This is a genomic window from Frigidibacter sp. ROC022 (assembly GCF_024723735.1).
Taxonomy (GTDB): Bacteria; Pseudomonadota; Alphaproteobacteria; order Rhodobacterales; family Rhodobacteraceae; genus SLM-1.
The window spans coordinates 221512-320000 of record NZ_JANQDU010000002.1 but is presented as its reverse complement, the minus strand read 5'-3'; the positions used below and the strand labels follow the sequence as shown (position 1 = coordinate 320000).

The following is a 98489-nucleotide window of genomic DNA, read 5'->3' as shown; positions in this document are numbered from 1 at the left end:
AGACGACCAAAACAACCAGGAGGTTGGCTTAGAAGCAGCCATCCTTTAAAGATAGCGTAACAGCTCACTGGTCTAGATAAGTTGTCTTGCGGCGAAGATGTAACGGGGCTCAAGCCATGAGCCGAAGCTGAGGATGCGTAGTGATACGCGTGGTAGCGGAGCGTTCCGTGATATAACTCCATGTCTCTTCTACACCTTCGGGTGTATTGGAGACGCGGAGTTTTCTGTGAAGCCGGGCTGTAAGGCATCCGGTGGAGAGATCGGAAGCGAGAATGTTGACATGAGTAGCGACAAACAGGGTGAGAGACCCTGTCGCCGAAAGTCCAAGGGTTCCTGCTTAAAGCTAATCTGAGCAGGGTGAGCCGACCCCTAAGGCGAGGCCGAAAGGCGTAGTCGATGGGAAGCAGGTTAATATTCCTGCGCCAGGAGGATGTGACGGATCCCGAAGGTTGTTCAGTCTTATCGGATTGACTGGGCCGCTTAGGGGTTCCTGGAAATAGCCCTCCATTAGATCGTACCCTAAACCGACACAGGTGGACTGGTAGAGAATACCAAGGCGCTTGAGAGAACGATGTTGAAGGAACTCGGCAAAATACCTCCGTAAGTTCGCGAGAAGGAGGCCCGATTAGCAGGCAACTGTTGGTCGGGGGCACAAACCAGGGGGTGGCGACTGTTTACTTAAAACATAGGGCTGTGCGAAGCCGTAAGGCGACGTATACAGTCTGACGCCTGCCCGGTGCTGGAAGGTTAAAGGGAGGGGTGCAAGCTCCGAACTGAAGCCCCAGTAAACGGCGGCCGTAACTATAACGGTCCTAAGGTAGCGAAATTCCTTGTCGGGTAAGTTCCGACCTGCACGAATGGCGTAACGATCTCCCCGCTGTCTCCAACATCGACTCAGCGAAATTGAACTGTCTGTCAAGATGCAGACTTCCCGCGGTTAGACGGAAAGACCCCATGCACCTTTACTCCAGCTTCGCATTGGCATCAGGCCAGGCATGTGCAGGATAGGTGGTAGGCTTTGAAACCGGGACGCTAGTTTCGGTGGAGCCATCCTTGAGATACCACCCTTGCCTTGCTTGATGTCTAACCGCGGTCCCTTATCGGGATCCGGGACCCTGCGTGGTGGGGAGTTTGACTGGGGCGGTCGCCTCCCAAATTGTAACGGAGGCGCGCGAAGGTTGGCTCAGAGCGGTCGGAAATCGCTCGTTGAGTGCAATGGCAGAAGCCAGCCTGACTGCGAGACTGACAAGTCGAGCAGAGTCGAAAGACGGCCATAGTGATCCGGTGGTTCCACGTGGGTGGGCCATCGCTCAACGGATAAAAGGTACGCTGGGGATAACAGGCTGATGGTGCCCAAGAGTTCATATCGACGGCACCGTTTGGCACCTCGATGTCGGCTCATCTCATCCTGGGGCTGGAGCAGGTCCCAAGGGTATGGCTGTTCGCCATTTAAAGAGGTACGTGAGCTGGGTTTAGAACGTCGTGAGACAGTTCGGTCCCTATCTGCCGTGGGTGTAGGAGATTTGAGAAGAGTTGCCCCTAGTACGAGAGGACCGGGGTGAACGGACCACTGGTGGACCTGTTGTCGTGCCAACGGCAGTGCAGGGTAGCTATGTCCGGACAGGATAACCGCTGAAGGCATCTAAGCGGGAAGCCCCCTTCAAAACAAGATCTCCCTGAGAGCCGTGGAAGACGACCACGTCGATAGGCCAGAGATGTAAGCGCGGCAACGCGTTCAGTTGACTGGTACTAATTGCTCGATAGGCTTGATTTGATCCAGTAGAAGCCAGGCCAATGCAAGTTGGACTGACCGACACGGACAAAAAGCAGCACGACTTGGAATAGCACCGCGAAACGGTCGCTGATGTTTTGAGTTTCTTTCTCGGTTTGGTGGTCATAGCACGAGCAAAACACCCGATCCCATCCCGAACTCGGCCGTTAAGTGCCGTCGCGCCAATGGTACTGCATCTCAAGATGTGGGAGAGTAGGTCACTGCCAAACCTAGTAAGAAACTCAAGACCGTATTTCTCGATACGATGTTCGCATACGCAGCGCCGCCCTTCGGGGCGGCGTTGTCGTTTGGACCTTCCGGTAATGCGAAAGGCGGATGCAGGCTTCCGGCCCGGAAGTCGCCGCAGCCCTTGCCCAGCCGTGTGACGGTGTCTAAGTCCATTGAATGCGCATTCCCTTCCTCCGTTCTCCTCCGACCGTCTCCGTCGTCCGCCTTTCGGGCATGATTGCCTCCGGCAGCCGGGCGCGGCTCTCCGACGAGGTGCTGGCGCCGATCCTGGAGCGCGCCTTCAGCAAGGGCCGCCCCGCGGCGGTGGCCCTGCAGATCAATTCGCCCGGTGGCTCACCGGCCCAATCTTCGCTGATCGCGGCCCGGATACGGCGTCTGGCGGAAGAAAAGAAGATTCCGGTGCATGCCTTCATCGAGGATGTCGCTGCCTCGGGCGGTTACTGGCTCGCCACCGCCGCCGACAGGATATGGGTCGATCCCGCCTCGATCGTCGGCTCCATCGGGGTCATCTCCTCCAGCTTCGGCCTGCACGACTTCATCGCACGTCACGGGATCGAGCGCCGGATCTACACGGCGGGCAAATCGAAGAGCTGGCTCGACCCGTTCCAGCCAGAAAAGCCCGAGGACGTGGAACGGCTGAAAAGGCTTCAGGAGCAGGTCCACGCACTCTTCATCAACCAGGTCAAATCCCGACGCGACGGGCTGGCCGAGGATCGTGACCTCTTCAACGGCGATGTCTGGGTCGGCGAACAGGCTGTCGAGGTCGGTCTGGCCGATGCCGTCGGGCATCTGGTTCCGAAGATGAAGGCCGAGTTCGGCGACAAGGTCCGGTTCCGCAGCTACGGGCCCAAGCGCAGCCTGTTCAGCCGTTTCGGCGTCCAGGCGGCGGCGGGCATGATCGAAACCGTCGAGGACCGCGCCGGCTTCGCGCGTTACGGTCTCTAGATGCTGTTCAAGATCATCACCCTGTTCCTGGTCGGCATGGCGGTGCTGGCGATGTTCGGCAAGCTCCGGATGCCCCGCATCGGCAGCGGCAGGAAGCGCCAGCTCGATGCGACGAAATGCCCGAAATGCGGCGCCTATCGCATCGGCAAGGGGCCCTGCGCCTGCGGCCACAAGGGATGAGCATCGTCCTTGGGCTTCTGGGCGGGCTGGTCCTGCTTGTTCTGGCCGGCGACGCCCTGGTGCGCGGCGCCGTCGCCCTGTCGCTGCGGCTGGGGATCCCGGCGCTGATCGTCTCGCTGACGGTTGTGGCCTTCGGCACCTCGGCGCCGGAACTGGTGATCTCGGTCGGTGCGGCGCTGAAAGGCGCCTCGGGTATTGCGGTCGGCAATGTCGTCGGTTCGAATATCGCCAATGTCCTGCTGGTGCTCGGCGTCCCGGCGCTGATGGCCGGGCTGGGCCGGACCAAGGGCGACATCCGCGCCAGCTTCCTGATGATGATGGCGGCGACGCTGCTGTTCGGCGGCCTCGCACTGAACGGCAGCATCTCGCGGCTCGACGGGCTGATCCTGCTCGCCGGCCTGGCCGCCATGCTGGCCTATTCGATCCATCACGCCCGCAGCGCCCGCGACATCGCTGCCCTCAATGCTCCGGTGCCCCCGGTCGAGGACCTGCCCGTTTACCGGCTTGTCTTCTATCTTCTCTTCGGCCTCGTCGGGCTGCCGGTCGGGGCGCAGATATTCGTCAATTCCGCCGTGGAACTGGCCCGGCTCTACGAGATCCCGGAAGAGATCATCGGCCTGACCCTCGTCGCAATCGGCACCTCGCTGCCCGAACTGGCGACCACGGTCATGGCGGCGATCCGGCGCCAGGCGGATGTTGTGCTGGGCAATGTGATCGGCTCTAATCTGTTCAACATTCTGGGAATTCTGGGGGTGACAGCCGTGGTCACGCCGCTTCCGGTGCCGGGGGACATCCTGCGCTTCGACTTCTGGGTGATGCTGGCCAGCGCCCTGGTTCTGGGCGCCCTGGTCTATACCTCGCTGCGCCTGACCCGGCCCGTCGGCGCGGTGCTGACCGGGCTCTATGTGGCCTATACACTGGTGCTGCTGGCATGAGGGCCCTGGTCACAGGGGCGGCAAGGCGGCTGGGCCGGGCCATGGCCCTGGCGCTGGCCGAGGACGGCTGGGACGTGGCGGTGCATTATGCCGGGTCCGCGGCAGAGGCGGCCGCCACCGTGGCCGAAATCCGCGCGATGGGCCGCCGGGCCGAGGCGCTGCAGGCCGATCTGCTCGACGAGGATGCCGCGCGGCAACTGGTGCCCCGTGCGGTTCGGGCGCTCGGCGGTCCGCTGACCCTGCTGGTCAACAACGCCTCGATCTTCGAACATGACACCATCCGGACCGCCACCGACGAAAGCTGGCAACGCCACATCGGCTCGAACCTGCGGGCCCCCTTCCTGCTGACCCAGGCCTTCGCCGATCAGGCCCCGGCGGCCGGGCGCGAAGGCAACGGCGAGCGCCGCGCCTCGGCGAACATCGTCAACATGATCGACCAGCGGGTGCTCAAGCCGACCCCGGAATTCATGACCTATACCCTCGCCAAGATGGGGCTCTGGGCGTTGACCCGGACCACGGCACAGGCCCTGGCGCCGGGGATCAGGGTCAATGCGATCGGTCCCGGCCCCACCCTGATCGGCGCCCGCCAGACGCCGGAACACTTTGCCCGCCAGCGCGCCGCCACGGTTCTGGAACGCGGCGCGGACGCCGCCGACGTGGTCGCCGCGCTGCGCTATTTCCTGTCGGCGCCCAGCGTCACCGGCCAGATCATCTGCACCGACGCCGGCCAGCATCTGGCCTGGAAGACGGCCGATATACTGGGTCTGGAATAGCCGCCGCGGCGTTCTGCGCCTTGACTTCTGCACTGCTAACAAAATGGTTACAATTGCGTTACGATTCCTTTAAGGATTTCAGGCATTTGCCGAACGCGCAAAAATATTTGACGTGATTTCAAATGCTTACAAAGCTGCCTAAAAATTAGGCAGAGCGAAGAACCCTGCCGAACACAAGGATTTTTCCGGATCGCGCAAAGTTTTCCCCCAGACTTATCCACAGGATTGGTGGGTATGTTTCCTCTTGGATCGGCTGGGCAATGGTGGCAGCACCCTGCTACGAATCGGACATGCCACGGATGAAAGACTCACCTTCCGCAACGAACCAGGCCCCGGCCGCGGCGGCGGTCACCGGCCATGCCTGCGTGCAAAGCTACCTGAAGTCGCTGGACAATTCGCCCGGCGTCTACCGGATGCTCGATGCCAAGGGGGCGGTGCTCTATGTCGGCAAGGCGCGGAACCTGAAAAGGCGGGTTTCGAACTATGCCAAGCCCTCGGGCCATTCCGGCCGGATCGCGCGGATGATCCGCGAGACCGCCTCGATGATGTTCCTGACCACCCGGACCGAGGTCGAGGCGCTGCTGCTGGAACAGAACCTGATCAAGCAGCTGAAGCCGCGCTACAACGTGCTGATGCGCGACGACAAGTCGTTCCCCAACATCCTGGTCAGCCATGAACACGCCTTCCCGCAGATCAAGAAGCATCGCGGCGCCAAGAAGGAGAAGGGCGCATATTACGGCCCCTTCGCCAGCGCCGGCGCGGTGAACCGGACCCTGAACCAGCTGCAGAAGGTCTTCCTGCTGCGGAACTGCTCGGACGCGATGTTCGAAAGCCGCACCCGGCCCTGCCTGCTCTATCAGATCAAGCGCTGCTCGGCGCCCTGCACCGGCCAGATCGACCAGGCCTCCTATGCGGCGCTGGTCGGCGATGCCGAACGCTTCCTGCAGGGCAAGTCGACCAGGGTGCAGGCGACGCTGGCCGCCGAGATGGCCGCGGCCTCCGAGGCGCTGGAATTCGAAAAGGCGGCGGTGCTGCGCGACCGGATCAAGGCGCTGACCCAGGTGCAGTCGGCGCAGGGGATCAACCCGCGCGGCGTGGCCGAGGCCGATGTCGTGGCGCTGCACATGGAGGGCGGCCAGGCCTGCGTGCAGATATTCTTCATCCGGGCGCATCAGAGCTGGGGCAACCGCGACTTCTACCCGCGTACCGGACAGGGCGCCGAGCCGGGCGAGGTGCTCGAAAACGTCCTCGGCCAGTTCTACGACGACAAGGATCCGCCGCGGCTGATCCTGCTCAGCCACCCGATCGAGAATGCCGACCTGATGGCCGAGGCGCTGGCGCAGCGCGCCGGCCGCAAGGTCGAACTGCTGGTCCCGAAGCGCGGCGAACGGCGCGAGCTGGTCGCCAATGCTGAACGCAACGCCCGCGAAAGCCTGGCCCGGAAGATGAGCGAAAGCGCCACCCAGGCCCGGCTGCTGGAAGGTCTGGCCGAGGCGTTCGGGCTCGATGCGCGGCCGCGCCGGATCGAGGTCTATGACAACAGCCATATCCAGGGCAGCCATGCCGTCGGCGCCATGGTGGTGGCGGGGCCGGAGGGGTTCATCAAGAGCCAGTACCGGAAGTTCAACATCAAGGACAGCACGCTGACCCCCGGCGACGATTTCGGGATGATGCGCGAGGTGCTGACCCGCCGGTTCCAGCGGCTGCTGAAAGAGGATCCGGACCGCAGCGGCGGCAACTGGCCCGACCTGCTGCTGATCGACGGCGGCGCCGGCCAGGTCTCGGCGGTGGCGGAGATCATGGAGGATCTGGGCGTCGAGGACATCCCCATGGTCGGGGTCGCCAAGGGCGAGGATCGCGATGCCGGCAAGGAAGAGTTCCACCGCGTCGGGCAACGGCCCTTCGCGCTGAAGATGAACGATCCGGTGCTCTATTTCATCCAGCGGCTGCGCGACGAGGTGCACCGGTTCGTCATCGGCGCGCATCGGGCGAAACGCTCCCGTGCGATCGGCGCGACGCCGCTGGACGAGGTGCCGGGCGTCGGCGCGACGCGCAAGCGGGCCCTGCTGGCACATTTCGGCAGCGCCAAGGCGGTGGCGCGGGCCGGGCTCGCCGACCTGCAGGCGGTCGAGGGGATTTCCGACGCCATGGCCGAAACCATCTACGGGTTCTTTCACGAAAAGGGCTGATGCCGCCCGCCGGCTCTCATCTTTGGGTGGAAAATACTCTGGGGGTCCGGGGGCAAGGCCCCCGCCGGGTCGGATCGCGCCTGCGATCCGATCCGCCTCCGGCCGCCCTCAGCCCGGCACCGGGCCGCCCACGACCTGCACCGTCACCGCGGCATAGAAGACCAGCGAGGCGACCAGGACGAAGACATGCCAGATCGTGTTGTGATGCGGCAGCCGGGTCCAGAGATAGGCGACGATGCCCAGCGTGTAGATCCCGCCGCCGATCGCGATCAGCACCATGACCGGGGTGGGCAGGCTGGCGAACATCGCCTGGCCGGCAAAGACCCCGGCCCAGCCCATCCCCAGGTAGAGCGCCAGCCCGATCCAGCGGAACCGCGCCGGGTCGATCATCTTCAGCCCCGAGCCCAGGGCCGCACAGCCCCAGAGCGCCGCGGTCAGCAGCCCGCCATGGCCCGAGAGCAGGGTGAAGGGCGTATAGGTGCCGGCGATCTTCAGGTAGATCGCGGAATGGTCGAGCCGCTGCAGGAACCCCTTCCAGCGCGGGATCTGCAGCACGTTGTAGAGCCCCGAGAACAGGATCATCGCGATGAAACTCGCGCCATAGACCGAGATTCCGACCACCGAGGCCGCATCGCCGCGCATCAGCGCCGTCATGGTGATCAGCACCGGCACCGCGACCAGAACGAAGGCCAGCCCGACGCCATGCACCACGGCATCCGAGATCAGCTCGGCCCGGCTGTAGGAGGTTCTCTGAAGGCGCAGCTGGGTCATCCCTTCATGATAGGCCGAAAAGCCTGCCAGGGTGTGTCATACCCTACGTCACCACGCCGGAAAAATGCGGACAATTCTTCGTGCCTGCGCAAGGCATGGGCAATTCCGGCCCGCCGGCCCGCGCCCCGGCCCGGGTGGCGGCAGGCCCGGCCCTGCGGCACTTGCCCGGCTTCCCCCCGACCGGGGTTCGGGATACACATCCATTCATGACCTGGACGATCCCGAATATCCTCACCGTGCTCCGGCTGCTGGCAGCGCCCGGAACCGCGGTGATGTTTCTCTATTTCAATCGTCCCTGGGCCGACTGGTTCGCGCTGGTCCTGTTCCTTGGCGCCGCGATCACCGATTTCTTCGACGGCTACCTGGCGCGGCTCTGGAAGCAGGAATCGAAATTCGGCGCGATGCTGGACCCGATCGCCGACAAGGCGATGGTGGTCATCGCGCTTCTGGTCATCACCGGGTTCTCGGGGATGAATCCCTGGATGCTGCTGCCCTCGACCCTGATCATGTTCCGCGAGGTGTTCATCTCGGGCCTGCGCGAGTTTCTCGGCTCGGCCTCGAAGACCCTCTCGGTGACCCGGCTGGCGAAATGGAAGACCACGGCGCAGATGGTGGCCATCGCGGTGCTGTTCGGCTCGGGTGTCGGCACGGTGGACGACCCGCTGAACCTGCACCTGAAACCGGCCGGGATCGACCTGATCTTCACGGTCGGGCTGATCCTGCTCTGGATCGCCGCCGGGCTGACGCTGATCACCGGCTGGGATTATTTCAAGAAGGCGCTGCCCTATCTGCGGGATGATCCGAAATGATCGAACTGCGTTACTTTGCCTGGGTGCGCGAGCGGGTCGGCCTGCCGCGCGAAAGCGTCGAGACCAGCGCCGCGACGGTGGCCGACCTGGTCGCGGAGCTGGCGGCGCGGGACGAGGCGCATGCCCATGCCTTCGAGGACACACGGGCGCTGCGGGTGGCGCTGGATCAGGAGCTGGCGGGCTTCGATGCTCCGCTGGACGGGGTCCGGGAAGTGGCCTTCTTCCCCCCGATGACCGGCGGTTAGGCGATGGGCGTCCGGGTCCAGTCGCAGCCCTTCGACTTCGGCGCCGAGGCGCAGGCCTTTTCCGATGCCGCCCGCGGCGCCGGCGCGGTGGTGACCTTTTCCGGCCTGGTGCGCGACGAGTCCGGCCGGCTCAGCCGGATGGAGATCGAGCATTACCCCGGCATGACCGAACGGGCGATCTCCGCGATTCGCGATCAGGCGGCAGAGCGTTGGTCGCTGCACGCGGCGCTGGTGATCCACCGCTACGGAATCCTGCTGCCGGGCGAGACGATCATGATGGTCGCCACCGCCGCCCGTCACCGGGCCGAGGCCTTCGCGGCGGCCGAATTCCTGATGGATTACCTCAAGTCGCGGGCGCCGTTCTGGAAAAAGGAATACGGCCCGGACGGGGCCCAGTGGGTGGCGGCGAAGGACGCCGACGAGGCCGCGCTGGACCGCTGGTCCGGCGCCTGAGCGGCGGCAGGGTCAGGCGCGGCCGCGCCGCTCACCCTTTCCCGACATTCTCGGCAAAGGCCTTCTTGAACGCCGCCTGCTTCTCGGCATCGGCCGGGGTCTGATGGGCGGCGACCCATTCGGCATAGGGCTGGCCATAGAAGGCTTCGCGGCCCTCCTCCTTGGTCATTTCGATGCCGCGCGCGTTGGCGGCCTCCTGATACCAGCGGCTCAGGCAGTTGCGGCAGAAGCCCGCCAGGTTCATCAGGTCGATGTTCTGCACATCCGGGCGCTTGACCATCAGATGTTCGCGCAGGGCGCGGAAGGCGGCGGCCTCCAGTTCGGTGCGGGTGGCGTCGTCCATGATACTCTCCCCTTTTCCTAGAGATGGCTGTCGGCCAGCGCGGCTTCAAGAAGCGGCGCCAGGCGTTCGGCCCAGTAGCGCTGCCCCTCGGCCCCGGCGATCAGGTCGTTGCGCAGCTCGATCAGCACGTTCGGCCGTCCCTGTTGCAGGGCATGGCGGTCGATCGAGTCGCCGGGCAGATGTCCGTCATAGGGTTCGTTGTCGCCGACCACGAGATCGGGCTCGGCCCGCAGCCGGGCGATCAGCGCCTGCGCCAGGCGCGAGTCATGCTTCGAATGCAGCACCCCGATCTGCCAGGGCCGCGGGCTGCGGCCCTTCAGCCGCGGGGTGAAGCTGTGCACCGCGCAGATCACCCGCTCCGGATGCCGTTCCGCCAGCGCCGCATAGGCCGCGTGATAGGGACGATGCCAGGCCGCCAGCCGCCGTTCCCGCTCGGCCGCGTCGGCATGGCGGTTTCCGGGGATGATCGTGCCGTCGTAGAGCTTCATCAGAAGGGTCGGGTCGTCCTCGCCCCGGTTCGGGTCGATCACCAGCCGGGAAAACCGCGACAGGATCGCCGGCGCGTCCAGCAACCGCGCCAGATCGCGGCTGACCGCCTCGGCCCCGACATCATAGGCGATATGGCGCGCCATCTCCGCCTCGGGCAGGCCCAGGCTGCCGCCAAGCGCCTCGGGCACCCGGTTCGAGGCATGGTCGCATGTCACCATCCAGCGCGACCCGCGTTCCGCACCGACGATCTCGTAGGCGTCCTTTGTCATTCGTCTCCGTCCCGGCCTCTTTTGAACAGCTTTAGGCAGAAACCGCCGCGGGCGCCAGTTGCCCCTTGGAGCGGAATGGGCGATAGAACCGGGGACGCATGATAGCGCCAACAACGGACAGGATGGCCCATGAGACGCCAACGCAACGTGAAGATCGTGGCCACTCTCGGCCCGGCATCGGACAGTTACGAGGTGATCCGCGCGCTGTTCGAGGCCGGGGCCGACGTGTTTCGCCTGAACATGAGCCATGGCGATCATGACGGCATCCGCCGCCGCCACGGAATCATCCGGCAGATCGAGAAGGACCTGGGCCGTCCGATCGCGATCCTGGCCGACCTTCAGGGCCCGAAACTGCGCTGCGGCGTGTTCAAGAACGGCTCGGAAGAGCTGGAGGAGGGCGCCAGGTTCCGCTTCGATCTCGATCCCGCCGAAGGCGACGCGACCCGGGTGCAGCTGCCGCACAAGGAGATCTTCGACGCGCTCGAACCGGGCACTTCGCTGCTGGTCAACGATGGCAAGATCCGGCTGAAGGTCGATGACTGCGGCCGCGACTTCGCGCATTGCACGGTGATGATCGGCGGCACGATCAGCAACCGCAAGGGCGTCAACGTGCCCGACGTGGTGCTGCCGGTGGCCGCACTGTCGGAAAAGGACAGGGCCGACCTGGAATTCGTCTGCCAGCTCGGCGTCGACTGGCTGGCGCTCAGCTTCGTCCAGCGCCCGCAGGACGTGGAAGAGGCCCGGGCCCTGGCCCGGGGCCGCGCCGCGATCCTGTCGAAGATCGAGAAACCGGCGGCGGTGAAGGCCTATGACGAGATCCTCGCGGTCTCGGACGGAATCATGGTGGCGCGCGGCGACCTGGGGGTCGAATTGCCGGTGCATTCGGTGCCGCCGATCCAGAAACAACTGACCCGCGGCGCCCGCGCGGCGGCCAAACCTGTGATCGTGGCGACACAGATGCTGGAAAGCATGATCGAGAGCCCGATGCCGACCCGGGCCGAGGTCTCGGACGTGGCGACGGCGATCTACGAGGGCGCCGACGCGGTGATGCTCAGCGCCGAAAGCGCCGCCGGCAGCTACCCGGTCGAGGCGGTGCAGACCATGCACAACGTCGCCATCTCGGTCGAAAGCGACCCGACCTATCTCGAGGTCATGGCGGCGACCCGCTCGGTCAGGCGCAGGACGGTGGCCGACGGCATCACCGCGGCGGCGCGCGAGATCGCAGAAGCCACGAATATCAAGGCGATCTGCTGTTTTTCGCAGTCCGGCACCACCGCGTTGCTGGTGGCCCGCGAGAAGCCGCAGGTGCCGATCCTGGCCCTGACCTCCGAGGTCGGCACCGCACGGCGCCTGTGCCTCACCTGGGGGCTGCATTGCGTCATCACCGGCGAGGTCGATCGCTTCAAGGCGGCGGTCGTCGCGGCGGCCCGCGCGGCCCGCGGCGAAGGCTTCGCGACCGAGAGCGACCAGATCGTCGTGACCGCCGGCGTGCCCTTCAACGTGCCGGGTTCGACCAACATCCTGCGCGTGGCGCCCTGTGATGAGCGGTTGATTTTCAAGACCGAACCAGAGTAAATTGCAGCCCGTAAAGGGTCGGGGGGTCTGGAGCAATGGTTTGGACAACGATCTCGCACTCGTCTTAGGCGTCGTTATCTTCGCCTTCGCAATTCCCGCCGTCATTTCCGCCTTCACCGATGGTCGCTCGCCGCGCGTGGCAACGCTGTGCTTCATGATCGGCGGCTCCTTCATCGCCTATGCGGTCTCGCACAATCCCGGGGGCTACGGTTTCTCGGACGTGCCGGATGCCTTCGCGCGGGTGGTCGGGCGCTACACGAACTAGCGGCGGCACGGCAGCGGGCACGGTTTGAGGCCCGGTGCTTTTCCCTTTGCCCCTTGCCTTGGCAGGGTTCCCCCCTTATACGCCCGAACTTCCAGGCGCCGGCCGGCCCGATGGCATGCCGAGTCGGCGTTTTCACGACCCAGATCAGGAGATCGAAATGCCCAAGATGAAGACCAAGGCAAGCGCCAAGAAGCGCTTCAAGATGACGGCGACCGGCAAGGTCCTGTCTGCTCAGGCCGGCAAACGGCACGGGATGATCAAGCGGACGAAGAAATTCATCCGCGACGCGCGCGGAACGACGACCCTGTCGCCGCAGGACGCGAAGATCGTCAAGACCTACATGCCCTACGATCGCTGAGGAGCCAGAGATATGTCCCGCGTCAAAAGTGGAACCGTCACCCACGCCCGTCACAAGAAGGTCCTGAAGGCTGCCAAGGGTTACTATGGCAACCGGAGCCGGAATTTCCGCACCGCCACCCAGGCGGTGGACAAGGCCAACCAATACGCCACCCGCGACCGCAAGGCCCGCAAGCGCAACTTCCGCGCCCTGTGGATCCAGCGGATCAACGCCGCCGTGCGCGCCGCGGATGAGAACCTGACCTATTCGCGTTTCATCTTCGGTCTCGACAAGGCCGGGATCGAGGTCGACCGCAAGGTCCTCGCCGATCTCGCCGTGCACGAGCCCGACGCGTTTGGCGCCATCGTCGAAAAGGCGAAGGCCGCGCTGGCCTGAGGCCACGCAGGCGAAGCTGTTGAAACCCGCGCCGGGACGCCTCGGCGCGGGTTTTCTTATGCCGAGAACTCTGCCAGCGGGTTCAGGCAGTTGCTTTCCCCGTGCGGGTCGAACAGGCCGAAATAGACAAGGTCGTCCCCGCGCTCCAGATGCCGAACGACCGTGCTGGACAGGCCGAAGGCCGTGACCACTGCGGTTCGAAGCGACTGCTCGTGACCGAACCGGGCATGGAAGGTGGCGGGCTCCAGCCCGAGATATTCCTCGGGCACCGCCATGTCCCAGGTGTCACCCCTGGCGGCAAACTGGTCCAGGAAGGCCGCGGCTTCGGGATGGTCGGCAACCTCGGCGCCGAAACACTCGGACAGAATTGCATGCAGTCTGGGGCGCAGTTTCTGCTTCAGGGTCACGACTCCGAACGCTGCGGCGGCGGCCGCAGCACTGGCCGAGAGCAGCAGGGCCCGGCGGTTCACAATGCCCTCCCTGCCATGAGCGACAGCGCGGACAGCGTCAGCGTCGGGTTCGACGGGCTGGAGGTCGGGAAGACGCCGGCACCCAATGCCAGCAACCCCTTGATGCCGTGCACCCTGGACATCGAGTCGACCACAGAAGTTGCCGGGTCCCGACCCATCCGGTGCGTGCCCTGGATATGCGATTCCGTCTCGGTGATAGCCAGGCGTGTCAGGCCGTCCACCGGGAACGGCAGGCTGTCGATTAGACCTTCTGCGACCCGATCCAGCCCGCGCCGCGCATAATCGGAATGACCTGTCCAGGTGATCCTCACGTCGTCGTCCTCCAGAAAGACCCGGTTCTGGGGCTGCGGCAAGTCTTCGGCGATCAGCTTGATGAGCGCTCGATGGGTCTGGCGTCCGGGTTCGGGGCGTAGCAAGGTCGGCGAGTTGTAGATTTCGATGAGGACCGAGCCGGCATTGGCGCGGAACGGGCCGTCGCGGAAGGCCACGCCATGGGTCGGGATCGACGTGCCGCCAAACAGGGCCGAATCCTTCAGGTCGAGAATGCAGTTCTCGGACTGCTGTTCGTGAAGGTATCGGCCCAGAGCCTCGGCCTTGACCCCGCTGCGCATCAGGATCGCGGTATTGAAGATCGCATTCGTGGCAAGCGCCACGGTGCCCGCGGCAATGCCCAACCTCACCCCGTCGGAGCGGCGGACCTCGACCCCGGTCGTGTGCCCCGCGGCAATGTCCACTCGACGCACTTCGGTATCGGGCAACAGGAAGGCGCCGGGATAGTCGAACTTGTCGACACCATTCCAGATCGTGAACTTCGCGTCTGCAGGGCAAAGGTAGCAGGTCCCGTTGGCGCAACAGGTCGGCCGGCTGCCGCCGTTGGCGCGGGCCGTCGGAACCGGAACCCAGTTCAGCGGGTCGGCTTCGTTCAGCCGGGCACCGAGACGGCACAGGCGGTGCGGCGGATGGGGATATGGCATCGATCGGGGGGATAGATGTTCGACCCCGCCGCCCGCCACCTCGATCACCTCTTCGACCTCGGCATAGAAGGGCTCGATTGTCTCGTAATCCAGCGGCCAGGGCGCGGCGTCCGGGCAAATCTCGCTCAGGCGGAAATCCGAAGGCAGGAACCGCGGAACCTGTCCCCACCAGCAATTGCTGTTGCCTCCGAACAGGACGCGAGAGACCCAGTTCTTCGGATGACCCGAACTGTTGTCCATCCGGAAGCTCTCGGCCGGATACAGGCCGCTTTCCAGTTGGGCTTCATGGCCATGGACGGGTCCGCGCTCGACGACCAGAACCGACAGACCTTCGGGAAGTCCGCGCAGGAAGAACATGGCGGCAAAGCTCGAACCGGCGATGACGACATCCCAGGTCCGGCCTGCCGCCGCGGCTGCTTCAATCTGCGGAAACACCTGTTCTTCCTAACCGCGGCGCCAGCCTGAACGATAGGCGGTGCCCTTCTGCGCGGCAAGCCGGCACGACCCGTCCTTGCGGCTCGCGGGCAGTTTCTATAGTGCCAATGCAACATCTTAGAGTTGGCGGATATGGACGATCTTAGGCAAAAATACCTTGGTCTCGTTTCCCGCGCGGCCGACGAGGCGGCGCTGGAAGAGGTGCGGCTGGCGGCGCTTGGCAAGAAGGGCGAGGTGTCGCTTCTGATGCGCACCCTCGGGCAGATGTCGCCCGAGGAGCGGCAGAGCGCGGGGCCGAAGTTCAACGCCCTGCGCAACGAGATCGACGCCGCCCTGAAGGCCCGCAAGGAGGCCCTGGCCGATGCGGCGCTGGATGCGCGGCTGCAGGCCGAATGGCTCGACGTGACGCTGCCGGGCCGGCCCCGTCCGGCAGGCACGATCCACCCGGTCTCCCAGGTCACCGAAGAGGTCACCGCGATCTTTGCCGACATGGGCTTCCGGGTCGCCGAAGGCCCGCAGATCGAAAGCGACTGGTACAATTTCGACGCCCTGAACCTGGCCCCGGAGCACCCCGCCCGGCAAGAGCATGACACCTTCTTCATGGCCCGCGCCGAGGGCGACAACCGGCCGCCGCATGTGCTGCGCACCCATACCTCGCCGGTGCAGATCCGGGCGATGCAGGCCCAGGGCGCGCCGATCCGGGTGATCGCGCCGGGCCGGGTCTACCGGATGGACATGGACCAGACCCATTCGCCGATGTTCCACCAGATCGAGGGCATGGCGATCGACCGCGACATCTCGATGGCGAACCTGAAATGGGTGCTGGAGGAATTCTTCACCGCCTTCTTCGGCGTGAAGGTCAAGACCCGGTTCCGCGCCTCGCATTTCCCCTTCACCGAACCTTCGGCCGAGGTCGATATCCAGTGCTCCTGGGTCGGCGGCCAGCTGAAGATCGGCGAGGGCGACGGCTGGATGGAGGTGCTCGGCTCCGGCATGATGCATCCCAAGGTGCTGAAGGCCGGCGGCATCGACCCGGACGAATGGCAGGGCTTTGCCTTCGGCATGGGGATCGACCGGATCGCGATGCTGAAATACGGCATCCCCGACCTCCGGGCCTTCTTCGAAAGCGACCTGCGCTGGCTGCGGCACTACGGCTTCGCGGCGCTGGACGTGCCGACGCTGCGGGGTGGGGTGAACAGGTGACCCTGGCTGCCCGTCCCGATCCGCAGCACCGCTAAGGAGACCGCCATGCTCGAACATCTCTTCCTGCACCGGAACCGCGAACGCAGCCACGCCTCGCGCCGGCTCTACGCAAGGTTCGAACTGATCTACACCGCCGTCGATTTCATGGCGGCCTTCTGTTTCCTGATCGGCTCGTTCCTGTTCTTCAGTGCCGAGACCCAATATGCCGCGACATGGCTCTTCGTGATCGGGTCGCTGGCCTTCGCCGCCAAACCCACATTGCGGATGATCCGCGAAATTCGCCTGTATCGGATGGGCGACATGGATGACCTCGCCCAACGGGCCGAGCACTGATCGGAAGCTGACGATGAAATTCACCCTCTCCTGGCTCAAAGACCATCTCGAGACCGAAGCCAGCCTCGACGAGATCCTCTATGCCCTTACCGACCTCGGGCTGGAGGTCGAAGAAGTCTCCAACCCGCTGGAAAAGCTCAAGGGCTTCACCATCGGCCATGTGCAGAGCGCCGAACAGCATCCCGATGCCGACCGGCTGCGGGTCTGCATGGTCGAGACCGACGAGGGCGTGAAGCAGATCATCTGCGGCGCGCCCAATGCGCGGGCCGGGATCCGGGTGGTGGTGGCCAAGCCCGGCGCCTATGTGCCGGGCATCGACACCACGATCCAGGTCGGCAAGATCCGCGGCGTCGAAAGCCACGGCATGATGGCCTCGGAACGCGAGATGGAGCTGTCCGACGAACATGACGGCATCATCGAACTGCCCGGGGAACCGCCGGTCGGGATGGAATTCGCCGACTGGCTGGCCGAGAACAAGCCCGCCATGGCCGACCCGATGATCTACATCAAGGTCACGCCGAACCGCCCCGATGCACTGGGCGTGCGCGGCATCGCCCGCGATCTGGCGGCGCGGGGGCTGGGCACCCTGAAGCCCGACGACACCCAGCCGGTGCCGGGGACCTTCCCCTGTCCGGTCAAGGTCACTCTGGCCGAGGACGTGAAGGGCAAATGCCACCTCTTCGCCGGGCGGCTGATCCGCGGCGTGAAGAACGGCCCCTCGCCGCAGTGGTTGCAGGACCGGCTGAAGGCGATCGGGCTGCGGCCGATCTCGGCGCTGGTCGATGTCACCAATTTCTTCACCTTCGACCGCAATCGCCCGCTGCATGTCTTCGACGCCGCCAAGGTGAAGGGCGATCTGGTGGTGCGGATGGCGCGCGAGGGCGAAAGCCTGCTGGCGCTGGACGACAAGACCTATGATCTGAAGCCCGGCATGATGGTCATCGCCGACGACGCCGGGGTCGAGAGCATCGGCGGCATCATGGGCGGCCTGTCCACCGGCTGCACCGAAGCCACCACCGATGTCTTCGTCGAAAGCGCCTTCTGGGACACGATCACCATCGCCGCCGCCGGGCGGGCGCTGAAGATCAACTCGGATGCCCGCTTCCGCAACGAGCGCGGCATTGATCCCGAATGGGACATTCCCGGGCTGGAAGCGGCGACGCGGATGATCCTCGACCTTTGCGGCGGCGAACCCTCCGAGATCACCGTCGCCGGCGCCGTGCCGGACACGACGCGGGCCTACAGGCTGGACAGCAAGCGGCTGACCTCGCTGGTCGGGCTGGAGATTCCCGAGGCGACGCAGCGCGCGACTCTGGAATCGCTCGGCTTCACGCTGGATGGCGACATGGCGACGCCGCCCAGCTGGCGCCCGGATGTGCAGGGCGAGGCCGATCTGGTCGAGGAAGTGGCGCGGGTCGCCTCGCTCTCGGGGCTGGAAGGCAAGCCGCTGCCCCGTAGCCAGGTCGGCGTGCCGCAGCCGGTGCTGACGCCGCTGCAACGCCGCGAACAGGCCGGTCGGCGCCAGGTGGCGGCGCTCGGCTACAACGAATGCGTGACCTACAGCTTCATCGATGGGGATGCGGCGGCGCTCTTCGGCGGCGGGACCGAGGCGGTCCGGGTGGACAATCCGATTTCCTCGGAAATGACCCATATGCGGCCCGACCTGCTGCCGGGCCTGTTGCAGGCCGCGGCCCGCAACCAGGCGCGCGGCTACATGGACCTGGCGCTGTTCGAGGTCGGCCCGGCCTTTCAGGGCGGCGAACCGGGTGAGCAGCATCTTCAGGTCGCGGGCCTGCTGATCGGCCGCAGCGCGCCGCGCGATCCCTACGGATCGGCACGGCCGGTGGACATCTACGATGTGCGCGCCGATGCCGAGGCGGCGCTGGCCGCGATGGGCGCCCCCGCCAAGGTGCAGATCCTGCGCGGCGGCGCCGACTGGTGGCATCCGGGCCGGCACGGGCGGATCTGCCTGGGGCCGAAGAAGACGCTGGGCGTCTTCGGCGAGCTGCACCCGAAGGTGCTGCGGGCCTTCGACGTGAAGGGGCCGGCCATGGCCTTCACCCTCTGGCCCGAGGAAATCCCGCTGCCGCGCAATGCCTCGGCCACCCGCCCGGCGCTGTCGATGGCGGTGTTTCAGGCGGTCGAGCGCGACTTTGCCTTTGTCGTCGATGACCGGGTCGATGCCGCCGCGCTGGTCAATGCCGCCGCCGGCGTGGACAAGGCGCTGATCGAAAGCGTGCGGGTCTTCGACGAGTTCACCGGCGACAAGGCCGTGGCGCAGATGGGCGAGGGCAAGAAATCCGTCGCCCTGACCGTGCGCCTGCAACCCAGCGACCGGACCCTGACCGACAAGGAAATCGAAGAGGTCGCGGCGCGGATCGTGGACAAGGTCCGGGTGGCCACCGGCGGGGTGCTGCGCACCTGACGACCGATCCCCGCGGGTACGGGCCGGGACGAGAGGGGCCGTCTGCCCCTCTCGCGCTTTCCTCGGGGGCATTTCGGCCGGGGATGCGTTGAGGTTTTGTTAGCCATGATCGGCGTCCCCAGGAGAAATGGCGTGATTTCAGTGGGTTGACCCCCCCGTCCCCAAGGGGACGCCCGGAAAACTTGCCGAAAGGCCGCCTTTCCGGCACAACCGGACGACGCTGCCTGCCGCTGCCCGGTCCCCGTCATGCTGAAAGCCTTCGCCGCCTATTACCGCCCCTGGAAGCGCCTGTTCTGGCTCGACTTCGGCTGTGCCGTCATCTCGGGCCTGCTGGAGCTCGGCTTCCCGATGGCGATCGCGGTCTTCATCGACCGGTTGCTGCCGCAGGGAGACCTGGGCCTGACCATCATCGCTGCGGTCGGGCTGCTGCTGATCTACCTCGTCAACACCGGCCTGATGGCGGTGGTGATCTACTGGGGCCACAAGCTCGGCATCAACATCGAGACCGAGCTGCGCCGCCGCGCCTTCGACCATCTGCAGCGGCTGTCCTTCGGCTACTTCGACAAGGTCCGCACCGGCAAGCTCGTCGCCCGCGTGACCCGCGACCTGGAAGAGATCGGCGAGGTGGCGCATCACGGGCCGGAAGATCTGTTCATCGCCATCATGACCTTCCTCGGCGCCTTCGCGCTGATGCTGACCATCCACCCGCCGCTCGCCCTGCTGACCGCGGCGATCGTTCCGGCGACGGTGGCGATCGTGGTGGTCTACGGCGGCAGGATGACCCAGACTTGGCGCGCGATCTATGCGCGGGTTGCAGATTTCAACGTCCGGCTGGAAGAGAATGTCGGCGGCATCCGGGTGGTGCAGGCCTTTGCCAACGAGGATCACGAACGCGCGCTCTTCGCCCGCGACAACGCCCGCTACCGCGAAACAAAGCTGCACGCCTACCGCGTCATGGCCGCGTCGAGCGCGATCAACTACATGGGCATGCGCGCGATCCAGGTCGTGGTGATGGTCGTCGGCGCCTATTACGTTCTGCGCGGCGACCTGAGCGAAGGCGGCTTCATCGCCTTCCTGCTGCTGGTCGGCGTCTTCTTCCGCCCGCTCGACAAGATCGCCAGCGTGATCGAAACCTATCCGCGCGGCATCGCCGGGTTCCGCCGTTACCTCGAACTGCTGGCGACCGAGCCCGACATCGCCGACCGTCCCGACGCGCAGCCGGCGCCGCCGCTGACCGGGGCCATCCGTTTTGAAGGTGTCGGGTTCGGCTATGACCCGTCGCGGCCGGTGCTGCGCGACATCGACCTGACGGTGACCCCGGGCGAGACGCTGGCCTTCGTCGGGCCGTCGGGCGCCGGCAAGACCTCGCTCCTGGCGTTGGTGCCGCGGTTCTATGACGTGGCCGAGGGGCGGATCACCATCGACGGGATCGACCTGCGCGACATGACCCTGGCCAGCCTGCGGCGCCAGGTCGGGATCGTCAGCCAGGACGTGTTCCTCTTCGGCGGGACATTGCGCGAGAACATCGCCTACGGGCGGCTGGGCGCCAGCGACGAGGAGGTGCTTCGGGCCGCCGAGCAGGCGCAGCTGACGGGGATGATCGCCGACCTGCCCGAGGGGCTTGACACCGTGGTCGGCGAGCGCGGGGTGATGCTGTCGGGCGGCCAGAAGCAGCGGGTGGCGATTGCCCGCGCCTTTCTGAAGAACCCGCCGATCCTGATCCTGGACGAGGCGACCTCGGCGCTGGATACCGAGACCGAGCGCGAAATTCAGGCGGCGCTGGAGGCGCTGTCGGTCGGGCGCACGACCCTGGTCATCGCGCACCGGCTGGCGACGATCCGAGACGCTGACCGGATTGCGGTGATGGAAGAGGGCCGGATCGTCGAGATCGGCAGCCACAGCGAACTGGCCAAGGCAAAGGGCCGCTATGCCAGGCTGAGCGCGGCCTAGGGGGCGACCGGTCGGCCGCCCCGCAAGGCAGGCCCGCCGCTAGTCGTCCTCGTCCATGCCGCGCATCTTCCGCTTGCTGGCCATCACCTCGCGGGCCATCTTGCCGAAACTGCGGGCCTTGGCGCGGTGCTCGGACACCGTTTCGGTGTGGCGCTGGTCTTCGCGCTTGAGCTTCTGCCATCGGCGGAACCGGCCGGCGTCCAGTGTCCCCGCGGCAATCGCCGCCTGGATCGCGCAACCCGGTTCGGTCTCATGTGCGCAGTCGCGGAACTTGCATTGGCCGATCAGGTCGGACACCTCGGCAAAGGTGGCGTCGATACCCTCGGACACGTCCGACAGCCGCAGGGTCCGCATTCCGGGCGTGTCGATGATCCAGCCGCCCGAGGGCAGGGGCCGCAGCGCCCGGTAGGTGGTGGTGTGGCGCCCGCGCTGGTCGCCTTCGCGGATCGCGCCGGTGGCGTCCTCGCCGCCGGTCAGGGTGTTGGTCAGCGTGGTCTTGCCGACCCCGGACGACCCCAGCAGCGCCACCGTCTGCCCGGCCCCGCACCAGTCGTCGAGCTGTGCGACCGAGTCCGGGTCGCGGGCATTGACCAGCACGACGGTCTGATCGCGCGCCAGCGGCAGGGCGGCGTCGCGGAAGGAGTCGGCGTCGTCGGCCAGGTCGGGTTTGGTCAGCACGATCACCGCGCGGCAGCCGCCGGCCGCGACCAGGGCCAGATAGCGTTCCAGCCGGGCGACGTTGAATTCGTCGTTGCAGGAACTGACGATGAAGATCGTGTCGACATTGGCGACGATCGGCTGCACCGCCACTTCGGTGCCCGCCGCGCGGCGGGTCAGAAGCGTGCTGCGGTCGAGCCGGCGCAGGATGCGCGGCCCTTCGGTGAGCACCCAGTCACCGACGGTCAGGTCGGTTTCGGGCTGGTCCAGCGGCGGGGCGAGATCGACCTCGCCGGTTTCGGTGAGGGCGTGCAGCCGGGTGCGATGCACCTCGGCGATGCGGGCAGGGGTCAGCGACAGCTCGGACAGGTCCAGCTGCTGGGTGAAGAAGGCCGACCAGCCCAGGTCGGCAAGTTTGGAATGGGTCAACGGAATAATCCCGAATGCGATGCGAAGAGTCCGCCGGTGGCGGGCGACCATCGGGCCGGGATCAAGCGCAGGGGCATCAGCCCCAGAGCGGCCCCGCCCGGGTGGTGAGGACAACGACAGTCACGAAACATCCTCCTTCGTCCGGGGTTCGGGTTCATGCGCCCGGGGGCGCGGATCGGGTGAGAGGCTGGACAACGACCCAAGCGGGTCTCGTTACGGCTGCTTCCTTCCGGACCTGACCGGGTTGGCGAGGCGCTTGCCCGCGCCAACCTCTCAATCGGTCAGATAGGCGGGAATCATCGGCATTGCAAGCCTTGCCGGAAGGGGCCGGGGCGCAGGGCATCAGCCGGGGAACCGCGCCGGCACCTGGCGCAGCACGTCCGAACTGCCACGCGCTCGGCCCAGCACCCAGGCGCCCTGAATGGCGATCAGCAAGTTCTCGGCGCGTTCTTCGGCCTGTGCTTCGTCGCTGCCCAGCCGGATCGCGTGATAGGCGATGGCGCGGGTCCATTTGCCCATGATGCCGGCGGCACGGTCGCGGAAGACCCGGTTGCCGGGATCGGCGAGCAGGATCGACGCGACCGGGCAGCCGTCGCGCCCGCCCGACAGGTCGAACAGCCTGGCCAGCTTGTGGCACAGGGTAGCGGCGCCCTGCGCATAGGTTGCCGCGGGTTCGAAACTGTCGTTGATGATCTGCAGCATCCCGGCCGAGGCCCAGTCGGCCGCGGCCAGGGCCAGGTCCTCCTTCCCGGCGGGGAAGTGATGGTAGAGCGATCCCTTGGGCGCCTTCGCCTCGGCCAGGATCTGCGCCATGCCGGTGCCGTTGTAGCCCTGGCTGCGGAACAGCCGGGCGGCGGTGGTGATCAGGCGGTCGCGGGTCGGGAGCGAGGTCTCGGACATGGGCCGAGGATAGAGAGGCTGGACCGTCCGGTCTAGAGGCGCCGCCTGCCCGTCTCAGACCCGCAGGACGATCTTGCCGATATGGGCCGAGCTTTCCATCCGGGCATGGGCCTTGGCGGCATCTTCCAGCGCGAATTCGCTGTCCATCACCGGGGCAAAGCGGCCGGCTTCGATCCAGGGCCAGACATCGGCACGCAGCGCCTCGGCGATCCTTGCCTTGGCCAGATCGGATTGCGGCCGCAGGGTCGAGCCGGAAATGGTCAGCCGCCGCATCATCACCTCGGCGAAATTGGCGGTGATCCTTGCGCCCTGCAGGAAGGCGATCTGCTGCAGCCGGCCGTCTGTTGCCAGGGCCTTGATGTTGCGCGGGAAATAGTCGCCGCCGACCATGTCGAGGATGACATCGGCGCCACCTTCGGCACGCAGGATCTCGACGAAATCCTCCTCGCGGTAGTTGATCGCCCGCTCGGCCCCCAGTTCCGTGCAGGCGGCGCATTTTTCGGCAGAGCCGGCGGTGGCGAAGACCCGGGCGCCCAGAAGCCGGGCCAGCTGGATCGCGGTGGTGCCGATCCCGGACGAGCCGCCATGCACCAGAAAGCGCTGTCCCGCCGTCAGCCCGGCCCGCATCACCACGTTGGACCAGACCGTGAAGCAGGTCTCGGGCAGGCAGGCGGCCTGGGCCATGCTCAGGCCTTTCGGCACCGGCAGGGCATGTTCGGCGGCGGTCAGGGCATAGTCGGCATAGCCGCCGCCGGGCAGCAGAGCGCAGACCGCATCACCGACCGACCACTGGCTGACGCCGGGGCCGATCGCGGCGACGGTGCCGGCGGCCTCCAGCCCGGGCAGATCACTGGCGCCGGGTGGCGGAGCGTAGTTGCCGGCCCGTTGCAGGGCGTCGGGGCGGTTCACCCCCGCCGCCGCGATCCGGATCAGGATCTGGCCCGGCCCCGGTTGCGGCACCGCGCGTTCGGCCGGTGTCAGCACCTCGGGCCCGCCGGGTTCGGAAATCTCGATCACCCGCATTCTGTCTGGAATCGCGTTCATCGCTGCCATTTCCCCGGATAGCCCTCCGGCGCCTTCGCCGGTTTGTGCAGTTTGTTCAACGGATTGAGCGGGCTGTCAAACAGCCGCGCCAGGCCGGGCACCTCGCGCATCCGGGCCTTGGCGGTCTCGATCCGCATCACGTCCTCGATCCGCCGGTCCAGGAAGGCCCAGGAGTCGGCGGCGCCCTCGGACGCATCGCCCAGCCAGTAGAGCACGGTGGCAGAGATCACCCCCGACAAGGTCAGCCGCTTGCTGTACCAGTTGACGTCCTCGGATGTGTCGCCAAGCGCGGACCAGATCGCGTCGGCGGTGCCCCAGATCAGCCTTGCGCCCTCGACCGCGTGTTGCGGCAGAGCGAAAAGCGTGGTGCCGCGCCGGACCAGTTCGCGGTCGGCATCTTCCAGCCGCAGCCGCACCGCCAGGGCGATCCGTTCGCGGAACTTCAGGTCCGAGAGATCGGCCTTGGCCAGCCGGTCCAGCATCTGCGCGTCGCCGCGCTTGTGATAGGCGGCGGCCAGCCCGACCGGGCCGCGCGGCGCCAGGGCGCGCGCCTGCTCGCGGCTCAACCCGAGTTCGGCGGCGGCGGCGTCGATCGCGGCCTGGCTGAAGCCTTCGAAGGGAACCTGCCGCAGAACGGCATCCAGAAATGTGTCGGAATCGGTCATCGGCTGTCCTTTCCCATCTGCGGGCGCTGTCTGGACTGTGGACAAGAGCGGCTGGCCTTGCTAAAGGGGCGCGTCCTGCAACTTATGCAAACTCTAACTTAGGAAGGTGGTGACAACCACATGCAGGTAAGTGTTCGCGACAACAATGTCGATCAGGCGCTTCGTGCGCTGAAGAAGAAGCTGCAACGCGAAGGCGTGTTCCGCGAGATGAAGCTCAAGCAACATTTCGAGAAACCGTCGGTGAAGCGGGCCCGTGAAAAGGCCGAAGCGATCCGGCGCGCCCGCAAGCTGGCGCGCAAGAAGCTCCAGCGCGAAGGCATGCTCTGAGCCGACATGCGAATCGGCGGTAAGGCCCGCCAGACGTGAACCCCCGGGAAACCCTCGGGGGTTTGTCGTTTCTGGAGAGCGCTTCTCCGGAAACCGGAACCCCGAGGTTGCCGATGCTGTCCTACCAGCACCTTTATCACGCCGGAAACATGGCCGATGTCCACAAGCACGCGCTGCTGGCGCAGGCGCTGGACTATCTGGGCCAGAAGCCCAAGCCGATCACCTATTTCGAGACCCATGCCGGGCGCGGGCTCTACGATCTGTCGGCGCCCGAGGCGGCCAGGACCGGCGAGGCCGCGCGGGGTATCGAGCGGATGTTGCCGATGTTTCCGGCCGGGCACCCCTATGCAAGGGCCATCGCCCGGACCCGCGCCCTGCACGGGCCGAAAAGCTATCCCGGCTCGCCCCTGATCGCGGCGCTGCTGCAACGGCCCGGTGATCTGGCACATCTGGCCGAGCTGCATCCGCAGGAATACGCGGCGCTGGAAGAGGCGATGCAGCCCTATGCCGCGATATGTCATCCCCGCGACGGGATCGCCTTCGCGCTGTCGAAATGCCCGCCCGAGCCGAGACGGGGAATGCTGCTGATCGACCCGTCCTACGAGGGGAAGGAAGATTACGAGGCGATGCCGCATCACCTCTATCACCTGCACCGCAAGTGGAATGTCGGCGTGCTGATGCTCTGGTATCCGATCCTGACCTCGGGGGTTCATGCCGAGATGGTCAAGGTTCTGGACGCCTGCAATTTCCCCGGCGCGCTGCGGCACGAGGTCGGCTTTGCTCCGGCCAGACCCGGCCACGGGATGGTCGGCAGCGGGGTTTTCGTGGTCAACACGCCCTATGGGCTGGAGAAAGAGGCCGAGCGGCTGGGCGCGATGTTCCGCAAGCTGGACAAGGCCCCGGCGCGGCGCAGCCGCACGGTGAGCCGCGCCGGCAAGAGCCGGGGCTAGACTGCTCAGACCGGCAGCGCCGTGGTCTTGAACACCGTGCGCAGGGCAAAGGACGAATGCATCTGCGCCACGCCGGGCAGCCGTGCCAGGTAGCGGCGGTGGATCTGGGCGAAATGCTCGGTGTCTTCGGTGATGACCTTGAGCAGGTAATCGGCGGTGCCGGCCATCAGGTGGCATTCCAGCACGTCGGGGATTTTCGCCACCTCGCGTTCGAAGGCCTCCAGCACCTCGTCGGCCTGACCCGAGAGCGTGATCTCGACAAAGACCGTGGTCATCAGGCCCAGGCGTTTCTGATCCAGCAGCGCCACGTAGTCGCGGATCACCCCGGCCTTTTCCAGCTGCGCCACCCTGCGGTGACAGGCCGAGGGCGACAGGTTCACCCGTTCGCTCAACTCGGCATTGGTCATCCGCCCGGCCTTCTGCAGGGCCTTGAGGATGCGGCGATCTATGGCGTCAAGTTCGATCATTTCGAAGATTTCTACCAAGATCGGCCGATCTTTCACAGATTTATTCGAGAGATGGGCCGCAAATCCGCCATGCTTGCCAAATGTTGCTTCGGCGATCCTGCTAATCTGGGCCATAACCGCTCAGGAGGACTCCATGAAAATCGGTTGCCCACAAGAGATCAAGCCGCAGGAATACCGTGTCGGCATCACGCCCAATGCGGCGCGTGAGGCGGTGGCGCATGGTCATCAGGTCCTGATCGAGACCGACGCCGGGCTCGGATCGGGGTTTCCCGATGCCGACTATGTCGCCGCAGGAGCAACGATCGTGGATACGGCCGAAACCGTCTTTGCCGAGGCCGATATGATCGTGAAGGTCAAGGAACCGCAGCGGGTGGAACGCGCCCGGCTGCGCGAGGGGCAGGTGCTGTTCACCTATCTGCATCTGGCGCCGGACCCGGCCCAGACCAAGGACCTGCTGGCCTCGGGCGCGACCTGCATCGCCTACGAGACCGTCACCGACTCCCGTGGCGGGCTGCCGCTGCTGGCGCCGATGTCCGAGGTCGCCGGGCGGCTGGCGCCGCAGGTCGGGGCCTGGACCCTTCAGAAGGCCAATGGCGGCCGCGGTGTGCTGCTCGGCGGGGTTCCCGGTGTCGGGCCGGCGCGGGTCGTGGTGATCGGTGGCGGCGTTGTCGGGATCAACGCGGCGCGGGTCGCGGCGGGCATGGGGGCGGATGTGACGGTGCTGGATCGCTCGATCCCCCGGCTGTCCTATCTCGACGATCTGTTCCACGGGCGGCTCAAGACCAGCTATGCCAGCAAGGGCAATACCGCCGAGCTGGTGGCCGAGGCCGATCTGGTGATCGGCGCGGTGCTGGTGCCGGGTGCGGCGGCGCCGAAACTGGTGAGCCGGGCGCAGCTGTCGACGATGAAGCCGGGGGCGGCGATCGTGGACGTGGCGATCGACCAGGGCGGCTGTTTCGAGACCAGCCACGCCACCACCCATGACGAGCCGATCTACGAGGTCGACGGGATCATGCATTACTGCGTCGCCAACATGCCCGGCGCGGTGGCCCGGACCTCGACCATCGCCCTGGGCAACGCGACCATGCCCTTCATGCTGGCGCTGGCCGACAAGGGCTGGCGCCAGGCCTGCAAGGACGACCCGCATCTGCTGGCGGGGCTCAACACCCATGCCGGGCGGCTGACCTGCCCTGCCGTCGGAGAGGCGCTCGGGATGGAGGTGCTGGCTGCGGAAGAGGCGCTGGCGCTGTAGCCGAGGAAAAGGGCGGCCCGCCTGTCGCGGACCGCCCCCGTTCAAGCCGCCTGGCCCGGGCGTCGCCGGGCCGGGGCCTTTCAGCTCTTCTTCAGCTGGTCGCGGATTTCCAGGAGGATTTCCACTTCGGTCGGACCGGCGGGGGCTTCCGGGGCGGCCTCTTCCTTCTTCGCCGAGGCTTCCTTCAGCCGGTTCACGGCCTTGACCAGCAGGAACACCACGAAGGCGATGATCACGAAGTTGATGCAGGCGGTGATGAAGGCGCCATAGGCAAAGACGGCGGCGCCGCTTTCGCGGGCGGTTTCCAGGCCGACGCCCGGGGCGACCTCACCCGACAGAACGATATACATGCTGGTAAAGTCCACGCCGCCCAGAACAAGCCCGATGATCGGGTTGATCAGGTCGGCGACCAGCGAACTGACGATGGCGGTGAAGGCCGCACCGATGATGATTCCGACCGCCAGGTCCATGACATTGCCCTTGGCAATGAAATCCTTGAATTCCTTGATCATGTTTTCCCTCTCACAATCCTGTTCCTGCGCGTCTTGCTGCGCGTTCGCGCACATCAATTACCATGAATCGGCAGGGTCAGCGTATCTTTCTCGTCCCGTGACGCGGGGTTAGAGTGGCGCAGATCGCGAAACGAAGGCCGAACATATGCAACTGACCGACTATCCCGTCACCCGCCGCTGGCCCGCCACGCGGCCCGGGGCCATCCAGCTCTATTCGCTGCCGACGCCGAACGGTCAGAAGATCGGCGTGGCGCTGGAGGAGATGGGGCTGGAATACGAGGCCCATCTGGTCTCCTTCGACAGGGAGGACCAGTTCACGCCCGAGTTCCTTTCGGTCAGCCCGAACAACAAGATCCCGGCGATCATCGACCCGAAGGGGCCGGATGGCGAGGCGCTGGCCCTGTTCGAGAGCGGGGCGATCCTGCTGTATCTGGCCGAAAAGACCGGCAAGTTGTTGCCGAAGGACGCTGCCGGGCGCTGGCAGGTGATCCAGTGGCTGATGTGGCAGATGGGCGGGCTGGGGCCGATGTTCGGCCAGGTCGGCTTCTTCCACAAGTTCAAGGGCACCGAGATCGAGGACCCGCGGCCGCGCCAGCGCTATCTGGATGAATCGAAGCGGCTGCTGGGGGTGCTGGACCGGCAGTTGGATGGGCAGGACTGGGTGGCGGGCGATTTCTCGATCGCCGATTGCGCGATCGGGCCCTGGCTGGGGACCTTCCGCGACTTCTACATGGCGGGCGATCTGGTGGGCTGGGACGATTTCGCCAATGTCCCCGCCTATTTCGACCGGTTCTTCGCCCGGCCCTCGGCGCAGGCGGCGAAGAACATTCCGCCGAGGGGGTGATCGGCGCGCCCGTCCCGCCCTTGGCTAGAGTTCCCCGGCCCCGGCCGTCTCGGGCGTCAGGATATGCCGCAGCAGGGCCAGCGGATGCGCCCGCAGGGTCAGCCGCATGGCGACGTAATCCTCGACCACCTCCTCGCCCTCGGTCATCTGCGGCAGGCTGACCGCCGGTTCCGCGATCCCCTCGCCATCGAGATCGCCCGCGAACAGCGGCAGCGGTTCCGGCGCGGTCAGCGCCTTGGCTTGCCAGAGCGCCTCGCGCCGGGTCAGCCGCAGGCCGGCAAAGCAATCCGCTTCGGCCAGCAGCCGCAGGGTCAGCGGATCGGTTCCGGCGCGGCGCCAGACATCCTCGACCGAGGTATAGCCATTGCCGCGCGCGGCGGTGATCCAGGCGGCCTCTTCCGATTTCAGCCCGCGGATCTGCCGGAACCCCAGCCGCAACGCCAGGGCGCCGCGGTCGTCCGGCTCCATCACGTTGTCCCAATAGCTTTCGTTGATCGAGACCGGCAGCACCCGCACCCCGTGCTGGCGCGCATCGCGGACGATCTGGGCGGGAGCGTAGAAACCCATCGGCTGCGAGTTCAGCAGCGCGCAGGCGAAAATCCCGGGGTGATGGCACTTCAGCCAGGCCGAGGCATAGACCAGCAGCGCGAAGCTGGCGGCATGGCTTTCGGGAAAGCCGTAGGAGCCGAAACCCTCGATCTGGGAGAAGCAGCGCTGCGCAAATTCCTCGTCATAGCCATTCGCCTTCATGCCGCGCAGGAACCGGTCGTGAAATTCGCTGACGCTGCCATGTTTCTTGAAGGTCGCAAGAGAGCGTCGCAGCCGGTCGGCCTCTTCCGGCGAAAACCCGGCCCCGATGATGGCGATCTGCATCGCCTGTTCCTGAAACAGCGGCACGCCAAGGGTCTTGCCCAGCACCTGGCCGAGCGCGTCCGAGGGAAAGCTGACCTGTTCCTCGCCATTCCGGCGCCGGATGAAGGGATGCACCATGTCGCCCTGGATCGGGCCGGGGCGGATGATCGCGACCTCGATCACCAGATCGTAGAAACAGCGCGGCCGCATCCGGGGCAGGAAGTTCATCTGGGCCCGGCTTTCGACCTGAAAGACCCCGACCGAATCCGCCTTGCAGAGCATGTCGTAGACGGCCGGATCCTCGGGCGGCAGGGTGGCCAGGCTGTAATCGGTGCCGTGGTGCTGGGCGACCAGGTCGAAGGCCTTGCGGATGCAGGTCAGCATGCCAAGCGCCAGGATATCGACCTTGAGGATGCCCAGGGCGTCGATATCGTCCTTGTCCCAGCAGATGACCGTCCGGTCCTCCATCGTCGCATTCTCGACCGGAACCAGCTCGTCCAGCCTTCCCTCGGTGATGATGAAGCCGCCGACATGCTGGCTCAGATGCCGGGGGAAGCCCTGGATTTCATAGATCAGCTCCATGGTCTGGGCGAGCCGCCGGTCGGTCGGGTCAAGCCCGATCTCGCGCAGCCGCTGGTCTTCCAGCCCGGCCGAGGAGAAGAACCCCCAAAGCTGCGAGGACAGCGCCGACAACGTGTCGTCCGACAGGCCCATGGCCCGCCCCACCTCGCGGATCGCGCGCTTGCCGCGATAATGGATGACGGTGGCGCAAAGCCCGGCCCGGTGCCGGCCATAGCGTTCGTAGATATGCTGGATCACCTCTTCGCGGCGTTCATGTTCGAAATCCACGTCGATGTCCGGCGGCTCGTCGCGGGCTTCGGAAACGAAGCGTTCAAAGACCATGGTGCCGATCTCGGGGGAGACGCTGGTGACGCCCAGGCAGTAGCAGACCACCGAATTGGCGGCGCTGCCCCGTCCCTGGCAGAGAATCCCGCGCGAGCGGGCGAAATCGACGATGTCATGGACGGTGAGGAAATAGGGCTCATAGCCCAGCTTGCTGATCAGTTGCAGCTCATGCGCCATCAGCGCCTTGACCCGTTCCGGCGCACCGGACGGGTAGCGCCAGCGCAGCCCGGCATGGGCGAGACGTTCCAGGCGGCGGGCCGGGGTCTCGTTGCCGGCGAGCTCGGAGGGGTATTCGTAACGCAGCTGGTCGAGGCTGAAGGTCAGCCCTTCCGCGATCTCTCCGGCGCGATGCACCGCCGCCTCATGGCCGCGGAACAGCCGCAGCATCTCGGGTTCCGAGCGCAGGCGCCGTTCGGCATTGGCCTGGGCGGCGCGGCCCAGTTCGTCCACCCGCTTGCCCAGCCGCACCGCGGTCAGCACGTCGGTCAGACGGCGGCGGCGGGCGTGGTGCATCAGGGGCAGGGCCGAGGCGACGGTGGGGATGCCGAGGCTGCCGGCCAGCGCGGCCAGCCGGTCGAAGCGCGCCGGGTCGCGGCCGTCATAGGCGGGGGCCATCAGCAGCGAGAGCTGGCCGGGGAAGCGGCGCAGCAGCCGGGCCGCCTGCGTCCGCCATCGGTCCACCTTCTCCGCGGGCGGGTGCAGCAGCAGTTCCAGCCCGGCGCCCCGGTCCAGCAGGTCGTCCATCCCCAGGTCGCAGCTGCCCTTGGCGGTGCGGGTCCGGCCCAGGGTCAGCAGGCGGCAGAGATTTCCCCAGGCGGCCCGGTCGCGCGGCAGGGCCGTGGCGGTGAAGCCATCGCGCAGCACCAGCCGCGCCGCCGGGATCAGCCTTGGCGTGGTGTAGATCGGCGCCGAGACCGGGCGCGGCAGCCCCTCGGGGCAGGGCGGGCCGATCGGATCGCGGTCGGCCTCGCGCCGCTGCTGCACCAGCCGCGCCACCTCGCGTGCCCGGACATGCGCCCGGACGATCCCGGCGACCGAGTTGGCATCCGCCACCGCCAGCCCGGCCATGCCCATCGCCGCCGCCTGATCGACATATTCCTCGGGATGCGAGCCGCCGGTCAGGAAGCTGAAGTTGGAGGTGACGGACAGTTCGATGAACATGCGACTCGGAGGGTTGTGGACGGGCAATATATTCCCGTTTTGTTCTCATGTGGAGTCTGTCCTTCATAAGAACCTTTGTCATTTGGAACCGGCGGCGGCGGGCCCTAGAGTGGCGGCATGGGAACAGGAGTCATTCCAATGATCAGATTACCAATCCTTGCCGCTGTGCTTGCCCTGACCGCCGCGCCTGTCGCCGCGCAGGGCCTGCTGACACTTTCGAAAACCTCGGTGGCCAAGGTGATTGCCGCGCCGGTCGCCCAGAAGGATGCAGGCGGCAGCAACGGCTATCTCGGCGGTGCCCTGGGGGACGAAATTGCCACGGTGCGCCGGAAGGCAGGCGGCACGGCAAGGCTTGTCGTGGGCGAAAGCGCCGCGGCCAGACAGGACCTGACCAGCAACCTCTGCGCCCTGATGCCCACCACCCAGGGCTGTCAGCTGGCCCACAAGTAGCGCCGACGGGCCGCTCTTCTAGACCCGGTGATAGGGCGTCCCGGCCAGAATCTGCGTGGCGCGATAAAGCTGCTCGGTCAACATCACCCGGGCCAGCATATGCGGCCAGACCATCGGGCCGAAGCTGATCGCGCTGTCGGCACGGTCGCGCAGATCGGGCGCGATGCCGTCGGCACCGCCGATGACAAAGGCCACATCCGGCCGGCCCTGGTCACGCCAGCCTGCCAGCAGCGCCGCGAAATCGGGTGAGGACAGCAGCTTGCCGCGCTCGTCCAGGCAGCAGATCACCGCGCCGTCGGGAATCGCCCGGCTCAGCAGGGTGCCCTCGGCGGACTGGCCGGCGCCCTTGGCATCGACCTCGACCACCCGCGCCGGGCCGAGGCCCAGGGCCCGGCCGGTCTTTCCGAAACGTTCCAGATAATCTTTCGTCAGCGCAAGTTCCGGCCCCGCCCGCAGGCGGCCCACGGCGCAGAGCGTTACCCGCAGCACCGGTTCAGACGGTTGCCGCCGCGCCCGGAACCGGTGACAGCCACATCTTCTCGAGCTGGTAGAACTCGCGCACTTCGGGACGGAAGACATGGATGATGATGTCGCCGGCGTCGATCAGCACCCAGTCGCCCTGATCCTTGCCCTCGATCTTCGATACCACGCCGAATTCGTGCTTCAGCCGTTCCGAGAGATTCTCGGCGATCGACACGACCTGGCGCGACGAGCGACCCGAGCAGATCACCATGAAATCCGCCATCTCGGATTTCCCCTTCAGGGGAATCGAGACCACGTCTTCGGCTTTGTCATCGTCGAGCGAGTCCAGAATGCGTTCCAGAAGCTTGTCGCTGGGAACTTGGGTCGGATCGGCAGTCATTGCCATCCCCGGGGCGGTCTTGGACTGGACCGCAACAGTGGTCTGTGACAGGACATTGTCCTCCTTGGTGTTTCGCCGCTCCGGTCCCGAAGGGCCCGGATGCGCGACGTTGGCACGACGGCCGTGACCATAAAGTAACATCTGGCCGGGCAAATCTCAACGGGGAGCCACCGATTAGCGCGACTTGTCGCGCAGGCGTCAGCCGTCGCGACGCACCTCGACCGACTGCCGGATCAGCGTCGCCTGGCCATAGACGGTCAGGAACGAGACATCCGCCGCGTCGCGCCCGACCCCGATCCGGGCCATTTCCTCGGGCCGGGCCATGCCGGTTGCATCGACCATATGCCAGCCGCCGTCGAGGAACACCTCGGCCACGGCGTGGAAATCCTGCGGCGGCTCCAGCAGGGCATAGGCGCTGGCGATCCGAGCCGGGATGCCGCTGGCCCGGGCCAGGGTGATCATCACATGGGCAAAGTCGCGACAGACGCCGCGGCGCTGCACGAAGGTCTCCAGCGCCGTGGTGGTGCTGTCGCTTTCACCCGGCACATAGGTCAGATGCGTCCGGATCCAGTCGCGCATCGCCTGAATCCGCGCCCCGCCGGCGCTGTCGCCGAATTCCGCCGCGACATAGTTCTGGAAGCGGTCCGAGGGGCAGAAGCGCGAGCCCATCAGATAGCGCAGCACCGGGCCGGGCAGCAGGTGGATCGGGGTCGCGGGCAGGCCGGCCAGATCGACAGGGGGGCGCTTGATCTCGACCCGGGCGCGATAAGTCGTCTCCAGCCGGTTGCTCAGTTCCAGCAGCACCCGCTGGCCCAGCGACCCGTCCGAATCGACCCGCGAGAAATGCGCATGCGGCGACAGGACCAACTCGCTCGACAGAATGGCCTGGTCGGGCATCGCCGCGGCCTCGACCTGCAGGATCGCCGAGGTCAGCCCGGCGAGCTGGTAGTCGAGATAGGTTTCGATGCTCAGGATCATCGGCAACTCCGGCTGGTCCGGGCGCGCTCCCCGGCAGAGGGTCCGGGGTCCGCCGGTCCGGTCGATCTGGCGGTCTCGCGGGGCCGGATGACCGGTGCCGGACCTTCCGACCCCCGCTGCGGGCGGGGAACCCGGAGACCATGTTGCTTGATCCTATCCCAGAAGCCGAAATGATGCTGCCCCCGATTTTGGCCGGCCCCGACCGGCAGGCGAAACCCGCCCGGCCGCACGGCCACCGACTCCGCCGGGCTGTCTTCCGGCGGGCCCGGTTCGCGGGGGATGCGGCGGGCGGGTCACAGGCGGCTTCACCTTCCTGCGCGAATCATTTATCGTATTACGATAAAGGTTTCATGCCGGAGGGGAATGATGGAAGAGTTGAGACATCTGCGCCGATGGGCCGCCGTGCTGCGCGTTCTGACCATCGTGGCCATGGTCATCCTGGTGCTTGCGCTGGTCTACGGCATCCTGTTCGCGGTGCTGCCCGATGGCCTGCGCCGGGCTGCGCGGCTGGTGCCCGAGACCTCGCTGAGCGGCCCGCACCGTGCCGCGGTGGCGCTTGTCGGCGCGGTCCCGGGCTTTGCCATGCTCTATGTCCTGGGCCGGATGGCGGATTTGTTCGGCCTCTATGCCGGGGGCGAGGCGCTGAGCCCGGCCTGCGCGCGGAACATCCAGCGGATCGGGGTCGGGCTGCTGGCGGCGGTGGCGCTGGAACTGGTGGCGCGGCCGGCGCAGATCGCGCTGGTCAGCCTGGCCAACCCGCCCGGGCAGCGGGTTCTGTCGATCAGCTTCGAAGGCGCCGACCTGGGGCAGATACTGGCCGCGGGCCTGTTGATCACCATCGGCTGGACGCAGCGCGAAGCCGCCCGTATCGCCCGCGAGAACGAGGGGTTCGTCTGATGCAGACCATGCAGATCGTCGTGCGTCTCGACGTGATGCTGGCCCGGCGAAAGATGACCTCGCGCGATCTGGCGCGGCAGGTCGGGATCACCGAACAGAACCTGTCGCTGCTGAAGTCCGGCAAGGTGAAGGGCATCCGGTTCGAAACCCTGGCGCGCATCTGCGCCGCGCTGGACTGCCAGCCCGGCGACCTGCTCGAGGCCGTCGCCAAACCGTAACCCTTGCGAGACCGCCCGGTGAGGAGTATCTGACAGGCATGATACCGGTCTTTGATATCGGCGATCGCGCCCGCCTGCCGTGGCGCTTCTGGAGCGCCATCAGCTGCGTTCTGGCGCGGGTCTGAGGCCCGGACCCTTCCGTACGCCCAATTTCCGAAGACAATCCACGGAGACGACAGATGTCGCCGAAGACACTCTACGACAAGATCTGGGATGCCCATGTCGCCCATCAGGCCGATGACGGGACCTGCCTGCTCTACATCGACCGCCACCTGGTCCATGAAGTGACCAGCCCGCAGGCCTTCGAAGGCCTGCGCCTGACCGGTCGCAAGGTCCGCGCGCCCGACAAGACGATCGCGGTGCCCGATCACAACGTTCCCACCACCTGGGACCGCGAGAAGGGCATCGACAACGAGGAAAGCCGGATTCAGGTCGAGGCGCTCGACCAGAATGCCAAGGAGACCGGCATCCATTACTATCCGGTGTCGGACATCCGCCAGGGCATCGTCCATATCGTCGGGCCGGAACAGGGCTGGACCCTGCCGGGGATGACCGTGGTCTGCGGCGACAGCCACACCGCGACCCACGGCGCCTTCGGGGCGCTGGCGCATGGCATCGGCACCTCGGAGGTCGAGCATGTGCTGGCCACCCAGACGCTGATCCAGAAGAAATCCAAGAACATGAAGGTCGAGATCACCGGCCATCTGCGCCCCGGCGTGACCGCCAAGGACATCACCCTCTCGGTGATCGGCAAGACCGGCACCGCCGGCGGCACCGGCTATGTCATCGAATACATGGGCTCGGCGATCGAGGACCTGTCGATGGAAGGCCGGATGACGGTCTGCAACATGGCCATCGAGGGCGGCGCCCGCGCCGGCCTGATCGCCCCCGACCAGAAGACCTTCGACTATGTCCAGGGCCGCCCGCATGCCCCGAAGGGCGCCCAGTGGGAGGCCGCGCTGGCCTGGTGGAAAACGCTGAAATCCGACCCCGATGCGCATTGGGACAAGGTCGTCACCCTGAGGGGCGAGGATATCGCCCCGGTCGTCACTTGGGGCACCTCGCCCGAGGACGTCCTGCCGATCGACGCCACCGTCCCCGATCCGTCGAGCTTCACCGGCGGCAAGGTCGAGGCGGCGCAGCGGGCGCTCGACTACATGGGCCTGAAGCCGGGCCAGAAGCTGCAGGACATCCAGATCGATACCGTCTTCATCGGCTCCTGCACAAATGGCCGGATCGAGGATCTGCGGGCCGCGGCCGAGATCGTGAAGGGCAGGAAGATCAAGGAGGGGATGCGCGCCATGGTGGTCCCCGGCTCGGGCCTGGTCCGGTTGCAGGCCGAAGAGGAGGGCCTGGCCGACATCTTCAAGGAGGCCGGCTTCGAATGGCGCCTGGCCGGCTGCTCGATGTGCCTGGCGATGAACCCCGATCAGCTGAGCCCGGGTGAACGCTGTGCGGCCACCTCGAACCGCAACTTCGAAGGTCGTCAGGGTCGCGGCGGACGCACCCATCTGATGAGCCCGGCGATGGCGGCGGCTGCGGCGGTGACCGGGCATCTGACCGACGTGCGGGAGCTTTCGTGATGCGCCCGGCCAGCCTGCTGCTTGGCCTGGGCATCGTGTTGCTGCTGCTCGGCATCCTTGCCCTGACCAACCCGCTGGCGGCCTCGCTGGCGGTGACGACCATCGTCGGCGTCGCCTTCCTGTTCGGCGGCGCGGTGCAGCTCTGGCTGGCCTTCTCGACCCCGGACGATCCGCAGCGGCTCTGGCATGGCTTCATCGGCCTGCTGGCGCTGGTCGCCGGGGTCTCGCTTCTGGCCGATCCGCTGGGCGGCATGGTCTCGCTGACCGTGCTGCTGGGCGTGCTGTTCATCGCCACCGGCGTAGCCCGGCTGCTGATCGCCTACCGCAACCGCGAGACGCCGTTGTTCTGGGTGCTGCTGCTCTCCGGTGCCCTTTCGGTGGTGATCGGCGCGATGATCTTTGGCAACCTCGCCGATGCCGCCACGGTGCTGCTGGGCCTCTTGCTGGGGATCGAGCTTCTGGCCGAGGGCCTGGCGCTGATCGTGCTGGGCCTGCTGGCCCGCCGGCTGTGACCCGCCGCTGAGACAGGCCCGGCCACCCGATGTGGCCGGGCGACAAACGCAACCTTTCGACGGAAAGGACTTCATATGGACAAGTTCACCACCATCACCGGTGTCGCGGCGCCCATGCCGCTGGTCAATATCGACACCGACATGATCATCCCGAAACAGTTCCTGAAGACGATCAAGCGCTCGGGCCTTGGCGTGAACCTCTTCGACGAGATGCGCTATACCCAGGACGGCAAGGAGAATCCCGATTTCGTGCTGAACAAGCCGGCCTACCGGAAATCGGAAATACTCATCGCGGGCGACAATTTCGGCTGCGGCTCCAGCCGTGAACACGCGCCCTGGGCGCTGCTCGATTTCGGCATCCGCTCGATCATCTCGACCAGCTTCGCCGATATCTTCTATTCCAACTGCTTCAAGAACGGCATCCTGCCGATCGTGCTGAAGCCCGAGGAAGTCGCGGTGCTGATGAAGGATGCCGAAAAGGGCGAAAACGCCCGGATCACCGTGGATCTCGAGTCCCAGACCGTGACCTCGGCCGATGGCGAGGTGTTCCACTTCGAGGTCGATGCCTTCAAGAAACGCTGCCTTCTGGAGGGGCTCGACGACATCGGGCTGACGATGGAGAAGGCCTCGGCGATCGACGCCTACGAAAAGGCTGCCGCCGTCGAACGCCCCTGGGTCTGACCCGCAACATTACAATCCGTAACTCGTCATTAGGGAATGACGGGCAAAAATGGACCTGGCCGCGACTTGTCGCGGCCTTGTCGCATTATGGTGCCCAAATTGATGCAAAGGCGCACCACTTCTACCATGAAACGGCCCCATTCATTTCGTTAGGCTTAACAGCAGCTTGCCGGGCGAAGTGAAAGTAGGCAGAAATTGGGCAAAGATAAGGCATACCGCCACAATTGGCGGAAGCAATCTGGGGCAAGGCTGCGGCAATGTATCGTGGTCGCCTGTGATGAGGGTTTCGGGCAGTGATTTCGCGTCTATCGGGAGCGATGCTGAGAGCTATGCTGGTGGTCGTGCTGATCACCATGCCGGCGCTGATGCTGCCGTCCGCGAGCAATGACGCGGTCCAGATGGTCATGCTGGTGGCCATTTTCGGCGCCGCCCTGACGATCTTCGAATACTCCTCGACCTACCCCGGGCTTGTCGAATTCCGCGAGGCTCCGCCGTTCAACCGGATTCGTTTCATCTCGCTCTTCGTTACCGTCTTCCTGCTGACCACGATCACCCGCGGCACCTTCGAACCGACGACGTTCAACCAGATCGTTACCGCCGTCGGCAGCCTGATCGCCAATGCCATCGATTTTCCCTACAGCCCGGTCCGGCTGGTCGTCCTGATGCTGCCGCCCGACACCAGCGAGGCCCAGGTCGAGCTGGTCCGCACCGGGGCGGGCATCAGCTATCTGACCTCGCTCCTGACCCTGGCGATCTTCCTGATCGTGCTCCGGCTGCGAAACTGGCCGACGCGGCACGGCGCGTTCAATGTCTGGATCAACCTGCCGACCTTCGACCCGACGGCGGTCGGGGATGTGGTGGCCCGGCTTGAACGTGATGCAAGGGTCAACGTCGGACTGGGCTTCCTCCTGCCCTTCCTGACCCCGGCCGTCGTCAAGGCGGCCTCGAAGCTGTTCGGCTCCATCTCTCTTGACTCGCCGCATACTTTCATCTGGACAGTGGCGGCATGGGCCTTCCTTCCCGCCTCTCTCTTCATGCGCGGCATCGCCATGGGACGGATCGCCGGGATGATCGCCGACAAGCGCAAGCGCAACGCCGAGGCGCAGGCGAAAGAGATGATCCCGGCCTGAGCCGCCCGGCGGCGCTGCTGCTGGCGCTGTTGCTGGCTCTCCTTGCCCCCGCCGCCGCCGCCGAGACCCTGCGCATCGCCACCTACAACGTCGGTCTGGACCGGGACGGGCCGGGCCTGTTGCTGCGCGACATCCTTGCGGGGAAGGCCGCCGATGCCGAAGCTGCGGCCGATGCGATCCGCAAGGCCGATCCCGACATCCTGCTGCTGACGGGCTTCGATTACGATGCCGGCGGCGTGGCGCTGGCCGCCTTTGCCCGGCTGATCGGGCCCGGCGCCTATCCGCACCGATTCGCGCTTCGGCCCAACACCGGCTGGGCGACGGGGCTGGACCTCGACGGCGACGGGCGGCGCGGCGGGCCGGGCGATGCCCAGGGCTATGGTGCATTCGCCGGGCAGGGCGGCATGGCGCTGCTGTCGCGCCTGCCGCTGGACAATGCCGCGGTGCAGGACCTTTCCACTGTGCTCTGGCGCGACCTGTCCGGCGCCGACCTGCCGCGCCGGCCGGACGGAACGCCCTTTCCGAGCGACGAGGCGCTGGCGGTGCAGCGGCTCTCGACCACCGGGCATTGGGTGGTGCCGGTGCTGTTGCCCGGCGGCGGGCGGCTCGACCTGCTGGCCTTCTATGCCTCGCCCCCGGTCTTCGACGGGCCGGAGGATCGCAACGGGCGGCGGGCGGCGGATGAGCTGCGGCTCTGGACCGCCTATCTGGATGGCGGGTTCGGCGGCCCGCCGGCGCCGCTCTTCGTGGTGCTGGGCGACGCAAACCTGGACCCCGGGGCCGGCGACGGCGACCATGACGCCATCGCCCGCTTCCTGGCCGATCCGCGCCTGACCGATCCGCATCCGCGGGATGCCGAGGGTGCCTTGACCACCACCGACTGGCCGGTGCCGCCGGGGCCGCTGCGGGTCGATTACGTGCTGCCTTCGGCGACATTGCGGGTTCTCGGCTCGGGGCTCGGCGCGGCGACGGGCGGGGGCGGTCCGCTGCACCGGCTGGTCTGGGTCGATGTCGCACTGCCCCGCGCCGGCCTCAGCGCAGCGAGCGGCCCTTGACGATCGCCTGCTTGCCGAACCGCGCCCGGATCGCATCGGCGGCGCGCTCTGCCTCGGCCCGCTTGCGCGCTTCGGGGTCGAGAAGGTCGCCGGAGCTGTCGGCCTGGGCGTCGTCGGTGATCTCGGCCAGCCCGACTCCGATCAGGCGATAGGGGCCGCGCGGTCCGACCGCATCGAACAGCGCCCGGGCCTCGCGGTAGATCCGGTCGGCGATCTGGGTCGGGTCGCGCAGCGCATGGCGGCGCGAGATCAGGGTGAAGTCTGCACGTTTCAGCTTCAGCGTCACCACACGTCCTGCCAGGTCGCGGGCCTTGGCGCGGTCGGCGACCTTTTCGGCCAGGCGCCAGAGGTGGCCGTCCAGAAGGTCGGGGTCGGCGGTGTCTTCGTTGAAGGTGGTTTCGTTGGAGATCGACTTCAGCGGTTCATGCGACGAAACCCGTCTTGCATCCTGCCCGCGTGCCAGGTGCCAGAGCCGTTCGCCGGTTGCACCGAACCTTGCGGCGAGATCCTTGCGGTCCCAGCGGGCGAGGTCGGCGAAGGTGCGGATGCCGGATTTCTCCAGCGCCTGTTGCGCGGCGGGACCGACGCCCCAGATCAGACGCACCGACTTCGGACGCAGGAACGTTTCGGTTTCCGCCTTGCCGATCACCGCGAAACCGCGCGGCTTGTCGAGGTCGGAGGCGAGCTTGGCGAGGAACTTGTTGTGGCTCAACCCGATGCTGCCGGTGACTCCCAGTTCGGTTTCCATCCGTTTCGTCAGCCGCGCCAGCTGCACGGCGGGCGGGGCGCGGTGCAGGCGTTCGGTGCCGGTCAGGTCGAGAAACGCCTCGTCCAGCGACAGCGGTTCGATGGCGGGGGTGAGTTCGTCCATCAGGGCGCGGATCGCGCGGGAGGTTTCGACATAGAGCTCCATCCGCGGCTTCACCACCACCGCCTCGGGGCAGAGTTTCAGCGCCTGGAACATCGGCATGGCCGAGCGGACGCCCTTGATCCGGGCGATGTAGCAGCAGGTCGAGACGACGCCGCGGGTGCCGCCGCCGACGATCAGCGGCCGGTCGCGCAGGGCCGGGTTCTCGCGCTTCTCGACCGAGGCATAGAAGGCGTCGCAATCCATGTGGGCGATCGAGAGCGTGAAGAGTTCGGGATGCGAGACCAGCCGGGGCGAGCCGCAGGCCGGACAGCGGCGGCCGGTCAGGGACTCGATCTGAAGGAAGCAGTCGCGGCAGAGGCTGGGCATGATCCGGGCAGGATAGCCGAGTCGGGACCGCCCTCCCAGAGGCCATTTCCGGGCGTCCCCATGGGGACGGGGGGTCAAGGGGTTGATTTTGTTGGGAAAGCCGTGGGGACGGGGTTTATGGTTAATGGGGGGGTAAGGATCTATATGCGCGAGCTAGTGATCGCGTTCCGACACTTCGCGCACGGCGACGCACTTCTGCAGAAAGAGTCTTTGATCGCATGCCAGATGATCGGAGGGGAGACTCGATGCCATTTGGGGCTAGACTACGTTCTACAAAACTGCGAATCACGTATGAAGCCATCAGCAAATTTCTGTGAGGTTGTGCTGAGACTATGAAGCAGCTGCGAAGAGCGACTATCTTAGGTAGATGAAGAAACAAGTCGACTTTGAGAGTCCGCCGGTCATTGAGGTTGTGCTTGGGGTGTCGTTCAGCCGCCTCGAGAAATTCATGATCCCGCACTTTGGTGGTTACTGGAAGTCGTTGTCCGGCGAGTTTACCAAGATTGAGGATCAACCCCCGATCGTCGGTGAAAATCGCGACTTTGCGGAAACTACGATACCGTCTCGCGTTTGGTTTTCAAATGATGCTGGAACGCGGCTAATTCAGCTTCAGCAGGACAGGTTTATATTTAACTGGCGTCGGCAGGATGGTGACCCTAACGAATATCCAGAATTTTCCAAGATATTCCCAGAGTTTGTCGCGGCTTTCTCTCACTTTCAAGATTTTCTGTCGAAGGAGAAGATTGCAGAAGATGTGGCGGTGGAGGGGCTTGAGCTGACATACGTCAATATAATTAAATTTGATTCGATTCATTGTTGCGTCCAGCGTCCAGGCGATGCATTCGTTGATCACCGACGTGACGTGTCGCGCGAGCGGTTCTTGCCCGAAGTTCAAGATTTCAGCTGGGTTAGCGTCTATGAGATGCCCAAGCAAATGGGAAAGCTCAGCGTGGACGCAAAATCCGCAAAGCTATCAGTCAGTCCCAAGGCGCGTGTAATTAGACTTTTGCTGACGGCGAAGGGTGCGCCGGCCTCATTTGATGACGATGGATTCCAAATGTGGTTCGATTGCGCTCACGATCAGATAGTTAATGGATTTGCGGACATAACTGATGAATCCGTGCAGCGGAGAGTTTGGGGAAAAAGATGACAAGTATCGGAGCGACACTGACCGACCAATATCTCGAACTACCGTTCACAACGGAGAAGACGTCGGTTGTGGAGCGGGTTACAAAAGTGACAACGGAGCTCTTTGAGACAATAGGCTCTGTACCGAGAAATAAGGCTAGTATTCGCCTGCGACCGGAACAAGCGGCTTTGCAGAGCGACAATGGTCACTCAAATTTGAGGAAGCAAGAGCTTATTCGTGCGCTGACAAGTGGAGACTTAGGGCGCACATTTGGGGAAGCGACGCCATCGGTGGTCTCTCGCAAAACTGCGGTCGAATTCGTTGAAAAGATACCGGCGGGACTTAGCATTCCTCAAGCTGCTTCGGATGGGGAAGGAGGAATCCTATTGCTTTGGGAGCGTCCGCCTGTTCTAATGTTGACAATTGACGAAGACTGCTTGTACCCGATCTTGAGGCCGGGGACTCCAGCCTCTTGCCACCTCACGGCGTTTAGAATAACCGGCGGCGAACTTCCTAGTGAGATTCTTGAGAATATCCCAAAGCATTGAGTGGCCAATAGAGTTTCTCTTGTCTGTCTCGGGCAAGCTATTGGCCAAGTGCAATGTTAGACTGGAAATCAAAGATCAACATCGCCTATTTCGTCAAATTTGGCTCCCGCACATGGGAAACAGTATAGGCGATCTGAAGCCTAAGATGGTCTATCAATTCTCATCCGGAAACGGCCAAAATGAATCGCTGATTTGGAGTAAGTTTTGTTCGTGTGCGCCGTGTGTGCATTCACTCAGCTGTCGTGCTGAGCGCCGTAGGGCGAAGGGGAAATACAGCGGTTTCCTAGCATACGATGTAGGGTCTCTAAAGAAGTATCGAAACCCAAATGGCCATGGCTTTAGGGTCATACACTCCCCCTCTGAAGGCATTCAGCACGTACATATTACGTATGACCCTTCCGAAGAAAGACCATTTTCTAAACCCGACAAGAACGAACTAAAGATTGCCTTGGCTGAAACCCTTTGGGTTCGCCGTGATGAGCATTCGTGCCAGGCGACCTAACCTCACCCCTTCCCCTCCACCCAGTCCATCACCTCCTCCAGCAACTCCCCCGTCGCCTGCTTGCCGGTGAAATGCAGGCACCAGCCGTTGCGGGTCATCTCGCGGCGCATCACCAGGCCGGATTTCAGCCGGACCTGACGCCGCGGCCGGCCCGGGCGCGGATCGGAGGGCGCGGCGGCGCGGGCCTCGGCCTCGGCCTCGCGCAGGACATTCTCGAGCACCGCCCATTGCGCCGCCGAACTGCTCGCCCGGGATTGCCGCAGCGCCCCCTCGATCAGGTCGGTGAAGCCGCCGCGGCAGGCCGCCGCCAGCCGTTCGAGCTGCCGCATCGACAGCCTCTCGGGCGTCAGCAGCACGTCGTAGAGCTCTTCCACCACCACCGCCACGGCGCGAATCCGGGCCCGGCGCTGGCGGCTGGCGGCGGGGTAGAGCGCGGCGACGGCGGCATCGACGGTGGGAAAGTCGTCGGGCACCGAGGTGACGGCGATCCGGGCCTGATCCCAGGGCGAGATCGCGGCCCGGATGTCGTTCTCCTCGACCATCATCCGCAACAGCTGGTCGCGCGAGGCATGGCGGACGACGGCGGGAATGGTCTGGAACGAGGCGTCCTCGGGCCGGGCGGCGTGCAGGCGGCGGAAGGCGGCCAGGCGACGATGCCCCGAGACCAGGCCGAAGCCGGGCCCGGAACGGTCGTGCAGCAGGTGCAGTTCGATCGGGCTGCGCAGCCCGTTGGCGCGGATCGAGGCGCAGAGCTCTTCGAGCCCGGATTCGTCGGTGACGGAACGATCGCGCGGCAGGCTGTCGGCGTCGATGGCGTCGAGGGGGATCAGGCGGATGTCCATGAGGCGCTCCTGTTGCTGGGCGCGGCAAGGATGGGCGCGGCCGGGTAAAGGCGGAGCAAGCGGGGCGCACGCAGCGGCTTTTCAACCGGCCGATGCAGGGCCATAGTGATTGGATGAATGATTTGGAGCACAAAATGGATTGGCAGGAAGTTCTGGGCGGCATCAGCGGCGGAAGCTGGGCCATGATCGTTCTGGCGATCTTCATTGTCGTCGTCGTCTGGCTGGGGGTGCGGATCGTGCCGCAGTCGGAAAAGCATGTGGTCGAGCGGTTCGGCCGGCTGCGCTCGGTCCTCAATCCGGGGATCAACCTGGTGGTGCCGTTCCTTGACGTGGTGCGCCACAAGATCTCGGTGCTGGAGCGGCAGCTGCCGACCGCCAGCCAGGATGCGATCACCGCCGACAACGTGCTGGTGAAGGTGGACACCAGCGTGTTCTACCGGATCATCGAGCCGGAAAAGACCGTCTACCGGATCCGCGACGTGGATGCGGCGATCGCCACCACGGTGGCGGGGATCGTGCGCTCCGAGATCGGCACGCTGGAGCTGGACGCGGTGCAGTCGAACCGCTCGGCGCTGATCGCCAAGGTCAAGGAGGCGGTCGCCAATGTGGTGGACGACTGGGGGATCGAGGTGACCCGGGCCGAGGTTCTGGACGTGAACCTGGACGAGGCGACGCGGGCGGCGATGCTGCAGCAGCTGAACGCGGAACGGGCGCGGCGGGCCCAGGTGACCGAGGCCGAGGGCACCAAGCGCTCGGTCGAGCTGAAGGCCGACGGCGATCTCTATGCCGCCGAGCAGGAGGCCAAGGCCAAGAAGGTGCTGGCCGATGCCGAGGCCTATTCGACCGCCGCCATCGCCATCGCGATCAAGGAGAACGGGCTGGAGGCGGCGCAGTATCAGGTCGCGCTGCGCCAGGTCGAGGCGCTGGCCAAGGTGGCCGAGGGCAGCGGCAAGCAGACGATCATCGTGCCGGCGCAGGCGCTGGACGCCTTCGGTGACGCCTTCAAGATGCTGAAGGGGCGGCTCTGATGCTCTGGCAGTCGGGCTGGTTCTGGATCGTGATCGGCTTTGCCATGGGCACCGCCGAGACGCTGTTGCCGGGGTTCATCCTGCTGGGCTTCGGCCTGGGCGCGGTGCTGACCGGGCTGCTGCTGTTCCTCGGCGTCGTGGGCCAGTCGCTGCCGGTGGTGCTGCTGGTCTGGGCCGTCGCCTCGGCGCTGGGCTGGGTGATCCTCAAGGCGGTCTTCACCCGGCATCAGGCCCGGCCGAAGATCTGGAAGAAAGACATCAATGACAACTGACCCGGTCTTTCGGCTCTACCAGCTGCCCGGCTGGGGCTCGGCCATTCCCGAGGCGCAGCTGGCGTTCTACGGGCTGGGCTACGAGCTGATCGAGACCGGTAATGTCACCGATCCGGCAAGTTCGGTGGCGGCGATCCGGGAGGTCAATCCGCTGGGCCAGTTGCCGGTGCTGGACCTGCCGGACGGCACCCGGATGACCGAGACCGCGGCGATGACCCTGCATCTGGCCGACCTGGCCGGGAGCGAGGCGCTGGTGCCGGGGCCGAAGGCGCCCGAAAGGGCCGATTTCCTGCGCTGGCTGATCTTCATCGTCGCCAATATCTATCCCTGTTTCACCTTTGCCGAGGTGCCGACGCGCTATGTCTCGGACGCCGAGGCGGGGGATTATCGCGAGCGGGTAACGGAGCGCGAAAAGCACCTGTGGCGGGTGCTGGGCGAGGCCGCGGCGGCGCGGGGCGGCCCCTGGGTGCTGGGGCAGAGGTTCTCGGCTCTCGACATCTATGTCGCGGTAATGGCCAACTGGCGGCCCGGCCCGTCCTGGTTCGGGGAATACGAACCCGGCCTGCTGGCCATCGCCCAGGCAACGGCGGCACGGCCCGAGCTGGCGCCGGTCTTTGCGCGGAACTTCCCGGCCGGAGCTCCCGGCGCCGCCCCGTGAGCGGCGCGCCGTTCAGCGGCGCCAAGCTGGCTGTTCTGGTCGGGGACGCCCTGCTGGTGATGCTGCGCGACGACCGGGACGACATCCCCTATCCCGACCGATGGGACCTGCCCGGCGGCGGCCGCGAGGGCAGCGAGACGCCGCTGCGATGCGCCCTGCGCGAGACCCGCGAGGAGCTGAGCCTGGAGATCGCCCCCGAGGCGGTGCATTGGGGGCGCGACTTTCCCGGCACCCGTCCGGGGCAGGACCGGGTCTGGTTCTTCGCGACCCGAGACGACGGGCTGGACCTGGGGCGGGTGCGGCTGGGCGACGAGGGCCAGCGTTGGGCGCTGATGCCGGTGGCCGAGTATCTGGCGCATCCGCGTGCTATCGCGCCGCTGGTCGAGCGATTGCGGGTCTACCTGGCCGAGCGGGGCGCCTAGCATCGCCCTGGTGCCGTAGGCGAAAGCCCGGCCGCCGCCCGTTGCACGACGGCGATGGATCGCCTAAATCGAGGCCATGAGCCTGCGCCCCATCATATTGCATCCCGATCCGAGGCTGAAGAAGCCCTGCGAGCCGGTGTCGATCATCACGCCCGAGCTGAAGCGGCTGGCCGAAGACATGCTGGAAACCATGTACGAGGCGCCCGGCATCGGGCTGGCGGCGCCGCAGGTGGGCGTGCTGTCGCGGCTGCTGGTGATGGACTGCGTCAAGGACGAGACCGCGCCGCAGCGGCCCATGGTCCTGTTCAACCCGCGCATCACCTGGGTGTCGGAGGCGTTGAACACCTATGACGAGGGCTGTCTGTCGATCCCCGAGCAATATGCGCCGGTGACCCGGCCCGCCGAGGTCGAGGTGGTCTGGCAGGACATCGACGGGCGCGAGCAGACCGAGCGGTTCGACGGGCTCTGGGCGACCTGCGTGCAGCACGAGATCGACCATCTCGATGGCAAGCTGTTCATCGACTATCTGACGCCGCTGAAGCGGCAGCTGATCACCCGGAAGATGCAGAAGCTGAAACGCGAGCGGGCCCGGGCATGACGGCCTTTGCCAGGCGGTCGGCCTGATGGCGGTTCTGCCCATCCTGTGCTGGCCCGATCCGCGGCTGAGCCAGCCCTGCACGGTGGTTGACGCCTTCGATCCCGGCATTGCGCGGCTGGCCGGGGACATGCTGGAAACCATGTATGCCGCCGAGGGGCGCGGCCTGGCAGCGCCGCAGGTCGGCGACATGCGGTTTCTCTTCGTCATGGACGTGGCCTGGAAGGAGGCGGCGCCAGACCCGCGGATCTTCGTCAACCCGGTGATCCTGGAGCGTGGCGGCGAGGCCGTGGACCTGGTCGAGGGCTGTCTCTCGATCCCCGATTGCCCGGTGCCGCTGCGGCGCCCGGGGCAGGTGAGGCTGGCCTGGCAGGACCTGGAGGGGCGGGCCTGCGAAGAGGTCTTCGAGGGGTTCGCGGCGGCCTGCGTCCAGCATGAATGCGACCATCTGGACGGTGTGCTGATCCTGGACCGGGCCTCGCCCGAGGTCCTGGCCGGGCTGGCCGGGCCTCTGGATGCGCTGCGGGCGGCGGCATGATCCGGCCCTTCCTGCCCTGGCCCGACAAGCGGCTGCGGATCGCCGCAGCGCCGGTCGAGGCGCTGACCGAGACGGTGCGCGACGTCTGGGAGGACATGGTCGAGACCATGGAGGCGATGCCGGGCTATGGACTGGCCGGGCCGCAGATCGGGGTGATGCTGCGGCTGGCGGTCGTCGATGCCTCGCGCGAGCGGGGACAGGCGGTCCGGATGGCCAATCCGGAACTGCTGCATGTCTCGACCCAGATGCGCGACCATGAGGAAGGCAGCCCGAACCTGCCCGGAGTCTGGGCCCGGATCCAGCGGCCGAGGGCGGTGACGGTGCGGTTCCTGAACGAGGCGGGCGAGATCGAGGAAAAGGATTTCGTCGGGCTCTGGGCGACTTCGGTGCAGCATCAGATCGACCATCTGAACGGGCGGATGTTCTTTGACCATCTGTCGCCGGTGCGGCGGTCGATGTTGCTGAAGAAGGCCGAGAAGCTGAGGAAGCAGGGATGAACCACGCGCCGGGCGCCTGTGGCCGCCGGGGGAGCCTCCGGCGGGGATATTTGGAAGGTGAAGGGGCATGAGGCTGGTCTTCATGGGAACGCCCGATTTCTCGGTGCCGGTGCTGGATGCGCTGGTGGCGGCGGGCCACGAGATCGCGGCGGTCTATTGCCAGCCGCCGAGACCGGCCGGGCGCGGCCAGAAGGAACGGCCCTCGCCGGTGCAGGCGCGGGCCGAGGCGCTGGGTCTGCCGGTGCACCATCCGCGCAGCCTGCGCGCGCCCGAGGCGCAGGCCGGGTTCGCGGCGCTGGAACCGGACCTGGCGGTGGTGGTCGCCTATGGGCTGATCCTGCCGCAGCCGGTGCTGGATGCGCCGCGGCTGGGCTGCCTGAACATCCATGCCTCGCTGTTGCCGCGCTGGCGCGGGGCGGCGCCGATCCAGCGGGCGGTGATGGCCGGCGATGCCGAGACCGGGGTCTGCATCATGCGGATGGAGGCCGGGCTCGACACCGGCCCGGTGCTGCTGCGCGAGGCGCTGCCGATCGGCGCCGAAGAGACCTCGGGCCAGCTGCATGACCGGTTGAGCGCCCTGGGCGCGCGGCTGATCGTGCAGGCGATTGCCGGGCTGGACGGGTTGCAGGCGCAGCGCCAGCACGAGACGGGCGTGACCTATGCCGCCAAGATCGACAAGACCGAGGCGCGGGTGGACTGGACCCGCCCGGCGGTCGAGGTCGATCGGCTGATCCGCGGGCTGTCGCCCTTTCCCGGCGCCTGGTGCGAGGTGGCGGGGGAGCGGGTCAAGCTGCTGGGCAGCCGGCTGACGCAGGGCGCGGGGGAACCGGGGGCGCATCTGGGCGGATTCCGGGTGGCCTGCGGCAGCGGCGCGGTCGAGGTGACCGAGGCGCAGCGGCAGGGCAAGCGGCCGATGGCGGCGGCCGATCTGCTGCGCGGCTGGGAGCTGCCGGAGCGGCTCGACTGAGGTTCGGGGTTGCCGGCGGCGGCGGCGGCGACTATTCCGGCGAAAATCCGGAGGCGCGGGCGATGACGGACACTCCTGACACAGGGACTCTTGCGAAGGCCGACGAGCGGCTGATCGTGGCGCTGGACGTGCCGAACGCGCTGGAGGGCATGGCGCTGGCCGAGCGGATCGGCGATGCCTGCGACTTCTACAAGATCGGGCTGGGGATGCTGGCCGGCGGCGGGCTGGGCCTGGCCTGCGAGCTGAAGGACCAGCTGGGCAAGCGGATATTCCTGGACCTCAAGCTGTTCGACATCGGCGCCACGATCGAGGCCGCGGTGCGCGGCTTGGCGCCCTTCGGGATGGATTTCCTGACCGTGCATGGCGATCCGAAAGTGGTCGCGGCGGCGCGCGAAGGGGTTGGCGGCGGGGTGACGAAAATCCTCGCGGTGACGATCCTGACCTCGCTGGAGCAGGAAGACCTGGGCGCCATGCTGATCCGGCCCGGCACCCTGTCCGAGATCGTGGTCGAGCGGGCGCAGCGGGCCTTGCGGGCCGGGGCCGACGGGGTGATCTGCTCGCCCGGGGAAGCGGCGCCGATCCGGGCCCTGCCCGAGGCGCGCGGCAAGCTGATCGTGACGCCGGGGGTGCGGCCCTTCGGCAGCGCCATGGGCGATCAGAAACGGGTCGCCACCCCGGCGCAGGCGGTGGCGGACGGCGCCGATCATATCGTTGTCGGCCGCCCGGTGCGGCTGTCGGACGATCCGCGCGGCATGGCGCTGCAGATCGCGCGGGAACTGGCCTCGCCCCAGGCGCAGCGGCCGAACCGCTGAGGCACCCTAGCCGCGCTTGATCATCCAGATCAGCCCGGGGGCATAGCCGGCCTGTTCCAGCAGCGCGATCTTCGAGTGCCAGGCCGCCGGGCAGACGACAAGGGCGGTGTCCCGCCCCCTGCCGGCGCAGGCGGCCTCGGCGGCCTGCAGCAGGGCGGCGGCCGAACCGCCGCTGCCGGACAGGGCCGCCGGATCGGCGAATTCCGTGGCATAGTAGTCGTCGATCACCCCGATCCCGGAAAAGTCATGCGCGGCGGGGAAATGCAGCGGCGTCGCAGGCTGGGCGATGACATAGCCGGTCATCGCGGGGCCGGTCCCGGCGACGCGCATGTCGCGGTCGGTCAGGGTCAGGCTGCGGGTCATCCAGGCGGCGAAGCGGGCATCGGCCTCGGGATGCGGGACCCAGAACGGATCGAGCGCCGCCAGCGTGGCGCGATTCGCGGCGCTGAGCGTGGTGATGGCCGGGACATCGGCCTCGGTCGCCGCCCGGACGCCCGCCGGTGCCGCGGTCTCCAGACCGGATTTCGTCAGATAGAGGGTCAGCGGCACATATCCGGCCCGGGCAAGCGCGGCCTGCCCGGCGCCGCCCGGGAGCGTGGCCGACAGCAGGAGGCTGGCCCCGGCCTCGCGCAGACCGGCCTCGGCGGCGGCGCGCAGCCGCGCCCCGGTGTCGGGTGGTGCCCCGGCCGCCAGGGCGCCATCGGCCAGCAGCAACCCCGGTTCTCCGAAGCGCCCGGCATAGATCGGCGGCACCGGCAGATGCATCGCATGGGCGAGGCCGGCCAGCCGCGCCCCGTCCTCGGCGATCCACCAGGCTTGCCGGACCGGCTGATCCCCGGGTCCGAGGGCCCGGGTCAGCGCCTGCACGATCCGCTGCCGCGCATCGTCGGCCAGTCGCCAGAGCGCCGGGTCGCGCCGCTGCCGCGCCCGGGCATCCTCGTGCAGCAGCGTGGCCATCGGGTCGATATCGGCGGGCGTGGCGCCGCGGAGGGTCAGGGGCATCGGGGGGCTTTCGGTGGCTGCGGATCGGCGGCCAGCCTAGCAGAGACCGGAGCGCAGGGCACGCGCCCTTTTCAGGTCGCCGGGCAAGGCAGGCAGGCGCGGCGCGGGCCGAGAGGGCAGGCGCCTCCGGCGGGAGTATTTGCAACCCGAAGATGGAGAGGGGAACACCCTGCCCCGAGACCGGGGACAGGGTGCCATCTTCGGGTGCGGTCATCGGCACTCCTGCCTGTCCCGCCGGATCAGTCTGGCGCGCCGAGGTTAAGAAAGCCTTACCATCTTTGGGGCAAAAATACTCCCGCCGGAGGCTCCCGCGCTCCGGGCCGCGCCAACGGCCCGATCAGTAGATCACGACCGAGCGGATGCTTTCCCCGGCATGCATCAGGTCGAACCCCTTGTTGATCTCGTCCAGCGTCAGGCTGTGGGTGATCATCGGGTCGATCTCGATCTTGCCGTCCATGTACCAGTCCACGATCTTCGGCACGTCGGTGCGGCCGCGGGCGCCGCCGAAGGCGGTGCCTTTCCAGACCCGGCCGGTGACCAGCTGGAAGGGGCGGGTCGAGATTTCGGCCCCGGCGGGGGCGACGCCGATCACGATCGACTGGCCCCAGCCGCGATGCGCGCATTCCAGCGCCTGGCGCATGACGGTGACATTGCCGGTGCAGTCGAAGGTATAATCGGCGCCGCCGATGGTATCGCCGCGGCGCTTGGTGAGATTGACCAGATAGGGGACGATGTCCTCTCCGATCTCGGTCGGGTTGACGAAATGGGTCATGCCGAAGCGTTCGCCCCACATCTTCTTGTCGTTGTTGAGATCGACGCCGATGATCATGTCGGCGCCGGCCAGCCGCAGGCCCTGGATCACGTTCAGCCCGATGCCGCCGAGGCCGAAGACGACCGCGGTGGCCCCGACCTCGACCTGGGCGGTGTTGATGACCGCGCCGACCCCCGTGGTGACGCCGCAGCCGATGTAGCAGATCTTGTCGAAGGGCGCGTCGTCGCGGACCTTGGCCACGGCGATTTCGGGCAGCACGGTGTGGTTGGCGAAGGTCGAGCAGCCCATGTAGTGCAGGATCGGGTCGCCATCGAGGGTCGAGAAGCGCGAGGTGCCGTCGGGCATCAGGCCCTGGCCCTGGGTGGCGCGGATCGCGGTGCAGAGATTGGTCTTGCGCGACAGGCAGGACGGGCATTCGCGGCATTCGGGCGTGTAGAGCGGGATCACGTGGTCGCCGGGTTTCACCGAGGTGACTCCGGCGCCGATCTCGAGCACCACGCCGGCGCCCTCATGGCCGAGGATCGCCGGGAACAGGCCTTCGGGGTCGGCGCCCGAGAGGGTGAATTCGTCGGTGTGGCAGATGCCGGTGGCCTTGATCTCGACCAGGACCTCGCCGGCCCTGGGGCCGTCGAGATTGACCTCCATCACTTCGAGCGGTTTTCCGGCGGCGGTGGCGACGGCGGCGCGGGTGCGCATGGGGAACCTCCTTGGTGGCTTCGTCCCATGGTTAGCGGCTGCGCCGGAGACGGCAAGCCGGAACGGCGGCAAATGGCTTGTCCGGCGGGTCGGTCGGGCGTTAGAACGGCGCCGGAGGAAGACGGAATGCGAGTGCTGGTGATCCTAACGGCTTTGGCATGCGGGGTTGCGGGTTGCGCGCGGGTCGCCGAGAAATTCGAGCCGCCGGCCCGGTTCGAACTGCCGGAACTGCCGAGCGACAGCTGCAATTCGGCGGGGTTTCGCGGCTTTGTCGGCCAGTCCTCGGCGGCTCTGGGAACGGTGTTCATCCCCGAGCCCTACCGGGTGCTCGAGGAGGGCGCGCCGGTGACCCAGGATTACAATCCGATCCGGCTGAACTTCGACCTGGCGACGGATGGCACGGTGGTGCGGGTCTGGTGCGGCTGAGCGGGCTCAGGCGTCGAGCAGGGCGGCCAGGGCGCGGCGTGCGCGGGTTGCGTCGGCCAGGGTGACGCGGTCGAGCGTGGCGAAGAACGCTTCCTGCGCGTCGGCCAGGGCGTCGCGCAGCCCGCAGGCGGGCAGGATCCGGCAGGACTTGTCGGGGCCGAAGCATTCGACCACGGGTTCGCGGCGTTTCATCGCCCGGACGACGGCGCCGACCGGGATCTGATCGGCGGGGCGGGCCAGGGTCAGCCCGCCGTGGCGGCCGCGTTCCGAGGCGACGAATCCTGCGCGGGCCAGCTGGGTCGCGACTTTCGACAGATGGGTCTCGGACAGGCCGTGGAGCGCGGCGATTTCCGAGGTCGGCACCCGGTCCGGGGCGCGGACCGCCAGGGTCATCAGCACCCGCAGGGCGTAGTCGGTGAACTTGTCCAGCTGCATGGTCGATATTTAGCATTTACAATGCGCAATTAGAAGCGGTAGATAATGCGCATCAGAAATGCCGATTAAGGGGTGGGCCGATGTCTGTCGCCAAAGCAATCCTGTGGCCGGGAACCAAGGTCTGCGAACGTCTCGGCGTGGATCCGGAGGGCGAGGCCGGGCTGATCCGCTGGATGGTCAACACCTTTGTCTACCTGGTGCTGAGTCTGGCCGTGGTCTGGATCGTCGTCGCATGAGCATGCCTCCGAGAATCCCCGTCAGCGAGGCGCAGATCGACCGGGTCGTGGCGCGCTTCTATGCCCGGATACGGGCGCATCCGGCGTTGGGGCCGATCTTTGCGGGCCATGTCAGCGACTGGCCGGCGCATGAAGAGAAGATCGGCCGGTTCTGGCGCAATGCGCTGTTGCTGCAGCGGAGCTATGACGGCAATCCGATGCAGGTGCACCGGGCGGCGGGCGATGTGAAGGCGCGGCATTTCCCGGTCTGGCTGTCGCTGTTCGACCAGGTGCTGGAACAGGAACTGCCGCCGGAACTGGCCCAGGCGTGGTCGGCGCTGGCGCATCGGATCGGGCGCGGGCTGAGCTTCGGCCTGCCGCCGGAAGACAACGGGACCGGCCCGCCGGACCTGGGCGGACGCTCGACGGCCGGGTTCCGGATCCCGGCCGGGCCGGGCGATTGACCGGGGGGCATGGAGAACTTTCGCGCCTGTCGGAAAGACAAAACGCAATGCAGTGCAACAAGCGCCTTGCACAGGGGAGCGGGTTTCTGTAATCCGCCCAGCGTCGGAGTGTAGCGCAGCCTGGTAGCGCACCTGCTTCGGGAGCAGGGGGTCGGAGGTTCGAATCCTCTCACTCCGACCATTCATCCCCGAGACGCTTTCCGTGGACAGGCACTGCCCCGATGGCGGAGCTTGCGGGTCCGAGGTCCTGCAGGTCAGGGGGAACGGCATAGATGAAAGCTGGAATCGCGGCACTGGTGGCGGGCTATGTCCTGTCGCAATTCTATCGCGCCTGCCTGGCGGTGCTGACCCCGGTGCTGAGTGCCGAGCTGGGGGCCACGGCGGGCGAGCTCAGCCGCGCCTCGGGCATGTGGTTCCTGTGTTTCGCGGTGATGCAACTGCCGGTCGGCGCGGCGCTGGACCGGTTCGGGCCGCGGGTGCTGACGGCGGGGCTGCTGGCCCTGGGCGGTGGCGGCGGCGCGGCGCTGTTCGCGCTGGCGCAGGGGCCGACCGGGGTGATCTGGGCGATGGCGCTGATCGGGGTCGGCTGTTCTCCGGTGCTGATGGCCTCTTACTACATCTTCGCCCGGCAGTTTCCGCCGCGGATGTTCGCCACGCTGGGCGGTGCCGTCGTGGCGGCCGGGAGCCTGGGCAATGTCGCCGGCACGGTGCCGCTGGCGCTGATGGTCGAAGCGATCGGCTGGCGCACGACCCTGTGGGGCCTGACCGGGCTGACCCTGCTGGTGGCGGCGGTGATCCTGACCTTCGTGCGGAATCCGCCGGCGCATGAGAGCGGCGGCCGGGGCGGCTCGGTCTTCGACATCCTGCGGCTGCGGGTGCTGTGGCCGCTGTTCCCGCTGCTGACGGTCAACTATGTCGTGGGCGCGGCGCTGCGCGGGCTCTGGGTCGGGCCCTACATGCGGGACAGCTACGGGATGGGGGCCGAGGGGATCGGCTGGGTCAGCCTGGCGATGGGGCTGGCGATGATCCTGGGCAATCTGGTCTACGGCCCGCTGGACCGGCTGTTCGGCACCCGGAAATGGGTGATTCTGGTCGGCAATGCCCTGTGCGGGCTGATCCTGGTCATGCTGGCGGCCTGGAGCGGTGCGCCGCTGGGCGTGGCGGTGGCGCTGATCGCGCTGGCGGGGATGACCGGCGCCTCGTTCCCGCTGATCATCGCCCATACCCGGGCCTTTGCGCCGCCGCATCTGGCCGGGCGGGCGGTGACGCTGATGAACCTGTTCTCGATCGCCGGGGCCGGGGTGTTCCAATATGCCAGCGGCTGGGTCTTTGCGGCCTCGGGCGGCAGCTATCCGGTCCTGTTCCTGTTCTTCGGCCTGCCGCTGCTGGCCGGGGCGCTTGTCTATGCCTTCGGACGCGACAATCTGGCCTGAGCGCGGGCCAAAACGAATGTTGATGTGCGCCATTCCGGCAATTCGCTTTGCACGGCAGCGACAAGGCGCTATGAGGCCACGTCTTTTGACAAACAGGAGGCCCTGATGGGGTATCGAGTCGTCGTTGCGGGCGCCACCGGCAATGTGGGCCGCGAAATGCTGAACATCCTGGCCGAGCGCCAGTTTCCCGCCGATGAGGTGGTGGCCCTGGCCAGCAGGAAATCGCTGGGCACTGAGATCAGCTATGGCGACAAGACGCTGAAGACCCAGGACCTGGAGGCGTTCGATTTCGCGGGCTGGGACATTGCCCTGTTCGCCGTCGGTTCGGAGGCCACCAAGATCTATGCGCCGCGCGCCGCCAATGCCGGCTGCGTGGTGATCGACAACTCGTCGCTCTATCGCTACGACGCGCAGATCCCGCTGATCGTGCCCGAAGTGAACCCCGACGCGATCGAGATGGTGAAGAACAAGAACATCATCGCCAACCCGAACTGCTCTACCGCGCAGATGATGGTGGCGCTGAAGCCGCTGCATGACCGAGCGCGGATCAAGCGGATCGTGGTTTCGACCTATCAGAGCGTTTCGGGCGCCGGGAAAGAGGGCATCGACGAGCTCTGGGACCAGACCAAGGGGCTGTATGTTCCGGGCCAGGAAGTCGATCCGTCGAAATTCCAGAAGCAGATCGCCTTCAATGTGATTCCGCAGATCGACGTCTTCATGGATGACGGTTCGACCAAGGAAGAATGGAAGATGGTCGCCGAGACCAAGAAGATCATGGACAAGTCGATCAAGGTCACCGCGACCTGCGTGCGGGTGCCGGTCTTTGTCGGCCATTCCGAGGCGATCAACATCGAGTTCGCGGAATTCCTGGACGAGGACGAGGCGCGGGACATCCTGCGCCAGGCGCCCGGGGTGCTGGTCGTCGACAAGCGCGAGCCGGGCGGCTACGTCACCCCGGTCGAATGCGTCGGGGACTATGCCACCTTCGTGAGCCGCATCCGGCAGGATTCGACGACCGAGAACGGGCTGAACCTGTGGTGCGTGTCGGACAACCTGCGCAAGGGCGCGGCGCTGAACGCGGTGCAGATCGCCGAGATTCTGGGCAACCGGATACTGAAGAAAGCCTGACGGCGGAAGGCGGCGGGCTTCGGCCCGGCCCCGACTCCCCTTGCCAGACCGTCACGGCTGGGGCAGCCTTCGGGGCATTGGCCCCCGGAGGATTTTTCATGCGCGTTGTTCTGAACTCCTGTCTTGCCGTGTTCCTGCTGGCCTTTCCCGCCGCAGCCGAAACCTTTGCCCTGCCTTCGAAGGTCGAGGCGGTGACACTCTATCCCTGGGGGGCGCAGGTCGCCCGGCGGGTGGAGTTCACCGCCCCCGCCGGCCTGCATTCGCTGGTGATCCCCGATCTGCCCGCCGGAACCCCGGCTGATGCGCTGCGGATCGTGGCGCCCGAGGGGGTCAAGGTCGGCGCGGTGGCGCTGGCGGCCGACCGGCAACCGGCGACCGAGGACCTGACCCGGCCCGCGATCAAGGCCGCCCGCGCCGAGGTGGAGCGGCTGGAGGCCGTGCTGCGCGACAAGCAGCAGGACATCGCGCTGATCCGGCTCAGGGCCGAGGCGGCGGATGCGCAGGCGCTGTTCCTGCGCGGCGTCGGCAAGGACGGGGCGGTGACCGGCACGGCCGAGGAGATTCGCGCCCTGGCCGGCACCATCGGGGCGGAAATCCTGGCCGCCCGGACCGAGGCGCTGCGGGCCACGCAGGAGGCCGATGCCGCCGAACGGGCCCTGAAGCCGGATGTCGAGGCGCTGCACAGGGCCCGGCAGGCGCTGGAGGCGCTGACCGACAACCCCGAGACCGCGACCCTGACGATGACGGTGCAGACCGAGGCCGAGGGTCCGACGGCGTTGACCGTTCTGGTCTTCGTGGACGAGGCCGGCTGGCGCCCGGTCTATGACCTGCGGCTGACCCGGGGCGAGACCGACGCGATGATCGCCGAGCGCGGCGTGGTCGTCTCGCAATACAGCGGCGAGGACTGGCTGGGGGTCAGGCTGACGCTCTCGACCGCGCGGCCGAGCGGGCAGAGCCGGCCCTCGGTGGTCTATCCGGACCGGAAGGCGATCATCGGCGAGAACGAGCGCTATGCCTCCGGCTCGCTGGACCGCAAGGCAGGCGGCGCGGCGGCTCCGCCTCCGGCATTCGCCGAGGAGGCGCCGGTGGTTCTGGAGGAAGCGGCGGTCGAGATGGCCGGCGCGATCGTCACCTATGTCTATCCCAACCCGGTCGATCTGCGTTCCGGTGTCGAGGACCTGCGGCTGGCGCTGGATACGCTGACCCTGACGCCGGAGGTCAGGGCGGTGGCGGTGCCCGCGTCGGACGAAACCGCCTTTGTCGTCGCTACCACCCGCAACAGCACGCCCGAGGTTCTGCTGCCCGGCGAGGCGGTGCTGTGGCTGGACGGCCAGCTGGTCGGCGGGACCGATCTTCCGCTGGTCGCCGCGAATGACAAGGTCGATATCGGTTTCGGCCCGATCGACGGGCTGCGGCTGACCCGGACGGTGCCGAACCGCAGCGAGGGCGATACCGGATTCGTCTCGCGCTCCACCCAGCTGGACGAGACGGCGCTGCTGACCATCGAGAACCTGACCGGCGAGGACTGGCCGATCCGGGTCATCGACCGGGTGCCTTATTCGGAACAGGACGATCTGTCGATCAGCCACTCGGCACGGCCGAAGCCCAGCGAAGAGGATCTTGACGGCAAGCGCGGCGTGCTGGCCTGGGACTTCGAGATTGGCGCCGGAACCAAGCAGGTGATCGAACTGAGCTACTCGATGAGCTGGCCCAGCGGATTCGTCCTGGAATGAGCATCGCGCACCCGGAGGGGCAGGACGCGGGCCGGTGGCGGCCCTGGCTGGCGATCCTGGCGATCCTCGTGGCGACGGGGCTCTACCTCTGGCTTTCCGGGCGGTCGCTGATCTGCGACTGCGGCTATGTGCTGCTGTTCACCGGGGCCGATGATCCGGGCGGCTCGCTGCATGTCTCGGACTGGTACACGCTGTCGCATGTCATCCACGGCTTCCTGTTCTACGCGGCGCTGTGGCTGGTGGCGCGGAAGGTGCCGCTGCGCTGGCGGCTGGTCATCGCGGTGGCGGTCGAAGCGGTCTGGGAAATCTTCGAGAACTCCGCCTTCATCATCGAGCGCTACCGGGCAGTGACCATCTCGCTCGACTACAACGGCGACACGGTGCTGAACTCGATCTGCGACATCCTGGCGATGATGCTGGGATTCTGGGCGGCGCGGCGGCTGCCGGTCTGGGGCAGCGTCGTGGCGATCCTGGCCTTCGAGGCGCTGGCCGCCTGGGCGATCCGCGACGGGCTGGCGCTGAACATCCTGATGCTGATCTGGCCGCTGCAGGCGGTGCTGGACTGGCAGGCGGGCGGCTAGGGATCAGACCGGGACGAAGGCGCCGGTTTCGGCCTCGAGCTGTTCCAGTTCCCCGGCGCCGGTGTCGGTCCACAGCCCGTGCAGCGACAGGTCATCCGCATCGACCGCCGCCTTGATGAAGGGGAAGGACAGCAGGTTCTCCAGCGAGATCACCACCGCCTGCTTTTCCAGCGCTTCCAGCTGGTCGTCGGCGGGCAGTTCGGTCACCCTTTCGTAGCCGGGGCGCAGGATGTCCATCCAGCGCCCGACGAAGGACGAGCGTTCCTCCAGTTCCGGCGCATGGCCCGAGCACATGGCGTGGCAGCCCTGGACCCCGCCGCAGCCGGAATGGCCCAGAACGATCAGATGCGCGACCTTCAGCGAGGTCACCGCGAATTCGATCGCCGCCGAGGTGCCATGCGCCTCGCCATCGGGCTGATAGGCCGGGACCAGGTTGGCGATGTTGCGGTGAATGAAGAACTCGCCCTGATCGGCACCGAAGATCGAGGTGACATGCACCCGGCTGTCGCAGCAGGAGATCACCATGGCGCGCGGGCGCTGACCCTCTTCGGCCAGCCGCCGATACCAGACCCGGTTCTCGGCATAGCTTGTGGCTTTCCAGCCGTGAAACCGCTTGATCAGGTAGCTGGGGAGGGGGCGTGCGTGCTGCATGGGGCTCTGCTGTTCTGGGGATGTCCCCGGTTTAGGACGGATTCGCACCAATTTCGAGCCATTTTTCGCGACCGCAGAAAGGGTTGGTGAAGCCCGCCGTGCCAGGGTGGCCGCGGGGGTCAGGTGGAGTGTGGAGCCGATGATCGTGTCGATGCTGGATATGCGGGAACATGTGGCGCTGGATCGCAGCCCGATCGAGGAGATGTGCCGGTCGCTGGGCGTCGAGAAGGCCGAACGACTGGTCGGCGGCGCGATGGAGGAACTGGCGGTCTGGATATCGCGGGCCGATCCGATGTGGCGGCAGGGCCGGATCGAGGAATTGCGGCAGCTGGCCGGGCAGGTCGCGCCGCTGGCCGAGCGGCTGGGGATGCCGAATCTGGCCGCGGTGGCGGCGCAGCTGGTCGCGCTTTGCGCCCGCGACGATCCGGCGGCGCTGGCCGCGGTTGCCAGCCGGATGATCCGGCTGGGCGAGAGCTCGCTGGTGGCGATCTGGGAGTTGCAGAATCTGTCCGGCTGAGCCGCGGCGGGCAGGGCCGGCGTCGGGGTGGCGCCGGTCCGCATCTGCCGGCGCGGCGCGTCCAGGGGGCTTTCAGGCCCCCTGCGAAGGGTCTAGGGTCCGGGCAAAACCCGGAGACCGACGATGCTTGATACCCCCGATGCCCTGCGATTCGCCCCGCCGTCCGACTCGGCCCTGCCGCTGCATTTCGTTGCGGCCTCGGGGCTGGAGGCCTGGCTTGCGGCGCAGCCCGGGCCGGTGCGGGACTGGCTGACGGTTCTGGGTCATGGGCCGAAGAGCCGGAGGCCGGTGCTCGTGCCGGGGCCGGACGGGCGCCCGCTTCTGGCGCTGGCGCTGCGCGAGGACGGCCCGGCCGCCGACCGGCAACGCTTTGCCCTGGCCTCGGTGCGCAAGGCGCTGCCGGCCGGAGACTGGCGGCTGGTCACCGACCTGGACGGCGCGGCGCTGGAAGAGGCGGCGCTGGCCTGGCTTCTGGAGGGCTATCGCTTCACCCGCTACAAGGCCGCCGCCGCGCCTGCCGCCCGGCTGGTGGCGCCGGACGGGATCGACGCGAACCGGATCGAGGTGCTGGCCGCGGCCGAGGCGCTGACCCGCGACCTGATCAACACCCCGGCCTCGGACATGGGTCCGGAAGAGCTGGAAGAGGCCGCGCGCAGCGTGGCCCAGGCGCATGGCGCGGTGGTGCAGGTGGTGCAGGGCGATGCGCTGCTGGCCGAGAACCTGCCGATGATCCATGCCGTCGGTCGTGCCTCGCCCCGCGCGCCGCGGCTGATCGAGATGACATGGGGGACGGAGGGCCCGGTGCTGGCGCTGGTCGGCAAGGGGGTCTGTTTCGACACCGGCGGGCTTGACCTGAAGCCGGCGGCGGGCATGGGGCTGATGAAGAAGGACATGGGCGGGGCGGCGACGGTTCTGGGCCTGGCCCAGGCGATCATGGCGCTGCAGCTGCCGCTGCGGCTGCGGGTGCTGATCCCGGCGGTCGAGAATGCGGTGTCGGGCAATGCGTTCCGGCCGCAGGACGTGCTGACCAGCCGCAAGGGGCTGACGGTCGAGGTCAACAACACCGATGCCGAGGGCCGGCTGGTGCTGGCCGATGCGCTGGCGCTGGCGGATGAGGGCGATCCGGCGCTGGTGATCTCGATGGCGACGCTGACCGGCGCGGCGCGGGTCGCGGTGGGGCCGGACCTGGCGCCCTTCTATGCCACCCGCGATGCCGATGCGCAGGCGGTGTCGGCGGCGGCGGCTGGGGCGGCCGACCCGGTCTGGCGGATGCCGTTCCACGCCCCCTACGAGACGCTGATCGAACCGGCGATGGCCGATCTCGACAATGCGCCCTCGGGCGGCATGGCGGGCTCGATCACCGCGGCCCTGTTCCTGCGCCGTTTCGTCACCGCCTGCCCGCGCTACCTGCATTTCGACATCTACGGCTGGCAGCCCAGGGCGGCGCCGGGCCGGCCCAAGGGCGGTGTCGGCCAGGGCGCGCGGGCGTTGCTGGCGGCGCTGCCGGCGCTGCTCGATCTGTAGGGGGCCGGGATGGACCGCCGGATCACGCCGTTCTCGGGCCGCGTCGCCGCCAGCCACCTGCGCGGCCAGGTCGCGGCCGAGCTGTATATCGACCCCGAGCCGCATCAGGCCCGGGGCAACCCGTTCCTGCTCGACCGCCCGGAGGGCGCCCGCGACCGCCAGCTGCTGAGCGGCGATGCGCTGGACCTCTACGAGCGCCGCGACGGCTGGGCCTATGTGCGGGCGGCGAAAGATGGCTATTGCGGCTGGCTGCCCGAAACCGCGCTGGCGCCGCCGGGGCCGGTGACGCATCGGGTCGCGGTGCGCACGACCTGGGCCTATCCGGCCCCGAGCTCGCGGCAGGCGGCGCTGTTCGACCTGCATTTCGGCGCCCGGGTGCAGCAGCTGGCCGCCGAGGACGGCTGGAGCGAGATCAGCTGCGCCGGGCTGCGGGGCTTCGTGCCGAGCGGGCATCTGAAACCGGCCGACAGCGTCGAGACCGATCCGGTCGCGGTGGCGCGGCTGTTCCTGGGCACGCCCTATGTCTGGGCCGGGAACAGCGGTTTCGGCATCGATTGCTCGGGGCTGGTGCAGGCGGCGCTGCTGGCCTGCGGCATTGCCTGTCCGGGCGACAGCGATCTGCAGGAGGCGGCCTTGGGCCGGGCGCTGGAGAAGGATGCGGCGCTGCGCCCGGGTGACCTGATGTTCTGGAAGGGCCATGTGGCGCTGGTCGCCGATCCCGGCACCCTGATCCATGCCTATGGCCATGCGATGCTGGTCGGCTACGAACCGATCGCCACGGCGGTGCCGCGGATCCTGGCGCAGGGCGAACCGGTGAGCTCGTGCCGGCGGCTCTGAGCCGGCGGGCCCGGGCTTCATCTTGAAAATATCCCCGCCGGAGGCTCCGCGGCCGGCCGCTTGCGCGGCGTCGGGCATCGGCCGGCGCCGCTGCGGCCTTCCGGGAGGAACGACGAGCGGCGGGCGACGGCCCGGCGGGGCCCGAGCCCGGCGCTGGCGATCTCAGTCGATCGGGCGGATCAGCTTGCGCTCCAGCACCGCCAGGACCGGGCGCAGCTCATGGCCGCGTTTGAGGACCTGGCCCTCGGCGCCGATCAGGGCGTAGAGCCCCTGGCGGCCGCGCAGCCTGGGGCGTTTCTCGATCCGGTAGACCGGCACTTCGGCGGTGCGGCGGAAGATCGAGAACACCGCGACGTCACGCAGGAAACTCATCCCGTAGTCGCGCCATTCGCCGGCGGCGACCATCCTGCCGTAGAGCGCGAGGATCACGCCAAGCTCCTGCCGGTCGAAGGCGACCTGGCTGGACTGTGGCCGTTGCGGAAACGGCGTCGGGTTCGAAAGTGTCATGTTTCCGAAACTGCGCCCGCCACAACCACAAGGCAAGTGCTGCCTTGGTTTCGCCACGAAACCACCCGTCTATGACCCAGAACCGACCCCAGATTCGCCCCTGACGGCCCGGATAAGAGGACCTGTAGCGACGAACGCTAACCCCGGTGCTGCGGTTTAATTGCCCCCACCCAGTCTGCGGCACCGGGGACATTCGTCGAGACGATCGAGGGACTGGCCCCCGCTGAAAAGCGGGGGCTTTCGTCGTTCAGGGGCCGGTGCATGCCGATCCCTAGGCAAAGCTGCCCTGACAGAACCAGCCCGAGGACATCGCGGCGCCATGGGCGTAGTAGAGCCACAGGGTCTCGCCCCCGGCGGCATCTCCGGCCATACCGGTTTCGGCCCCGGTCACCGTCACCCGCCAGTAGTCGCGCACGCCGCTGCGCCAGTCGGGTTCGTCCAGCCACCATTCCGGCGCGATCCGTTCCGGTCCCCGGGCGCGCAGGGTGCGCAGGGTGCGGCGGCGCCAGCGGAAGGTCAGCGGCAGGGTCGGGCGGTCCTCGGCCTGCACCGGCTCGGGCCGCCAGAGCACCAGCGGCCGCGGCGCCGGGGGGCGGGGCCAGTCGGTGGCGGGCTCGGACCAGGCGGCGGGCAGCACCTTGACCGCCTTTTCGGGGATATGGCTGTCGGCGGGATGCAGGCGCAGGATCGCCTCGAGCCCGATCCGCGCTCCCAGCTTGCCGATCAGATCGTCGAGCGCGGTATCGGCGCCCTGCCGGGCGGTGGCGCTGGCGGCGGCGTCGAGATGGCCGCGATGCTGGCGGGCCTTCACCGGCTCGGTCACATGCGCCTCGATCCGCAGGCAGTCGATGCCGAAGCCGGGGTCGATATCGCCGAGCTTCTGGACCAGCAGCGGCCGGATCCGGTCGGCCTCGGCCGAGGGACGGGCCAGCCCGACCTCGACCCATTGCATGGACTGGTCGGCACGGTAGGCCTGAAGCCGCAGCCGCCGGGCGCCGCGCCCCGCCGCCACCAGCCGTTCCGACAGCCGGGCCAGCAGCCGGTCGATCCCGGCCAGAATGTCGGCGTCGGTGCCGATCGGGTCCGGGAAGCTCATCCGCACCGCGAAATGCAGCGGTGCGCGGGCCGGAGAGATCGGCTCGGGCGCGACGCCCAGGGCCTGGTCCAGCCGCAGCCCGAGTTCGGCGCCGAACCGCCGGGCCAGGGCGGCGCGGGGCATTCCGGCCAGGTCGCCGATCCGGCGCAGGCCCAGCCGGACCAGCGAGGCCGTCACCTCGGGGTCGAGCCGCAGCGCCGCCACCGGCAGCCCGGCCAGCGCCTGCCGCGCCTGGCCCGGCGCCGCGATCCGGGCCGCCCGGGCGCCGGGCGCGGCCAGCCGGGGCGGTGGTCCGCCGCGTTCCCAGTTGCGCCGCTTCACCGCCCTTGCCCGGGTCGCCGGCGCCTCCTGGTCGATGGCATCGCCGCTGCGTCCCGGCCGCTCGGGCTGACCGGCGAAGCGGGCCAGCGCCCAGGCCGCGCCGGGGCTGTCGCCGATCCCGGCATGGACCGTCAGCCCCATGGCCGCGCAATCCTCTTCCGCCTGGGCCAGGAGCGCCTCTTCGCCGCCGAACAGATGCGCGCAGCCGGTCAGATCGACCAGCAGCGAGGCCGGCGGCTGATCGGCGACCCAGGGGCTGAACTTCCCGGCCCAGCGGCGCAGCACCCGCAGGAAGTCCAGCTCGGCCTGCGGGTTGCGCAGCCTTGTCGTCAGGTCGGGGCACATTGCCAGCGCATCGCGCAGCGGCTGGCCTTCGCGCAGCCCGGCCTGGTCGGCCTCGGCAGAGAGGCTGCAGAGCACCTGCGCATTTCCCCGGTCCTCGACCACCGCGAAGGGGCCGTGATCCGGCGCGGCGCGGCGCAGCAGCCGTTCGGCGCCGAGGCGCGGAAACCAAAGCGACAGGATGCGGCGTTGGGCCATGGCTGGATGTTCTTTCTTTGTTCCAGATTAGCGCCGCCGCATCCGCGAGTCGAGTCGGCTCGGCCGCCGGGCAATTCGGGCCGGAGAACCTCATATCTTGGGGATAACTTGGCGTCACAGCCTATATGCGGTGGGTGGATGTTGACTCGCCCCGGTCCGGTGCCGGACAGTTCGCGCTCAGGAATCATCCAGCCGCAAAGCCGGTCCCCCATGCGTTTCACCCGCCTTCGCCTGAACGGCTTCAAGAGTTTCGTCGATCCGACCGATCTGATGATCGCCGACGGGCTGACCGGCGTGGTCGGTCCGAACGGATGCGGCAAGTCGAACCTGCTGGAAGCGCTGCGTTGGGTGATGGGCGAGAACCGGGCCAGCGCGATGCGCGGCGGCGGCATGGAAGACGTGATCTTCGCCGGCACCAACAGCCGTCCGGCGCGGAACTTTGCCGAGGTGGCGCTGACCGTCGACAATTCGGAGCGGCTGGCGCCCTCGGGCTTCAACGATGCCGACACGATCGAGATCGTGCGGCGGATCACCCGCGATGCCGGTTCGGCCTACAAGGTCAATACCAAGGACGTCCGGGCCCGCGACGTGCAGATGCTGTTCGCCGATGCCTCGACCGGGGCGCACAGCCCGGCGCTGGTCCGGCAGGGGCAGATCAGCGAGCTGATCAATGCCAAGCCGAAGGCGCGGCGGATGATCCTGGAGGAAGCGGCGGGGATTTCCGGGCTCTATGCCCGGCGCCACGAGGCCGAGCTGAAGCTGAAGGGCACCGAGGCCAATCTGCTGCGGGTCGAGGACGTGATCGAGCAGTTGGCGGCGCAGCTGGTCAGCCTGGCCCGGCAGGCGCGACAGGCGGCGCGCTACCGCGAGATCGGCAATGACCTGCGGCGGGCCGAGGGGATGTTGCTCTACCGGCGCTGGCGCGAGGCCGACCAGGCCCGGGCCGAGGCCGAGGCGCTGCTGCGCGACCGTTTGCAGGCGGCGGGCCAGGCCGAACGCGCGGCGCGCGAGGCCGGGGTCGCGCGCGAGGCTGCCGAAGCCGCCCTGCCGCCGCTGCGCGAGGAAGAGGCGATTGCCGGGGCGGTGTTGCAGCGGCTGGTGGTCGAGCGCGACACATTGGCCGGCCAGGAGACCCAGGCGCGGCAGGCGATGCAGGCGCTGGAGGGCCGGATCGTGCAGCTGACGCGGGACATCGAGCGCGAAGAGGCGCTGAACCGCGACGCGGGCGAGACGATGCGCGGCCTGCGGGAAGAGGCCGAGGCGCTGGACGCGGCGTCGGAGGGGCACGAGGCGCGGCTGGCCGAAGCCGCCGAAGCGGCACGGGCGGCGGGCGAGGTGATGGGCGCTCGCGAGGACACGTTGCGCGATCTGAATGACGAGGTCGGGCGGCTCTCGGCCCGGCATCAGTCGGCGGCCCGGCTGGTCGAGGACAGCCGCAAGACCGTGGCGCAGGGCGAGGCGGATGCCGAAAAGGCCCGGGCGCAGCGGGCCGAGGCGGAGGCCGCGCTGGCCCGCGCCGCCGAAGGTTTCGCCGAGGCCGAAGCCGAGGTGGCTGAGGCGCAGGCACTGGCAGCCCATGCCGAAACCGTGCTGGCCGAGGCCGATGTGGCCCGGGCCGAGGCGCAGAGCCGCGAGGCCGACGCCCGGGCGGCGCGCTCGGAAGCCGAGGGCGAGCTGAACGCGCTCTCGGCCGAGGTGGCGGCGCTGGCCCGGCTGCTGGACCGCGACACCGCCGAGGACGGGCAGGTGCTGGACCTGCTGAGCGTGGCGCCGGGCTATGAAAAGGCCATCGGCGCGGCCCTGGCGGATGATCTGCGGGCGCCCCTGCTGGCCGAGGGGCGGCGCTCGGGCTGGGCCGATCTGCCGGATTACGAGGCGGCGCAGGCCCTGCCGGCAGGCGTCGAGCCGCTGGCGGCGCAGGTGAAGGTGCCCGAGGCGCTGCGGCGCCGGATCGCGCAGGTCGGGCTGGTCGATGCCGACAAGGGCGCCGCCCTGCAGGCGCAGCTTCTTCCGGGGCAGCGGCTGGTGAGCGTCGAGGGCGATCTCTGGCGTTGGGACGGATTCCGCGCGGCGGCCGAGGATGCGCCCTCGGCGGCGGCCCTGCGGTTGCAGCAGCTGAACCGGGTCGAGCAGCTGAAGCAGGAGCGCGAGCAGGCCAAGGCCCGCGCAGAGGGTTTTGGCCAGGCGCATGACGAGCTGAAGCGGCGGCTGGCGGCCTTGACCGAGGCCGATGCCAAGGCCCGCGAAGCACGGCGCGAGGCCGACCGGAAACAGGGCGAGGCGGCGCGCCGGTTGTCGCATCTGGAAGCCGACCGCAACATCGCGGCGGGCAAGGTCGAAAGCCTGAAGCTGGCGGTGCGGCGGCACGAGGACGAGACCCGCGCGGCGCGGCAGCGGCTGGCCGAGGCCGAGGCGGCACTGGCGGCGCTGCCCGATCTCGACGCGAAGCGGGCCGAGGTCGAAGAGGTCAAGATGACCGTCGAGGCGGCGCGGGTCACCATGCTGACCCGGCGGGCCGCGCATGATGAGCTGAAGCGCGACGGCGAGGCAAGGGCGCGGCGCCGGGGCGAGGTGGCCAAGGAACTGGCCAGTTGGCAGGGGCGGCTGGACAATGCCGGGCGGCGGATCGCCGAACTGGGCGAGCGCAAGGCGGCCTCCGAGGCGGAACTGGCCGAGGCCAGCGACGTGCCGGACGCCATCGCGGCGCGGCGGGCGGAACTGACCGACAAGCTCGAAAGCGCCGAGGCCCGCCGCAAGGCCGCCGCCGATGCCCTGGCCGCCGCCGAAACCACGCTGCGCGAGGCGACGCTGGCCGAGCGCGAGGCGGAAAAGCTGGCCGGCGAGGCGCGCGAATCCCGGGCCCGTGCCGAGGCCCGCAGCGAAGCCGCCCGCGAAACCGTTGCCCTGGCCGAGGCGCGGATTGCCGAGGATCTGGATCTCGACCCGGCGGCGCTGCTCGACACGCTGGACGCCGACCCCGAGACGATGCCGGGGGCCGAGGCGATCGAGGCCGAGGTCAACCGCCTGAAACGCTCACGCGAGGCACTGGGCGCGGTGAACCTGCGGGCCGAGGAAGACGCGAAATCGGTGCAGGACGAGCATGACTCCCTGGTCTCGGAAAAGGCCGATCTGGAATCGGCGGTGGCCAAGCTGCGGGCCGGGATCGCAAGCCTGAACCGCGAGGGGCGGGAACGCCTGCTGACCGCCTTCGAACAGGTCAACAACAATTTCCGGCGTCTCTTCACCCATCTCTTCGGCGGTGGCGAAGCGCGGCTGACCCTGGTCGAAAGCGACGATCCGCTGGAGGCCGGGCTGGAGATCCTCTGCATGCCGCCGGGCAAGAAGCTTTCGACGCTCAGCCTGCTGTCGGGCGGTGAACAGACCTTGACCGCGATGGCGCTGATCTTTGCCGTGTTCCTGGCCAACCCGGCGCCGATCTGCGTGCTGGACGAGGTCGACGCGCCGCTCGACGACGCCAATGTCACCCGTTTCTGCGACCTGCTCGACGAGATGACCCGGCAGACCGAGACCCGGTTCCTGGTCATTACCCACCATGCCGTGACGATGAGCCGGATGGATCGGCTGTTCGGCGTGACCATGGGGGAAAAGGGCGTCAGTCAGCTGGTCTCGGTGGACCTGAAGAAGGCCGAAGCCCTGGTGGCCTGAATACCGGGCACTCCCGGCAATCTGGTAATATGACAGGCATTTTCATTTGACCCGGGGGAAAGGGTTGGTGAAAATAAATTTCAGAGAAGGGAGACTGTTATGATGAATTTCAAGAGCCTCGCCGGCGCCGCATTGATCCTGTCCATGGCTTCAGGAAGTGCATTTGCCCAATCGAATGACGTGAAGGGCTGGACGCCCAAGCCCAAGGCGCCGATCGCCGGCGGCGGCGACAACGCGCCCAAGACGATCACCCGCGGCGAGAGCCCGAACCCGCCGCCGGGCCCCGGCGCCAATCAGAACCCCGGGCCCGCACCGGCCTTCGAGGTGGTTCTGGCCAACGATCCGGTCGGCATCCAGCAGGCGATGATGAACGCCGGCTATCGGGCCGAGCTGACCACCGATGATCAGGGCAACCCCAAGATCATCGGCACCGCCAGCAAATCGACCTACTGGATTTTGTTCCTCGACTGCCAGGCCTCGTCCGGCTGCCTGGGGCTGGAATTCTATGTGTCCTATTCGCTCGACCGAAAGCCGACGCTGGAGCAGGTTGACCAGTTCAACAACGACTTCCGCTATATCCGCGCCTTCACCAACAAGGACGGCCAGCCGCGCATGATGATGGACATCCTGGTTCGCGACGGCGGCCTGGATAAGCGGACCTTCCTGGAATATGTGCGGCTCTGGACCGTGATCATGCCGAGCTTCGAGGAAATGATCGGCGTCTGACCCGCGCCACCAAGGAAAACGGCGGCCAGCCCCGAAACGGGCTGGCCGTTTGCCGTTCGGCCCCCGGACCCTTGTCAGGCGAAGAGCCCGGCATGTTCGGCCCGCAGCGCCGCCTTCTGGACCTTGCCCATCGTGTTGCGTGGCAATTCGTCGACCACGATCAGCCGTTTCGGATGCTTGAACCGGGCCAGTTTCGCGGCAAGATCGGCCTCGATCGCCGCCAGATCGGGCGCTGCGCCCGGCTCGCGTGCCAGAAGCCCCACGGCCACTTCCCCGAAGTCCGGATGCGGCACCCCGATGACCGCACTTTCCAGAACGCCCGGCTGCGCGTCGAGCAGTTCCTCGATCTCTTTCGGATAGACGTTGAAACCGCCCGAGATGATCAGGTCCTTGCCGCGTCCGACGATATGCACATAGCCGTCGGCGTCGATCCGGGACAGGTCGCCGGTGATGAAGAACCCGTCCGGGCGGAACTCGGCAGCGGTCTTTTCGGGCATCTGCCAATAGCCGGAAAACACGTTCGGGCCGCGCACCTCCAGGGTGCCGATCTCTCCCTGCGGCAGTTCCTTGCCGGAGGGGTCGCAGACCCGGATCTCGACCTCGGGAAGGGCAAAGCCGACGGTGCCCGGCCGCCGTTCGCCTTCATAGGGGTTCGAGCAGGTCATGTTGGTTTCGGTCATGCCGTAGCGTTCGAGAATGCGGTGCCCGGTCCGGTCCTCGAACTGGCGATGGGTGTCGGCCAGCAGCGGGGCCGAGCCGGACACGAACAGCCGCATGTGCGCGGTCGCGGCGCGGTCGAAGCCGGGATCGTCCAGAAGCCTCGTGTAGAAGGTCGGCACCCCCATCATCACGGTCGCCTGCGGCAACAGGCGTAACGCTTCGGCGGTGTTGAACTTCGGCATCAGGATCATCTGCGCGCCAGCCAGCAGGCAGGTATTGGTCGCCACGAACAGCCCGTGGGTATGGAAGATCGGCAGGGCGTGCAGCAGCACGTCGTCGCGGGTGAAGCGCCAGAGATCGGCCAGGGCTTCGGCATTCGACAGCAGGTTGTTCTGGGTCAGCATCGCGCCCTTCGAGCGCCCGGTGGTGCCCGAGGTATAGAGCAGCGCCGCCAGGTCTTCGCGGGTCCGCTCGACCGGGGCGAAGGTCTCGGGCAGGCCCTCCGCGGCGGCGGGGAAGCTGCCCTCGCCCTTGGCGCCCAGGGTCATCAGGCTGGCGCCGTGGCGACTGGCGATCGGCGCCAGCGCGGACTCGGAGGCCGGATCGCAGAGCACCAGCCCGGCACCGGAGTTGCCGATGAAATAGTCGAGCTCGGGGGCCGTATAGGCGGTGTTCAGCGGCAGGAACACGATCCCGGCCGCGACGGCCGCGGCAGTGACCGCCAGCGCCTCGGGCGACTTCGGAACCTGCATCGCGACGCGGTCACCGGGCGCCAGCCCCCGGGCGGTCAGCAGGTTGGCATAGCGATGGGCCATGCGCAGGAAGCCGTCGAAGCTGATGGTGCTGCCGTCCGGCAGGATCAGGAACGCGCGGTCGTTGCCCAGATGCTGGCCGAACAGCCGGTCGTAGAGCGGATTTGTCATTGTTGGAGTCTCCCTGGCGGAGTTCTAGCGCAGACGCGCCAGAGGATGAATCCGAAAAAGACACCGGGCCGGCCGTATCGCCCGCTCTGTTCAGACCGCCTGGCTGTAGCCCGTCGGCTTCGCCGCATAGGCATCGAAATGGCGGGCGATGATCCGTGTCAGGCTGCGGGCATCGGGCAGGATGGTCAGCACGTCGCCGTCGAGCCGGGTGGTGTCGGGCATGGCCTCGGCCAGACCATCCAGCAGCGCCCGGGCCTGGCCCGGTGCGGCACCGCATTCCAGCGACAGCGCCTCCAGATCGGCGCGGAAATCGCACATCAGCGCCTCGATGATCCGGCCCCGAAGACGGTCCTCTCCGGCGAAGGCGTGGCCCCGCGCGGTGGCCAGACTGCCGCGCCGGACCGTCGCCTGATAGGCGCCGGTGGCCGAGAGGTTCTGTGCATAGCCCTGCGGATAGCGCGAGATCGCCGAGGCGCCCAGCCCGATCAGCGTGGCCGCGGTATCATCGGTATAGCCCTGGAAGTTGCGCCGCAGTCGGCCTTCCCGCGCCGCCGTGGCCAGACCGTCGCCGGGCAGGGCGAAATGGTCGATGCCCACCGCCTGATAGCCGGCCTCGGTGAACAGATGCTCGGCCGTCGTGGACAGTTCCAGCCGGGCTTCCGGCGGCGGCAGCGCCTCGGCCGGGATCAGGCCCTGGCGCCGCGCCATCCAGGGCACATGCGCATAGCCATAGAGCGCAACCCGGTCCGGCCGCAGCGACAGCACCTTCCGGACGCCGTCCGAAATCCGCTCCACGGTCTGGAAGGGCAGACCATAGAGCAGGTCCATGTTGAGGCTGGTCACGCCCCGGGCCCGGATCGCTTCGACGGTGCTGGCGGTCAGCTCGTAGCTTTGCTGGCGACCGATCGCCTTCTGGATCTCGGGGTCGAAGTCCTGCACCCCGATCGAAGCGCGGTTCATCCCGGCCTCGGCCAGGGCATCCAGCCGGTCGTCGTCCAGCTCGTTCGGGTCGATCTCGACCGAGAATTCGTGTCCGGAGGCGAAGGGCAGCACCTCGGCGATTGCCCCCGCCAGCTGCCGGATCTGGGGCCCGGTCATCAGTGTCGGGGTGCCGCCGCCCCAGTGCAGGCGGGACAGGGTGACGCCCTCGGGCAGCCGGTCGACGACCAGCGCAAGCTCGGCCAGCAGGGTCTCGACATAGGCCTGTACCGGCTCGGCCGAGGTGGTGCCCTGGGTGCGGCAGGCGCAGAACCAGCACAATCTGCGGCAGAAGGGAACATGCAGGTAAAGCGAGACCTCGGCGCCCGGCGAGAGGCGGCCCAGCCAATCCTCGACGGTGGTGTTTCCGACCCGGTCGGAGAACTGCGGGGCCGTGGGATAGGAGGTGTAGCGCGGCACGCGCGAGTCGAAGAGGCCCAATTGCCGCAGTTGCGAAATGTCCGTCATGTGATTAACTAGAGTTGAGACCGGGAATTCCTCCTTGACCTGGATCAAACGCGCGGACGAATGGACAAGATAGCCTTTGACACCAAGGACTGCGGTTCTTGCCCGATCCGCCACCGCGCAGTCTGCGCGAACTGTCAGGCTGACGAACTGGCGCAGCTCGAGGCGATCAAGTTCTATCGCACCTATCAGGCCGGACAGCCGATCGTCTGGGCCGGCGACCGGCTGGAATTCGTCGCCTCGGTGGTCACCGGAATCGCCAGCCTCAACCAGACGATGGAGGATGGGCGCCGGCAGATGGTCGGGCTGCTGTTCCCGTCGGATTTCCTGGGCCGCCCGGGCCGCAATGTCGTGAATTACGATGTCACCGCGATGAGCGAGGTGACCCTGTGCTGTTTTCGCAAGGCGCCCTTCGAGGACCTTCTGCGCCGGGTGCCCAGCGTCGGCAGCCGGCTGCTGGAAATGACCCTGGACGAGCTCGACTCGGCCCGCGAATGGATGTTGATCCTGGGGCGCAAGACCGCGCGCGAGAAGATCGCCAGCCTGCTGGTGATCATCGCCCGGCGGCAGGCCGGCCTGCTGCTGACCAAGCCCGGTGACGGCGCCCAGTTCGATCTGCCCATGTCGCGGGAATCGATGTCGGAATACCTCGGCCTGACTCTGGAAACCGTCAGCCGCCAGATCTCGGCGCTGAAGAAGGAGGGCGTGATCGTGCTGTCCGGCAACCGCTCGGTTACCGTGCCCGATTTCGACCGGCTGCTGGAAGAGACCGGCGACGACGTCGATGGCGGGATGCTGGCCTGACGCCGACCGCGCCGCCGCTGCCATTCAGCACCTCCAGAACCCTGACGCCGAGGCTGTCGCTGAAGACCTTTCGGGATGCCGGGCCGAAGTTCCGTGCCTTGAGTCCGGGAAGCATCGGACGCTCATAGGCAGAGGGTTGCCGCCGGTCCGGGCGCCCGGAACCGGCGTGATGGGGGCAGGGCCCTTCGGCCCCGCCAGGAGTTAGTGCACCATCAGAACCGGCACCTTGGCATGTTCCAGCATGTTGCGTGTCGCGCCGCCGAGGATCGATTCACGCAGCCGCGAATGGCCATAGGAGCCCATGACCAGAAGATCGGTGCCGCTGTCCTCGACATGCTGGGTCAGCACGTCCGAGACCGAAGGCATGGTGCGCGCCAGGATCCGGATCGAGGCCGTGACGCCGTGCCGGGCCAGCAACTGGGCCAGACGCCCGCCGGGATCCGAACGGTCGGGGCCGTGGCGGGGCGGATCGACGATGACGATCTCGGTCTCGCTGGCGGCCTGCATGACCGGCAGGGCGGCCCGCATGGCGCGCATCGCCTCGGGCGAATCGTTCCAGGCCAGGGCCACGTGGTCGAATTTCTCGGGCATCGCGTCATCGGGGATCACCAGCACCCGGGCGTCGGCCCCGAACAGCGCCGATTCGACGATCTGAACCTGCGGTGTGCCGCGACCCTCTCCATAGGGCCGGGCGGCGATCACCAGATCGCTGAACCGCGCCGCATCCGATACGGTGGCCGAAACCCCGACAATCGGTGTCGCGACGGCCGAGACCGACCAGCGGATGTCGGTGCCGTCCAGCTTCTGCTTGACCGCGGTCTCCAGCGTCTTGGCATGGCGGTCGGCCTCTTCCATCGCGCCCGGAAGGGCAATCGCCTGGGCGCCGGTGTAGTAGACCTCGGGCTGGGTCAGGTCGATGCCGAGGCACAGCACGTCCAGATGCGCGTCAAAGCGCCGGGCCAGCGTGACTGCCGCGTCCAGCGCGTTGGCGTCGAGTGTCATGTCGGTGACGAATGTGGTGAGTGTCTTCCAGGTCATGGCCGGACTCCGTGATGCAGTTTCCAACAGGTTGCGCTGTCGCGGTTGCCCCCGCCTTGACCTGCATCAACCCGGATTGCCGCATGGGAACCGGCATCGGGGCAGAGTCTGAGGCTTGCCAGACACGGGCGCAACCGTAGAGTGAAAGGGTAGCTTCGGCATCACCGCGTGACAGGGTGCGGTGCAAGACAAGGTCAGGATGTCGCGGTTCCGTGAAGCAGCGTGACCAAAGCGGAGCATCTGGTGTAGAGCTTTGATATGGATCAAGGCTTGCGGTCGGGAAACCGGCCAGACGGGCACAAAAAGGCGAACAGCCCCCAAAATGCCCCGGCTTTTTGGGTGGGAAGTCGAAGGGGACCGACGGCATGAAGGACTTTGTGAAACTGGTGGCGCTTGGGTTGATCGCCCTTGCTGCGGCCATCGCTGCGAATTTCGCACGCGATCCGGCCTATCTGATCCATGCGCTGCTGATCATGGCAATCGCGGCGGGGATGTTCATCTGGCAACTGCGCCATGTCGGCGATCCGGCGCCCGAGCCGGATACCGGCTATGCCGACGGTGTGGTTCGCGCCGGGGTGATCGCCACGGTGTTCTGGGGTGTGGTCGGCTTTCTGGTCGGCACCTACATCGCCTTCGAACTCGCCTTTCCGGTCCTGAACATCGAATGGGCGCAGGGCTTCACCAACTTCGGCAAGCTGCGCCCGCTGCACACCTCGGCCGTGATCTTCGCCTTCGGCGGCAACGCCCTGATCGCCACCAGCTTCTATGTCGTGCAACGCACCAGTGCGGCGCGGCTCTGGGGCGGCAACCTGCACTGGTTCGTGTTCTGGGGCTACCAGCTGTTCATCGTGATGGCCGCCACGGGCTATCTGCTGGGCGCCACCCAGTCCAAGGAATATGCCGAGCCCGAGTGGTACACCGATCTCTGGCTGACGATCGTCTGGGTCGCCTATCTGGCGGTGTTCCTGGGCACCATCATGATCCGCAAGGAAAAGCACATCTACGTCGCCAACTGGTTCTACCTGTCCTTCATCGTGACGGTGGCGATGCTGCATATCGTGAACAACCTCTCGATCCCGGTCTCGATCTTCGGTGCCAAGTCGGTGCAGGTCTTCTCGGGCGTGCAGGATGCGATGACCCAGTGGTGGTACGGCCATAACGCGGTCGGCTTCTTCCTGACCGCGGGCTTCCTGGGCATGATGTACTATTTCGTGCCGAAACAGGCCGAGCGCCCGGTCTACAGCTACAAGCTGTCGATCGTGCACTTCTGGGCGCTGATCTTCCTCTATATCTGGGCCGGTCCGCACCACCTGCACTACACCGCGCTGCCGGACTGGGCCTCGACCCTGGGCATGGTGTTCTCGATCGTGCTCTGGATGCCGTCCTGGGGCGGCATGATCAACGGCCTGATGACCCTGTCGGGGGCCTGGGACAAGCTGCGCACCGACCCGGTGATCCGGATGATGGTGATCTCGGTCGGCTTCTACGGCATGTCCACCTTCGAAGGGCCGATGATGTCGATCCGGGCGGTGAACTCGCTGTCGCACTACACCGACTGGACCATCGGCCACGTCCATTCCGGCGCCCTGGGCTGGAACGGGATGATCACCTTCGGCGCGCTCTACTTCCTGGTGCCGCGGCTCTGGAACCGCGAGCGGCTCTACAGCCTCAGCCTGGTGAGCTGGCACTTCTGGCTGGCGACCATCGGCATCGTGCTCTACGCGGCGTCGATGTGGGTCACAGGGATCATGGAAGGCCTGATGTGGCGCGAGGTCGATGCCAACGGCTTCCTGGTGAACTCGTTCGCCGACACCGTGGCAGCGAAGTTCCCGATGTATGTGGTCCGGGCGACAGGCGGGGTCATGTACCTCACCGGCGCGCTGATCATGGCATATAACCTCTGGATGACGGCGCGGAAGGCCCCTGAAAAGGTCACCGCTGCGGTCCCGGCTGAATAAGGAGGCCGGTCGATGGGCATTCTCGACAAGCATAAGGTCATCGAAAAGAACGCCACGCTGCTGCTGGTCTTCTCTTTCCTCGTGGTCTCGATCGGCGGCATCGTCGAAATCGCGCCGCTCTTCTACCTGCAGAACACCATCGAGAAGGTCGATGGGATGCGGCCCTACACGCCGCTGGAACTGACCGGGCGGGACATCTACATCCGCGAAGGCTGCTATGTCTGCCACAGCCAGATGATCCGCTCGATCCGGGACGAGGTGGAACGCTACGGCCACTACTCGCTGGCGGCGGAGTCGATGTACGACCATCCGTTCCAGTGGGGCTCGAAACGCACCGGGCCGGATCTGGCGCGAGTGGGAGGACGCTATTCGGACGAATGGCATGTGGATCACCTGACCGACCCGCAATCGGTGGTGCCGGAATCGGTGATGCCCAAATACGGCTTCCTGCTGGATCGAAAGATCGAGCCGACCTACATCAAGGACCTGATGGCCACGCATCGGCTGGTCGGCGTGCCCTACACGGATGAGGACATGGAGAATGCCGAGGCCGACTTCATGGCCCAGGCCGATCCCTTTGCCGATACCGATGGTCTTCTGGAGCGCTATCCCAAGGCGGTGGTCTCGAACTTCGACCGTCAGCCGGGGATTTCCGAAATGGACGCGCTGATCGCCTATTTGCAGATGCTGGGCACGCTGGTCGACTTCTCGACCTTCGAGCCTGCGGCGAGCCGCTGAGGAGGGCCGAGAGATGGACTATCACATCCTGCGCGAAATCGCCGACAGCTGGGTTCTTCTGGCCATGTTCGGGTTCTTCGTGGTGGCGATCCTCTGGGCCTACCGGCCCGGCAGCCGCGCCACCCATAAGGACGCAAGCCAGGTTCCGTTCCGAAACGAGGATCGGCCCGCCAGCGACATGGAGACCGGGAAATGACCAAGAAACCCGTCAGAAAACAGGCCGCCGTGCGGCCCGATCCGTCGACCACCGGGCATTCCTGGGACGGCATCGAGGAGTTCAACAACCCGCTGCCGAAATGGTGGCTCTACACGCTCTATGCCTGCATCGTCTGGGCGATCGGCTACAGCATCGCCTATCCGGCCTGGCCGCTGGTCAAAGGCGCAACCGCAGGGGTGCTGGGCTATTCCTCCCGTGCCGAAGTCGCGGCGGACATCAAGGCGGTGGACGATGCGAATGCCAGCATCATGGCGGAACTGGCCTCGGCCGACCTGGACACCATCGCGCCGGGCTCGCCGCTGCACAATTTCGCGGTCAACGCCGGGGCTGCGGTGTTCCGGGCGAATTGCTCGCAATGCCACGGCTCGGGCGCGTCGGGGGCCAAGGGCTATCCCAACCTGCTTGATGACGACTGGCTCTGGGGCGGCGATCAGGAGGCGATCCTGACCACCGTGACCCACGGCATCCGCAACACCACCGACGACGACGCGCGTTACTCGGAAATGCCGCGGTTCGGTGCCGACGGGTTGCTGGAAAAGCCGCAGATCGACGAGGTCGTGCAATATGTCCTGCAACTCTCGGGGCAAGAGCATGATGCCACCAAGGCAGCCGCGGGCGCGACCGTCTTTGCCGACAACTGCGCTTCCTGCCATGGCGAGGACGGCAAGGGGGATCGTGAACTCGGGGCCCCGAACCTGACCGATGCCATCTGGCTCTATGGCGGCGACGAGGCGACGCTGACCGAAACCGTGACCAACGCCCGCTTCGGCGTGATGCCGGCCTGGGGCCAGCGGCTGACCGAAGAGCAGGTCAAGGCGGTGGCGCTCTATGTCCACCAGCTGGGCGGCGGCGAATAGCGGCAGGTCCGGAACGGAAGACCAGGCAGCGGCGCGTCCCCCTTGGGGCGCGCCGTTTTCCTTGCGCGGGGAGCGTTCGACGCCGCAGGGGCAAAGCCTGCGAATTGCCGGCCCTCCGGCCCCGGACTTGACCTAGATCAAGGCATGGGGCGCGGCTTCGATTAGCGTGAGTCCTGCCCGGACCCTTCCCCGGGTCACACCCGGCCCCGAGTCGCCCGAACGGCAAGGGGAAGGGATTGACGGAGAACTACGATGGCCGGTGGCGCAAGCCGTGGACCGGCCGAAGACTTCCGGGGGTCAAAGCCCGGAACTGGCACCGATCCTGCGATCCTGTTCGCGCGTTTTCGCCGGGATCGGTGCCAGCCCAATGCCCGGGCACAGCCATGACAGCCAAATCGCCGCACCTGCATTCGCCCTGAGCCGCTTGATTCAGGTCAAGGCGTCCGTCACCATCGGCGCGCAAGAACAGGCGTCGCGAACAGAGATCGAAAAACCTATGTCCAGCACCGATAGCCCGCCGCCGCTCTATGCCTCGCGCGAGCCCGTTTTCCCCCGCCGCGTGTCGGGCAAGTTCCGCACTCTGAAGTGGTGGCTGATGGCTCTGACCCTGGGCATCTACTACCTGACGCCCTGGATTCGCTGGGACCGCGGTCCCAACCTGCCCGATCAGGCGGTGCTGGTCGATCTGGCCAGCCGCCGGTTCTTCTTCTTCTGGATCGAGATCTGGCCGCACGAGTTCTATTTCGTGGCCGGGCTTCTCATCATGGCCGGGCTGGGGCTGTTCCTGTTCACCTCGGCCCTGGGCCGGGTCTGGTGCGGCTATGCCTGCCCGCAGACCGTCTGGACCGATCTCTTCATCCTGACCGAGCGTTGGATCGAGGGCGACCGCAACGCCCGGGTCCGGCTGTGGAAGGCCAAATGGGACCTGCGCAAGTGGCGCCTGCGGATCGAGAAATGGGTGGTCTGGGCGCTGATCGGCCTGGCGACGGGCGGGGCCTGGGTGTTCTATTTCACCGATGCGCCCACCCTGGCGGTGAACCTGGTGCATGGCACCGCGCATCCGGTCGCCTATACGACCATCGCGGTGCTGACGCTGACCACGGTGCTGTTCGGCGGGTTCGCCCGCGAACAGGTCTGCATCTACATGTGCCCCTGGCCGCGTATCCAGGCCGCGATGATGGACGAGGACACGCTGACCGTCGCCTATCGCGAGTGGCGCGGAGAGCCGCGCGGCAAGAAGCGTGAAGAGGGGCATGGCGACTGCATAGACTGCATGGCCTGCGTCAATGTCTGCCCGATGGGGATCGACATCCGCGACGGTCAGCAGATGGAATGCATCACCTGTGCGCTCTGCATCGACGCCTGCGACGATGTGATGAGCAAGATCGGCAAACCGCGCGGCCTGATCGATTACATCGCGCTGAAGGACGAGCCCCGCGAGCGTGCCGGCCTGCCGCCGACGCCGATCTGGCGCCATGTGCTGCGGCCGCGGACGATCCTCTATACCGTGCTCTGGTCGGCGGTCGGCTTTGGCCTGGTCTTCATGCTGTTCATCCGGCCCGAGATCGACATGACGGTCGCGCCGGTGCGCAATCCGACCTATGTGACGCTGTCCGATGGCTCGATCCGCAATACCTACGACATCCGCCTGCGCAACAAGCACGGCGAACCGCGCCCGTTCCAGATCGGCATCACCGCGCCGGAAGGGATGCGGGTTTCGCTGGAAGGCGCCGACTATCCGATCGTTCAGGTCAACGCGGACGAGTTGCGCTTGCAGCGGGTCTATGTCACCGCTCCTGCGGGGTCCGAGGCGGCGACCAGCGACCGCACCAGCTTCCGCTTCTGGGTCGAGGATCTGGACAGCGGCGAACGGGCCTATGACGACACGATCTTCAACGGGAGGGAGCAATGACGACGAGCGAGCGTTCGGCCGGTACCGGGAAGGAGTTCACGGGTCGCAAGATGCTGATCCTGACCGTCTCGGCCTTTGCGGTGATCATCGGGGTCAATGTCGTCATGGCATTCAAGGCGATCAGCACCTTTCCGGGGCTCGAGGTCGATAATGCCTATGTCGCCAGCCAGACCTTCGATGCCGAGCGCCGGGCGCAGGAGGCCCTGGGCTGGACTGCCGGGGTCGAGGCCGATGGCGAGACATTCCGGCTGACCCTGATCGACAGCGACGGGAACGCGGTGCGGCCCGAGAGCCTGTCGGTGATGATCGGCCGCTCGACCGAGCGCAACGACGATCAGACCCCCGAGCTGATCTTTGACGGCGAGGCCTGGACCGCCCCGGTGGAACTGGCCGGGGGCTATTGGCAGGTCTGGCTCAAGGCCGTGGCCGCGGACGGGACAGCGTTTCGCCAGCGGCTGGATCTGACGGTCCGGGGCTAGGGCCCCGATGGCCAGCACCTACCAGCCCGGCATCTCTGCCTGCCCGGCCTGCGATGCGGCTCCGATGGCCGAGGCGCTGGCCGAAAACGGCAGCGCCGGGGCCGCCGGCCGGCTGATGCTGGCGGTGCCGGGGGCGCATTGCGGCGCCTGCATCTCGACCATCGAACGGACCCTGGAGGCGACACCGGGGGTGCGCTCGGCCCGGGTCAACCTGACCCTGCGCCGGGTGACGGTGGATGCCGCGCCCTCGGTGACGGCCGAGTCGCTGATCCCGGTGCTGGCGGCGGCCGGATATGAGGCGCAGGAACTCGATGCCACCATGCTGCGCCCGACCGAGACCGACCGCCGCAGCCGCGAACTGCTGATGCGGCTCGGCGTTGCCGGCTTCGCAATGATGAACGTGATGCTGCTGTCGGTGGCGGTCTGGTCCGGTGCCTCGGATGCGACGCGGGACATGTTCCACTGGATTTCCGCCGCCATCGCGCTGCCGGTGGTGGCCTATGCCGGGCAACCGTTCTTCGTCAGCGCCTGGACCGCGCTCAAGGTGCGGCGCCTGAACATGGATGTGCCGATCTCGCTGGCGATCCTGCTGGCCTCGGGCATGTCGCTGGCCGAGACCATGCAGGGCGGCGAGCAGGCTTATTTCGACGCGGCCCTGTCGCTGACCTTCTTCCTGCTGGCGGGCCGCTGGCTGGACCATCGGACCCGTGCCGCCGCGCGGTCCGCCGCCGAGACCCTGGCGGCGCTGGACGTGCAGCGGGTGACGATGGCCGACGGGCGCGTGGTGCCGCAGGCCGAACTGCGGCCCGGCGATCTGGTGCGGGTCATGCCCGGCGCGCGGATGCCGGTGGACGGGATCATCACCGAGGGCGCCAGCGAGCTGGACCGCTCGGCCCTGACGGGAGAGAGCCTTCCGGTCGGGGTGGAGGAGGGCGCCCGGGTCACGGCGGGCGAGACCAATCTGACCGGCGCCCTGACGGTGCGGGTCACGGCGGCCGGCAAGGATTCGACCCTGCACCGGATGGCCGATCTGGTCGCCCTGGCCGAGACCGCGCGCAACCGATACACCTCGCTGGCAGACCGGGCGGCGCGGATCTATGCGCCGGCGGTGCATCTTCTGGCCGCGGCGGCCTTTGTCTTCTGGTTTCTGTCCAGCGGCGATGCGCGGCTGGCGCTGAACATTGCCGTGGCGGTGCTGATCATCACCTGCCCCTGCGCCCTGGGGCTGGCGGTGCCGGCGGTGGTGACGGCGGCATCGGGGCGGCTCTACCGGCATGGACTTCTGATCAAGAACGCGACCGCGCTGGAACGGCTGGCCGAGGTCGATCACGTGGTCTTCGACAAGACCGGCACCCTGACGCTGGGCCGTCCGGTGCCCGATCCGCTGCCCGACGATCCGGAGGCCCTGTCGGTGGCGCTGGCTCTGGCCGAAGGCTCGGCGCATCCGCTGGCGCAGGCCCTGGCCGAGGCGGCGCAGGCGGCGGGGGTGCAAGCGGCGGCGCTTTCGGACCGGGTCGAGGTGCCGGGCCATGGCGTTCAGGCGCTGTGGCAGGGGCAGGAGGTCCGCCTGGGCCGCGCCGAATGGACCGGCGGCGACGCCGCGCGCGACGGCGCCGGCGTGCAGACCACCGCGACCTGGCTGCAACTGCCGGGCCGGCGGCTGGCCTTCACCTTCACCGACCGCCTGCGTCCCGGCGCCGCCGAGATGGTCGCCGAGCTTCAGGCCCGTGGGCTGACGGTCGAGCTGCTGTCGGGCGACAGCGCCGGCGCGGTGGCGGCGGTGGCGGAGCAGCTCGGAATCACCGACTGGCAGGCCGGGCTGCTGCCGGAAGCCAAGGCGGCCCGGCTGGCGCAACTGGCCGACGAGGGCCGCCGGGTGCTGATGGTGGGCGACGGGCTGAACGATACGCTGGCCCTGGCTTCGGCCCATGCCTCGATCTCTCCGGCCACCGCGCTCGAGGCGGCGCGGGTGGTGTCGGATGTGGTCCTGCTCGGCCAATCCCTGGCGCCGATCCCAGACGCCCTGCGCACCGCCCGCTCTGCCACGCGCCGAATCGTCGAGAATTTCGGCCTGGCCGCGACCTACAACATGATCGCGGTGCCGCTGGCGCTGGCGGGCCTGGCGACACCGCTGGCCGCGGCGCTGGCGATGTCGTCCTCGTCCATCATGGTGTCTCTGAACGCGCTGAGGCTGCGCTGATGCAGGTGCTGGCCTGGCTGATCCCGGTGTCGCTGCTGCTGGGGGGACTCGGGCTGGCGGCCTTCATCTGGGCCTTGCGGCGCGGGCAATTCGACGACCCGGAAGGCGACGCGCAACGGTTCCTCACCGACGACTGGGACGACCACCCGCGGCCCTGAGCCGGCCGCGATCCGCCATGTATACGGCCCGTGGCGCCCTTTCCGGGCGGCCTATCTGCTTGACAGCGGGGGTGTAGCCGTCAAGCGTCTGTCCCACCGCATGATTTGGACAGGCAATGCGCCGCATCTTACTCAGACCGATCCGGACAGCCCTGCTCTGCCTCGCCGTTTGCGGCGGCCTGACGGCATGGCCGGGTCCGGGGGCCGCGCAGGCCGGCCAGCCCCGCGAGTTCTGGATTGCGCCCGAGTCCTATCAGATCGACCCGGGCGATCAGCTGGTAGCCTATCTGCGTGCGGGCCGGCATTTCGAGGGCGAGAACCTGGGGTTCTCGGCGGGCGGGCTGCATCGGTTCGAACTGCTTTGCGGCGACACGAAGATTCCGGTGGAGGGGGACTCGGGCGACATGCCTGCCGTGCGCCTGGAGGTCGGGGAAGAAGGCCTGGCGCGGATCATCCATGAAAGCAGCGGCCCGGCGGTGCTCTGGTCGGACTGGTCCGATTTCGAGTCCTTCGTGCGGGCACGGGACTTTCCCTGGGCGATCGAGGACCATCGTGACAGGGGCTTGCCCGAAGACGGCTTCCGCCAGAGTGCGCAGCGCTATGCCAAGGCCCTGATCGCGGTCGGGAACGGCGCCGGAGAGGACCGCGCCGCCGGGCTAGAGGCCGAGATCGTGGCTCTGGCCAATCCCTATGCCGACGACATCTCGCAGGGTCTGCCGCTGCTGGTGCTGTATCAGGGCAAACCGCTCAAGAGCGCCCGGGTCACGGTGCAGTCACGCGGCGCGGACGGGCAGGTGACCCGCCGGGTGCGCTGGACCGACATGGACGGCAAGCTGACGGTCAGAACCCGGCCCGGCACCGAATACCTGGTCGATGCCGTGGTGCTGCGGCCGCTGTCCGGGAGCGTCAAGAACAACACCCCGGTGTGGGAGGCGCTCTGGGCCTCGCTCACCTTCCGCACGCCCGATCCGACCTAGACAGCGGGTTATTCGACCCTGTCGATCAGTTCCAGAACCTTCGGGCCCAGCGACTGCACCACCAGGGCGACGCCCTTGGCATTCGGATGGATGCCGTCGGCCTGCATCAGCTCGGGGTCGATGCCGGGGCCGTCATCGCTGGTCAGTGCCTCGAAGAAGTCGGGATAGAGCAGGGCGCCATGCGCCGCCGCCAGGTCGGGGAAGATCGCATCGAAGGCCGCCTTGTACTCGGGGCCGTAATTCCCCGCCGAATGCAGCCCGATCAGCAGCACCGGCAGGCCGCGCGCCTCGGCACGGTCCAGGATCGCGTCGAGGTTGCTGCGGGTCAGGGCCGGGTCGATGCCGCGCAGGAAGTCGTTTCCGCCCAGACCGACGATCAGCGCCTGCACATCCGGGGTCAGGGTCCAGTCGATCCGCGCCAGCCCGCCGGCGGTGGTGTCGCCCGAGACGCCGGCATTGATCAGCCGCGTTTCGACCCCCTGCGCGTCCAGCCATGCCTGCAGCTGCGGCACCAGCCCGTCACCCTGCGGCAGGCCGTAGCCCTGCGTCAGAGAGTCGCCGAGGGCCGCGACGACCACCGGTTCTGCCTGCAAAGGCGCCGCCAGCGTCACGGAAACCGCGAATGCGGCCAGCCAACGCTTGTGCACGGCCCCTCGCGGCCCATATCGATGGAGGAACAAGGAAGGCCGCCAACGCATGACTGACGAGATCATCGCCCTCAGGGACGCCAGGCTGAGCCTCGACGGCAATGCCGGGCCGGTGGACATCCTGCGCGGCATCGACCTGAGCGTCGGGCGCGGTGAAAGTCTGGGGCTCATCGGGCCATCAGGGTCTGGCAAGTCATCGCTCCTCATGCTTCTCGGCGGGCTCGAGCGCGCCTCGTCCGGGCAGGTCCGGGTGCTGGGCCAGGACCTGACGGCACTGGGCGAAGATGCTCTGGCCCGGTTCCGCAGGGATCATATGGGGGTGGTGTTCCAATCCTTCCACCTGATTCCGACAATGACCGCGCTGGAAAATGTCGCGGTGCCGCTGGAACTGGCCGGGGCGGCGGATGCTTTCGCCCGGGCCGAGGCGGCGCTGGCCGAGGTCGGGCTGGCGGATCGGCGTGGCCATTACCCCGCGCAGATGTCGGGTGGCGAGCAGCAGCGCGTCGCCCTGGCCCGCGCCCTGGCGCCCCGGCCCGAGATATTGCTGGCCGACGAGCCGACCGGCAATCTCGACAGCGCCAACGGCGCCGCGATCGTGGAGCTTCTCTTTGCCCTGGTCGAAAAGCAGGGCGGCACGCTGGTGCTGGTGACGCATGATCCGGCGCTGGCGGCCCGCTGCGGCCGGGTGGTGCGGCTGCGCGACGGCAAGATTTCGGACGAGACCCTGGCCGGGGCGGCGGAATGAGCCTGCGGCTTGCGGCCCGTCTGGCCCGGCGCGAGCTGCGCGGCGGACTGTCCGGCTTTCGGGTCTTCATCGCCTGCCTGGCCCTGGGCGTCGCCGCGATTGCCGCGGTCGGCACGGTGCGCGGCGCGATCGACGAAGGGTTGAGCCGCGAGGGCGCGACCCTGCTGGGCGGCAGCGCCGAGATCGAGCTGACCTATCGCTATGCGACCGAGGCCGAACGCGCCTGGATGGAGTCGCAGGGCCAGGTTTCGGAAGTCGTCGATTTCCGGTCGATGGCGGTTGCCGGCGAGGGCGACAGCTCGGTGCGCGGGCTGACCCAGGTAAAGGGGGTCGATGCCGCCTATCCGCTGCTGGGCGCGGTGGAGCTGAGCCCGGCGATGCCTCTGGCGCAGGCGCTGGACGGGCAGGACGGCTTGCCCGGCGCGGTGATGGACCCTGTGCTGATCGCCCGGATGGGGCTCGAGCCCGGCGCGGTGTTCCGTCTGGGCACACAGGATTTCGTGCTGATGGCGGCGCTGACGCATGAGCCGGACAGCGCCGGCGGCTTCACCCTGGGGCCCCGAACGCTGGTGCGGACCGAAGACCTGGCGAACTCGGGCCTGCTGGCGCCGGGCACCCTGTTCGAGACCGACTACCGGCTGTTGCTGCCGCCGGAAACCGCGTTGGAGACGGTGAAACAGGCGGCCGAAACGCAGATCGAGGGCGGCGGCTATCGCTGGCGCGACGCCCGCAACGGCGAGCCCGGGCTGCAACGCTTCGTGGACCGCCTCAGCGCCTTCCTGATCCTCACCGGACTGGCCGGGCTGGCGGTCGGCGGGGTCGGCATTTCGGCGGCGGTGCGCAGTTATCTGACCGGCAAGCGGGCCACCATCGCCACGTTCAAGGTGCTGGGTGCCACGCGGCGGGTGATCTTCCTGACCTATGCCTTGCAAATCACGGTTCTGGCCGGGCTGGGCATCGGCCTGGGGCTGCTTCTGGGCGGGGTGCTGCCGGTGCTGGCCCTGCCGCTGGTCGAAGCGCGGCTGGCGGTGCCGGCCGGGTCGCCCTTCCAGCCGGCGGCGCTGGCCGAGGCGGCGCTCTATGGCGCATTGGCGGCGGCCCTGTTCACCCTCTGGCCGCTGGCGGCGACTGAGCGGATCCGGGCGGCGACGCTTTACCGCGATGCGGCGCTCGGCCGGGGCCAGATGCCGCGCCCGGCATATGTGCTGGCGACCCTGGCGCTGCTGGGGGCGCTGATCGGCGCGGCGGCGGGGCTGACCGGGGCCGCGGCGCTGACGCTCTGGGCCGCGGGGGCGCTGCTGGCTGCCTTCGGGGCGCTGCTGGCGGCGGCGCTGCTGGTGCGGGCGCTGGCCCGGCTGGCCAAGCGGTCGCGGGCGCTCAGGGGCTGGACGACGCTGCGGCTGGCACTCGGCGCGGTCGGCGGGCCGGGGGGAGAGGCGGTCTCGGTCGTCCTGTCGCTGGGGCTGGGTCTGACGGTGCTGGCGGCGGTCGGCCAGATCGACGCCAATCTGCGCGGCGCCATCGCCCGCGACCTGCCGCAGGTGGCGCCGTCGTTCTTTGTCGTCGATCTTCAGGGCGACCAGCTCGACAGTTTCAAGGCCCGGCTGGCCGCCGATCCACAGGTCGAAAAGGTCGAGACAGCGCCGATGCTGCGCGGGGTGATCACCCGGATCAATGGCCGCCCGGCGCGGGATGTCACCGATCACTGGGTGGTTCGCGGCGACCGGGGCGTGACCTATTCCGCCGAGAAGCCCGCGAACACCACGCTGACGGCCGGAGAGTGGTGGCCCGAGGACTATTCCGGCCCGCCGCTGGTCAGCTTCGCCGCCGAGGAGGCCGCCGAGATTGGCCTGAAGCTGGGCGACAGCCTGACGGTGAACATCCTGGGCCGGGATATCGACGCCACCATCGCCTCGTTCCGCGAGGTGGATTTCTCCAATGCCGGGATCGGTTTCGTCCTGTCGATGAACCCGGCTGCCCTGCAAGGCGCGCCGCACAGCCACATCGCCACGATCTATGCCGATCCCGAGGCGGACGGGCGGCTGTTGCGGGACCTCTCGGATGCCTATCCGAACATCACGCTGATCGGTGTCCGCGATGCCATTGCGCGGGTGACGGACATCCTGGGGGCGATCGCGGCGGCGGTGACGGTCGGCGCCCTGGCGACCCTGGCAACCGGGGCGATCGTGCTGATCGGCGCGGCGGCGGCGGGAGAGCGGGCGCGGGTCTTCGAGGCGGCGGTGCTGAAGACGCTGGGCGCCTCGCGCCGGGCGATCCTGACGAATTTCGCTTTGCGCTCGGTGATCCTTGGTGCCGCCGCCGGGCTGGTGGCGATTGCCGCCGGCGGGCTGTCGGGCTGGGCGGTCTGCCATTTCCTGATGGAGACCGATTACCGGTTCGAGCCCTGGTCGGCCCTGGCGATCGTCAGTGGCGGCGTGCTGGTGACGCTGCTGAGCGGTCTGGCCTTTGCGCTGCGGCCGCTGGCGACGCCGCCGGCACGGGTGCTGCGGGCGCAGGATTGAGACCGGAGGATTGCACCCCGGGGGGCGCCGGGACCGGCGGCCCGGCCTTCGGGCGGGCGGAACGGAATCGACCGTCCGGGCCCGATGCCGGGCCGGGTGCCGCCCTTGGCACGCAACGGCATCAACAAGCGGAGCCCCGACCCCGGTTTTCCCCTTGACGCGTTGCGGACCCCGGCTTAGGACGCCGGGCGATGGCGTGGTAGCTCAGCTGGTTAGAGCACGGCACTCATAATGCCGGGGTCGGCGGTTCAAGTCCGCCCCACGCTACCATCACCCCCACCTGGACATCAGGCCCGCACCGGTTCGAGAATCGAGCAGTAGTTCGCTACCGCCGCGCCACCCATGTTGAAGATGGCGCCCAGTTCGGCACCCTCGGCCTGCATCCCGCCGGCGGTTCCGGTCAGCTGCCGCGCCGCCATGACATGCATCGAGACGCCGGTGGCGCCGACCGGATGGCCCTTGGCCTTCAGCCCGCCCGACAGGTTCACCGGCAGCTTGCCACCGGCCAGCACCGTGCCGTCCTCGATGGCGCGGCGGCCCTGGCCCCGCGGCGTCAGGCCCATCGCCTCGTAGCTCAGCAGTTCGGCGATGGTGAAACAGTCATGCACCTCGGCGAAATCCAGATCATCGACGCCGATCCCGGCCTGGGCATAGGCGCGCCGGAAGGCTTCGGCCGGGCCCTCGAAGGCCAGAAGGTCGCGGCGCGACATCGGCAGGAAGTCGTTGACCTGCGCCGCGCCGCGAAACCGTACTGCCTGCGGGAAATTCCCCGACAGGCTGTCATCGACCAGGATCATCGCCGCCGCCCCGTCCGAGATCAGCGAGCAATCCGACATCCGGAGCGGCGCCGCGATGATCGGGTTCTTTTCCGAGACGGTGTTGCAGAACTCGAAGCCGAGGTCCTTCTGCAGATGCGCCAGCGGGTTCTGCATCGCATTGGCGTGGTTCTTTGCGGCGATCCGGGCCAGCGGCTCGGACACATCGCCATGCGCCTGATTGTAGCTTTGGGCAAAGCGGGCAAAGACCTGCGGGAAGGAGACGCCGGCTTCCTCGGCCTGATAGGAGGCGCCGGCCAGCGCCTCGGTCACGCCGGCGGTATCCTTGGCGGTCATCTTCTCGGCCCCGATCACCAGCGCCACCCGGGCCTGTCCGGCGCGAATCGCGTTCACCGCCTGCCAGATGGCCGCCGAGCCCGAGGCGCAGGCGTTCTCGCATCGCGTGGCGGGGGTGAAGCGCAGCGCCGGGTCCAGCGCCAGCGCCAGCGACGAGGCAAAGGCGTCGGGCACCAGGCCCGCGTTGAAATGCCCCAGCCAGATGCCGTCGATCTCGGCCGGATCGACCCCGGCATGGTCCACCGCCTCGCGGGCGGCGGCAAGAACCAAGGCTTCCAGATCGCCCTCGGCCCGACCGAATCTGGTGTGCCCCCAGCCAACGATATGCGCTTCGCTCATCGGATTCTCCCTAGACTGATTGGTCTAGCCTAGGCCGGAGCGGTCCCGGGTGCCAGATCTTTCCTTGCCTGCGCGGATCAGCCGCGCAGCGGTGCGTGTTCCAGCGCCGCGATGATCCCGCGCAGCTCGGCCAGCCCCTTCATCCGCCCGATCAGCGGATAGCCGGGCTGCGCCTTGCGGCCATGGTCGTCGAGGATGTCCTGGCCGTGGTCGGGCCGGAACGGGATCGAGGCATCGGCCCGTCCCGCCGCCCGGCGCCGCGCTTCCTCGTCCAGGGCCGCCGCCACCAGCGCGACCATGTCGGTCCCGCCTTCCAGGTGTTCGTCCTCGTAGAAGGAGGTCATCAGCTGGCCCGGCACATCCTCGCGCCGGACATTGCGCAGGTGCAGGAAATGCACCCGGTCGCCCAGCCGCCGCATCATCCCCGGCAAATCGTTGTCGGCCCGCGCGCCCAGCGAGCCCGAGCACAGGGTCACACCGTTCGAGGGCAGATCGACCGCCTCCAGCACCCGGGCGTAATCGGCCTCGGTGGACATTATCCGGGGCAGACCCAGCAACGGGAAGGGCGGATCATCGGGATGACAGCAAAGCCGCAGGCCCAGCTCCTGCGCCAGCGGCGCGACCTCCGAGAGGAAGTCGATCAGATGTCCGCGCAGCCTGTCCGGTGCCAGACCGTCATATTCGGCCAGATGCCGGCGCACCTCGTCCAAGGTCATGGTCTCGGCGGCGCCGGGCAGGCCGAAGACCAGATTGCGGGCCAGTTCGGCCTTGCGGTCGTCATTCATCGCGGCAAAGCGGCGGGCGGCCTCTTCCACCACCGCCGGCGGAAAGTCCTCGGCCGCCCCGGCGCGGCCCAGGATATGGATGTCGAAGGCCGCGAAGTCGGCCAGATCGAAGCGCATGCAGGTGGCGCCGCTGCCGACCCGCCAGGCCAGATCGGTGCGGGTCCAGTCCAGCACCGGCATGAAATTGTAGCAGATGACCTCGATCCCCGCCGCCGCGAGATTGCGCAGCGACTCGCGATAGGCGTCCAGATGCGCCCGCCAGTCACCCTTCTGCTTCTTGATCGCCTCCGAGACCGGCAGGCTCTCGACCACTTCCCAGGCGATGCCCGAGGGGCTGCCGTCGGCGCGGTGGCTGATCTGCCGTTGGCGCAGGGCGATCTCCTCGGCGGTCCAGACCTGTCCGGGCGGCAGATGGTGCAGGGCCGAGACGACGCCCTCGACTCCCGATTGCAGCATGTCCTCGACCGAGACCCGGTCCTTGGGCCCAAACCACCGCCATGTCCGTCGCATTGCCATTCCTCACCGTTGCAATCGGGCCCGGCTTAGAACCAATCCGGGCCCGGTTCAATCGCCCCGCCGCCGGCGCCGTGCCCCGGCCGCGCCCCGGCGATTGCCGGCACCCCAGGGTTTCTAACGACATTTGTCACCAGCCTCTAGCTTCCCTAAAGGCAGATGTTCTGCGATGTTCGATTCATGGAGCGGTCGGATCCTGACCGACCCGAATATAGGTATTTTGGAGGGAAGGACACCATGAGCCTGAAACGTATTTCCGCCGTTCTCGCAACGACCGCGCTGGTCGCCGCCGGCGGCATCGCGCTCGCCCAGGACAAGACCGGCGAGAACGTCACCAAGGAAGCCCCCGCCGCCGAAGGCGTCGTTGCCGATTTCTCGGTGGCGCAGAAGCTCTACCAGTGGGGCGTGGCGCATGACTCGGCGGTGGCCGTTGCGGCCGCTGCCGAAATGCTGAAGTCGATCGACGTCAAGGATGTCGACCGGGAGGTCGTCCAGGCCGCCATCGAAGGCGCCGATACCGCCGAGGAAGGCGAGGGCGCCGATGCGCCGGTCAGCCTCGAGGACATGCTGGCCAAGGCCAAGGAACTGGCCGGCGACGATGCCGAGATGCTGGGGATGATCGACGATATCGAGATGGCCAGCAGCAAGGGCCGGATCGGTGGCGCCTCGCGCACCCTGTCGCGGCTTCCGGCGGGCTACAACGACACCTACCGGGTGCCGTTCTATGGAAATTCGCTGGCCGAACTCGCGATCGTCGGTGATGGCGATGCCGATCTCGACCTGCTGGTCACCGACGAGAACGGCAACACGATCTGCTACGACACCTCGTATTCCGATCAGCTCTACTGCGCCTGGACGCCCCGTTGGGACGGCTATTTCATCATCACCGTCAAGAACATGGGTCGGGTGCGCAACAGCTACTACCTGCTGACCAACTGATCTGAGCTTCAGGTCCGGTCAGTCCCGCCGCGCCGTCTCTCCCCGGCGCGGCGGGCGATCGTTTGAAAGGTCCCGAAGAGAATGCGGAACCCGGTCGCCTGCCTTGCCCTTGTCGCCCTGCTCGCCCTGCTCGCCCTCTCGGGCCGGGTCGGGGCCGAGACGAGGGCCGAGGTGCGCGACCGGGTCTTTCTGTCGGCACAGACCGCCGCCGCATCGGCAGCCGGCCAGGCGTTGGCCCAGGCGGCGGTGCGGATCGCCGCCGGAACCGACGAACTGGCGGCGCTGCTGCGCCAGCGTCAGGATGCCGCCGATGCCCTGCAGGAGGCGGTGAACCTGCTGGGAGTGCTGTCGATCGGCACCGGCAGCCGGGCCGAATCCGAAGTCGAGCGCCTGCGCGGGGTGATCGAGGCCCGGCGCGGCGATCTGGAAAGGTTCGATGCCAGGCTGGCACGGGATTTTCCCGAGTTCCGCGAGTTGACCAATCCCAGCCCGATGAGCCTTCCCGAGGTGCAGGCCGCCCTGGCCCCGGGCGAGGCGCTGATCCTGACCCTCACCGACGACACGTTCTTCTACATCTGGGCGGTGTCGAAGACCGAGGCGGCCTGGAACCGGGTCGAGATCGACGCGGCGCAGATCGAGGGCCGGGTCAAGGTGCTGCGCGGCGCGCTGACCACCGAGGTGGACAACCGCGGCGGCATCGCATTGGGCGGCAAGACATTGCGGCGGCGCGCCACGCCGTTCAACCGGGCAGCTTCCTGGCAACTCTGGTCACAGCTCTTCGCCCCGGTGGCGCCGGTCTTTGCCGGGGCCGATCACCTGATGCTGGTGCTCGACGGGCCGCTGACCTCGCTGCCGCCGGCGGTGCTGGTCACTGCCCCGCCCGAAGGCGACGACAGCGATCCGGCGGCGCTGCGGGCGACGCCCTGGCTGGTCCGCAGCCATGCGCTGACCACCTTGCCCTCGGTCTCGGCCCTGGGGGTTCTGCGCCGGGCCAAGGCGCCGCTGCCGCGCGATCCCGGGGCCAGCCCCTTTGTCGGCTTCGGCGATCCGCTGCTGGGCTACAGGCTGGATCAGGTGGCGGCCGCCGGGGACTCCGAAGGCGCGGTCTTTACCCGTGGCGCCTACGAGGACGTGGCCCGGGTCGCCGACCTGACGCCGCTGCCCAACACGGCCGCCGAATTGCGGGCCCTGGCGCAGGCGATGGCGGCGCCGGGCGGCTCGGTGCATCTCGGCGCCGCAGCGACCGAGGCCGCGGTGAAGGCCGCCGACCTGTCGCAGGCCGACGTGATCGCCTTCGCCACCCATGGCCTGCTCGCGGACGGTCTGCCGGGGCTGAGCGAGCCGGCGCTGGTCTTCACCCCGCCCGCCGCGCCGTCGGAACTGGACGACGCCCTGCTGACCGCTTCCGAGGCGGCGCAGCTCAAGCTCTCCGCCAATCTGGTGATCCTCTCGGCCTGCAACACCGCCGGCTCCGACGGCACCCCGGGGGCCGAGGGCCTGTCCGGGCTGGCGCGGGCCTTCATTTTTGCCGGGGCGCGGGCGATCCTGGTTTCGCACTGGCCGGTGGACGACTATGCCGCCCGGGTCCTGACCACCGGGATGCTGGGCCGGATGTATGACGCCGAGCATCCGGCGCCCCGGGCCGAGGCCCTGCGGCAGGCGATGTTGGCCCTGCTGGACGATCGGTCCGAGGACCGGTTTGCCCAGCCCCGGATCTGGGCGCCCTTCGTGGTGGTGGGCGAGGGCGGCGCCGGGTTCTGAGGTCAGGCGCGCCCCCGGGGCCTTCACTGCCCCCCGCGCCGCGCCCTATTCCGCCAGGCTTTGCGCATAGTCCCAGCCGATCGCGGCTTCCCATGCGGCGCGGTTGCGGTCGCTGCCGCCGATCGCCGCCACCGCTCCGGCGGCGATCTGGTCCCGGGCCCAGGTCCGGCGCAGGTCGTTGGCCTCGGTCATCGCCCGCCAGGCGGCCGCCGCATGGCCGTTGAAATAGGCGGCAATCGCCCGGCTGAACAGGATCGAACTCTGCTGGCTGCGGCTGTCCAGCGTCTCGGCCTCGGCCAGCGCCGCCGCGGCCCGGACGAACAGCGCCTCGGCGGCGGGATAGTCGATGTCCCAGATCGTCTCGGCATAGTCCTGCAACAGTCGGGCGCGGTCCTGGGGGCCGAGCCGGGCCAGAAAGGCGGCATCCTCGACATGGCGGCGATAGACCTCTTCCGCCAGGGCGGGGTCGCCGCTCTGTTCCCACCGCAGCCCGGCATAGGCGCGGATCACCGCCACCGCAAAGCCGGGCCGGTCGCGGGCCGGGTCGAGCCCCTGATAGGCCTGCTGGGCCAATGTCGCGCCGATCGCGACATCGCCCTGGCTGGCAAAGATATTGGCCTGTTGCGCCAGCAGAAATGCCAGATGGTCGGGCGCGTGAAACGGATTGAGCCGCAGGTCTTCGCTGGCCCGGCGCAGCCAGTCGAGCGAGTCCAGCGTCCGGTCGCGCCAGTCCAGCGCATTCGAAAGCCCGATCCGCGCCGCGACCAGCATCAGGTGATGTTCCGGCAGGCCGAGGCTCAGATCATGTTCCAGCAGGGTCAGCCGCGGCACCGTGGTCTCGTTGGCGATCTCGTAGCCGACCGAGGTCAGATAGAGCATTTCGGCCAGCGACCCGGCCAGGTGCATTCCGCTGGTCCGGGCTTCGGCCTGCAACCCGTCCAGCAACGCACGCATCGCCTCGGTCTCGGCCACCGGACCGGCCGCTTCCAGCACCAGGAGCCGCGCCATCATGCCCAGCGGCCCCGGTTGCGGTCCGGCCTCGGCCTGCCAGCGCCCAAGGGCGGCCAGAACCTCGGCCTGCGGTGCCTGCGCCTGATAGGCGGCGCAAAGCTCCAGCGCCAGATAGAGCGAGCGTTCCGCATCGCTCATCAGCCCCGCCTTGGCCCCGGCCAGCGCCAGCACGCCCGGCGCCCGCGCCAGGTCGTGACCGCTGCCCCAGAGCAGGGCCAGCGCCTCCGTCAGGTCGAGGATCGGCGCCTGCGGCGACAGCGTGCCGGGGTCGATCACCGCCAGGCGGCGGGCCTGTGCCAGGGCCTCCATTGCGCCGTCATATGTGCCGCTAAGCCCCAGCAGCATCGCCCGGTTCAGCTCGGACAGCGCATTGTCGCCGGTCGCGGCGCGGGCCTCGTCCTGCGCCAGTTCCAGTGCCACGAAATCGCCTTGCAGGAACATCCGCAGCGTGTCCGAGGCATCGGCCCGGGCGCTGTAGTCCAGCCCCTGCACCACGCCCAGTTCCCCGGCAAAGGAAAAGGCCAGAATGTCCTCGGCGCTCCGGTCGATCCGGTCGCGCATCTCGCGGACCTGCTTGTGACTGGCCGGATACATCTTGCGCAGCTCGGCATAGGCTTCGCGGTAATAGCGCTGCGCAACGGCCGGTTCGCCCAGCACCTCGGAGAATTCTCCGAGATTGCCCAGATAGACCGCCGCGAAGAAGGGCCCGGCGCCGCGCTCTTTCAGCGCCGCCAGTTCGGATTGCAGAAGCCGCCGCGCCGCCTCGGGATCGCCGAGGATACGGGTCTCCATCGCTAGTCGCTGGACGTTCCAGTAATAGGCCGAGTCATAGGCCCCGGCCTCGGTCAGCGTCCTGTGCACCTGCCGGAACAACTCCAGCGCCTCTTCGTCGCGATAGGCGTTGGACAGCAGCAGGCCGAGGTAGCTGCGGTAGCGGGCCAGTTCCAGCGGGTCGAAGCCGGGGCTGTCCTCGAGCGCCTCGACCAGCCCGGCCATCTGCCGCGCCAGCCGGTCCGGGTCCGCACCGGCGCGGCGCAGGGCCAGGACCCCTTCGTAGACCACCGCGGCGACCTGCGCGATGGTCACCGTGCTGCCTTCCAGATCGAAGAGGTGGTTGCGGATTTCGGCGGCATCCGGCGCCTTCAGGTCCGACAGGACCCGCGCCAGGTAATAGGTCGCCAGTTCGTGCAGCCCGGCCATTTCGGGGCGGTCCCGCGTCTCGCCGAACGCAGAGCGCAGAAGCGGCTCGGCCTCGACCCGCCGCTCGATCTCGTAGAGGGCCGCACCCTGATAGAGCAGCGCCTCGATCCGGTAGGGATGCGTGCCCAGCCCCGCCGTTTCGAGCGCCGAGGCGACCGAGGCGGCATAGCGGACCATCTGCCGCCAGTCCCCGGTCCGCCGGTAGAACCGGGCAAAGGCGAGGTTGGGATAGAATTTCACCAGCGGGTCGGAATAGGTGAAGAGGAAGGTCGCGTCATTGGCCTCGCGCAGCTTCGCCTCGGCGCCGGGAAGGTCGCCCGCGGCCAGCAGCGCCTCGCCCTCGGCCACCAGGGCCAGAACCTGTTCCGGAGATGGCCGCCCGGCCTCGGACGGGGGCGCGGCCGCCGGGGCCGGCGCGTTCATGCCCTGATCCTGTGCCCGGACCGGCGACGCCGGGCCGATCGTCAGACCCAGGGCAAGCAGGACTGCCAGCAGCCCTGTCGTGCCAGAGGGGCCGGGCATGATGCCCGGCCCCGCCGTGGTTGGTTCGGTGGCCGCAGCCACCCGGTCAGTTCCCGTTGATCGTGGCCTCGAGCCAGGGCACGAATTTCGAGATCTTGGTATAGGCCGAGAACGGCGCGTCCTCGGCGCAGGTCGAGGTGGCCGAGGCCGACAGCCCCCAGCTCACGACGCCGGCCTGGATGTAGGTTCCGTCTTCCAGCGGCACCACCAGAGGCCCGCCCGAGTCACCCTGGCACGAGGTCTTGCCGCCCTCGAAACTGCCCGAGCAGATCATGTTCTCGGTCAGCGGCAGCGGCGCCCTTTCGACCAGCGCACCCCAGGCGGCGTCGGTGTCCTCTTCCGACAGGTTGAAGGTCTCGGCGGCATGGGTGAAGGCGGCAGCCGCCTCGTTGGCGCGGGCTTCCATGATCGCGCCGTTGCAGAGATCGCGGGCCATGACCTGGATTTCGGTCTGATACATGTCGGCCGGATGGCCGCCGCCGTTCACCAGACCCCAGCCGGTGACGATCGTCGGAACGCCGGGCTGGTCCAGAACCTCGCCGAAGTCCGGCTCGGGCACGGTGATGGTCTGATAGGCGACCTTCGGGGCGCGGGCGAGCTTGATCAGCGCGATGTCGTTGTCGAACTCGGTGCCGACATAGTCGGGATGCCGGAAGATGGCGGCCACCGGGATCAGGTCACCCTGGCCGGGCGCCAGATGGTTGGTGCCGGCAAGGACCATGATCCGGTCTGCCGGAATGTCGCGATAGACGCCCTGCGGGTCGGCCATGTGGACGCAATGCGCGGCGGTCAGCACCCAGGTGTCGAGCACCAGCGAGCCACCGCAGAACTGCGCGTCCGGCCCGACCGGCGCCCCGGCGACCATCAGGCCGACCTGCCAGGGCCAGGCGCCTTCCTCGGCCAGCTGGCCACCGATCACCTTGCCGCCGCCGGACTTGGCCGCCTCTTCCTCCATCTTCAGGTAGCCGTCCTTCTCGCCGCTCGCGGCATAGTCGAAGGGCGATTTCGATTCTGCCTTGATATCGGTCGAACTGCCGTCCTGCGCCAGGGCGACACCTGCCAGCCCGGCACAGATCGCCGCAACCAGCGGCAGATGCTTCAGTTTGAAATTCATTCCCGTTCTCCTTCAAAACCCACGTTAGTCGGCGGTCAGAACCACTCTGATCCGTGTTACCTTCACCGGGTCGGGCTTGGCGCCCGGACCCACGGCACGGCTTTGCCCTTCCGGGTCCGCTGCAGCCAGAAGCCAGTCTTCGGTGGCCGATCCGGGCGCTGCACCAACCTCGCGCATCTGCCCGGCATCTGCCAGCCCGGTGAGCACCGTGCGCGGCGCCCCGTCGCGGGCCGGAACCGCGATGACGATGATCTGCTCGACCCCGCCCGGCAGCCCGGCCGCCTCGATCTGCAGGCCGACATCCACCGTCTCGCCAAAGGCGACCCGGTTCGACAGCCCGTCCTGCGGCCAGATCGGCACCACATGCATGTCCCGATCGACATAGAGCACCGTCACGTCCTGCGCGGTGCGCGAATTGTTCTTCAGCGCCAGCCAGACCTGGTCGCAATCGCTGACCGCGCCGCGGTCCTTCAGCTTCATCGACAGGCCGTCCGGTTCGCCGCATTCGGCGCCGTCCTTGGCCGCTTCCAGCCGCTCGGCCTCGACCTTCAGCCCGGTGCCCGGAAGGCTCAGGCCGCGCTTCCTGCCCTCGGCGGCCGAGAGCGCCGCCTGCAACCGCTCCAGCCGCACCGCGCGGTCGAGAAAGCCCAGGATCACGTCCTGACCGTCCGTCACCTTGATCCGGGGCGAACTGCCCGGCCCTTCCGGGTCCAGCACGCCATCGCGGCCGACGATGGCGATCTCGCCATCGACCAGCACCAGCCGCATGTCATAATCGTCCTCGGTCCAGACCAGCCCGTCGACAAGGTCGGCGTCCTTGATATGCGCCACCATCGCCAGGGCCTCGGAATAATCGCCGTCATCGGCCGCCACCGGAGGCGCCAGCCGCAGCGGCGCCGGTCGGCCCGGGGCCCGCAGCTCGGCATAGGCGGTGGCGGGAAGGGCGCCGTCGAAGTCGAGCGCCGCCTCGGCGGCCTGCACGTCCTTCAGGGTCGCGATGCCCAGCGAGGCGCCGCCCGCCGCCGCGTCGAAGATTTCGACCGTGGCGCCCTCGGCCAGGCCGGACAGCATTCCGGCCATCAGGCGCCCGCCCTCGATCCGCATCCGGCCCTCGGTCGCGCCGGCCGCGCCAAAGACCGGCCGGTCGAGCGCCCCTTCACCATCCGGGGTCTGGCTGGCCAGTTCCTGCTTCAGCCCGTCCGCCGCCGCCGCCAGCGCCTGCGCCCAGGTCAGATCGGGCACCGAGGTCAGAACCGCGGTCAGGTTGCGGGTGAAATCGCCATACCAGTTGGCCGGATCGTCCTTGTCACCGATGGGGTATTCAAAGCTGCGCTCGTCGGATTGCGACGAGTAGAGAAAGACGAAATCCCCGACCAGCGGCGGCGCGATATGGCCGCCATCGCTGCCGGCGCCGTCCTCGGGGATGCCCAGCGACTGCGGCGAGACATAGCGGGCCTCGCCCAGGCCGCCGACCGCCCGGAA

General features: G+C 67.5%; 96 protein-coding genes, 2 tRNA genes, 2 rRNA genes and 1 other RNA gene (2 of these 101 only partly in view). 68 read left to right on the top strand and 33 right to left on the bottom strand.

Annotated elements, in window-relative coordinates:
• The 7 genes from NUW50_RS08275 to uvrC all read left to right on the top strand — a co-directional run.
• A 23S ribosomal RNA gene (locus NUW50_RS08275) occupies positions 1 to 1774 on the top strand (it extends 1056 nt beyond the left edge of the window).
• Between the two features lie 112 nt (positions 1775 to 1886).
• Positions 1887 to 2001: ribosomal RNA gene (gene rrf / locus NUW50_RS08270) — 5S ribosomal RNA — on the top strand.
• Positions 2002 to 2233: 232 nt separating this feature from the next.
• Complete coding sequence (locus NUW50_RS08265; RefSeq protein WP_443135099.1) at positions 2234 to 2965, top strand: S49 family peptidase; 732 nt, start codon at positions 2234 to 2236, stop codon at positions 2963 to 2965.
• The gene (locus NUW50_RS08260) at positions 2966 to 3145 is read left to right on the top strand and encodes a hypothetical protein (RefSeq protein ID WP_258288627.1); all 180 of its coding nucleotides are present in this window, start codon (positions 2966 to 2968) and stop codon (positions 3143 to 3145) included. It begins immediately after the preceding gene.
• Complete coding sequence (locus tag NUW50_RS08255; RefSeq protein ID WP_258288626.1) at positions 3142 to 4080, top strand: calcium/sodium antiporter; 939 nt, start codon at positions 3142 to 3144, stop codon at positions 4078 to 4080. Before NUW50_RS08260 ends, NUW50_RS08255 begins: the two co-directional genes overlap by 4 nt.
• Positions 4077 to 4853: an SDR family oxidoreductase gene (locus NUW50_RS08250; protein ID WP_258288625.1), complete on the top strand. Its 777-nt coding sequence runs from the start codon at positions 4077 to 4079 to the stop codon at positions 4851 to 4853. The genes NUW50_RS08255 and NUW50_RS08250 overlap by 4 nt, the downstream gene beginning before the upstream one ends.
• 299 nt (positions 4854 to 5152) lie before the next feature.
• Positions 5153 to 7042, top strand: coding sequence for an excinuclease ABC subunit UvrC (gene uvrC, locus NUW50_RS08245; RefSeq protein WP_258288624.1), 1890 nt, complete (start codon positions 5153 to 5155; stop codon positions 7040 to 7042).
• Between the two features lie 108 nt (positions 7043 to 7150).
• Here the strand turns inward: uvrC and trhA are convergent, their stop codons facing one another.
• Positions 7151 to 7813 carry a PAQR family membrane homeostasis protein TrhA gene (gene trhA, locus NUW50_RS08240; protein WP_258288623.1) on the bottom strand — a complete coding sequence of 221 codons (663 nt, stop codon included), beginning with the start codon at positions 7811 to 7813 and terminating at the stop codon, positions 7151 to 7153.
• 206 nt (positions 7814 to 8019) lie between these two features.
• On the opposite strand from trhA, the gene pgsA reads away from it, so the two are divergent.
• From pgsA to NUW50_RS08225, 3 genes are read left to right on the top strand one after another with little or no spacing between them, the layout of a single operon-like run.
• A complete protein-coding gene (gene pgsA / locus NUW50_RS08235) occupies positions 8020 to 8622 on the top strand; it encodes a CDP-diacylglycerol--glycerol-3-phosphate 3-phosphatidyltransferase (protein WP_258288622.1) in 603 nt (200 codons plus the stop codon).
• Entirely contained in the window at positions 8619 to 8867 is a 249-nt protein-coding gene (moaD, locus tag NUW50_RS08230) for a molybdopterin converting factor subunit 1 (RefSeq protein WP_258288621.1), read from the top strand. The genes pgsA and moaD overlap by 4 nt, the downstream gene beginning before the upstream one ends.
• 3 nt (positions 8868 to 8870) lie before the next feature.
• A complete protein-coding gene (locus NUW50_RS08225) occupies positions 8871 to 9320 on the top strand; it encodes a molybdenum cofactor biosynthesis protein MoaE (RefSeq protein ID WP_258288620.1) in 450 nt (149 codons plus the stop codon).
• 31 nt (positions 9321 to 9351) lie between these two features.
• Here the strand turns inward: NUW50_RS08225 and NUW50_RS08220 are convergent, their stop codons facing one another.
• The gene (locus tag NUW50_RS08220; protein WP_258288619.1) at positions 9352 to 9663 is read right to left on the bottom strand and encodes a DUF1244 domain-containing protein; all 312 of its coding nucleotides are present in this window, start codon (positions 9661 to 9663) and stop codon (positions 9352 to 9354) included.
• 17 nt (positions 9664 to 9680) lie between these two features.
• The gene (locus NUW50_RS08215; RefSeq protein WP_258288618.1) at positions 9681 to 10421 is read right to left on the bottom strand and encodes an N-formylglutamate amidohydrolase; all 741 of its coding nucleotides are present in this window, start codon (positions 10419 to 10421) and stop codon (positions 9681 to 9683) included.
• A 129-nt stretch (positions 10422 to 10550) separates the two neighbouring features.
• Here NUW50_RS08215 and pyk point away from each other — a divergent pair, with 129 nt between their 5' ends.
• The 4 genes from pyk (at position 10551) to rplT (ending at position 12994) form a co-directional block, all read left to right on the top strand.
• Positions 10551 to 11996 carry a pyruvate kinase gene (gene pyk, locus NUW50_RS08210; RefSeq protein WP_258288617.1) on the top strand — a complete coding sequence of 482 codons (1446 nt, stop codon included), beginning with the start codon at positions 10551 to 10553 and terminating at the stop codon, positions 11994 to 11996.
• A gap of 40 nt (positions 11997 to 12036) precedes the next feature.
• Complete coding sequence (locus tag NUW50_RS08205) at positions 12037 to 12261, top strand: hypothetical protein (RefSeq protein ID WP_258288616.1); 225 nt, start codon at positions 12037 to 12039, stop codon at positions 12259 to 12261.
• A gap of 157 nt (positions 12262 to 12418) precedes the next feature.
• Positions 12419 to 12619 carry a 50S ribosomal protein L35 gene (rpmI, locus tag NUW50_RS08200; RefSeq protein WP_258288615.1) on the top strand — a complete coding sequence of 67 codons (201 nt, stop codon included), beginning with the start codon at positions 12419 to 12421 and terminating at the stop codon, positions 12617 to 12619.
• 12 nt (positions 12620 to 12631) lie between these two features.
• A complete protein-coding gene (rplT, locus tag NUW50_RS08195) occupies positions 12632 to 12994 on the top strand; it encodes a 50S ribosomal protein L20 (protein ID WP_258288614.1) in 363 nt (120 codons plus the stop codon).
• 56 nt (positions 12995 to 13050) lie between these two features.
• Here rplT and NUW50_RS08190 read toward each other — a convergent pair whose 3' ends face one another.
• Positions 13051 to 13464: a hypothetical protein gene (locus NUW50_RS08190; RefSeq protein WP_258288613.1), complete on the bottom strand. Its 414-nt coding sequence runs from the start codon at positions 13462 to 13464 to the stop codon at positions 13051 to 13053.
• On the bottom strand, positions 13461 to 14873 hold the full coding sequence (locus NUW50_RS08185) for a GMC oxidoreductase (protein WP_258288612.1): 1413 nt from the start codon (positions 14871 to 14873) through the stop codon (positions 13461 to 13463). Before NUW50_RS08185 ends, NUW50_RS08190 begins: the two co-directional genes overlap by 4 nt.
• A 132-nt stretch (positions 14874 to 15005) precedes the next feature.
• On the opposite strand from NUW50_RS08185, the gene pheS reads away from it, so the two are divergent.
• The 4 genes from pheS (at position 15006) to NUW50_RS08165 (ending at position 20784) form a co-directional block, all read left to right on the top strand.
• Positions 15006 to 16076 (top strand): phenylalanine--tRNA ligase subunit alpha, encoded by a 1071-nt coding sequence (pheS, locus tag NUW50_RS08180; protein WP_443135098.1) that lies wholly within the window; start codon positions 15006 to 15008, stop codon positions 16074 to 16076.
• A gap of 45 nt (positions 16077 to 16121) precedes the next feature.
• Complete coding sequence (locus tag NUW50_RS08175) at positions 16122 to 16409, top strand: YrhK family protein (protein WP_258288610.1); 288 nt, start codon at positions 16122 to 16124, stop codon at positions 16407 to 16409.
• A 13-nt stretch (positions 16410 to 16422) separates the two neighbouring features.
• Complete coding sequence (gene pheT, locus NUW50_RS08170) at positions 16423 to 18834, top strand: phenylalanine--tRNA ligase subunit beta (RefSeq protein ID WP_258288609.1); 2412 nt, start codon at positions 16423 to 16425, stop codon at positions 18832 to 18834.
• A 246-nt stretch (positions 18835 to 19080) separates the two neighbouring features.
• A complete protein-coding gene (locus NUW50_RS08165; protein ID WP_258288608.1) occupies positions 19081 to 20784 on the top strand; it encodes an ABC transporter ATP-binding protein in 1704 nt (567 codons plus the stop codon).
• Positions 20785 to 20823: 39 nt separating this feature from the next.
• On the opposite strand, the gene rsgA is transcribed toward NUW50_RS08165, so the two are convergent.
• From rsgA to NUW50_RS08140, 5 genes are all read right to left on the bottom strand, one after another.
• Positions 20824 to 21870: a ribosome small subunit-dependent GTPase A gene (gene rsgA / locus NUW50_RS08160; RefSeq protein WP_258288607.1), complete on the bottom strand. Its 1047-nt coding sequence runs from the start codon at positions 21868 to 21870 to the stop codon at positions 20824 to 20826.
• Between the two features lie 178 nt (positions 21871 to 22048).
• Positions 22049 to 22145: signal recognition particle sRNA small type (ffs, locus tag NUW50_RS08155), an RNA gene on the bottom strand.
• Positions 22146 to 22212: 67 nt separating this feature from the next.
• Positions 22213 to 22770 (bottom strand): TetR/AcrR family transcriptional regulator, encoded by a 558-nt coding sequence (locus tag NUW50_RS08150; protein WP_258288606.1) that lies wholly within the window; start codon positions 22768 to 22770, stop codon positions 22213 to 22215.
• 54 nt (positions 22771 to 22824) lie between these two features.
• On the bottom strand, positions 22825 to 23814 hold the full coding sequence (locus tag NUW50_RS08145; RefSeq protein WP_258288605.1) for an NAD(P)H-quinone oxidoreductase: 990 nt from the start codon (positions 23812 to 23814) through the stop codon (positions 22825 to 22827).
• A complete protein-coding gene (locus NUW50_RS08140) occupies positions 23811 to 24479 on the bottom strand; it encodes a COQ9 family protein (RefSeq protein WP_258288604.1) in 669 nt (222 codons plus the stop codon). Before NUW50_RS08140 ends, NUW50_RS08145 begins: the two co-directional genes overlap by 4 nt.
• 120 nt (positions 24480 to 24599) lie before the next feature.
• On the opposite strand from NUW50_RS08140, the gene rpsU reads away from it, so the two are divergent.
• Both rpsU and rlmJ read left to right on the top strand, forming a co-directional pair.
• Entirely contained in the window at positions 24600 to 24806 is a 207-nt protein-coding gene (gene rpsU / locus NUW50_RS08135; RefSeq protein WP_258288603.1) for a 30S ribosomal protein S21, read from the top strand.
• A gap of 113 nt (positions 24807 to 24919) precedes the next feature.
• On the top strand, positions 24920 to 25756 hold the full coding sequence (gene rlmJ, locus NUW50_RS08130) for a 23S rRNA (adenine(2030)-N(6))-methyltransferase RlmJ (RefSeq protein WP_258288602.1): 837 nt from the start codon (positions 24920 to 24922) through the stop codon (positions 25754 to 25756).
• Positions 25757 to 25761: 5 nt separating this feature from the next.
• Here the strand turns inward: rlmJ and NUW50_RS08125 are convergent, their stop codons facing one another.
• A complete protein-coding gene (locus tag NUW50_RS08125; RefSeq protein ID WP_258289307.1) occupies positions 25762 to 26220 on the bottom strand; it encodes an Lrp/AsnC family transcriptional regulator in 459 nt (152 codons plus the stop codon).
• Positions 26221 to 26356: 136 nt separating this feature from the next.
• Between NUW50_RS08125 and ald the strand changes: the two genes are divergently transcribed.
• Complete coding sequence (gene ald / locus NUW50_RS08120) at positions 26357 to 27475, top strand: alanine dehydrogenase (protein WP_258288601.1); 1119 nt, start codon at positions 26357 to 26359, stop codon at positions 27473 to 27475.
• An 80-nt stretch (positions 27476 to 27555) separates the two neighbouring features.
• On the opposite strand, the gene mscL is transcribed toward ald, so the two are convergent.
• Positions 27556 to 27987 carry a large conductance mechanosensitive channel protein MscL gene (mscL, locus tag NUW50_RS08115; protein WP_258288600.1) on the bottom strand — a complete coding sequence of 144 codons (432 nt, stop codon included), beginning with the start codon at positions 27985 to 27987 and terminating at the stop codon, positions 27556 to 27558.
• A gap of 145 nt (positions 27988 to 28132) precedes the next feature.
• Here mscL and NUW50_RS08110 point away from each other — a divergent pair, with 145 nt between their 5' ends.
• A complete protein-coding gene (locus NUW50_RS08110; protein WP_258288599.1) occupies positions 28133 to 28831 on the top strand; it encodes a glutathione S-transferase family protein in 699 nt (232 codons plus the stop codon).
• A gap of 24 nt (positions 28832 to 28855) precedes the next feature.
• On the opposite strand, the gene NUW50_RS08105 is transcribed toward NUW50_RS08110, so the two are convergent.
• Positions 28856 to 31750 carry an error-prone DNA polymerase gene (locus NUW50_RS08105; RefSeq protein ID WP_258288598.1) on the bottom strand — a complete coding sequence of 965 codons (2895 nt, stop codon included), beginning with the start codon at positions 31748 to 31750 and terminating at the stop codon, positions 28856 to 28858.
• Between the two features lie 138 nt (positions 31751 to 31888).
• Here NUW50_RS08105 and NUW50_RS08100 point away from each other — a divergent pair, with 138 nt between their 5' ends.
• Positions 31889 to 32200, top strand: a complete 312-nt coding sequence (locus tag NUW50_RS08100) for a hypothetical protein (RefSeq protein WP_258288597.1) — start codon at positions 31889 to 31891, stop codon at positions 32198 to 32200.
• A gap of 18 nt (positions 32201 to 32218) precedes the next feature.
• Here the strand turns inward: NUW50_RS08100 and rlmH are convergent, their stop codons facing one another.
• The 3 genes from rlmH to NUW50_RS08085 all read right to left on the bottom strand — a co-directional run bounded on the left by rlmH (position 32219) and on the right by NUW50_RS08085 (position 34040).
• Entirely contained in the window at positions 32219 to 32686 is a 468-nt protein-coding gene (rlmH, locus tag NUW50_RS08095) for a 23S rRNA (pseudouridine(1915)-N(3))-methyltransferase RlmH (protein WP_258289306.1), read from the bottom strand.
• Positions 32687 to 32693: 7 nt separating this feature from the next.
• On the bottom strand, positions 32694 to 33062 hold the full coding sequence (gene rsfS, locus NUW50_RS08090; protein WP_443135097.1) for a ribosome silencing factor: 369 nt from the start codon (positions 33060 to 33062) through the stop codon (positions 32694 to 32696).
• 198 nt (positions 33063 to 33260) lie between these two features.
• Positions 33261 to 34040 (bottom strand): transglutaminase-like domain-containing protein, encoded by a 780-nt coding sequence (locus tag NUW50_RS08085; protein ID WP_258288595.1) that lies wholly within the window; start codon positions 34038 to 34040, stop codon positions 33261 to 33263.
• Positions 34041 to 34406: 366 nt separating this feature from the next.
• Here NUW50_RS08085 and NUW50_RS08080 point away from each other — a divergent pair, with 366 nt between their 5' ends.
• The 7 genes from NUW50_RS08080 to NUW50_RS08050 all read left to right on the top strand — a co-directional run bounded on the left by NUW50_RS08080 (position 34407) and on the right by NUW50_RS08050 (position 40116).
• Positions 34407 to 34937, top strand: a complete 531-nt coding sequence (locus NUW50_RS08080; RefSeq protein ID WP_258288594.1) for a DUF2975 domain-containing protein — start codon at positions 34407 to 34409, stop codon at positions 34935 to 34937.
• Entirely contained in the window at positions 34937 to 35155 is a 219-nt protein-coding gene (locus tag NUW50_RS08075) for a helix-turn-helix domain-containing protein (RefSeq protein ID WP_443135096.1), read from the top strand. Before NUW50_RS08080 ends, NUW50_RS08075 begins: the two co-directional genes overlap by 1 nt.
• A 179-nt stretch (positions 35156 to 35334) precedes the next feature.
• On the top strand, positions 35335 to 36738 hold the full coding sequence (leuC, locus tag NUW50_RS08070) for a 3-isopropylmalate dehydratase large subunit (protein ID WP_258288593.1): 1404 nt from the start codon (positions 35335 to 35337) through the stop codon (positions 36736 to 36738).
• Positions 36738 to 37250, top strand: a complete 513-nt coding sequence (locus NUW50_RS08065; protein WP_258288592.1) for an HdeD family acid-resistance protein — start codon at positions 36738 to 36740, stop codon at positions 37248 to 37250. Before leuC ends, NUW50_RS08065 begins: the two co-directional genes overlap by 1 nt.
• A gap of 75 nt (positions 37251 to 37325) precedes the next feature.
• On the top strand, positions 37326 to 37931 hold the full coding sequence (gene leuD, locus NUW50_RS08060) for a 3-isopropylmalate dehydratase small subunit (RefSeq protein ID WP_258288591.1): 606 nt from the start codon (positions 37326 to 37328) through the stop codon (positions 37929 to 37931).
• A gap of 317 nt (positions 37932 to 38248) precedes the next feature.
• A complete protein-coding gene (locus tag NUW50_RS08055; protein ID WP_258288590.1) occupies positions 38249 to 39061 on the top strand; it encodes a hypothetical protein in 813 nt (270 codons plus the stop codon).
• Between the two features lie 29 nt (positions 39062 to 39090).
• Complete coding sequence (locus tag NUW50_RS08050; RefSeq protein ID WP_258288589.1) at positions 39091 to 40116, top strand: endonuclease/exonuclease/phosphatase family protein; 1026 nt, start codon at positions 39091 to 39093, stop codon at positions 40114 to 40116.
• On the opposite strand, the gene NUW50_RS08045 is transcribed toward NUW50_RS08050, so the two are convergent.
• Complete coding sequence (locus tag NUW50_RS08045) at positions 40094 to 41353, bottom strand: DNA polymerase IV (protein WP_258288588.1); 1260 nt, start codon at positions 41351 to 41353, stop codon at positions 40094 to 40096. The two genes, NUW50_RS08050 and NUW50_RS08045, sit on opposite strands and share 23 nt — an antisense overlap.
• A gap of 367 nt (positions 41354 to 41720) precedes the next feature.
• On the opposite strand from NUW50_RS08045, the gene NUW50_RS08040 reads away from it, so the two are divergent.
• Positions 41721 to 42503 (top strand): TIGR04255 family protein, encoded by a 783-nt coding sequence (locus NUW50_RS08040; RefSeq protein WP_258288587.1) that lies wholly within the window; start codon positions 41721 to 41723, stop codon positions 42501 to 42503.
• A gap of 1031 nt (positions 42504 to 43534) precedes the next feature.
• Here the strand turns inward: NUW50_RS08040 and NUW50_RS08035 are convergent.
• On the bottom strand, positions 43535 to 44374 hold the full coding sequence (locus tag NUW50_RS08035) for a ParB/RepB/Spo0J family partition protein (RefSeq protein WP_258288586.1): 840 nt from the start codon (positions 44372 to 44374) through the stop codon (positions 43535 to 43537).
• A gap of 182 nt (positions 44375 to 44556) precedes the next feature.
• On the opposite strand from NUW50_RS08035, the gene NUW50_RS08030 reads away from it, so the two are divergent.
• The 9 genes from NUW50_RS08030 to pyrF all read left to right on the top strand — a co-directional run bounded on the left by NUW50_RS08030 (position 44557) and on the right by pyrF (position 50163).
• Positions 44557 to 45402 carry an SPFH domain-containing protein gene (locus NUW50_RS08030; RefSeq protein WP_443135105.1) on the top strand — a complete coding sequence of 282 codons (846 nt, stop codon included), beginning with the start codon at positions 44557 to 44559 and terminating at the stop codon, positions 45400 to 45402.
• A complete protein-coding gene (locus NUW50_RS08025; protein WP_258288584.1) occupies positions 45402 to 45674 on the top strand; it encodes an NfeD family protein in 273 nt (90 codons plus the stop codon). Before NUW50_RS08030 ends, NUW50_RS08025 begins: the two co-directional genes overlap by 1 nt.
• Positions 45664 to 46332, top strand: coding sequence for a glutathione S-transferase family protein (locus tag NUW50_RS08020; protein WP_258288583.1), 669 nt, complete (start codon positions 45664 to 45666; stop codon positions 46330 to 46332). Before NUW50_RS08025 ends, NUW50_RS08020 begins: the two co-directional genes overlap by 11 nt.
• Positions 46329 to 46754, top strand: coding sequence for an NUDIX hydrolase (locus tag NUW50_RS08015; protein WP_258288582.1), 426 nt, complete (start codon positions 46329 to 46331; stop codon positions 46752 to 46754). Before NUW50_RS08020 ends, NUW50_RS08015 begins: the two co-directional genes overlap by 4 nt.
• A gap of 76 nt (positions 46755 to 46830) precedes the next feature.
• On the top strand, positions 46831 to 47352 hold the full coding sequence (gene def / locus NUW50_RS08010; protein WP_258288581.1) for a peptide deformylase: 522 nt from the start codon (positions 46831 to 46833) through the stop codon (positions 47350 to 47352).
• A gap of 25 nt (positions 47353 to 47377) precedes the next feature.
• The gene (gene def, locus NUW50_RS08005; protein WP_258288580.1) at positions 47378 to 47887 is read left to right on the top strand and encodes a peptide deformylase; all 510 of its coding nucleotides are present in this window, start codon (positions 47378 to 47380) and stop codon (positions 47885 to 47887) included.
• Positions 47884 to 48384, top strand: coding sequence for a peptide deformylase (gene def, locus NUW50_RS08000; RefSeq protein ID WP_258288579.1), 501 nt, complete (start codon positions 47884 to 47886; stop codon positions 48382 to 48384). The genes def (NUW50_RS08005) and def (NUW50_RS08000) overlap by 4 nt, the downstream gene beginning before the upstream one ends.
• A 67-nt stretch (positions 48385 to 48451) precedes the next feature.
• On the top strand, positions 48452 to 49351 hold the full coding sequence (gene fmt / locus NUW50_RS07995; RefSeq protein ID WP_258288578.1) for a methionyl-tRNA formyltransferase: 900 nt from the start codon (positions 48452 to 48454) through the stop codon (positions 49349 to 49351).
• Positions 49352 to 49413: 62 nt separating this feature from the next.
• On the top strand, positions 49414 to 50163 hold the full coding sequence (pyrF, locus tag NUW50_RS07990; protein ID WP_258288577.1) for an orotidine-5'-phosphate decarboxylase: 750 nt from the start codon (positions 49414 to 49416) through the stop codon (positions 50161 to 50163).
• A gap of 6 nt (positions 50164 to 50169) precedes the next feature.
• Here pyrF and NUW50_RS07985 read toward each other — a convergent pair whose 3' ends face one another.
• Together NUW50_RS07985 and NUW50_RS07980 are read right to left on the bottom strand one after the other, a co-directional pair.
• Positions 50170 to 51165, bottom strand: a complete 996-nt coding sequence (locus NUW50_RS07985; RefSeq protein ID WP_258288576.1) for a hypothetical protein — start codon at positions 51163 to 51165, stop codon at positions 50170 to 50172.
• A gap of 337 nt (positions 51166 to 51502) precedes the next feature.
• The gene (locus NUW50_RS07980) at positions 51503 to 52633 is read right to left on the bottom strand and encodes an S-(hydroxymethyl)glutathione dehydrogenase/class III alcohol dehydrogenase (protein ID WP_258288575.1); all 1131 of its coding nucleotides are present in this window, start codon (positions 52631 to 52633) and stop codon (positions 51503 to 51505) included.
• A 132-nt stretch (positions 52634 to 52765) separates the two neighbouring features.
• Between NUW50_RS07980 and NUW50_RS07975 the strand changes: the two genes are divergently transcribed.
• The gene (locus tag NUW50_RS07975) at positions 52766 to 53059 is read left to right on the top strand and encodes an I78 family peptidase inhibitor (protein ID WP_258288574.1); all 294 of its coding nucleotides are present in this window, start codon (positions 52766 to 52768) and stop codon (positions 53057 to 53059) included.
• Between the two features lie 6 nt (positions 53060 to 53065).
• Here the strand turns inward: NUW50_RS07975 and NUW50_RS07970 are convergent, their stop codons facing one another.
• A complete protein-coding gene (locus NUW50_RS07970) occupies positions 53066 to 53494 on the bottom strand; it encodes an RrF2 family transcriptional regulator (protein ID WP_258288573.1) in 429 nt (142 codons plus the stop codon).
• An 80-nt stretch (positions 53495 to 53574) separates the two neighbouring features.
• On the opposite strand from NUW50_RS07970, the gene NUW50_RS07965 reads away from it, so the two are divergent.
• The 7 genes from NUW50_RS07965 (at position 53575) to NUW50_RS07935 (ending at position 59048) form a co-directional block, all read left to right on the top strand.
• Positions 53575 to 53730, top strand: a complete 156-nt coding sequence (locus NUW50_RS07965; RefSeq protein ID WP_258288572.1) for a hypothetical protein — start codon at positions 53575 to 53577, stop codon at positions 53728 to 53730.
• Positions 53727 to 54173, top strand: a complete 447-nt coding sequence (locus NUW50_RS07960) for a group III truncated hemoglobin (protein WP_258288571.1) — start codon at positions 53727 to 53729, stop codon at positions 54171 to 54173. Before NUW50_RS07965 ends, NUW50_RS07960 begins: the two co-directional genes overlap by 4 nt.
• 104 nt (positions 54174 to 54277) lie before the next feature.
• Positions 54278 to 54354 (top strand) — tRNA-Pro (locus tag NUW50_RS07955).
• Positions 54355 to 54445: 91 nt separating this feature from the next.
• Positions 54446 to 55606: an MFS transporter gene (locus tag NUW50_RS07950; protein ID WP_258288570.1), complete on the top strand. Its 1161-nt coding sequence runs from the start codon at positions 54446 to 54448 to the stop codon at positions 55604 to 55606.
• Between the two features lie 105 nt (positions 55607 to 55711).
• Positions 55712 to 56734, top strand: a complete 1023-nt coding sequence (locus tag NUW50_RS07945) for an aspartate-semialdehyde dehydrogenase (protein WP_258288569.1) — start codon at positions 55712 to 55714, stop codon at positions 56732 to 56734.
• Between the two features lie 98 nt (positions 56735 to 56832).
• A complete protein-coding gene (locus tag NUW50_RS07940) occupies positions 56833 to 58467 on the top strand; it encodes a DUF4139 domain-containing protein (RefSeq protein ID WP_258288568.1) in 1635 nt (544 codons plus the stop codon).
• Entirely contained in the window at positions 58464 to 59048 is a 585-nt protein-coding gene (locus tag NUW50_RS07935) for a DUF2585 family protein (protein ID WP_258288567.1), read from the top strand. The genes NUW50_RS07940 and NUW50_RS07935 overlap by 4 nt, the downstream gene beginning before the upstream one ends.
• A 3-nt stretch (positions 59049 to 59051) precedes the next feature.
• Here NUW50_RS07935 and NUW50_RS07930 read toward each other — a convergent pair whose 3' ends face one another.
• Positions 59052 to 59699, bottom strand: a complete 648-nt coding sequence (locus tag NUW50_RS07930; RefSeq protein WP_258288566.1) for a carbonic anhydrase — start codon at positions 59697 to 59699, stop codon at positions 59052 to 59054.
• Between the two features lie 145 nt (positions 59700 to 59844).
• Here NUW50_RS07930 and NUW50_RS07925 point away from each other — a divergent pair, with 145 nt between their 5' ends.
• From NUW50_RS07925 to NUW50_RS07915, 3 genes are all read left to right on the top strand, one after another.
• Positions 59845 to 60216: a hypothetical protein gene (locus NUW50_RS07925; RefSeq protein WP_258288565.1), complete on the top strand. Its 372-nt coding sequence runs from the start codon at positions 59845 to 59847 to the stop codon at positions 60214 to 60216.
• A 123-nt stretch (positions 60217 to 60339) separates the two neighbouring features.
• Complete coding sequence (locus NUW50_RS07920) at positions 60340 to 61740, top strand: leucyl aminopeptidase family protein (RefSeq protein WP_258288564.1); 1401 nt, start codon at positions 60340 to 60342, stop codon at positions 61738 to 61740.
• Positions 61741 to 61749: 9 nt separating this feature from the next.
• Positions 61750 to 62577 (top strand): C40 family peptidase, encoded by an 828-nt coding sequence (locus NUW50_RS07915; RefSeq protein WP_258288563.1) that lies wholly within the window; start codon positions 61750 to 61752, stop codon positions 62575 to 62577.
• 162 nt (positions 62578 to 62739) lie between these two features.
• Here the strand turns inward: NUW50_RS07915 and NUW50_RS07910 are convergent, their stop codons facing one another.
• Positions 62740 to 63084, bottom strand: coding sequence for a DUF2794 domain-containing protein (locus NUW50_RS07910; RefSeq protein WP_258288562.1), 345 nt, complete (start codon positions 63082 to 63084; stop codon positions 62740 to 62742).
• A 271-nt stretch (positions 63085 to 63355) separates the two neighbouring features.
• Entirely contained in the window at positions 63356 to 65041 is a 1686-nt protein-coding gene (locus NUW50_RS07905; RefSeq protein ID WP_258288561.1) for a Y-family DNA polymerase, read from the bottom strand.
• A 210-nt stretch (positions 65042 to 65251) separates the two neighbouring features.
• Between NUW50_RS07905 and smc the strand changes: the two genes are divergently transcribed.
• Complete coding sequence (gene smc, locus NUW50_RS07900; RefSeq protein ID WP_258288560.1) at positions 65252 to 68707, top strand: chromosome segregation protein SMC; 3456 nt, start codon at positions 65252 to 65254, stop codon at positions 68705 to 68707.
• Positions 68708 to 68806: 99 nt separating this feature from the next.
• Positions 68807 to 69433, top strand: coding sequence for a YbjN domain-containing protein (locus NUW50_RS07895; RefSeq protein ID WP_258288559.1), 627 nt, complete (start codon positions 68807 to 68809; stop codon positions 69431 to 69433).
• Positions 69434 to 69507: 74 nt separating this feature from the next.
• On the opposite strand, the gene NUW50_RS07890 is transcribed toward NUW50_RS07895, so the two are convergent.
• Both NUW50_RS07890 and hemN read right to left on the bottom strand, forming a co-directional pair.
• A complete protein-coding gene (locus NUW50_RS07890) occupies positions 69508 to 71016 on the bottom strand; it encodes a malonate--CoA ligase (protein ID WP_258288558.1) in 1509 nt (502 codons plus the stop codon).
• Between the two features lie 90 nt (positions 71017 to 71106).
• Complete coding sequence (hemN, locus tag NUW50_RS07885) at positions 71107 to 72462, bottom strand: oxygen-independent coproporphyrinogen III oxidase (protein ID WP_258288557.1); 1356 nt, start codon at positions 72460 to 72462, stop codon at positions 71107 to 71109.
• Positions 72463 to 72522: 60 nt separating this feature from the next.
• Here hemN and fnrL point away from each other — a divergent pair, with 60 nt between their 5' ends.
• Positions 72523 to 73263, top strand: a complete 741-nt coding sequence (gene fnrL, locus NUW50_RS07880; RefSeq protein ID WP_258288556.1) for a transcriptional regulator FnrL — start codon at positions 72523 to 72525, stop codon at positions 73261 to 73263.
• A gap of 201 nt (positions 73264 to 73464) precedes the next feature.
• Here the strand turns inward: fnrL and NUW50_RS07875 are convergent, their stop codons facing one another.
• Positions 73465 to 74301, bottom strand: a complete 837-nt coding sequence (locus NUW50_RS07875; RefSeq protein WP_258288555.1) for a universal stress protein — start codon at positions 74299 to 74301, stop codon at positions 73465 to 73467.
• A gap of 365 nt (positions 74302 to 74666) precedes the next feature.
• On the opposite strand from NUW50_RS07875, the gene ccoN reads away from it, so the two are divergent.
• The 9 genes from ccoN (at position 74667) to NUW50_RS07830 (ending at position 83797) form a co-directional block, all read left to right on the top strand.
• Positions 74667 to 76259, top strand: coding sequence for a cytochrome-c oxidase, cbb3-type subunit I (gene ccoN, locus NUW50_RS07870; protein WP_258288554.1), 1593 nt, complete (start codon positions 74667 to 74669; stop codon positions 76257 to 76259).
• 12 nt (positions 76260 to 76271) lie between these two features.
• On the top strand, positions 76272 to 76997 hold the full coding sequence (gene ccoO, locus NUW50_RS07865; protein ID WP_258288553.1) for a cytochrome-c oxidase, cbb3-type subunit II: 726 nt from the start codon (positions 76272 to 76274) through the stop codon (positions 76995 to 76997).
• A 13-nt stretch (positions 76998 to 77010) separates the two neighbouring features.
• Positions 77011 to 77193 carry a cbb3-type cytochrome oxidase subunit 3 gene (locus NUW50_RS07860; protein WP_258288552.1) on the top strand — a complete coding sequence of 61 codons (183 nt, stop codon included), beginning with the start codon at positions 77011 to 77013 and terminating at the stop codon, positions 77191 to 77193.
• Positions 77190 to 78071: a cytochrome-c oxidase, cbb3-type subunit III gene (gene ccoP / locus NUW50_RS07855; protein WP_258288551.1), complete on the top strand. Its 882-nt coding sequence runs from the start codon at positions 77190 to 77192 to the stop codon at positions 78069 to 78071. Before NUW50_RS07860 ends, ccoP begins: the two co-directional genes overlap by 4 nt.
• 496 nt (positions 78072 to 78567) lie before the next feature.
• Positions 78568 to 79983: a cytochrome c oxidase accessory protein CcoG gene (ccoG, locus tag NUW50_RS07850; RefSeq protein ID WP_258288550.1), complete on the top strand. Its 1416-nt coding sequence runs from the start codon at positions 78568 to 78570 to the stop codon at positions 79981 to 79983.
• Complete coding sequence (locus NUW50_RS07845; protein ID WP_258288549.1) at positions 79980 to 80462, top strand: FixH family protein; 483 nt, start codon at positions 79980 to 79982, stop codon at positions 80460 to 80462. The genes ccoG and NUW50_RS07845 overlap by 4 nt, the downstream gene beginning before the upstream one ends.
• Before the next feature lie 7 nt (positions 80463 to 80469).
• Complete coding sequence (locus tag NUW50_RS07840) at positions 80470 to 82662, top strand: heavy metal translocating P-type ATPase (protein WP_258288548.1); 2193 nt, start codon at positions 80470 to 80472, stop codon at positions 82660 to 82662.
• A complete protein-coding gene (gene ccoS / locus NUW50_RS07835) occupies positions 82662 to 82820 on the top strand; it encodes a cbb3-type cytochrome oxidase assembly protein CcoS (RefSeq protein ID WP_258288547.1) in 159 nt (52 codons plus the stop codon). The genes NUW50_RS07840 and ccoS overlap by 1 nt, the downstream gene beginning before the upstream one ends.
• Before the next feature lie 116 nt (positions 82821 to 82936).
• On the top strand, positions 82937 to 83797 hold the full coding sequence (locus tag NUW50_RS07830) for a DUF4198 domain-containing protein (protein WP_258288546.1): 861 nt from the start codon (positions 82937 to 82939) through the stop codon (positions 83795 to 83797).
• Positions 83798 to 83805: 8 nt separating this feature from the next.
• Here NUW50_RS07830 and NUW50_RS07825 read toward each other — a convergent pair whose 3' ends face one another.
• The gene (locus tag NUW50_RS07825; protein ID WP_443135095.1) at positions 83806 to 84495 is read right to left on the bottom strand and encodes an arylesterase; all 690 of its coding nucleotides are present in this window, start codon (positions 84493 to 84495) and stop codon (positions 83806 to 83808) included.
• Between NUW50_RS07825 and NUW50_RS07820 the strand changes: the two genes are divergently transcribed.
• The 3 genes from NUW50_RS07820 (at position 84494) to NUW50_RS07810 (ending at position 87981) form a co-directional block, all read left to right on the top strand.
• On the top strand, positions 84494 to 85189 hold the full coding sequence (locus NUW50_RS07820; RefSeq protein WP_258288544.1) for an ABC transporter ATP-binding protein: 696 nt from the start codon (positions 84494 to 84496) through the stop codon (positions 85187 to 85189). The genes NUW50_RS07825 and NUW50_RS07820 overlap by 2 nt on opposite strands.
• A complete protein-coding gene (locus NUW50_RS07815) occupies positions 85186 to 87711 on the top strand; it encodes an ABC transporter permease (protein WP_258288543.1) in 2526 nt (841 codons plus the stop codon). Before NUW50_RS07820 ends, NUW50_RS07815 begins: the two co-directional genes overlap by 4 nt.
• A 193-nt stretch (positions 87712 to 87904) precedes the next feature.
• Positions 87905 to 87981: transfer RNA gene (locus NUW50_RS07810), tRNA-Met, on the top strand.
• Positions 87982 to 87998: 17 nt separating this feature from the next.
• On the opposite strand, the gene NUW50_RS07805 is transcribed toward NUW50_RS07810, so the two are convergent.
• The gene (locus NUW50_RS07805) at positions 87999 to 89162 is read right to left on the bottom strand and encodes an acetyl-CoA acetyltransferase (protein ID WP_258288542.1); all 1164 of its coding nucleotides are present in this window, start codon (positions 89160 to 89162) and stop codon (positions 87999 to 88001) included.
• 77 nt (positions 89163 to 89239) lie between these two features.
• The gene (gene uxuA / locus NUW50_RS07800; RefSeq protein ID WP_258288541.1) at positions 89240 to 90457 is read right to left on the bottom strand and encodes a mannonate dehydratase; all 1218 of its coding nucleotides are present in this window, start codon (positions 90455 to 90457) and stop codon (positions 89240 to 89242) included.
• A gap of 240 nt (positions 90458 to 90697) precedes the next feature.
• Between uxuA and NUW50_RS07795 the strand changes: the two genes are divergently transcribed.
• Positions 90698 to 91399 (top strand): hypothetical protein, encoded by a 702-nt coding sequence (locus tag NUW50_RS07795; protein ID WP_258288540.1) that lies wholly within the window; start codon positions 90698 to 90700, stop codon positions 91397 to 91399.
• 81 nt (positions 91400 to 91480) lie between these two features.
• On the top strand, positions 91481 to 93160 hold the full coding sequence (locus tag NUW50_RS07790) for a CHAT domain-containing protein (protein WP_258288539.1): 1680 nt from the start codon (positions 91481 to 91483) through the stop codon (positions 93158 to 93160).
• Positions 93161 to 93205: 45 nt separating this feature from the next.
• On the opposite strand, the gene NUW50_RS07785 is transcribed toward NUW50_RS07790, so the two are convergent.
• The 3 genes in view from NUW50_RS07785 to NUW50_RS07775 are tightly spaced (at most 24 nt apart) and all read right to left on the bottom strand, a layout consistent with a single transcriptional unit that may run on beyond the window.
• A complete protein-coding gene (locus NUW50_RS07785; RefSeq protein ID WP_258288538.1) occupies positions 93206 to 95935 on the bottom strand; it encodes a hypothetical protein in 2730 nt (909 codons plus the stop codon).
• Positions 95936 to 95939: 4 nt separating this feature from the next.
• On the bottom strand, positions 95940 to 97007 hold the full coding sequence (locus tag NUW50_RS07780) for a serine protease (RefSeq protein ID WP_258288537.1): 1068 nt from the start codon (positions 97005 to 97007) through the stop codon (positions 95940 to 95942).
• Between the two features lie 24 nt (positions 97008 to 97031).
• Positions 97032 to 98489, bottom strand: partial view of a caspase family protein gene (locus tag NUW50_RS07775; RefSeq protein ID WP_258288536.1) — the 3' portion only. 555 nt of this gene lie beyond the right edge of the window; only the last 1458 of its 2013 coding nucleotides appear in the window; its start codon lies off the right edge, out of view — the gene reads right to left on this strand; its stop codon occupies positions 97032 to 97034.

What these genes read in the sequence shown, in the direction of transcription:
- NUW50_RS08265 (WP_443135099.1), top strand. Translation starts at nt 2,234, where the DNA reads ATGATTGCCTCCGGCAGCCGGGCGCGGCTCTCCGACGAGGTGCTGGCG.
- NUW50_RS08260 (WP_258288627.1), top strand. Translation starts at nt 2,966, where the DNA reads ATGCTGTTCAAGATCATCACCCTGTTCCTGGTCGGCATGGCGGTGCTG.
- NUW50_RS08255 (WP_258288626.1), top strand. Translation starts at nt 3,142, where the DNA reads ATGAGCATCGTCCTTGGGCTTCTGGGCGGGCTGGTCCTGCTTGTTCTG.
- NUW50_RS08250 (WP_258288625.1), top strand. Translation starts at nt 4,077, where the DNA reads ATGAGGGCCCTGGTCACAGGGGCGGCAAGGCGGCTGGGCCGGGCCATG.
- uvrC (WP_258288624.1), top strand. Translation starts at nt 5,153, where the DNA reads ATGAAAGACTCACCTTCCGCAACGAACCAGGCCCCGGCCGCGGCGGCG.
- trhA (WP_258288623.1), bottom strand. Translation starts at nt 7,813, where the DNA reads ATGACCCAGCTGCGCCTTCAGAGAACCTCCTACAGCCGGGCCGAGCTG.
- pgsA (WP_258288622.1), top strand. Translation starts at nt 8,020, where the DNA reads ATGACCTGGACGATCCCGAATATCCTCACCGTGCTCCGGCTGCTGGCA.
- moaD (WP_258288621.1), top strand. Translation starts at nt 8,619, where the DNA reads ATGATCGAACTGCGTTACTTTGCCTGGGTGCGCGAGCGGGTCGGCCTG.
- NUW50_RS08225 (WP_258288620.1), top strand. Translation starts at nt 8,871, where the DNA reads ATGGGCGTCCGGGTCCAGTCGCAGCCCTTCGACTTCGGCGCCGAGGCG.
- NUW50_RS08220 (WP_258288619.1), bottom strand. Translation starts at nt 9,663, where the DNA reads ATGGACGACGCCACCCGCACCGAACTGGAGGCCGCCGCCTTCCGCGCC.
- NUW50_RS08215 (WP_258288618.1), bottom strand. Translation starts at nt 10,421, where the DNA reads ATGACAAAGGACGCCTACGAGATCGTCGGTGCGGAACGCGGGTCGCGC.
- pyk (WP_258288617.1), top strand. Translation starts at nt 10,551, where the DNA reads ATGAGACGCCAACGCAACGTGAAGATCGTGGCCACTCTCGGCCCGGCA.
- rpmI (WP_258288615.1), top strand. Translation starts at nt 12,419, where the DNA reads ATGCCCAAGATGAAGACCAAGGCAAGCGCCAAGAAGCGCTTCAAGATG.
- rplT (WP_258288614.1), top strand. Translation starts at nt 12,632, where the DNA reads ATGTCCCGCGTCAAAAGTGGAACCGTCACCCACGCCCGTCACAAGAAG.
- pheS (WP_443135098.1), top strand. Translation starts at nt 15,006, where the DNA reads ATGGACGATCTTAGGCAAAAATACCTTGGTCTCGTTTCCCGCGCGGCC.
- NUW50_RS08175 (WP_258288610.1), top strand. Translation starts at nt 16,122, where the DNA reads ATGCTCGAACATCTCTTCCTGCACCGGAACCGCGAACGCAGCCACGCC.
- pheT (WP_258288609.1), top strand. Translation starts at nt 16,423, where the DNA reads ATGAAATTCACCCTCTCCTGGCTCAAAGACCATCTCGAGACCGAAGCC.
- NUW50_RS08165 (WP_258288608.1), top strand. Translation starts at nt 19,081, where the DNA reads ATGCTGAAAGCCTTCGCCGCCTATTACCGCCCCTGGAAGCGCCTGTTC.
- NUW50_RS08150 (WP_258288606.1), bottom strand. Translation starts at nt 22,770, where the DNA reads ATGTCCGAGACCTCGCTCCCGACCCGCGACCGCCTGATCACCACCGCC.
- NUW50_RS08145 (WP_258288605.1), bottom strand. Translation starts at nt 23,814, where the DNA reads ATGAACGCGATTCCAGACAGAATGCGGGTGATCGAGATTTCCGAACCC.
- NUW50_RS08140 (WP_258288604.1), bottom strand. Translation starts at nt 24,479, where the DNA reads ATGACCGATTCCGACACATTTCTGGATGCCGTTCTGCGGCAGGTTCCC.
- rpsU (WP_258288603.1), top strand. Translation starts at nt 24,600, where the DNA reads ATGCAGGTAAGTGTTCGCGACAACAATGTCGATCAGGCGCTTCGTGCG.
- rlmJ (WP_258288602.1), top strand. Translation starts at nt 24,920, where the DNA reads ATGCTGTCCTACCAGCACCTTTATCACGCCGGAAACATGGCCGATGTC.
- ald (WP_258288601.1), top strand. Translation starts at nt 26,357, where the DNA reads ATGAAAATCGGTTGCCCACAAGAGATCAAGCCGCAGGAATACCGTGTC.
- mscL (WP_258288600.1), bottom strand. Translation starts at nt 27,987, where the DNA reads ATGATCAAGGAATTCAAGGATTTCATTGCCAAGGGCAATGTCATGGAC.
- NUW50_RS08110 (WP_258288599.1), top strand. Translation starts at nt 28,133, where the DNA reads ATGCAACTGACCGACTATCCCGTCACCCGCCGCTGGCCCGCCACGCGG.
- NUW50_RS08105 (WP_258288598.1), bottom strand. Translation starts at nt 31,750, where the DNA reads ATGTTCATCGAACTGTCCGTCACCTCCAACTTCAGCTTCCTGACCGGC.
- NUW50_RS08100 (WP_258288597.1), top strand. Translation starts at nt 31,889, where the DNA reads ATGATCAGATTACCAATCCTTGCCGCTGTGCTTGCCCTGACCGCCGCG.
- rsfS (WP_443135097.1), bottom strand. Translation starts at nt 33,062, where the DNA reads ATGACTGCCGATCCGACCCAAGTTCCCAGCGACAAGCTTCTGGAACGC.
- NUW50_RS08085 (WP_258288595.1), bottom strand. Translation starts at nt 34,040, where the DNA reads ATGATCCTGAGCATCGAAACCTATCTCGACTACCAGCTCGCCGGGCTG.
- NUW50_RS08080 (WP_258288594.1), top strand. Translation starts at nt 34,407, where the DNA reads ATGGAAGAGTTGAGACATCTGCGCCGATGGGCCGCCGTGCTGCGCGTT.
- NUW50_RS08075 (WP_443135096.1), top strand. Translation starts at nt 34,937, where the DNA reads ATGCAGACCATGCAGATCGTCGTGCGTCTCGACGTGATGCTGGCCCGG.
- leuC (WP_258288593.1), top strand. Translation starts at nt 35,335, where the DNA reads ATGTCGCCGAAGACACTCTACGACAAGATCTGGGATGCCCATGTCGCC.
- NUW50_RS08065 (WP_258288592.1), top strand. Translation starts at nt 36,738, where the DNA reads ATGCGCCCGGCCAGCCTGCTGCTTGGCCTGGGCATCGTGTTGCTGCTG.
- leuD (WP_258288591.1), top strand. Translation starts at nt 37,326, where the DNA reads ATGGACAAGTTCACCACCATCACCGGTGTCGCGGCGCCCATGCCGCTG.
- NUW50_RS08055 (WP_258288590.1), top strand. Translation starts at nt 38,249, where the DNA reads ATGCTGAGAGCTATGCTGGTGGTCGTGCTGATCACCATGCCGGCGCTG.
- NUW50_RS08045 (WP_258288588.1), bottom strand. Translation starts at nt 41,353, where the DNA reads ATGCCCAGCCTCTGCCGCGACTGCTTCCTTCAGATCGAGTCCCTGACC.
- NUW50_RS08040 (WP_258288587.1), top strand. Translation starts at nt 41,721, where the DNA reads ATGAAGAAACAAGTCGACTTTGAGAGTCCGCCGGTCATTGAGGTTGTG.
- NUW50_RS08035 (WP_258288586.1), bottom strand. Translation starts at nt 44,374, where the DNA reads ATGGACATCCGCCTGATCCCCCTCGACGCCATCGACGCCGACAGCCTG.
- NUW50_RS08030 (WP_443135105.1), top strand. Translation starts at nt 44,557, where the DNA reads ATGATCGTTCTGGCGATCTTCATTGTCGTCGTCGTCTGGCTGGGGGTG.
- NUW50_RS08025 (WP_258288584.1), top strand. Translation starts at nt 45,402, where the DNA reads ATGCTCTGGCAGTCGGGCTGGTTCTGGATCGTGATCGGCTTTGCCATG.
- NUW50_RS08020 (WP_258288583.1), top strand. Translation starts at nt 45,664, where the DNA reads ATGACAACTGACCCGGTCTTTCGGCTCTACCAGCTGCCCGGCTGGGGC.
- def (WP_258288581.1), top strand. Translation starts at nt 46,831, where the DNA reads ATGAGCCTGCGCCCCATCATATTGCATCCCGATCCGAGGCTGAAGAAG.
- def (WP_258288580.1), top strand. Translation starts at nt 47,378, where the DNA reads ATGGCGGTTCTGCCCATCCTGTGCTGGCCCGATCCGCGGCTGAGCCAG.
- def (WP_258288579.1), top strand. Translation starts at nt 47,884, where the DNA reads ATGATCCGGCCCTTCCTGCCCTGGCCCGACAAGCGGCTGCGGATCGCC.
- fmt (WP_258288578.1), top strand. Translation starts at nt 48,452, where the DNA reads ATGAGGCTGGTCTTCATGGGAACGCCCGATTTCTCGGTGCCGGTGCTG.
- pyrF (WP_258288577.1), top strand. Translation starts at nt 49,414, where the DNA reads ATGACGGACACTCCTGACACAGGGACTCTTGCGAAGGCCGACGAGCGG.
- NUW50_RS07985 (WP_258288576.1), bottom strand. Translation starts at nt 51,165, where the DNA reads ATGCCCCTGACCCTCCGCGGCGCCACGCCCGCCGATATCGACCCGATG.
- NUW50_RS07980 (WP_258288575.1), bottom strand. Translation starts at nt 52,633, where the DNA reads ATGCGCACCCGCGCCGCCGTCGCCACCGCCGCCGGAAAACCGCTCGAA.
- NUW50_RS07970 (WP_258288573.1), bottom strand. Translation starts at nt 53,494, where the DNA reads ATGCAGCTGGACAAGTTCACCGACTACGCCCTGCGGGTGCTGATGACC.
- NUW50_RS07965 (WP_258288572.1), top strand. Translation starts at nt 53,575, where the DNA reads ATGTCTGTCGCCAAAGCAATCCTGTGGCCGGGAACCAAGGTCTGCGAA.
- NUW50_RS07960 (WP_258288571.1), top strand. Translation starts at nt 53,727, where the DNA reads ATGAGCATGCCTCCGAGAATCCCCGTCAGCGAGGCGCAGATCGACCGG.
- NUW50_RS07950 (WP_258288570.1), top strand. Translation starts at nt 54,446, where the DNA reads ATGAAAGCTGGAATCGCGGCACTGGTGGCGGGCTATGTCCTGTCGCAA.
- NUW50_RS07945 (WP_258288569.1), top strand. Translation starts at nt 55,712, where the DNA reads ATGGGGTATCGAGTCGTCGTTGCGGGCGCCACCGGCAATGTGGGCCGC.
- NUW50_RS07940 (WP_258288568.1), top strand. Translation starts at nt 56,833, where the DNA reads ATGCGCGTTGTTCTGAACTCCTGTCTTGCCGTGTTCCTGCTGGCCTTT.
- NUW50_RS07935 (WP_258288567.1), top strand. Translation starts at nt 58,464, where the DNA reads ATGAGCATCGCGCACCCGGAGGGGCAGGACGCGGGCCGGTGGCGGCCC.
- NUW50_RS07930 (WP_258288566.1), bottom strand. Translation starts at nt 59,699, where the DNA reads ATGCAGCACGCACGCCCCCTCCCCAGCTACCTGATCAAGCGGTTTCAC.
- NUW50_RS07920 (WP_258288564.1), top strand. Translation starts at nt 60,340, where the DNA reads ATGCTTGATACCCCCGATGCCCTGCGATTCGCCCCGCCGTCCGACTCG.
- NUW50_RS07915 (WP_258288563.1), top strand. Translation starts at nt 61,750, where the DNA reads ATGGACCGCCGGATCACGCCGTTCTCGGGCCGCGTCGCCGCCAGCCAC.
- NUW50_RS07910 (WP_258288562.1), bottom strand. Translation starts at nt 63,084, where the DNA reads ATGACACTTTCGAACCCGACGCCGTTTCCGCAACGGCCACAGTCCAGC.
- NUW50_RS07905 (WP_258288561.1), bottom strand. Translation starts at nt 65,041, where the DNA reads ATGGCCCAACGCCGCATCCTGTCGCTTTGGTTTCCGCGCCTCGGCGCC.
- smc (WP_258288560.1), top strand. Translation starts at nt 65,252, where the DNA reads ATGCGTTTCACCCGCCTTCGCCTGAACGGCTTCAAGAGTTTCGTCGAT.
- NUW50_RS07895 (WP_258288559.1), top strand. Translation starts at nt 68,807, where the DNA reads ATGATGAATTTCAAGAGCCTCGCCGGCGCCGCATTGATCCTGTCCATG.
- NUW50_RS07890 (WP_258288558.1), bottom strand. Translation starts at nt 71,016, where the DNA reads ATGACAAATCCGCTCTACGACCGGCTGTTCGGCCAGCATCTGGGCAAC.
- hemN (WP_258288557.1), bottom strand. Translation starts at nt 72,462, where the DNA reads ATGACGGACATTTCGCAACTGCGGCAATTGGGCCTCTTCGACTCGCGC.
- fnrL (WP_258288556.1), top strand. Translation starts at nt 72,523, where the DNA reads ATGGACAAGATAGCCTTTGACACCAAGGACTGCGGTTCTTGCCCGATC.
- NUW50_RS07875 (WP_258288555.1), bottom strand. Translation starts at nt 74,301, where the DNA reads ATGACCTGGAAGACACTCACCACATTCGTCACCGACATGACACTCGAC.
- ccoN (WP_258288554.1), top strand. Translation starts at nt 74,667, where the DNA reads ATGAAGGACTTTGTGAAACTGGTGGCGCTTGGGTTGATCGCCCTTGCT.
- ccoO (WP_258288553.1), top strand. Translation starts at nt 76,272, where the DNA reads ATGGGCATTCTCGACAAGCATAAGGTCATCGAAAAGAACGCCACGCTG.
- NUW50_RS07860 (WP_258288552.1), top strand. Translation starts at nt 77,011, where the DNA reads ATGGACTATCACATCCTGCGCGAAATCGCCGACAGCTGGGTTCTTCTG.
- ccoP (WP_258288551.1), top strand. Translation starts at nt 77,190, where the DNA reads ATGACCAAGAAACCCGTCAGAAAACAGGCCGCCGTGCGGCCCGATCCG.
- ccoG (WP_258288550.1), top strand. Translation starts at nt 78,568, where the DNA reads ATGTCCAGCACCGATAGCCCGCCGCCGCTCTATGCCTCGCGCGAGCCC.
- NUW50_RS07845 (WP_258288549.1), top strand. Translation starts at nt 79,980, where the DNA reads ATGACGACGAGCGAGCGTTCGGCCGGTACCGGGAAGGAGTTCACGGGT.
- NUW50_RS07840 (WP_258288548.1), top strand. Translation starts at nt 80,470, where the DNA reads ATGGCCAGCACCTACCAGCCCGGCATCTCTGCCTGCCCGGCCTGCGAT.
- ccoS (WP_258288547.1), top strand. Translation starts at nt 82,662, where the DNA reads ATGCAGGTGCTGGCCTGGCTGATCCCGGTGTCGCTGCTGCTGGGGGGA.
- NUW50_RS07830 (WP_258288546.1), top strand. Translation starts at nt 82,937, where the DNA reads ATGCGCCGCATCTTACTCAGACCGATCCGGACAGCCCTGCTCTGCCTC.
- NUW50_RS07820 (WP_258288544.1), top strand. Translation starts at nt 84,494, where the DNA reads ATGACTGACGAGATCATCGCCCTCAGGGACGCCAGGCTGAGCCTCGAC.
- NUW50_RS07825 (WP_443135095.1), bottom strand. Translation starts at nt 84,495, where the DNA reads ATGCGTTGGCGGCCTTCCTTGTTCCTCCATCGATATGGGCCGCGAGGG.
- NUW50_RS07815 (WP_258288543.1), top strand. Translation starts at nt 85,186, where the DNA reads ATGAGCCTGCGGCTTGCGGCCCGTCTGGCCCGGCGCGAGCTGCGCGGC.
- NUW50_RS07805 (WP_258288542.1), bottom strand. Translation starts at nt 89,162, where the DNA reads ATGAGCGAAGCGCATATCGTTGGCTGGGGGCACACCAGATTCGGTCGG.
- uxuA (WP_258288541.1), bottom strand. Translation starts at nt 90,457, where the DNA reads ATGCGACGGACATGGCGGTGGTTTGGGCCCAAGGACCGGGTCTCGGTC.
- NUW50_RS07795 (WP_258288540.1), top strand. Translation starts at nt 90,698, where the DNA reads ATGAGCCTGAAACGTATTTCCGCCGTTCTCGCAACGACCGCGCTGGTC.
- NUW50_RS07790 (WP_258288539.1), top strand. Translation starts at nt 91,481, where the DNA reads ATGCGGAACCCGGTCGCCTGCCTTGCCCTTGTCGCCCTGCTCGCCCTG.
- NUW50_RS07780 (WP_258288537.1), bottom strand. Translation starts at nt 97,007, where the DNA reads ATGAATTTCAAACTGAAGCATCTGCCGCTGGTTGCGGCGATCTGTGCC.